Below are 115,343 nucleotides of genomic sequence, written 5' to 3' on the forward strand. Positions count from 1 at the left end.
ATCACCGAGGTTCCGGATCCGTCCGCAACCGACGGCGAGCTCAAGTTCCAGGTGGAGGTTGACGTCCGCCCGGAGATCGAGCTGCCGGACTACGCAGGCATCAAGGTGGAGGTCGCAGCTGCTGAGTCCTCCGACGCCGACGTCGACAAGGCCCTGGACGAGCTGCGCGGCCGCTTCGGCACGCTGAAGTCCGTTGAGCGTCCCGCCAAGAACGACGATTTCCTCACCATCGACATCACCGCCACGATCGACGGCGAAGAGATCGACTCCGCATCCGGCCTGTCCTACCAGGTTGGCGCAGGCACCATGCTCGAAGGCCTGGACGAGGCCGTTGAGGGCCTGTCCGCTGACGAAGAAGCCATCTTCGACACCACGCTGGTTGGTGGCGACCACGCCGGCGAAGCCGCCCAGGTCAAGGTTGTTGTCAAGGCCGTCAAGGAGCGCGAACTCCCCGAGGCCAACGACGACTTCGCACAGCTGGCTTCCGAGTTCGACACCCTCGCCGAACTCCGCGAGGACCTCGCCAAGCAGGCAGCCGACTCCAAGGTTGTCGGCCAGGGCGTCGAGGCCCGCGACAAGGTCCTGGACAAGCTCGTTGAGCTTGTTGAGGTCCCCGTCCCGGATTCGGTAGTGGAAGAGCAGCTCGAATCGCACTTCAACCCGGAGAACGCCCACGGCGAAGGTGACCACGACACCGAGGAGCACCGCGCCGAGGTCAAAGCCAACACCGAGCGTGCGTTCCAGAACGAGATCATCCTCGACGCCATTGCTGACAAGGAAGAAGTCAACGTCAGCCAGAACGAGCTGATCGACTACATCGTCACCACCGCCAGCCAGTACGGCATGGACCCCAACCAGTTCGCCCAGATCATCGATCAGAGCGGCCAGGTTCCCATGATGGTTTCCGAGGTACGCCGCCGCAAGGCCCTGGCCGTTGTCCTCGGCCAGGCTGAAGTTGTGGACTCCGAAGGCAACAAGGTGGACCTGACCGACTTCGTGCGCCCCGCAGGCGAAGCAGTCGAAGAAGCTCCTGCAGCAGAGGCTGCCGAGGAAGCCGGGACCGTTGCCAGCGATGACCCCGCAGCAGTGAAGTTCTAGTTTCAGGCTCCAACCGGCCCCGGATCATTCGATCCGGGGCCGGTTTGCTTTAAGGCTGTACCTGGCGCCGTCCACAAACGTGCGCCGTCAGCGAACAGTGCGATTCCGGCGAACAAATCGCCCCTGAATACGGTTAGTGTCCATGTAGTGAAGTTCAGTGATGTCACTGGCACCAGCGAGAGGTAAGTACTTATGTCACAGCAATCAGAGGCTCCCCGGATGGCAACTGTCGATCCCGCGGCCCAGGACAACTACATCTACAACCGCCTGCTGAAAGAGCGCATCATCTGGCTCGGCTCCGAAGTCCGCGATGAGAATGCCAACGCCATTTGCTCACAGCTTCTCCTGCTCTCGGCCGAAGACCCCGAGAAGGACATCTACCTTTACATCAACTCGCCTGGTGGTTCCGTGACGGCTGGCATGGCCATTTACGACACCATGCAGTTCATCCCCAACGACGTCGTCACGGTCGCCACTGGCCTGGCCGCTTCCATGGGGCAGTTCCTGCTTTCATCCGGCACCAAGGGCAAGCGGTACGCTACCCCCAACGCCCGTATCCTGATGCACCAGCCTTCCGGTGGCATCGGCGGAACGGCCTCGGACATCAAGATCCAGGCTGAGCTGATCCTGCACATGAAGAAGGTCATGGCGGAACTCACTGCCGAGCAGACGGGCCAGACCGTTGAGACCATCCTCAAGGACAACGACCGCGACAAGTGGTTCACGGCCACGGAAGCACTGGAGTACGGCTTCTTCGACAAGATCTCGGCGCACGCAGGTTCGGTGGCCGGTGGCGGTGGAACTGCCAACCAGTCCGACGCGGCGTCCTCCACCGAAAACTAGCCGGCACCACGAACCACTGAAAACCCCAGGAGTAAACAATGAACTACAACTTCGGATGGTCTGCCGGCAACCTCCCGTCCAGCCGCTACGTCCTGCCCCAGTTCGAGGAGCGCACCCCCTACGGCTTCAAGCGCCAGGACCCCTACACCAAGCTGTTTGAGGACCGCATCATCTTCCTCGGCGTGCAGGTGGACGACGCCTCCGCTGATGACATCATGGCCCAGTTGCTGGTCCTTGAATCAACGGACCCGGACCGCGACATCACCCTGTACATCAACTCGCCGGGCGGCTCTTTCACCGCAATGACCGCCATTTACGACACCATGCAGTACATCCGTCCGGAGATCCAGACGGTCTGCCTGGGCCAGGCAGCCAGCGCCGCGGCCGTCCTCCTGGCAGCCGGCACTCCGGGCAAGCGCCTTGCCCTTCCGAACGCCCGCGTCCTGATCCACCAGCCGGCACTGTCAGGCGGCCAGGGAGGCCAGGCCTCGGACCTGGAGATCCAGGCCGCCGAGGTCATGCGCATGCGTACGTGGCTTGAGGAGACGCTCGCCCACCACTCCGGCCGCACGGCCGAGCAGGTCAACAACGACATCGAGCGCGACAAGATCCTCACGGCCGAGGAAGCCCGGAACTACGGCCTGATTGACCAGGTACTGGACTCCCGGAAGATCAAGCCCCAGGCAATCGCCCGGTAGCATCCGGAAAACGACGCCGGTGCGGTTCGCGAAATATGGACCGCACCGGCGTTCTGTTTCCACCCAAGCGGCTCATTGTGACCTAGAGTGGAAGAAGTCACGGTGATGCCAACCGCGGTCTGGCCGCACAATGGAGCAAGGCGCGGAGCCCCATCACCCGCACGCAACGAAGGGATTCACACATGGCTCGGATTGGCGAGAGCACGGATCTGCTGAAGTGTTCTTTTTGCGGAAAGAGCCAGAAGCAGGTTCGCAAGCTGATTGCCGGGCCCGGCGTGTACATCTGCGACGAGTGCATTGAACTCTGCAACGAGATCATTGAAGAGGAACTCGCCGAGGTCTCGGACCTGGGCAGTTTCGAGCTCCCCAAGCCGCGTGAGATCTTCGACTTCCTGCAGGAATACGTGATCGGCCAGGAGCCGGCCAAGCGGTCGCTCGCTGTTGCCGTCTACAACCACTACAAGCGCATCCAGGCAGGCCATGCACCGAAGACCGGCAGCCTGGGCGAGGGAGCGCACCACGAGGACGTGGAGATCGCCAAGTCCAACATCCTGCTGATCGGCCCTACCGGCTGCGGCAAGACCTACCTCGCGCAAACCCTGGCCCGCCGTCTCAACGTGCCCTTCGCGGTAGCCGATGCCACGGCCCTCACAGAGGCCGGCTACGTTGGCGAAGACGTTGAAAACATCCTGCTCAAGCTCATCCAGGCCGCTGACTACGATGTCAAGAAGGCCGAGCAAGGCATCATCTACATCGATGAGATCGACAAGATTTCACGCAAGAGCGAGAACCCCTCCATTACCCGTGATGTTTCGGGTGAGGGGGTGCAGCAGGCTTTGCTGAAGATCCTGGAAGGCACGGTGGCCTCGGTGCCTCCGCAGGGCGGCCGCAAGCACCCGCACCAGGAATTCATCCAGATCGACACCACCAACGTGCTGTTCATCGTGGCAGGCGCGTTCGCAGGCCTGGAAGACATCATTGGTTCGCGTTCGGGTCGGAAGGGCATCGGCTTCGGTGCCCCGCTCAACGAGGTCAAGGACAACGTGGACACCTACGGTGAGGTCATGCCGGAGGACCTGCTCAAATTCGGCCTGATCCCGGAGTTCATCGGGCGGCTGCCGGTGATCACCACGGTCTCCAACCTGGACCGTCCCGCGTTGATCCAAATTCTCTCGACGCCGAAGAACGCGCTGGTGAAGCAGTACCAGAAGATGTTCCAGCTCGACGGCGTGGAACTCCAGTTCGACGACGACGCCTTGAACGCCATCGCCGACCAGGCCCTGGAACGTGGAACAGGCGCCCGCGGCTTGCGGGCCATCATGGAAGAGGTCCTGCTGCCGGTCATGTTCGACCTCCCCAGCCGCGACGACATCGCCACCGTGGTCATCACCGAGGACGTGGTGGCCAAGAAGATGCAGCCGACCATGATTGCCCATGACGTGGTGGCGAAGCGGCGGAATAAGTCCGCCTGACCACCCGTTGCACCAAACAGCGGCACTGTCCGCCTTTCGCGCTTAGCGTGCCCGTTGCCACCTTCCTGAGGAGATTTCCTGTGCCTGAACAGACCGAGCAACCCGTCAACAAGGCCGATTTTTGGTTCGACCCTGCGTGCCCGTTTGCGTGGATCACGTCCCGCTGGATTGGGGAAGTGGAGCAAGTCCGCGGGATTGAGACGCAGTGGCACGTCATGAGCCTGTCCGTCTTGAATGAAGGCCGCGACCTGCCTGATGACTACCGCGAACTCATGGACAAGAGCTGGGGACCGGTCAGGGTGATCGTCGCGGCGCAGGAGTTGCACGGCAGCGAGTACGTCAAGCCCCTCTATGACGCCATGGGTGAGGAAATCCACCACGAAGGCAACAAGGATCGTCCGTCCGTGATCCGGAAAGCCCTGGCCGAAGTGGGCCTTCCGGCAGAACTGGCGCGTTACGCTGACTCGGACGAATTCGACGCCCAGCTGCGTGCCAGCCACGAGGAAGGAATCTCCCTGGTGGGGCAGGACGTAGGAACGCCCGTGGTCGCCTTCAACGGTACGGCTTTCTTCGGCCCGGTCCTGACCCGCATTCCCCGCGGCGAAGACGCCGGGAAGATTTGGGACGCAACCGTGGCACTGGCTGGCTACCCGCACTTCTTCGAGCTCAAGCGCAGCCGCACCGAGCGGCCCGAGTTCAACTAGGGTGACCCGTTCGGCCGCTATTTGAGGAAACGCGAAGTCCTGCGGTCGGCCAGGATCTTGCCGTTTGTTTGACACGTAGCGCAGTACTGGAGGGAGGTGTCCGCGAAGGACACCTCCCTCACTGTGTCGCCACACACCGGGCATGCCTGTCCCGTCCTGGCATGGACCCTGAAATTGCTCCGTTTGGTGTCTTTGAGTTCACTGGACGGTTTGCCGGCCGCGGCCGCCACGGCGCCCACCAGCACTTCCTGCATGGCCCCATACAGCCGGCTAACGGTCTCCTCGTCCAGGGACTTGGCAATCGCGAAGGGTGAGATCCTGGCTGCGTGCAGGATCTCGTCGCTGTAGGCGTTGCCGATTCCGGCGATCACGGCTTGGCTCCGCAACAGTCCTTTGATCTGTTGCGAGCTTGAACGGACTATCCCGGCGAACGCTTCGACATCGAAGTCGGGACTCAGTGGTTCAGGGCCCAGCGTAGCGATGCCGTGGACATCCAGGGGATCGCCAACCACGTAGATGGCCAGGCTCTTCTTTGTTCCCGCCTCGGTGAGATCCAAGCCGATGTGGGTGTCATCGATTCCGCGGTGCAGGAGCAGGCGCGCAGCGATGTTGCTCTTACCCATGCGCAGCGCTGCCGAGGACGGGTGCTCGGTGTACCGAACCCAGCCGGCCTTCGCCAGGTGGAAGACGAAGAACAGTCCGTCGGCATCGACGCAGATGAACTTGCCAAAGCGCCGCACCCCGCGGATGGTCCGTCCCTCCAGGGCTGTATAGGGGGGATCTGCCGTCTTCAGCGCGGCAATGGAGTTGATGCGGACGGTCGTCAGCACCGCTCCGTTCAGTTGTGTGTCCAGGTAGGTGCACAGGCCGTGCACTTCGGGGAGTTCCGGCATGGGAATACTCTGCCACACGCGGCGGCGAAAGGTCCCGCAAACTACAGGATTGTAGTTCTTTGGGAAGCCTTGTGGATCGGCCCGGGCAGGACAACAATGGTTCTTACCCACTTCGAAAGAAGAGGGACACGGAAACCGAAGATTCAGTGATATGCAACCGACGCAGCCTTTGGCAAAGTCGGAAGCAAGCTACCAGTGACGTGGTAGGAAGACCTGAAATTCCAAGGATTCCGCCAGACTGTCAAGTCGTCACCGGACAGCCGAAAAGTCGAAGCCCCACCAACGGCAAAACGCTGATGGGGCTTCCCTTTGCCCAAAAACTCCCGGGCCATGGCTGCTACGAGGCCGGTGTCTCTTCCGGCTGCGCAAGGACAACATCGCTGACCGTCAGATCGCCTTCACCGGACTGCAAGGTGATCTCCTGGGCGTTTGCGGCGGCCTTCAAGTCACCCAAACCGGCCTTGAGCTGCGCCACGAGCACTTCCGCTGCCGAAATATTGGCAGAAAGCACTTCGGTCCGCTGCTTGACCTTGGCCTCGGACTTGGCCTTGCGGATGCCGCTGAGGGCCAGGCCCACCGTGCCCAGCATGGTGGTGTCGCCGTCGGCGATTTCCAGGGCAGAAGGCCATGCGGCGCGGTGCACCGAACCGGTCCGCCACCAGCTCCACACCTCTTCGGTGGCGAAAGGCAGGAACGGGGCGAAGAGACGCAGGAGCGAGTCCAGGGTGGTGGCGAGGGCCGCAAGCACGGAGGCCTGCTCGGCTTCGCCGGCGGCACCGTAGGCACGGTCCTTGATCAGTTCGACGTAGTCGTCCGTGAACTGCCAGAAGAACGATTCGGTGATCTGCAGGGCGCGGGCGTAGTCGTAGTTGTCGAAGGCCTTGGTGGCCTGGGCTACGACGTCCGAAAGCTGGGCGAGCAAGGCACGGTCCAGCGGGTTGCTGAGGACAGAGAGCTGCTTGGTGGCCACGGAATTCTCCGTGGCGCCGAGGTTCAGGACGAACTTGGAGGCGTTGAGCAGCTTGATGGCCAAACGCCGGCCGATCTTCATCTGTGCGATCTCGTACGCGGTGTCCGCGCCAAGCTTGGCAGATGCTGCCCAGTAACGGACGGCGTCGGAGCCGTATTCGTTCAGGACATCGGTGGGAACCACCACGTTGCCCTTGGACTTGGACATCTTCTTCCGGTCCGGGTCCAGGATCCAGCCGGAGATCGCAGCGTGCTTCCACGGAGCGCTGTTCTGCAAGGCATCGGCGCGGACGGCTGAGGAGAACAGCCAGGTCCGGATGATGTCGTGGCCCTGGGGGCGCAGGTCGAACGGGTAGACCTTGGCGAACAGCTCCTCGTCACGGCTCCATCCACCCACAATCTGCGGCGTGAGGGAGGACGTGGCCCAGGTGTCCAGCACATCGGCGTCGCCGGTGAACCCGTTGGCCTGGTCACGCTGGGATTCCGCATAGCCCGGAGCTGCGTCGGCGGCAGGGTCCACGGGGAGCATCCCGTCGGTCGGCAGGATCGGGTTGTCGTAGTCCGGGTTGCCCTGGGCATCGAGCGGGTACCAGACGGGGATCGGCACGCCGAAGAAGCGCTGGCGCGAAACGAGCCAGTCGCCGTTCAGGCCGGCGATCCAGTTTTCGTAGCGGGAGCGCATGAAGGACGGGTGGAAATCGATGTCCTGCCCGCGCCCGATCAGCCGTTCGCGGCGGTCCTCGTCCCGGCCGCCGTTGCGGATGTACCACTGGCGGGACGTGACCACTTCGAGGGGCTTGTCGCCCTTCTCGAAGAAGTTCACGGGGTGGGTGATCTTCTTCGGATCGCCGTCCAGCAGGCCCGCTGCGGTGAGGAGTTCAACCACGGCTTCCTTGGCCGAGAATGCCGTCTTCCCGGCGATCGCCGCGTAGGCCTCCTTGCCTGCCTCCGTGGTGATCCATTCGGGAGTCTCGGCAATGATGCGGCCGTCGCGGCCCATGATGGCGCGCGTCGGCAGCTGCAGTTCGCGCCACCACGTGACGTCGGTGAGGTCACCGAAGGTACACACCATGGCAATGCCGGAACCCTTGTCCGCCTTGGCGAGGGGATGGGCTTTGACTTCGAGTTCGACGTCGAACAGCGGGGACTTCACGGTCTTGCCGAAGAACGGCTGGTACCGCTCGTCGTCGGGGTTTGCCACCAGGGCGGCACACGCGGCAAGCAGTTCGGGACGGGTGGTCTCGATGAAGATCTTCTGGCCGTCTTCGGTGAAGAAGGGGTAGCGGTAGTAGGCGCCCGGGACCTCGCGGTCCTCAAGCTCAGCCTGCGCCACGGCGGTGCGGAAAGTAACATCCCACAGCGTGGGCGCCTCGGCCATGTAGGCGTCGCCGGCGGCGAGGTTTGCGAGGAAGGCGCGCTGGGAGACCGCACGCGACGTGTCGTCAATGGTGCGGTACGTCAGGTTCCAGTCCACGGACAAACCAAGCGTCTGGAACAGGTTCTCGAAGACCTTTTCGTCTTCCACGGCGAGTTCCTCGCACAGTTCGATGAAGTTCTGGCGCGAAACGACGTCGAAATCGCGTTGGTTCTTCGCCGGCTGCGCAGGCGGCCGGTAGTCGGCGTTGTAGGGAATGGCGGGATCGCACCGGACACCGTAGTAGTTCTGGACGCGCCGCTCGGTGGGCAAGCCATTGTCGTCCCAGCCCATGGGGTAGAAGACGTTCTTGCCGGTCATGCGCATATAGCGTGCCTGGACGTCCGTCTGGGTGAAGGAGAACATGTGGCCGACGTGGAGGGAACCCGAGGCGGTCGGCGGGGGAGTGTCAATCGAGTAGACCTGCTCCCGGGTGGTGTCCGGGTTGAACTTGTAGGTTCCTTCCGCGAGCCAGCGCTGCGTCAAGGCAGCTTCGAGGCCTTCAAGGGCCGGCTTGTCGGGAACGTTAATGGGGGCGGTGGCGGGCGTGTCTGTACCCTGCGTTGATTCAGCCATGGACCAATTGTTTCATGGCCCGGAGTTACAGGGCGCCTTCGGCGGCGGGCCCTGCCCTCGATAGGGTGGTGTCATGACTTTGGGACCACAGACACAGAACAAAACGGCAGTCGTTACCGGCGCCAGCACCGGCATCGGCGAGGCCACGGTCCGGGCGCTGAGCGGCGCGGGATGGAAGGTCTACGCCGTGGCGCGCCGGGCAGACCGTTTGGAGGCCCTGGGTGCCGCGACCGGCGCCGTTCCCTTCCCCGCCGATGTGACCAACGACGACGACGTCGCAGCGCTGCTTGCCGCCGTCACCGAGGGCGGTGGAGCCGATACGCTCATCAACATTGCCGGCGGGGCCCGCGGCGCTGACACGATCGGCAACGCGGACACCGAGGACTGGGACTGGATGTATCAGGTCAACGTAGTGGGCACCATGAAAACCACCCGCGCCTTCCTGCCCATGCTCCGGGAGAACGGCGAAGGCACGGTCCTCAACCTGACGTCCACCGCCGGACTGGCGGCCTATGAAGGCGGTGCCGGCTACAACGCAGCCAAGTTTGCCCAGCATGCAGTGACCAATGCACTCCGTTTGGAGGAAGTGGGGAACAACATCCGGGTCATCGAGGTTGCCCCGGGCCTGGTCCACACCGAGGAGTTCGCGCTGAACCGATTGGGTGACAAGGACGCAGCGGCCAAGGTCTATGCCGGGGTGGAGAAGCCGTTGACGGCCGACGACGTTGCGGACGTGGTTCGGTACGCCGTCTCCTTGCCACACCACATCAACCTGGACGAGATCGTGATCCGGCCCGTGGCGCAGGCAGCCAACCACAAGCTCATCCGCAAGCAGGACTAAGGGCCTACCCGGCTGGAATGCTGAGCTGGGCAATAAGGGCGGCATGGTCAGTGCCAGGAACGGTGTGTACTGAGTAGGCGCTGCTGCCGATCCGGGGCGAGGTGACCACGTGGTCGATCACGACGCCCGGCAACGGCGGGCCTTCCATGGGCCACGTGGGGGACAATCTACCCCACGTGGCCGTGCCGACGTCCACCAGTTTGTTGCCGTCCCTGCCCTCCTCCAACAGGGCCCTGAACTCGGCGTGGTCGTACGTGGCGTTGTAGTCGCCCATCAGCACCTGGTTGCCTTGGCTCCCGGCCTGGCGGGAAACCTTGAGAAGGTCGCTCCTCCACTGGCCGATCCGCTCGTCCACAGGTGGGAGGGTGTGGACGTTGGTCAGGGTCAGGGCGGCCTTGGCCCCGGAACCTTCCACTACAATGCGGGTCGCCGCCATGCGGAAGGGAGTGTCCGGCAGAAGGCCCTCCGACGCCAAGGGGAAGACCGAGTACACGGCAGCGCCGGATCCGTCGTCATTGGGGGTGCTGATCCTGTTGGACAGCACGGCATCGAGGCCCTCGGCGCTGAGTCGGTCCTGCAACGCCGGGGAAAACTCCTGGAGGGCCAGTAACTGGACGCCGTGGTCACGGACCAGTTGCACGATCGTGGCCGCTTCCGCTTCGCCAAATTCGGTATTGAGGCTCATCACCTTCAGCGGGATGGTAGCCGTCCCCTCCTTCAACACCACCGGGCGGCCGTAGTCCAGCGGGAACAGCCAGAAAAGCTGCACAGCCAGCAGGGCCGCCGTCGTGATCACCGTCCAGCGACGCCGACCCAGGAGGGCCAGCACCAGCGCAACTGCGGCGGGAACCACCAGCCACGGCATGAAAGCCAGTGCCTGTACCACCAGCAACGGCCACTCACCCTCGATCGCACGGAACAAGGACAAGCTGGCCACCGGAAGGGCAACAAGGACGGCGCCAACAGACCAGGCAATCGAGGCCGTGTGGCGCCGGCGACGGACAGCCGGGAGGGTGGCGGCAGGTTCAGTCATGTGGCCGAGTCTATGCAGCCATCCACCCGGGACCCGTCCACCCGGAGGATGACTTGGAAAGTAGTCGATGGAGCCCCGCTGCCGCTAGACTTTGATAACCAGCGTTGACCCGGCCATCACCGGTGAGCTTCCGGAAGAACAGTACTGACCCGCAGTTGCGGACAGTTCCCAGTAGAACCGGACGGGTAAGCCCGTCACAGCAGTAATGAGAGGCCGGGACGCCGTGTTCCGGTAAGTGAGGTGGTACCGCGGTGCCTGGACTGTTGCGAAACAGGACTGGAGCCGTCCTCGCATCCTGACAGTCAACCAGCTATCACCAGGATTCGAGATGACCCACTACCCCAAGGCCTCAGCATCGCCTTCCGGCGCCCAAGGCGTATCCGCCTCCGTGAAGTTTCCGGAGATCGAAGAGCGCATCCTCAAGTACTGGGACCAGGACGGCACCTTCCAGGCGAGCATCGACCAGCGCGACGCGGGACAAGACGGCAGCAACGAGTTCGTCTTCTACGATGGCCCGCCTTTTGCCAACGGCCTGCCCCACTACGGCCACCTCCTCACCGGCTACGCCAAGGACCTGGTGGGCCGGTACCAGACCCAGCGCGGCAGGCGCGTGGAGCGACGCTTCGGCTGGGACACCCACGGCCTCCCCGCCGAGCTCGAAGCCATGAAGCAGCTGGGCATGACTGACAAGACCCAGATCGAAGCCATGGGCATCGATAAATTCAATGACGCCTGCCGTGCCTCGGTGATGAAGTACGCCAACGAGTGGAAGGCCTACGTCACCCGCCAGGCCCGCTGGGTGGACTTCGACAACGATTACAAGACCCTCAACGTCGAATACATGGAGTCCGTGCTCTGGGCTTTCAAGCAATTGCACGAGAAGGGCCTTACCTACAACGGCTACAGGGTCCTGCCTTACTGCTGGAAGGATGAGACCCCGCTCTCCAACCACGAGCTGCGCATGGACGACGACGTCTACAAGAACCGCCAGGACCAGACCGTTACCGTGACGTTCCCCATCAAGGGTGGCGAATCCGAGGTTTCGCAGGCGCTCGCCGGCGTGCAGGCCCTCGCCTGGACCACCACGCCCTGGACCCTGCCCACCAACCTTGCGCTCGCCGTCGGGCCTGACATCAGTTACGCCGTCCTGCCTGCAGGACCCAACGGCGTCAAGGCTGCTTCCCCCGAGGCGCCCGTCAACGGCAGTTTCCTGCTGGCAGCTGACCTTTTGGCGTCGTACGCCAAGGACCTGGGGTACGACGACGGCGCTGCCGCAGCTACCGCTGTCACCGCCACGTATACGGGCGCCCAGCTGGAGGGACTCGAGTACGAGCCGCTGTGGGACGACTTCGCCGACGCCGAGAAGTTCGGTACGCAGAACGCCTGGCGGATACTGGTGGCCGACTACGTCACCACCACCGACGGTACGGGCATCGTCCACCAGGCCCCGGCCTATGGTGAAGACGACCAGAAGGTCTGTGAAGACGCAGGCATCCCCGTGGTCCTCTCCGTGGATGAGGGCGCGAAGTTCCTGCCGCTGTTCGGCCATGGCCGGCTTGCCGACATCGTTGGCCTGCAGGTCTTCGAGGCCAACAAGCCCATCACCCAGGTGCTGCGCGCCGACGGACGCCTGGTCCGCCAGGCCAGCTACGAGCACAGCTACCCGCACTGCTGGCGCTGCCGCAACCCGTTGATCTACCGGGCGGTTTCCTCCTGGTACGTGGAGGTCACCAAGTTCAAGGACCGCATGTCCGAGCTGAACCAGGAGATCAACTGGATCCCGGGCAACGTCAAGGATGGCCAGTTCGGCAAGTGGCTTGAGAACGCCCGTGACTGGTCCATCAGCCGCAACCGGTACTGGGGTTCGCCCATCCCGGTGTGGCAATCCGATGACCCGGAGTATCCGCGCACGGATGTGTACGGATCCCTCGCCGACCTCGAAGCGGATTTCGGCCGCCTGCCTGTCAACAACGAGGGCCAGGTGGACCTGCACCGTCCGTTCATCGACGAACTGACGCGCCCCAACCCGGACGACCCGACGGGCAAGTCCACCATGCGCCGCGTTGAGGACGTCCTGGATGTTTGGTTCGATTCCGGCTCCATGCCGTACGGCCAGGTCCACTACCCGTTCCAGAACGAGGAGTGGTTCGACACCCACAATCCCGCGGACTTTATCGTGGAGTACATCGGCCAGACGCGTGGCTGGTTCTACATGCTCCACATCCTGTCCACGGCGCTGTTTGACCGCCCGGCCTTCCGTAACGTCATCAGCCACGGCATCGTGCTGGGCTCCGACGGCCAGAAGATGTCCAAGAGCCTGCGCAACTACCCGGACGTGTCCGAGGTGCTGGACCGCGACGGTTCCGACGCCATGCGCTGGTTCCTGATGTCCAGCCCGATCCTGCGCGGTGGCAACCTGATCGTCACAGAGCAGGGCATCCGGGACGGTGTCCGGCAGGTCATTCTTCCGCTGTGGAATGTGTACAGCTTCTTCACGCTGTACACGAACGCCGCGAATGGCGGCTCGGGTTACGACGCCAGCCTGCGCTACGACGGCTACGCGGACACCCTTGACCAGTACCTCATGGCAAACACGGGCGACTTGGTCCGCAAGGTGACCGAAAGCCTGGACACTTACGACATCTCCGGTGCCTGTGACGAGCTGCGCAGTTACCTGGACATGCTCACCAACTGGTACGTACGCCGCAGCCGCCAGCGCTTCTTCGACGAGAACGTTGACGCCTTCGACGCCCTGTACACGGCGTTGGAAGCTGTGTGCCGCGTTTCGGCATCCCTGCTGCCGCTTGTCAGCGAGGAGATCTGGCGTGGCCTGACCGGTGGCCGTTCCGTGCACCTTGCGGACTGGCCCGAGGCTTCGCTGTTCCCTGCCAATCCGGAACTCGTGGAGGCCATGGACCGCATCCAGCAGATCTGCTCCACCGGGTCCAGCCTGCGCAAGGCAGCCAACCTCCGCGTCCGCCTCCCGCTGCAGGAACTGACTGTCGTGGCACCCGGTGCGGACGCTCTGGAAGGTTTTGCCGCCGTCGTCGCCGATGAACTGAACCTGCGGTCCGTGCGGCTGTTGGACGCAGCCTCCGCCTCGCCCGAGGAATTCGGCATCGAGCAAAAACTCGTGGTCAATGCCCGCGCCGCCGGCCCCCGCTTGGGCAAGAACGTCCAGCAGGCCATCAAGGGCTCCAAGTCCGGCGACTGGTCCGTGAACGACGCTGGCGTAGTGGTGGCGGGTGGCCTGGAGCTTGAGCCGCAGGAATACACCCTGGAAACTGTTGTGGCAGAAGCGGCCGACGGCGGTGCTGCCGCCGCTGCTGCCGTCCTGCCGGGTGGCGGGTTCGTTGTCTTGAACACCGAAGTGACGCCGGAGTTGGCTGCCGAAGGCCTTGCCCGGGATATGGTCCGTGCCATTCAGCAGGCACGCAAGGACGCCGGCCTCAACGTGAGCGACCGCATCCGCACCTCCGTGGAGGCCCAACAGGATGTGGTTGATGCGCTGGAGGCCAATGCAGAGCTCGTCAAAACCGAAACCCTGACCCTGGAACTCGAGGTGCTTCTTTCCAGCGCCGCCGAACCGCAGGTCACCGTAGCGAAAGCAGGGGCCTGATTCATGACCGACGAATTCTCAGTTGAGAGCGTCTACGCCGAGCTGCTCGGCCGGGCGCCGGAGAACAAGATGGAGCCGCGCCTTGCACCGTTGTTCCGCGCCATGGATGTGCTGGGCGAGCCCAACAAGGCCTACCCGATCATTCACATCACCGGCACCAACGGCAAGACCTCCACGGCGCGGATGATCGAGGCCGGACTGCGCGCGCACGGCCTCAGCACGGGTCGGTACACCAGTCCCCACCTGTCCAAGGTCACCGAACGCATCAGCATAAACGGTGAACCCGTTCCGGATGAGACGTTCGTCCGGATCTGGGACGAGATCCGGCCTTACCTGGAGATCGTGGACAACGAGCTTGTTTCCGACGGGCAGCCGCGCCTGACCTACTTTGAGTGCGTCACTATCCTGGGCTTCGCGGTTTTCGCGGACCAGCCTGTGGATGTGGCCGTGTTCGAGGTAGGCCTTGGGGGCATCACTGACGCCACCAACGTGGGCGACGGCCAGGTCTCCGTGATCACCCCAATCTCCTTGGACCACACCGACCTCCTTGGGGACACCACGGAGGACATCGCCTACGAGAAGGCAGGAATCATCAAGCCTGGCGGTTTCCTCGTGAGCGCGGCGCAGCCGGTTGATGCCGCCCAGGTCCTGTTGGACAAGGCTCGTGAAGTGGACGTTCCGTTCCGTTTTGAGGGCGTCGAATTCGGTGTGGAGTCCCGGAGCGTCGCCGTCGGAGGCCAAGTGCTGACCATCCAGGGCCTGGCCGGGCGCTACGAGGACTTGCTGCTGCCGTTGCACGGCGCCCACCAGGCGGAGAACGCGGCCGTGGCTGTTGCCGCACTCGAAGCGTTCTTTGGTGGGGGAGAGAAGGAACTCGACGCTGACGTGCTGCGGGAGGCCTTCGGCAACGTGAGCTCGCCCGGCCGTTTGGAAGTGGTCCGGACCGCTCCCACGATCGTTGTGGACGCAGCCCACAATCCTGATGGCATCCGGGTTTCGGCTGAAGCCATCCATGAGGCCTTCAGCTTCAGCAAGCTGGTGGTGGTGGTGGGAATCCTGCAGGAGAAGGACGCAGAGGAGATCCTCAAGACGCTCAAAGAACAGTTGGGCGACCTGGCCGAGGAATTCTGCTTTACCCAGTCCAACTCGCCGCGCGCCATCCCCGCGGCAGAATTGGCCGAAATCGCCGTGGACCTGGGGTTCGGCGAAGAGAACGTGCACATTGCGGAGAAACTCGACGACGCCCTCGAATGGGCCGTGGAGCGCTCCGAATCCAACGATGACTTTGCCGGTGGCGTTTTGGTTACGGGGTCCATCACCCTGGTGGCGGAGGCGCGCATCCTGCTCGGAAAGGCTGGTGCCTAAGCATGGCAAAGCTGACCAAAGCACAACGGGAATGGCGTCCCGGGATGCCCAAGAAGCGTCGCTCCACCAAGGTGATGTTCGGCTCCACGGTTTTGCTCCTCGAGGCCTTCGTGGCCTTCTTTGGCACGCTGGTGGTCTTCGGGTTGAAGCGCGGCGAGGTGGCTCCCGGAGTCATCCTCGGTGTTGGCATCGCCCTAAGCGTCATCCTGGTGCTGACGTGCGCCGTGCTGTCGAAACCGTGGGGCGTAGGCCTTGGCTGGGCACTGCAGATCGTCTTGATCCTTACCGGCCTGGCAGAGCCCACCATGTTCATTGTCGGCATCCTGTTCGCGGTCTGCTGGTGGTACGGGATCCGGACCGGAATGAGGATCGACCGGGAACTCGTGCAACGCGACCGCGAGCAGGCCGAATGGGACGCAGCACACCGTGACGGGACAGAGCCGGAAACCCCGTAAACTGGCTGGGAAACCCACCCAGCAACCACATTGGAGCAACTGTGAGCATTGAACGGACCCTCGTCCTGGTCAAGCCCGACGGCGTCGCCCGCAACCTCAGCGGCAGCATCCTGGCCCGCATCGAAGCCAAGGGCTACACACTGGCTGAGCTGAAGAAGGTCAACGCCACCCGCGAACTCCTGGAACTGCACTATGAAGAGCACGTGGGCAAGCCGTTTTATGAGCCGCTGGTCGAGTTCATGCTCAGCGGCCCCGTAGTGGCGGCAGTCTTCGAAGGCCACCGTGTCATCGAAGGCTTCCGTTCGCTGGCCGGCACCACGGATCCCACGACGGCAGCGCCGGGCACCATCCGCGGCGACTTTGGCCGCGACTGGGGCCTGGCTGTCCAGCAGAACCTCGTCCACGGCTCGGACTCCGTTGAGTCTGCCGAGCGCGAAATCAAGATCTGGTTCGAGTAAAGCCAGGAAGTACAACGCAGAAGGTCCCGTGTTCAAAGGAACACGGGACCTTCTGCGCTGTTCAGCTGAATCCTAACAGGCAGCTGAATCCTGGTAGGCAGCTGAATCCTAGTAGCCGGAGGTTCCGGCGAAGACATGGAGGAAAGCGAAGAAGATCGTGGCGATGACGGCCACGTAGAGCAGTGCCACGATGATCCAGCCCGAATCGGCCAGGAGCTTGACGGGCGCTGCAGGAGCTTTGATGACTCCGGTGCTCAGGTTACGGATGGTCACCCAGACGAACATGGGAATCATGACAGCCCACACCACCATGCAGAACGGGCAGAGGACGTTGATCGCGTACAAGGCCTGCGACCACAGCCAAATGACGAAAACGAAACCCAGCGTCACGCCGGTCTGCAGTCCGATCCAGTAACCTCGGGCGAACCTGGCCCCGGAGAGGAGTCCCATGGCGGTGGTGATGATGATCGCAAAGGCAACAATGCCGATGAACATGTTGGGGAAGCCAAACAGGGAACTCTGCCACGTCTTCATGACGGTGCCGCAGGAGATCCACGGATTCACGTCGCACGCGGTGATGTGGTTGGGATCCTGAAGCACCTGGAGCTTTTCGAGGACCAGTGCCCCGGAGGCCAGCCATCCAACGACGCCGGTGACCAGCAGCAGCCAGCCAAAGGGCCGGTTGCGAACCATCGCCGGCAGTGTGTCCGGTTGGGGGTCCCGCGCCTCGACGGGGACGGAAGACTGGTGGTCCAGGTTTCCCTTGGCGGTGCTTGGCATCGCGGATGTGATCCTTTTCGGCAGATGGCCCGGCGTGGCCGGGAAGGGCTCTTGGGAGGATTCTAACCCCGCATGCTGAAGGTGGCGCCCAGCTTCCTGGCGGCGGCCAAAGGGAGATCGACACACCTTCCTACCACTCGAATGTGTAGGGGTATGAGAGAATGAACATGGCCGGGAGTCGATCCACATTCGTCCTCCGGTCCGGTGACTTGTTCCCAAGACCGCCAGCATGAGCAGGGCATGCCTGGATCAGCCGATCCCCGGTAGGCCCGCCATGACAATGGACGGCACCTGGTTGTGGCAGCAGAACAACGGGTTCCAGAACTGAGGCACTGGCCTTCCAGGGCTGCCGCACCCCAATGATGGTGCGAACCGGAAGGAATACTACCGACTTCTGTCAACGCCTGCGGGTTTTGACAATATTTGCCCCACTGGGCGCTGGATGTGGCGGCGTCGCTGGGGCAGGAGTGTTGCCACATATGGATAATGACCAGGTTGTAGCCGTTAATGATCAGGCAGCTTCTGCGGAAGCAGCGGAGGCACCCAAGAAGGCCACCCGCGCCAGGACCACGCGCGCGCCGCGCAAAGCCGCGGCAAAGCCCGCAGCACAGGTAGCAGAGGAAGCCCCGGACGCCGCGGCAGAACCAGCCGCCGCCCCTGAGGCCGAAAGCGCCGCCGTCGAAGCAGCCGCCGCCCCTGAAGAAGCCCCCAAGGCCCCGGCCCGCCGCAGCCGCGCACGCAAGAAGGCCGATCCGGCCGAAACCCTTCCCGGCCTAGGCGACGCCGCCGAAGCAGCAGTCCAGACTGAGGCAGAAGCCGGCTCCGGAGCATCAGCCCCCGAAGCAGAAACCGAAGCCGCCTCGGAAAAGCCGGTCCGCCGTCGTCGGACTGCCAAGCCCAAGGCAGAAGCCGAAGCCACTAGCGTGCAGGAACCCACCACGGAGGCAGGCGGCGCAGAAGCAACGCCCGCCCCCACCCCGGCAGGCGGCGCAGCCGCCGAACCGGAAGCCAGCGCGGAAGCAGCGCCCGCCCCCACCCCGGCAGGCGGCGCAGCCGCCGAGCCGGAGGCCGCCAACGGAGCGGAAACCGATGCAGACGCCGCCCCCGGCTCCTCGGCCCTTTTCCTGGAGCCCGTTTCCATCACGTCCATGATTTTCCAGGCGCCCGACCTCAGCACGGTGGTCCGTCCGGCAGCGGAGGAAAAAGGGGAAGAAACCGCCGAAGACGCCGAGGACAACGGTGACGGCGAGTTGGAGGAATCGGGAAGCCGTCGTCGACGCCGGAGCCGTGGACGCCGCGGTCGCCGCGCAACGGACCGTGAGGAGAACGGGTCCGAGGAGTCCGGCGAGGAATCCGACGATGACGAGTCGCCGGCCGCCGAACCCCTTGAAGACGGCGTCACCTCGCGTCGACGCCGCCGTCGCCGCCGTGGCGACCAGGATCTTGAACTGACCGGTGGTTCGGATGACGATCCGCCCAACACGGTGACCCGCGTCCGCGCACCGCGGCCCGTTTCGGAATCCACAAGTTCCAACCGCGTGGCCAGCGTCAAGGGTTCCACGCGGCTTGAGGCCAAGAAGCAGCGCCGACGCGAGTCCAGGGAGACGGGCCGTCGTCGCCAGGTCATTACCGAGGCCGAGTTCCTTGCCCGCCGCGAATCCGTGGACCGGCAGATGATCGTCCGTCAGCGCGATGACAGGATCCAGATCGGTGTCCTGGAGGACGGCGTGCTGGCCGAGCACTTTGTTTCCAAGACCCAGCAGGACTCGCTGATCGGCAACGTCTACCTCGGCAAGGTGCAGAACGTGCTGCCGTCCATGGAAGCTGCCTTCGTGGACATCGGACGCGGCCGCAACGCGGTGCTGTATGCCGGTGAAGTGAACTGGGACGCGGTCAACCTTGAAGGACAGCCGCGCCGGATCGAGAACGCGCTGAAGTCCGGCGACTCCGTCCTGGTCCAGGTCACCAAGGATCCCGTGGGCCACAAGGGTGCCCGCCTCACAAGCCAGATTTCCCTCCCGGGCCGTTACTTGGTGTACGTGCCCGGTGGGTCCATGACAGGCATCTCCCGCAAGCTGCCCGACGTCGAACGCAACCGCCTCAAGCGCATCCTCAAGGACCGCTTGCCCGAAAACGCCGGCGTCATTGTCCGCACCGCCGCTGAAGGTGCGTCGGAAGAAGAACTGACCCACGACATCAACCGGCTCCGCGCGCAGTGGGAAGGCATCGAAGGGCAGGCTTCCTCCACCAAGGTGCTGGCGCCGGAACTGCTCTACGGCGAACCGGACCTCACCATCAAGGTGGTCCGTGACGTCTTCAACGAGGACTTCTCCAAGCTGATCGTCTCCGGTGACGACGCCTGGGACACCATTGAGGCTTACGTCACCTATGTGGCGCCGGATCTGGTGGGCCGGCTCGAGAAGTGGACCAAGGACCAGGACATTTTCTCGGCTTGGCGCATCGATGAGCAGATCCACAAGGCCCTGGAACGCAAGGTCTTCCTGCCGTCCGGTGGATCCCTGGTGATCGACCGTACCGAGGCCATGACCGTGGTGGACGTCAACACCGGCAAGTTCACCGGCAGCGGTGGAAACCTTGAGGAGACGGTCACCAAGAACAACCTTGAAGCGGCCGAGGAAGTAGTCCGCCAGCTTCGCCTGCGCGATATCGGTGGCATCATCGTCATCGACTTCATCGATATGGTGCTCGAATCCAACCGGGACCTGGTGCTCCGCCGGCTGGTTGAATGCCTGGGCCGCGACCGTACCAAGCATCAGGTGGCCGAAGTGACATCGCTCGGCCTGGTGCAGATGACGCGCAAGCGCATGGGCACGGGCTTGCTTGAGGTCTTTGGCGAGCAGTGCGAGCACTGTGCCGGACGCGGTGTGGTGACCCACGACGAGCCCGTCGAGCACCGGCGTGCCAACGTTGTTGCCGCCGAGCAGCACCGGCCCCACACCGAAAGCCAGCAGCAGCCTTCCACCCGGACTGAGCGGAAGCGACGCCGCGGCAAAGGCGGCGGACAGCCGGTAGAGAGCTCGACGCCGGTCCATACTGCCGCTTCGTCCGCGCCTTCGACGCCGGCTCCCGAGCCGGTGGACCCGGCCCGCCAGGCCAAAGCCCAGGCCACCAGGGCTGCCCTGGCCACGATTGCCGCCGCAGCGCACGCTGCCCACCTGCACGATGACGAGGTTCACCGGGCCGAGGAGGAAGCACGTGCCGCAGCCGCCGCAACCGGGGCTGTTGCAGAGCACTCTGACGAGGTGCCGGATTCAGGTGCCGTCGAAGGCACCCCGCGTGCCACGCCGGTGCTCCGGTTCGGCGGTGAAGAGGTTGCCCTGCCCTTCGTGGAACACCACGAGGAGCCAGCTTCCGAGAAGCCTGCCATGACTTTGGACCTGTTGGCCGAGGCTTTCTCCCACCTGGGTGGGGGTCCTGTGGCTGTCGAAAGCCAGGCTGGGCTTGCCGCCCCTGCTGCTGCTCCGGCGGAAACCGTCCCGTCCCGGCAGGATGCTGCGGAGGAAAGCGATCCGTCCAGCCGTACCCGCGGCCGGCGTGGTCGCCGGAACCGCAGCGCCAGCCGAGCGCAGGGTGCCGCCAATGAGACCACGGTGGAGCACCACGAGGTATCCGCCGCCACCGGTGGGGGAGCGGCCCATGAAGCCAAAGCGCCGCAGGAGCAGGCCAAGAAGGAGTCCGCTGCTTCTGAGCCGATTATCCTCGGCGTGGGGGTTCCGGCCTCGGAACTCTAGGCATTGCCAACGTCATGTAACCGACCGAGGGTCCGGCAGTAGCTACTGCCGGACCCTCGGTCCGTTAGGCTTGGTCACTGACACGGGGTGCCAGGCGTTGGGCCGGGCTGAGATCCAGACCCGTTGAACCTGTCCGGTTAGCACCGGCGAAGGGATGTCCCTCATGACTTCATCGTTGAATTCAGCCGTCTACGCCGTGGCCCCCAGCCGCCGGCAATACCCGCGCGTCCTCAGCATCGCGGGCTCCGACCCCTCCGGCGGCGCAGGAATCCAGGCGGACTTGAAAAGCATTGCCGCCCACGGTGGCTACGGGATGGCCGTGGTCACGGCGCTCACGGCGCAAAACACCCTGGGTGTCACCGCAGTCCATGTTCCGCCCGTGGACTTCTTGCGGCAGCAGCTTGAGGCGATCAGCAGCGATGTAACCATCGACGCCGTCAAGATCGGGATGCTGGGCGACGCCGAAGTGATCGGCGAGGTGCGTCGCTGGCTCGAGAAGGTGCGTCCCGCCGTCGTGGTCCTTGACCCGGTCATGGTAGCTACCAGCGGTGACCGGCTACTCCGGGAATCCGCCGAAGCCGCACTGCGCGAACTTTTGCCGCTGGCCGACCTCATCACCCCCAACATTCCTGAACTCGCCATGCTGTTGGGGGAGCCAGAAGCCACGGACTGGTCCACCGCCCTCGAACAAGGCAAGCGGCTCGCTGCCGAATGCGGAAACACCGTGCTGGTGAAGGGCGGACACTTGGCAGGAGCCGAGTGCCCAGATGCGCTCGTCAACACCAGCGGGCTGCTGCGGCAGGACCTTGTCTCGGTGGCAGGGCCACGGGTGGAGACGAAGAACAGCCATGGAACGGGCTGCTCGTTGTCCTCGGCACTGGCCACGGTCCAGGCACGGACGGGAGACTGGGAAGCGTCGCTGCGGGAGGTCAAACCCTGGCTCCTGCAGGCCCTGGCCACCGCGGATGTGCTGGAGGTGGGTCACGGCAGCGGCCCCATCAACCACTTCCACCAAGCACAGCAGGCTGGAGGCCCAGGGGCTTTCGCCGCCCGCCTGTGGGAGGAGGCGGCACCGGAACTGGACGCCATCTACGGCCTCGACTTCATCCAGGGGTTGGAGTCGGGCAGCCTTCCAGAACCACAGTTCAACTACTACCTCGCGCAGGATGCCCTTTACCTCAACGGCTACTCGCGGGTGCTGGCACGGGCAGGTGCCCTCGCTCCCACCGAGGAAGAGCAGCTGTTCTGGGCCAGGTCCTCGCAGCTCTGCCTCGAAGTCGAATCCGAACTGCACCGGAATTGGCTGAGCACCAGGCAGGCCGCCACCCACACCGGTCCTGTCACCAAGGCCTACGTAGACCACCTGCTGGCGGCGTCGGCCTCGGGAAGCTACGGCGTGCTGCTGGCGGCGATCCTGCCCTGCTACTGGCTCTACGCCGAGGTGGGACACCAGCTCCACGCCAATTACGTCAAGGCAGGGTCCCCGTCGGAGCACGCGTATGCGGACTGGTTGAAGACCTACGCCGACGAAGACTTCGCCGAGGCCACCCGCAAGGCCATCGGCTTCACGGACGCGGCCGCGGTGGTCGCTTCCAGCCAGGACCGGGCTGCCATGGTGGAGGCTTTCGCCCATTCGTGCCGCTACGAGACTGCCTTCTTCGACGCCCCGCGGTTGTACGCCTAAAGGACCCCCGCGCGTCGAAGAGGTGAAATCCCGGCAAAGCGTCCCGGAGCCTGTAGGCTGTATGGGCACGGTGCCGGGAAAGTCCGTTCCTACTGGTGACTAGCGTCACGCGGTGGCTTCCGGACCCGGCCTCATTTGCAGCCGAGGGTCGAATTAGCGTAATCTTGATCTTCGGTGCTTACGCCAACACTTGGGTTATGCCCCCTGGAATTATTCACGGGATGACTCGCGGGCTTCGATCTGGAGTCCACGGCGTTGAGGCACAGCGTGAACCAGGCCTGATTCCGGTTCGAGTTCCGCACGCAAATTTAGTAAGAAACGTCGAGAGAAGTGAGTACCCAAGTGGTGTACGCGATTGTCCGCGCAGGCGGCCGCCAAGAAAAGGTTTCCGTTGGAGACTACGTAACGCTGAACCGCGTCCCCGGTGGAGCCGGCAGCACGCTTGAGCTGCCCGCCTTGCTCCTGGTTGACGGCGACAAGGTCACCTCCGCTGCTGCGGACCTGGCCAAGGTGAAGGTCACGGCCGAGATCCTGGAGGACCTCCGTGGTCCCAAGATCGTCATCCAGAAGTTCAAGAACAAGACCGGTTACAAGAAGCGCCAGGGTCACCGTCAGGAACTGACCAAGATCAAGATCACGAGCATCGCGTAACTTTCCTTACGCAGTTCAGATTTTCAGTTTCCCCACATATTTAGAGGCAGGCATTTCACATGGCACACAAAAAAGGCGCGAGCTCCACTCGCAACGGTCGTGACTCCAACGCACAGCGCCTCGGCGTCAAGCGTTTCGGTGGCCAGGTAGTTTCCGCAGGCGAAATCATCGTTCGCCAGCGTGGAACCCACTTCCACCCCGGTGCAGGCGTGGGTCGCGGTGGCGACGACACCCTGTTCGCACTCCAGGCTGGTGCGGTTGAGTTCGGTACTCGCCGCGGCCGTCGCGTAGTGAACATCGTTGCTGCTGCAGCTGCAGAGTAACAACAAGTTCTGAACCGGTGGAGCGGGCCCAAAAGGCCCGCTCCACCGTTCTTTTAACCGCATTACAATCGTTCGGGGCGCCTGGTGTGCGCCGGACATGGCATTCGCGCTGTTTACAGCAACAGAGGAGATAGACGTGGCGAGCTTTGTAGACCGGGTAGTCCTGCACGTTTCAGGCGGTACCGGCGGCCACGGCTGTGTTTCCGTCAAGCGTGAAAAATTCAAGCCACTCGGCGGACCCGACGGCGGCAATGGCGGCAATGGCGGCGACGTCATCCTCCGTGTGTCGTCGCAAACCACGACGCTCCTGGACTACCACCACGCTCCGCACCGCCACGCTACCAATGGTGGCCCCGGCATGGGCGACTGGCGCGGCGGCAAGAACGGCGAAACCCTGATCCTTCCCGTACCCGACGGCACGGTGGTCAAGACCAAGGACGGCGACGTCCTGGCTGACCTGGTGGGGGAGGGCACGGAGTACATCGCCGCCGCGGGTGGCCAGGGCGGCCTGGGCAACGCCGCCCTTTCGTCGCAGAAGCGGCGTGCCCCCGGCTTTGCCTTGCTGGGCATCGAAGGCGACTCCAGCGACATCGTGCTGGAACTGAAGTCCATTGCTGATATTGCCCTGGTTGGATTCCCGTCCGCCGGCAAGTCCAGCCTGATCGCGGCCATGTCCGCAGCCCGCCCGAAGATTGCCGACTACCCGTTCACCACCCTGATCCCCAACCTGGGAGTGGTTCAGGCCGGTGACGTCCGGTTCACTATTGCCGATGTTCCCGGGCTGATTGAAGGCGCGAGCGAGGGCAAGGGCCTCGGCCATAACTTCCTGCGCCACGTTGAGCGCTGTGCTGCCTTGGTGCATGTCCTCGACTGCGGAACCCTGGAGTCCGACCGCGATCCGCTGTCCGACCTGGCCATCATCGAGGCCGAACTCGACAAGTACGCCGTGGACATGAGCTATGCCGGGGTTGACGGGGAGGTCGTTCCCCTCAATGAGCGGCCCAAGCTGGTAGTCCTGAACAAGGTGGACCTGCCGGACGGCAAGGACATGGCTGAGTTCGTCCGTCCGGACCTGGAAGCCCGCGGCTACCGTGTCTTCGAAGTTTCCGCCACCAGCCACGAAGGCCTGCGCCCGCTCAGCTTTGCGATGGCCGAAATCGTCAAGGCTGCCCGCGACGCCGTGGAGATCGCGCCACCGAAGGTAGCTGCACCGGTGCTGCGGCCCCGCGCGGTCAACGAATCCGGCTTCCGGATCCGCCGCGAAGAAAAGAACCTCGAGCCACTCTTCCGCGTGCTGGGCGATAAGCCCGTGCGCTGGGTCAAGCAGACCGACTTCACCAACGAGGAAGCAATCGGCTTCCTGGCCGACCGCCTTGCCAAATTGGGCGTGGAGACCGAGCTGTTCAAGGTCGGGGCCAAGCCCGGCGATACCGTGGTGATCGGCGAAGACGACGGCGTGGTCTTCGACTGGGAGCCCACCATGATGGCGGGCGCGGAACTCCTCGCCACGCCGCGTGGCACGGATATCCGGGTGGCCGACATCGGCGATCGTCCCACGCGTTCCCAAAAGCGCGAAGAACAGTTGGAGCGCCGCGAAGCGAAAGCCGCCGCGCGCGCCGAACTGGAGGCCGAGCGCAAGGCGGGCATCTGGACGGAGTCCGTCAGCCGCCGTCGTGCGCAGCCCATCAAGGAAAGCAACCTGGACAACGGTGATGACGACTAAGACCGTCGAAACCCCCCAACCGGAGATCCACGAACGCCACGCACTGGCCTCCGCGAAGAGGATCGTGGTGAAGGTCGGTTCGTCGTCCCTGACCAGCATCAAGGGCGGCATTTCTGAGAAGTCGCTGACCGGTTTGGTCAACGCGCTGGCGGAGAAACGGAACGCCGGTGCCGAGATCATCCTGGTTTCATCCGGTGCCATCGCTGCCGGCCTCGCCCCGTTGGGCCTGGCGAAGCGTCCCAAGGACCTCGCCACCCAGCAGGCAGCGGCCAGCGTGGGACAGGGCTTGCTCATGGCCCGCTACACCCAGGCCTTCAACGCCCATGGCGTTACCGTAAGCCAGGTCCTGCTCACAGCGGATGACCTCATGCGCCGGACCCAGCACACCAACGCTTTCAGGGCTTTGGACCGTTTGCTGAACCTTGGGGTGGTGCCCGTGGTCAATGAGAACGACACCGTGGCCACCCACGAAATCCGTTTCGGCGACAATGACCGCCTTGCGGCTCTCGTAGCCCACCTGGTCCGCGCGGACGCGCTTGTGCTGCTTTCCGACGTCGATGCCCTCTACGACGGTCCTCCATCCCAGGGCGCGCAACGCATCCCGTTGGTCCGGGGACCGCAGGACCTCGAAGGCGTCACCATTGGCAAGGCCGGAAAGGCCGGCGTGGGTACCGGCGGCATGATGACCAAGGTTGAGGCGGCCTCCATTGCGGCAGGCTCGGGCATCCACGCCTTGGTCACCTCCACCGCCAACGCCGCCGCTGCGCTGAACGGCGGGAACGTGGGAACCTGGTTCGCCGTCAACGGCAACCGCAAGCCCGTCCGTCTTCTGTGGCTGGCGCACCTGGCCACGGTCCGCGGCCGCTTGGTGCTCGACGATGGCGCAGTGAAAGCCGTGCGCGAACGGCACAGGTCACTCCTGCCCGCAGGAATTTCTTCGGTTTCGGGGGAGTTCGAAGCCGGCGACCCGGTGGAGATGGTTGGACTGGACGGCGCCATGGTGGCGCGTGGGCTGGTGAACTACTCCTCGGACGAGCTGCCCAAGATGTTGGGCCGGTCCACGCAGGAACTTGGCCAGGCCATGGGCCGCGGCTATGACCGCGAAGTTGTTCATGTTGATGACCTGGTGCTCCTCCGGACGCCCCGCTCATCTAAACTTGGAGCATGACTGAAGCGCTGACTCCTGACGCCCCCGTGATTTCCGACGTTTCCGGTGCCGCCGGCCAGACGCCGGGGACCCCTGCGGCGGGCACCGTTCCAGTCACTCCCGGAGACGTCCAGTCTGCCATTTACGGGATCGCAGACCGTTCCCGCAAGGCTGCCCGGCGCATGGGCCAGGCCAACCGGGCCTGGAAGGACAGCGCACTGCGGGCCATCGGCGCCGCCCTGCTGGACCAGCAGAAGCAGGTACTCGAAGCCAACGCCAAGGATGTGGCGGCGGGGCGCGCGAATGGTACATCTGCCGCCCTTTTGGACCGGCTGACCCTGACCCCGGCCCGGATTGACGGCCTGGTTGCCGCTTTGGAGAACCTTGCCGGACTGCCCGATCCCGTGGGCAACGTGGTCCGCGGACAAACCCTGCCCAACGGCCTGCGCCTGCGCCAGGTCAACGTCCCCATGGGCGTGGTGGCCGCCATTTACGAGGCGCGCCCCAACGTCACCGTGGACATCGCAGGGCTTGCCCTCAAGAGCGGCAATGCCGTGATCCTGCGCGGCGGCTCCGCAGCGGCCAACACCAATGAGGCGCTGGTCCGTATCCTCCGTGAAGCCCTGGAATCCGTGGGCCTGCCTGCAGACGCTGTGCAGACCGTCGACCAGTACGGCCGGGAGGGCGCCAACGTGCTCATGCGTGCCCGCGGCAAGGTGGATGTGCTCATTCCCCGCGGCGGGCGTGACCTGATCCAGACGGTGGTCACCAACTCTTCCGTTCCCGTCATTGAGACGGGCGAGGGCAACGTCCACATCTTCATCGACGAGTCCGCGGGCGAAGAGATGGCCGTGGACATCCTGCTCAACGCCAAGACCCAGCGTCCGAGTGTTTGCAACACCGTGGAAACACTCCTGGTGCACTCGGGATCCACGGTGCTGCCCGCTGTGGCCAAGGCGCTGCGCTCGGCCGGCGTCACCCTCCATGTGGACGACAGGATCGCTGCCGCCCTGGGGGCGGACGTGGAGACCGTGCCGGCCGACGACGACGATTGGGCTACCGAGTACATGGACCTTGACCTTGCCGTGGCCATGGTGGACACCTTGGACGACGCCGTCAAGCACATCCGCACCTGGACCACTGGCCACACCGAGGCGATCCTTACCAACAACCTGGCCAATGCGGAAAGATTCATTGCCGAGGTGGATTCCGCTGCCGTGATCGTCAATGCCTCTACGCGCTTTACCGACGGCGGCGAGCTTGGCTTGGGTGCCGAGGTAGGCATCTCCACGCAGAAGCTGCACGCCCGCGGACCGATGGGCCTGACGGAACTGACCACCACCAAGTGGATCGTCCAGGGCGAAGGCCAAGTCCGCGGCTAGCAACGCTGTAACATAGAACAGAAGTCCGAAGCGGCGGGAAGGCCCGCCGCCGTCATCCTTTGAGAACCAACTAGGGGAGAAGATGCTGTTTCAGCAGATCGCCATATCCATTGCCGCGCAAACCGAGGGCGGTCACGAGGAAGCTGCGCCGCTGTGGGCAGAACCGTGGGTCTTTGGCATCGTCATGTTCGCCTTCCTCCTGGTCCTCATGTTCGTGACCCTCTCCTACACCAACCTCGGCAACCGCCACGAGGCCGTGGAAGAGCACAGTGACCCGCACCGCCAGCACCCGAACAAGCACACGCACAAGCCGGGCCACTGACATCATCGCTGCAACACCGCGTGGGGATTCGGAGCGCCGGCTCCGTTTGGGCGTGATGGGTGGAACGTTTGATCCCATCCATCACGGCCACCTTGTGGCTGCGAGCGAAGTTGCTGCCAAGTTTGACCTGGATGAAGTTGTCTTCGTGCCCACGGGACAACCGTGGCAAAAGTCCAGCAAGAAAGTCAGCAAGCCCGAGCACCGCTATCTGATGACGGTCATCGCCACCGCTTCCAATCCCCGGTTCACTGTGAGCCGGGTGGATGTGGATCGTTCAGGCCCCACGTTCACTATCGACACCCTGCGCGATCTCCGCCATCAGCGTCCGGATGCCGATCTGTTCTTCATTACGGGCGCTGATGCCCTGGCGCAAATCCTGTCCTGGAAAGACGTTGACGAGCTGTGGTCGCTGGCCCATTTTGTGGGTGTGACCAGGCCCGGACACGAGCTCCACAACCTGGGCCGGGACGACGTCAGCCTGCTTGAGGTTCCAGCCATGGCCATCTCGTCAACGGACTGCCGCAACCGGGTGAATGAAGGAAATCCTGTCTGGTACCTCGTGCCGGATGGTGTGGTGCAGTACATCGCAAAGTATGGACTGTACGCGCCAGGAAGCAGCGCAGGGGAGTTGGCACCAGCGCTGGCCGGATCAGACGACCAAGCACGTACTGAATGAGTTTTCAATGAGCAGCCAGGAACAGCGACCCATCCGCAGCAGGCGTGAGCTTCGCCGCGCCCGCGAAGAGCAGGAGCAAGCCCAGGCCACAGTGACGACGCCGGATGCAGCCCGGCCTGCATCCCCATCGGAAGCGCCCCAGCCGCCGCAGGCCCACGACAACGGCCGGAACCGTCGCGCCGCTGACGCCCCCCTGGACGCGGTGGTGCCTGCGCTGGAGCGCTCATCACAGATCCGTGCCCGCGACCGTGCCGCCCTCAGGACAATCAAAGAGCTCGCCAACAAGGAAGAGCAGCTTTCCGGTGGTGGCCCGCCCACCCGGCGCCAGCTTCGCCTGCAACAACTCCAGGCAGAGGTTGCTACCTCCGCCAATCCGATTGTGCCGGCGCCCGGTGCCAAGGCTCCGGAGCCGGCCGCTTCCGGTGACGACGCAAAGGGCGCCCCCATCTCGGCCGTGCCGGAGGCGAAGGCCGCCGGACCGACAGACACGCAGTCCGCAGCGGATGGGTCCCAAATGTCAGTGGAGCAGGCCCTGGCGGTCCGGGAGCTGATCGCGGCCCAGGTGCAGAACCAGACTGCCAAGCTGGAACATATCGCGGAGCAGGATCCCCTCGCGGTGGATCCCGAAGTCCTTGCACAGCAAATCGCGTTGGCTGAGCGTGCGGCCGTCCTGAACAAGAGGGCAGCGGCCAAGCAGAAGCTGGCCGAGCAGGCCGCGCCCGAGAAGGCACCTGGAGAAAAGACCGAGTCGAAGGCGTCCGGCACGGAGTCGGGGCCGTCCACGGCAAACAACCTCGCGATGGTCACACCGCTTGAATTCGTGAAGGTGCCTGGCGTTGAGCGTCCGGTCATGAAACGGCCCAGCACCACCTTTGTCCCCGTCGTAACGTCTGCCAACACCAAGGCCGCGCCCGCTGCGGGTAGCGGACGGTCCTCCCGGGGGCGTGCCGGAGTTCTTGCCCGTGCCGAAGCGGTGGCCAGGAACGCGCGGAAGCGCAATGCCGCCGTCGTTGATCCGGGGCAGGAGGCCGAGCGTCCGCCGGTTTCGGCACGCACCGCCTACGGGCTGGACCCCCTCGATGCCAACACCGCGGGCCTGGCCAGGGCACAGCGAAGCCGCATTCTGCAGTATGGGGTCCTCGCCTTGGGCCTCGTTGCGCTTATTGTCGGCATCATCATGATCACGAGCGGTTAGTTCCGCTGGAATTACGGCTTACGCCACCAAAGGCCCTTCGGCCACTACAAGGAGTCCCTGTGTCTGCACATGAACAATCCATAACCCTTGCCCGCCACGCAGCACGCGCCGCGGCAGAGAAGCTTGCCGAGGACATTGTCGCCTTGGATGTCAGTGAGCGCCTGGCGTTGACTGACGTCTTCCTGATCGCTTCGGCACCCACTGAACGCCAGGTCAACGCGATCGTGGACGGCATTGAGGAAGAGCTCCTGAAGCAGGACCTTCGTCCCGTGCGCCGCGAAGGCCGTTCTGAAGGCCGCTGGGTACTCCTGGACTACGCCGACATCGTTATCCATGTCCAGCACGCCGAGGATCGTGTGTTCTACGCGCTTGAGCGTCTGTGGAAGGACTGCCCTGTGGTGGACCTCGAACTCGGTGATGACGCTTCGGCCAAGGCCGTAGCTGGCGAGGATTCCGACGCGCAGTAGGCATTTCACCTCGGAATATGCCCGATTTGGAATTATCGGAAATGCTGTTCTAAGATATTTGAGTTGCTTCGGCAGGAAGGGCTGGAAAGCCTGAAAGCGAAACGACAAGAATATGGGGCTGTGGCGCAGCTGGTAGCGCACCTGCATGGCATGCAGGGGGTCAGGGGTTCGAGTCCCCTCAGCTCCACCATAACGATCTCCCTCTTCGCAAAGGCGAAGGGGGAGATTTTGTTTTCCGATGAATGTCCGCGCCATGTGATCCACAACATTCCGGCCCGATTTCGCATCTCGATACTTTGTGGGTAGTATTGACGAGTTGCTTCGGCAGGAAGGGAAAACTTCCAACGAAAACAACAAGTCCGGGGCTGTGGCGCAGCTGGTAGCGCACCTGCATGGCATGCAGGGGGTCAGGGGTTCGAGTCCCCTCAGCTCCACTTCGGACAAAAGGCCCCGCTCGTCAGAGCGGGGCCTTTTTCGTGGAACGGCTTTTTCGTGGAACGGGGCGTGCCGGGGCTACTCCTGTGGCCGGGCGAATTCCGCAGCGCTCAGGAATTCGACGCCCTGGAAAGGTTCGTCGCCGACGACCCGGGCGTTGTGGCCCGGCGGGATGGTGTAGGAGTCTCCGACGGAAATGCTGATGCGGTTGCCGTCGTCGGTTTCCACTTCCAGGGCCCCGGAGACGCAGAAGCCGACGTGGTTCAGTTGGCACGTGTCGGTGCCCACCACCGGCTTGATGCAGTCTGCCCACGTCCAACCGGGTTGGAAGGTAAATCGCCCAATGGTGTAGTCGCCCACGGTGACGATGTCCACCACGGTCTTGTCCGGACGGCGGGTTTCGTCCGGAGAGTTATGTGACTTCACTTGCAGTTGCGTGACAACATTGACAGTCATGGTTTTGCTCGCAGGGGAGAGGAGCCGTATCGCTGATGCTCCCGGCGCCGGGCTCACGGGGAAGCCGGGATCAGTGCCCTGAACGGGTGTTTGTGCTCTGTGCACCAACCACGTTCCTCCCAAGCGACCGTGAAGTCGAGACACTTTGGCGTACGAATTTCTTACATCTGCAAAGAGGAAAAGCACCGTGATCTTATCTGGTTTGGATGCTTTGTTCGGAACCTTGGGGCGCTTTCCCGATGTTGAGGCGGACAACCTGCACGCCTACGATGCGACGGACAGGCTCCTGCTGGACACCGCTGCCGAACTGCTGGCAGCGGATACCCGCGCAGTGGTGATCGGCGACCGCTACGGAGCCCTCACCCTCGGTTCCCTGGTGGGCCTCGGCGTCGACCATGTCCGTGTCCACCAGGACCTCTTTACCGGCCGCATGGCCCTGCAGTACAACGCCCTTGCAGCGGGCCTTGAGGGCCGTTATGCGGCGCACGAACTCGGCGTGGAGCTGCTGTCAGGCGCAAACCTGGTGCTTCTGCAGTTGCCCAAGTCGCTGGCGGAGCTGGAGGAAATCGCCGACGCCGTAGCCCGGTTCGCTGCGCCCGACGCGGTGCTGCTGGCCGGTGGCCGCGTGAAGCACATGAGCCTGGGCATGAATACGGTGCTGGAGAAGTCGTTTTCGGCGGTGCAACCACAACATGCCCGCCAAAAATCCAGGGTGGTGAAGGCCAGCGGACCCATATCCACAGTTGGCAAGCCGCCTTATCCGGTCCTGGAACACGTGGCTGAGCTGGATCTGGACGTCTGTGCCCACGGAGCTGCGTTCTCCGGGTCCCGGCTGGATATCGGCACACGTTTCCTCCTGGGTTTCCTGGACCGCATGCCGGCCGCCGGCACAGCGGTGGACCTTGGATGTGGCACCGGGATCCTGGCCGCGATGTATGCCCGCCGCTTTCCTGCGTCCAGGGTGCTGGCGACAGACCAGTCCGCAGCCGCCGTTGCCTCGGCCCGCGGAACAGCTGCTGCCAATGGCCTGGACGGACGGGTGACAGTGGTTCACGACGATGCGATGTCCTCGTTCGACTCCGGCAGTGCCAACCTTATCCTGCTGAACCCTCCTTTCCATCTGGGTGCCAGCGTCCACGCCGGCGCAGCCCTCAAGATGTTCGAGGCAGCGGCCCGTGTGCTTGCCCCGGGCGGGGAACTCTGGACCGTCTACAACAGCCACCTGCAGTACCGTCCGGCATTGGGACGCCTCGTCGGACCAACAACAGTGGAGGGCCGCAATCCGAAGTTCACGGTCACACGGAGCCGGAAGGCCTGACACCCGGCACGCCCGGCGTGTCATGAAACACGTCAGTGCCGCAGGCGTCACATAGAATTCAGTGTCGTCGGTATCTGCCCCTGGCTCCGGTCGCTGTGTGCGCACATACCCGTCTGAGCGGGGGTGACGTACGATTCTGACACAGACGAAGTTCAATGAATTTGTTTCTCAAGACAAGGGGAATCCGTGACCGAGATCCGGACGCCGGCACCAAGGCGCGGAACGAACCTACCCCGTATGGGCGACTTCAATCTGACGGTGATCCTGGAAGCGATCCGGCGGTCTTCCGGAGGGCTCAGCCGTGTTGAACTCGCACACATCGTGGGGTTGTCGCCGCAGACCATTTCCAACATCTCCCGCCGCCTCCTGGACCAGGAACTCATTGTCGAGGCAGGCAAGGAAGGCACCGGTCCAGGCAAGCCCCGCACCATCCTTCGCTTGAATCCGTCCGGCATGTACGCAGTGGGTGTCCACCTGGACCCGGCAGTCATCACGTTCGTGGTCCTGGACCTGCTGGGGGATGTGGTCAGGCATTCGCGTATGGCCACCCCGGGTGGCGATCCGGCCGGGGTCATTACGAGCATCGCCGGGCAGATCCAGGTGCTCATCGAGGAATCGGGTGTGGACCAGTCAAAGATTGCCGGGCTGGGCGTCGCCGTGCCGGGTCCGATCGACCTCGACGAAGGTTCCGTTGTTGAGCCGCCGTTGCTGACCCGATGGAACCGGGTGCGCATCCGTGAAGCCCTCACCGAAGCCACGGGCCTTGAGACGTTGGTGGACAAGGATGTCACCAGCGCCGCCGTTGCGGAGACGTGGGCAGGTGGAGCGAGCGGGGCCGGCAGCTTTGTCTTCATGTACATGGGAACCGGCATCGGCTGCGGCCTTGTCCTCAACGACGAGGTGGTCCGGGGTACGTCGGGAAACGCGGGCGAGATTGGGCACATCATTGTGGATCCGGACGGCCCTCCCTGCGATTGCGGGCTGCGGGGATGCGTGAAATCCTCGTGCATCCCGCAGGTTCTGGTGGCCGAAGCAGAGGCCGCCGGTGTCCTGGATGGTCATGGCCAGGAGGACGGCCCGGCCGTGCAGGAACGCTATGCAATGCTGTGTGACAAGGCGGACGCTGGAGACGAAAAGGCGATCGCCATCCTGGAGAAGTCCGCTGTCCTCGTTGCCCGCGCGGTTTCCGTGGTAACGAACACCCTCGATGTTGAACGCGTGGTGTTCGGCGGGCCGTTCTGGGGCCGGATGTCCAAGTACTTCCTGGGCAGCGTTCCCCAGCTGATAGCCCAGAACAGTGCCGCCCGAATGATCCACGGCATCGATGTGGTGGGCTCGGGCGTAGGCGAGGACGTGGGCGCCATTGGGGCAGCATGCCTCGTCCTGGAACACACCCTGGCTCCCCGGGCGCAAAGACTACTGCTGGAAGGCTGAGCTGTCTTGGGGATCAGTCGATGTCTTCGACGATCTCCCCGTACGGAATGGACTCATCCACGTGGGCCTGGTGACCGGTAGGTCCGTGGTTGTACGTGATCCGTACCCCGTGGCGCTGGTCCGCGGCGGACTGGAGCAATACGGGCCGGATGGCGTCATTGACGTGTTGGGTCTGGCTGTCGAGGTACTGCTGGTAGGCGGCTGGTAGCTGATGCATGGCAAAAGGATAGACCTCCGAAGTCCGCATGGGGAGGGGTACCCATTGCGGGCCAATGCGGTTGCGGCTTGGATAGAGTGGCCGGATGCAGGGCCGCGCCGGACAGCTGGTGCGGCAAAGGGAAAAACCGAACGCCACCAAGGGGATAACGAGTGCTTCAAAACACCGCCACAGCCGGGATCGATGCACCGGATATGGCCCGTGCGCAGCAACTCGTTGGCGGTATCGTCCGCAGTTTCGAAGCCAAGGTGGTGGGCCAGGAACGGTTGCGGGAAACCTTGGTGATCGGCCTCCTCACAAGCGGCCACGTCCTCTTGGAAAGCGTTCCGGGGTTGGCAAAGACCACCGCCGCGCATGCCCTGGCCGAGGCTGTCAGCGCTGACTTCCGGCGGATCCAATGTACTCCTGACCTGCTTCCCAGCGACATCGCCGGTACACAAATCTTCGACGCGGCCAAGGGCACGTTCGTTACCCAGCTCGGCCCCGTCCACGCCAATATCGTGCTGCTCGACGAGATCAACCGTTCCAGCGCCAAGACCCAGAGCGCCATGCTGGAGGCGATGCAGGAACGGCAGACGTCGATTGGCGGTGAGTCGTATCCGTTGCCCCAACCCTTCCTGGTTTTGGCAACACAGAATCCTATCGAGCAGGAAGGTACGTACCGCCTACCAGAGGCACAGATGGACCGCTTCATGCTGAAGGACGTCCTTGACTACCCCACCCCGTCAGAAGAGGCTGAGGTTATCCGGCGGATTGACGCCGGCGTGTTCGACTCAGGGCAGAAACCTCCCGCTGCGGCGTCGTTGGACGCTGTGCTCCAGGTCCAGGAACTGGTGCGGCGGGTCTACATTGATCCGGCGATTGTCCGGTACATCGTTGGCCTGGCGTACGTCACCCGGAATGCTGCACAGTACCTTGAGCCGCAGCTGGCCTCACTGATCGAGTTCGGCGCAAGTCCACGGGCGAGTATCGCTTTCAGCCAGGCCGCCCGGGCACTGGCGCTCCTCAGCGGACGTGACCACGTCATACCGGAAGACGTCAAACGCCTGGCCCATAGGGTCCTCCGGCACAGGATCGTGCTTGGCTTTGATGCGGTAGTGGAGGGCGTTGCCGTGGAGACAGTCATTGACGCAGTCCTGGCGTCGGTGCAGACACCCTAGGGGCGTCAGTGCCCAGCCTGCTCCAACGCGTCAAGGCGAAGATGTTCATCTTTGCCCATCGGAAAACAACGGCATTGCTTGACGGCGAATACGGCTCGGTCTTCAAGGGACGGAGCCTGGACTTCGACGACCTCCGTTCCTATGTCCCCGGTGATGAGGTCCGCGACATCGACTGGAAAGCCACCGCCCGGCACGGTTCACCCCTGGTGAAGCGCTACACGGCCGTCAGGCGCCACTCCGTCCTCTTGCTGGTGGACACCGGGCGGACCATGGCCGCCGAAGCGGCATCCGGGGAAGCCAAAGTGGACCTTGCCGTCGAGGCGGCAGGGGTTATGGGCTTCCTCGCCTGCCGCCACGGTGACGACGTCGGCCTCCTCCACGGTTCAGCCGAAGCCACCCGCTACCTCCCGCCGCGTTCCGGTGAAAGCCACCTCGAACAACTGCTGCGCGAGGTGCAGGAAGCCGTGCGGCCCGACGGGCCTGAGAGCGCACTGGCCGTGCAGCTCGACTACGCGTTGAGGTTCCTGAAGGGGCGGCTCCTTGTGGTCGGGCTGGCCGATGAGTTCATGCCGGACGCACGGACTGAGGAGTTGCTTCGCCGGTTGAGGGTGCGCCATGAGGTTCTTTGGCTCACCATCAGGGACGCTGATCTGGCGGGGGAGGGACGTGGCGGGTCCAGCCGGGATGTTGGGCATGGATTCGCGATTCCGGGGGCGCTGGCGGACAGCAGCGGAGTCCGGCAGGCCTATGCGGCAGCAATGGACCGGCGTGACGCGCAACGCAGGGACGTTTTCCGGCGGTTGGGGATCGCCGAGGAGCAGGTGGGCAGCAGCAGGGAGTTGGTGTCCGCGGTGTTCGCGTTGTTGGAGAGGCACAAGTCCGGGAAGGCCAAACGTGCAGGATAACTCCGGATTCTATGGTCCTCTTCCGTACAGCCCGGCGTGGTTATGGGTGGGTGCATTGGTCTTGCTGGTGGTGGCTGCCTGGTATGCCTTTCTCCTTTGGCCCCGCCGCAAGCGGGCACGCGGGACCCATCCGGTGGTTCCCCGGGATCTGACGGGCTTGCGGATCTCCTGCCTGCAGGCGATAGATTCGGTCGTGGCCGATGCCGACGCCGGACGGTTGACTGAGCGCGCCGCACACCAGCGGTTGAGCTTCCTTGTGCGGGAATTCGCCGGGCACGTGACGGGAAAGCCAGCCACCTCCATGACGCTCGAGGAGCTGCGCAGGCACGGCCTGGAACCGTTCGTCAACGGGATAGCAGGCATCTATCCTGCAGAGTTTGAACCCGCCAGTGGCCGCACGGTCCACGACTCCGCCACAGCCGCACGGCAGGCGGTCCGCGCATGGAACTGATGTTCTGGTGGATTGTCCCCGCAGCATTGGCCGTCGTCGTTGTCGCGTGCTTCCTGTACCGCAGGCGCCGGCAGGAGTTTTCCCGGCTGGTGGCCCATGGAGACCGTCTGACGGCGTTGCCGGAGTACCAACGGGCCCTCGGCCGGCACCGCACATCCTTGATCGTGGCGCTGGTGCTTGCCTCGGTCTTCCTCGCCGCCACGGTGACGGCAGCGGCCCGGCCCGCCCAACGCACCACGGAGCAACCTGAAGCCAGGAACCGGGACATCGTCCTTTGCCTTGACGTCTCCGGCTCCATGACCAGTACCGACGCTGCCTTGGCTGCCGTCTTCGAGCAGCTTGCGCGGGAATTCGACGGCGAGCGCATCGGCATGGTGATTTTCGACAGCAGCAGTGTCCAGCCGTTCCCCTTGACGGATGACTACGACTACGTGGCCGCGCAACTTGCCGAGGCCCGGAAAGCCTTGGACAGCGGCGCTGGGTCCTTCTTTGACGGAACCTGGAGCCGGGGAGGATCGTCGCTGATCGGTGACGGGCTGGCATCCTGCGTGCAGGCTTTTCCTGATACGCCGCCCGGCACCGGAGACGCCCGGCGTTCGCGGTCGATCATCTTTGCCACGGACAATTTCCTGTCCGGAGACCCGATTTTCACGCTGGAGCAGGCCAGTGAGCTGGCCCAAGGCAAGGACGTGAAAGTGTATGCCCTGAATCCGGGGGACCTGGACTACGGCGGGGCCGCAGACCAGCCGGGGGCACAGCTGAGGGTGGCCGCCGAAGCAACCGGTGGCAGCTATTACACGCTGGACAGTCCGGACGCCGTCCCAGGCATCGTTGCCGCTGTGGAGGAGACCGAGGCCGCGAGTTACTTCAAGGCGCCGCAGGCAGTGATTACCGACTCGCCCGCGTGGCCTTTGGGCCTTGCCCTGGTGTCCGGCGCGGGTCTGTTGCTGCTTGGCTGGCGGTCGCGCCTATGACGCTGGCACCCATCATTCCCTGGCCGTTCATTGCCCTTTCCGGCGTTGCAGTGGTCGCGTTCGTCGTCTGGACCCTGTCTGCCCGTAACCAGCCCCAACCGCTGGTGCGCCGGACAGCGCGCCGGGCTGCCGCCGTCGTGCTTTTGCTGATGGCCGCCCTCCGCCCGGGCTGGCCCGGTGAAGGCGGCCGGACCGCAGTTGCCGACCTGGATGTGTTCTTCGTGGTGGATACAAGTACCAGCATGGCAGCGGAGGACTATCACGGCAGCGGGATGCGCCTCGGTGGTGTCCAAGAGGACGTGCTGGGCGTGGCCAAGGAACTCGCCGGCGCCAAGTTCTCCCTGATCACTTTCGACAGCAAGGCGACCGTGCGCATGCCGTTGAGCCAGGACGCCACAGCGCTCCAGACGGCCGTAGCCACCCTGCAACCGCAAAATCCCCGCCACGCCGCAGGCAGCAGCATCACCGAAGCCGGTGCGCTGCTGAAGAAACAACTCGCCGCGGCCAGGGAGAAGCACCCCGGCCGTCCTGCGTTGGTGTTCTATGCCGGGGACGGTGAGAACACGGCAGCGTCGGCGCCTGAACGCCTGCCGCTTGATCCCCCGGTAGTCAGCGGGGGAGCGGTGCTCGGCTATGGAACCTCTGACGGTGGCAGGATGAAGGACCCCTCGGACCCGAAGGGCGAATACGTGAAGGACAAGAACGCTGAGGCAGCCATCTCGAAGATCGACGAGGACGCCTTGAGGACCATCGCCACCCAACTGGGCGTCCCGTACGTGCACCGTACGGGAGGCGGGGAAATCGGAGAGATGCTCAGCAAGGCCAACCCCGGTGCCGTTAGCGCAGTTTCCGAGGACGGATCCGGACGTGTGGAACTGTACTGGTTGTTGGCGCTGGCAGCTTTCCTGATCCTGGTGCTGGAGCCGTTCCGGCACGTGACGGCCCTGAGGGCCCTGCGGGGGTCCGGTACGCGGGGAAGGGGGTTCGTCCGGTGACTCGTCCAGGTACCGAAGCAGGCAATGCACGACGACGGAAGCGTCGCCTGGCGTTGTGGTCCGCTCCGGCTGCCCTCGCTGCGCTCGCCGTTGCTGCAAAGCTGCTGAGCATTGGAGCCTTGGGTGGCGCAGCGGCGGAAGCATTCGCAGCGGGAAACCAACACGGGGTTTCGGATGCTGCAGGCGGGCTCTTGTTCGCCAATGTTCTGGAGCCGCATAAGGCCCTGGTTGCCTCCGGCGATGCACACGTAGTGGCTGGCGATTTCACCTCGGCGCGCAGCGAGTTCACGAAAGCCCTGAATGTCGGGCCGGGGGATGACGAATGCAAGGTCCGGGTCAACCTTGCCCTGAGCATCGAGAAGCTGGGCGACTCCGCCGCGTCCTCCCGGGACCCCCAGGCTGCCGCCCTGTATGCGGAGGCCTTGGAGGTGGTGCAGGAAGCTCCGGCGTCCTGCCACGAGGACGGGCCGGGCAACGGGGACGGTGAAGGCCAGCGGCTGGATGCGGCACGGGAGCGCCTCGAAGCCAAGAAGACTTCCTACTCCGGCGAATCGCCATCGAAAGACCAAGGGTCCGGGCAGCCTTCGGTCCAGCAACAGGACCAACTCCAGCAGCTGCAGGAGAGCGCCCGGAAGGCACAAAGTGAGCGGACCGAAGGCCAGGACCGTGATCGGTACCTTCGTGGCCCCGACGACTCAGGCGTGGACCGGCCCTGGTGACGATATGGAAAAGGCGACCGGCCGCCGTCGGGCGTTAACGCCTACTCCCAGACGATCTCGTCGTCCACCACGCCGTCTTCGTCTGCGGAGACCACCAGGGTTTCGTCCGTGAAATGCGAGCCGAGCGTGAAATCGAGCACAAAGTAGCGTTCAGGCTGGCCCGGATAGATCGCTACGTGGCCGAGCCTGAGGGCTTTGAGGAAGACATCGTTGGTGAGTTGGGTCTTGTCCTTGACTCCGAAGACGGATTCCAGCTGCTCCTCCTTGAGCTGGGTGCTGTGGAAGTGCAGGAATTGTTGGGGGTTGGTACCGTCCTGGTCCAGTTCGTCGGCAATCATCTCGCGGACCTGGTCCACCAGCTCCGGGAGGAACCTGAGGCGGTAGTCCACCTTGTGCAGTGCTGCCTCGTCGAAATGGTCGTGCGCCGTGACGTTGAGGTCCAGCTCCAGGGCGTTTCCGGCTATTTCGTGTTTGGCCACGAAGCAGTGTTCACGCCCGTGATTGAGCTCGATTTCCCCGAAATGCTTGCTCGCTACCTTGCCCATGTGATCAATCTAACCCCATCAACCAGAGGGTTCCAGCACTTGGGGATATTTCACCGCCGCCGCTGCGGAGCCTTCGACGGTACGGGTTTGAGCGGCGGCAGTCCGGCCTTCCCGGACGTTCCCCGCAAGGTGTCCGCAAGGAGCTGGGTAAAGAGCTGTACCTGCGCTGTGCGCTTCTCGTTGATGAGCAGCGCGAACACGTTGCGCGCCAGCCGGATGTCCGGAACGTCAAGGACCACGACGCCGGATGGCCGGTTCCGCAGCGCCAGTTCCGGAACCAGCGAGGCGCCGAGTCCGGCTGCCGTCATCTCGAGGCTCGCGTGGAAGTCGTCGCTGTACGCCACCACCCGGGGGTGCAGGTTGCAGCTGGCGAACAGTCGCTCAATCACCAAGGCATCGCTGGTGCCGGGGTGGTGCACGATCCACGGCATATCCGAAAGGTGCGCCGCTTCGATCTCCGCGTCCTCGCGAATCTTCCAGGAAGCCGGGAGCACTACGCGGAAGTTGTCATCGCCGATCCACTGGCGTTCCAGGGAGTGCGGCCAAGCCAAGCCGGACTGGCCCACCTGGTAAACCAGGGCAACGTCGAGTTCGCCGCCAGTCCGCAGTCCTTGGATAGTCTGGGCAGGCTCGGCGACGGAGACTTTGAGCTCGATCCCCAGGCCGTTCCAGCGATCGTTCCCCAGGATGTCCGGCAGGACATAGGTTGCCAGGCTGGGGAAGATGCCAAGCCGGAGCTCCTGTGCCGGTGCGTCGTTGGTCCTGGATGCGGCGGCCATGAGCGCTTCCACGTCCGTGAGGACTTTGGAAGCATGGCGCGTCATGGTGACCGCTGCCTCCGTCGGCACCACGCTCCGGGCTGAGCGTTGGAACAGTTCCACGCCCGTGTCCCGTTCCAAAGCGGCCATTTGCTGCGAGACAGCAGAAGCCGTGTAGCCGAGCTGGGTGGCGGCGGCCGCGAATGACCCCAGCCGGGTAACCTCCAGCAGGGTCCGGAGGTGGAGAAGATTGACCATCAGAGGATTTTAGCTGTTCCCCACGCCACAATTTTCAAAGTGTCACGACACGCCGGGAGCCGGCGACACGCGGGAGATTTAATGTGGCTAAGTAGTCCACAGGGTGTGGATTTCATCTCTCACTTTGGCGGAATTACGGACATTTTGAGGCCCCCCGCCTGTGGACGACCGGTGGATTGAATGACATACTTGTAATACATCATCTTGGGGTTCCGGCGAGGCGCTTGCACTACATGTAGTATCGATTTACGGATTGAGCGGGAAACCAGCACAAGACCAAACAGAGCGTGTTGGCTGTCACGGCAGCCCGCGGGTCGTCATCGGATGCAGTACATGGTTCCGGTTGAGCCCGCCAGATACGAAGAGCAACAGACTTCAACTAAGGGGACAGGGATCATGACCGTAACGGTTTACACGAAGCCGGCCTGTGTTCAGTGCAACGCAACCTACCGGGCGCTCGACAAGAAGGGCATCGCCTACCAGAGTGTCGACATCTCCCAGGATGCCGAGGCCCTTGAGCGTCTGAAGGCACTGGGTTACCTGCAGGCGCCGGTCGTGGTAACCGAGCAGGACCACTGGTCCGGATTCCGCCCGGACAAGATCGAGGAGCTGGCGCAGACCGTTTCCTCCTCCGTGGCCTAAGGTTCGTCAACCACGGCGCCACAACAGACAAAGAATTCCTATGTAGTCGAGGTGACTCCCATGGCACCGCTGGTAGCGGCCACCGTACGCAACACCACCACGGAAGCTGTCACCACCAGGAGTCACCTCATCTACTTTTCCTCCACCTCCGAAAACACCAAGCGCTTTGTCCGGAAACTGGGCCGGGATGCCGCGCGCATTCCGCTTTACGCCCAGGATGCTCCACTTCAGGCGCTTGAACCCTTCGTCCTTGTGCTGCCCACCTACGGGGGCACCAACGGCGAAGGATCCGTGCCCAAGCAGGTCATCAAATTTCTGAACAATCCGCGGAACAGGGAACTGATCCGCGGTGTTATCGGAGCGGGGAACACCAACTTCGCGGACAACTATTGCGCAGCCGGGGACATCATCGCCGCCAAGTGCAAAGTGCCGCATCTCTACAGGTTTGAACTCATGGGGACGCCCGAAGACGTCGACCGGGTCAATCAAGGATTGGAAAAGTTTTGGACACGACTGTCGCAGAAACAGAAGTAACCGGGGGCACTGTGGACACGGCCAAGAAGCCACTGCCGGAGGCCTATAAAGGCCTTGGCTATCACGAGCTCAACGCGATGCTGAACCTGTATGGCGCCAATGGCGAGATCCAGTTCGAGGCTGACCGCGAAGCCGCTCACCAGTACTTCCTGCAGCACGTGAACAACAACACGGTGTTCTTCCACGACCTGGAAGAGAAGCTCGATTACCTGGTGAAGAACCAGTACTACGAGCGCGAAACGCTGGACCAGTACACCATGAACTTCATCCGCGACCTCTTCAACCGGGCGTACAAGAAGAAGTTCCGCTTCGAGACCTTCCTCGGCGCTTTCAAGTTCTACACCTCCTACACCTTGAAGACTTTCGACGGCAAGCGCTTCCTTGAGCGCTACGAAGACCGCGTCTGCATGGTGGCCCTCCACCTTGGCCGCGGCAATGAGGAACTCGCCACCCGCTTGGTGGACGAGATCATCGACGGCCGCTTCCAGCCGGCCACCCCCACGTTCCTCAACGCCGGCAAGGCGCAGCGCGGCGAGCTCGTGTCCTGCTTCCTCCTCCGCATCGAAGACAACATGGAGTCGATCGCCCGCGGCATCAACTCCGCCCTGCAGCTTTCCAAGCGCGGTGGCGGCGTTGCTCTCTCACTGACCAACATCCGTGAGCACGGTGCCCCGATCAAGCAGATCGAAAACCAGTCCTCCGGTGTGATCCCCGTGATGAAGCTCCTCGAAGACAGCTTCTCCTACGCCAACCAGCTCGGTGCCCGCCAGGGTGCAGGTGCCGTGTACCTGCACGCCCACCACCCGGACATCTACCGCTTCCTGGACACCAAGCGCGAGAACGCCGACGAGAAGATCCGCATCAAGACCCTCTCCTTGGGTGTGGTCATTCCGGACATCACTTTCGAGCTCGCCAAGAAGAACGAGGACATGTACCTCTTCTCGCCGTACGACGTTGAACGCGTTTACGGTGTGCCCTTCTCCGACATCTCCGTAACGGAGAAGTACTACGAGATGGTGGACGATTCCCGGATCAAGAAGTCCAAGATCAACGCCCGCGAGTTCTTCCAGACCCTCGCCGAGATCCAGTTCGAGTCCGGCTACCCGTACATCATGTTCGAGGACACGGTGAACCGGGCCAACCCGATCGACGGCAAGATCACCATGAGCAACCTGTGCTCGGAGATCCTGCAGGTTTCCACGCCGTCCATCTACAGCGAGGACCTGAACTACGAAACCGTGGGCAAGGACATCTCCTGCAACCTCGGTTCCATGAACATCGCCAAGACCATGGACTCGCCGGACTTCGGCTTGTCGATCGAGACCTCCATCCGTGCGCTCAGCGCGGTCTCGGACATGTCCTACATCAACTCGGTGCCCTCCATTGCCCAGGGCAACGCCCAGAGCCACGCAATCGGCCTCGGCCAGATGAACCTGCACGGCTACCTTGCCCGTGAGCACGTCCACTACGGTTCCGAAGAGGGCCTGGACTTCACCAACATCTACTTCTACACCGTGCTGTTCCACGCCCTGCGTGCCTCCAACAAGCTGGCCATCGAAACGGGCCAGACGTTCGGCGGCTTCGAGAACTCCAAGTACGCCTCCGGCGAGTTCTTCGACAAGTACACCGAGCAGGAATGGGCTCCGGAGACCGAGCGGGTCCGTGAACTGTTCGCCGGCCACCAGATTCCTACCCAGGACGACTGGCGGGAACTCAAGGCCTCGGTCATGGAGCACGGTATCTACAACCAGAACCTCCAAGCCGTTCCGCCAACCGGTTCCATCAGCTACATCAACAACTCCACCTCCTCGATCCACCCGGTGGCCGCCAAGATCGAAATCCGCAAGGAAGGCAAGATCGGCCGCGTCTACTACCCGGCTCCGTACCTGACCAACGACAACCTGGAGTACTACCAGGATGCGTACGAGATCGGCTACGAGAAGATCATCGACACCTACGCCGCTGCCACGCAGCACGTGGACCAGGGCCTGTCCCTGACGCTGTTCTTCAAGGACACCGCCACCACGCGCGACATCAACAAGGCCCAGATCTACGCATGGCGCAAGGGCATCAAGACGCTCTACTACATCCGTCTCCGCCAGCTCGCGCTGGAAGGGACCGAAGTTGAGGGTTGCGTCAGCTGCATGCTCTAGTCAACCGATATCGGTTGACACATTGCGGCAGTTGCCGCGCTGAAAACCAAAGAGTACGACGGCGGGTCACCACCCGCCGTCGTAGGCTTACCTCAAGAACTACCCACTGCTTAAGGGGATGAAATGACCGAAAAGGTCAAGCTGCTGAGCCACGTCGAAGCCATCAACTGGAACAAGATCCAGGATGACAAGGACGTGGAAGTCTGGAACCGCCTGGTCAACAACTTCTGGCTGCCGGAGAAGGTGCCGCTTTCCAACGACGTCCAGTCGTGGCACACGCTGACGCCGCAAGAGCAGCAGCTCACCATGCGTGTCTTCACCGGTCTCACCCTGCTGGACACCATCCAGGGCACTGTGGGCGCGGTCTCGCTGATCCCGGATGCGCTGACCCCGCACGAAGAAGCTGTGTACACCAACATCGCCTTCATGGAGTCGGTGCACGCAAAGTCGTACTCGTCCATTTTCTCCACCCTGTGCTCCACCAAGGAGATTGACGACGCCTTCCGCTGGTCCCTCGAGAACGAGAACCTGCAGAAGAAGGCGCAGATCGTCATGGACTACTACCAGGGCGACGATCCCCTCAAGCGCAAGGTTGCCTCGACCCTGCTTGAGAGCTTCCTCTTCTACTCGGGCTTCTACCTGCCCATGTACTGGTCCTCGCGCGCCAAGCTCACGAACACGGCCGACCTCATCCGCCTCATCATCCGTGACGAGGCCGTGCACGGTTACTACATCGGCTACAAGTTCCAGAAGGGCCTGGAGAAGGTTTCCGAGGCCCGCAAGCAGGAAATCAAGGACTACACGTTCGAGCTCCTCTTCGAACTGTACGAAAACGAAGTCCAGTACACGCACGACCTCTACGACGGTGTTGGCCTGGCCGAGGACGTCAAGAAGTTCCTGCACTACAACGCCAACAAAGCCCTCATGAACCTGGGCTACGAGGCCATGTTCCCGGCATCCGTCACCGACGTGAACCCGGCCATCCTCTCCGCCCTTTCCCCGAACGCCGACGAGAACCACGACTTCTTCTCCGGCTCGGGCTCCTCCTACGTGATCGGCAAGGCCGTAAACACGGAGGATGAGGACTGGGAGTTCTAAGCTTCAACTCGATTTGGTAGTTTCAAAGCCCCTTGCGCTGACCGGCGTGAGGGGCTTTGGCGTTAGGAAGGCGACCCGTATGACCAAGTACCTGATCTCATTTCCCGGCGAGGCCATGGACATCCCAGAGGGGCAGTTCCAGGCCGTGGCCGACGCCGCACATGCGGTCATCGAGGAGGCCAAACAAGCTGGGGTCTACGTTTTCGGTGGCGGTATCAATGAGGAAGTCGAGCCGGTCCGTGTTTCAGGAGATGGGTCAATCCAACCTGGTACGTATCCGGACCACACGGTACCCAACGGCGGCTACACCGTCCTCGAGCTGCCAAGCCGTGAGGCAGCCGTTGAGTGGGCAGCGAAGATTGCGGTGGCGTGCCGATGCCCGCAGGAACTTCGGGAGTTCCAGTACGATCCCGCGAGCTAACAGATCCTGGCCTGAGCCAGCGGCCGTGCTCCTAAGGGCCCCGTTCGAGGTTTGGGACCAGTTGTTTGGCCCGCTCATGACCGGGTAGTGGCGGAGCGGTGGAGGAGTAGGTGTGGCCGGTGGGGGTGGTGATTTTGAGTTGGTGTCTGTTGCCTGGTTCGGGTTTGGTGCTCCAGCCGGGGTTTTCTTTGGTGTGGTTGCAGTGTTCGCAGAGTCCGGCTGCGTTGGTGAGGGTGGTTTTGCCGCCTTGTGACCAGGGGATGATGTGGTCGTGGTGGCGGATGGGGGCGTCGCAGTAGGGGGTGCGGCAGAGGTTGTCGCGGGTTTGGATGAAGCGGCGCATTCCGGCTGGGAAGAAGCGGGCTCGTGAGTCCATGGCGAGGAGTTCGCCGGTGGTTGGTGCGGTGTAGAGGCGGCGGAGCCAGATGTTGAGCTCGGGGTTGCTGGTGCTGGTGCTGGTGTTGCTGAGGTCGGGGTCTGGATGGTCTGGGACGAGGAGGTTTCGGGCCCACTCGGCGGGGACGGTGCCGTAGCCGTCCAGGCGTGCTGGTTCGGAGTCGCCTTGGAGCAGGGTGCGGTCGGTGATGACCAGTTGCAGGTCGATGCCGGTGAATCCTTGGCGGGTGCCGGTGATGCATTCGGTGAGGGTGTCGGCCATGATTTGGCCTTTGGTTCTGGTGTCGCCGTCGGAGCGGGCGGTGCTGGCTGCGTTGGTGAGTGCTTTGTAGACGGCGACTCCTTGGGCGACGGGCAGGAGCGCGGTGAGGTAGGTCATGGTGTCGGGGGCGGGGCGGAGGCTGACGTGTCGTTCGGTGGTGGCGTGGGCTGCGCGTTGGGTGATTGAGCGGGGGTCGCGGCGGTAGGCGGCGGCTTTGGCGGCTGCGGTGATGGTTTTGTCTCCGGCGCCGTTGAAGGTGCCGGTGTCCGGGGCGAGTTCGTCGTCGACGGCGCAGCGGTCTTCGGCGGAGAGGCAGGCGGTTTCCTTTACGAGGAGGGTGGCGCGCCATTCGTTGAGTTGTCCTGTTTCGAGGGCTGTGAGGGTGCGGGGCATTTCGGTGACGAGTGCTTTGGCCAGGCCCAGGAGGCGGGAGCCTTTGCTGGGTGATTCGCGGCGGGCCAGTGCTACTTGGGCGGCCACGCCGCGGCCTTGCTCGCTGGCCGGGACCCCGGCGATGGCTTGTTCCTGCCGCTGGGCCAGGTCGAACGCCACCGCGATCTTGGCTTGCAAGGCGGAGATCGCTGACTTCATGTCCTCAAGAACCCGCAACTGATCGACCAGATCCTTGCTGATGGTTGAGGCCTGCGGCGTGTTGCTGACTTCGTCTGCCGGTCGCATCAAGGGAGCGAAGTCTGACGCATCAAGGCGCGTAGACAACGAAACGGCGTTGCCCGTCGCATGTGTGCCCTGAACCTTTTCCATAGTCACACTCTGCCAGGAGGCACTGACAAAATAGGCCCGGCCGGTGAGCACGGAATCCAACCAGCTGAAACACAAGCCTTCGGCCTGCCAGGTCGACGCGTCGGTTGCTCCCTCGAACCTCGAGTTGAACCACGCGCCCCTTGTCCGCGTCCTTACATCAGGGGAGGATTTGTGGCATTCAGGGGAGGACAACCGCCATGACCAAGCTAGAGAAGTTCGAAAAATACCTGATCGAAGAGTTCTACGACGACTACCGTGCCGGTGAGATGTCGCACCACACCTTTACCAGACGGGTGGCGTTCATCATGGGCAGCATGACAGCTGCCGCAGCTGCTATGACCCTGGTTGGCTGCACGCCGGAGGAGGTACCCCGGAACGGAACGCCGATGCCAACCCCGAACGCGTCTACGGCGTCCGGCGCGAGTACTACGGCCGTGCCGAACGCCAAGAGTCCACTCTCTGTACCGGAGGGAGCAGCGGGACTGACTACTGAAACGGTGAAGTTCCCGGCCCAAGGGACGGATATCAGCGGCTACCTGGCCCGTCCGGAAGGTGGCAAGCCCGGGCCGGCAGTACTGATCTGCCACGAGAACCGCGGGCTGACCCCGCACATCCAGGACGTTGCGCGGCGCTTCGCCAAGGAGGGCTACGCCGCCCTTGCCTTGGACTTGCTGAGCCGGGAGGGCGGTACGGCAAACATGGATCCGGACGCGGTCCCCGGGGCATTGACGAACGCCGGTGCCCAGCGGCACGTTGACGACTTCAAAGCCGCCTTGGATTACCTCAACGGCCGGGACTTCGTGGATCAGGGGCGTATCGCGATGGTGGGCTTCTGCTTCGGCGGGGGCATTACGTGGCAGTCAAGTACCGAGATCCAAGGACTGAAGGCGACCAGCGCGTTCTACGGGCCCGCGCCGGACCTTGCGAAGGTCCCGGGCATCAAGCCTGCGGTGTACGGAGTGTATGCGGAAAAGGACGCCCGGATCACCGGCCCAATGCCGCAACTCAAGGAAGCGTTGGACAAGACCACCGTCAAACACCAGCTCAAGGTCTACCCGGGCGTGGACCATGCGTTCCATAACGACACCAGCGACCGCTACGTAGAGGCACAGGCCACCGCGGCCTGGAACGATACCCTGCAGTGGTTCAAGGACAACGTCTGATCCTAGCCGCCAAGCCGTTCAGCCTCGCTGGCCAACTCCGCTTCCAACGTCTCGATGCTCGGCAAGCTGGAGACCAGTTCATCGGGCAGGGAATCGGCCAAGGAGGTCCGCCACTCCGCGATGCCGATCGGTGTGTTGAAGCCGCGCAGCGCGTACTCGGCCACCACGCTGTTCTTCTCCTTGCACAGCAGCAGGCCGATGGTGGGCTTGTCGTCCGGGTGCGCCATGAGGTCGTCCACGGCTGCCATGTACATGCCCAGCTGGCCGAGGAAACCGGGCTCGAACTTCACGGCTTTCAGCTCGATCACCATGTAGCAGCGCAGTTTCAGGTGGTAGAAGAGCAGGTCGGCAAAGAATTCGTCCCCGCTGATCTCCAGCCGCACCTGCTCGCCCACGAACGCGAATCCCTGTCCCAGTTCCAGCAGGAACTTTTCCACGTGCTTCACCAATTGCAGTTCGAGGTCCCGTTCGGTGTGCCGTTCGGTCATGGAGAGGAAATCGAAGACGTAGGGGTCCTTGGTGGCCTGCTGCGCGAGGTCCGAATCGGCCGGAACCATGGTTGAGGCGAAGTTGGTGATGGCCTGGCCGGAGCGCTCGTGCAGGCGGGTGGCGATCTGGTGCACCATCACGTTGCGTGACCAGCCATGGGCAGCGGCGGCCGCGGCGTACCAAAGCCGCGTGGCGCCGTCGTCTAGCTTCTCCAGGAGGGCGATCTGGTGGTACCAGGGCAATGTTGCAAGCGGCGCTTGCAACATTGGGTAGTCAGGCCAGGCCTGGGCGAAGCTCTTCATGTAGCGGAGGTTCCTGGGGGAGAAGCCCTTGGCTTCCGGGAACCGGGTGCGGATGTCCGCTGACAAACGCGTGACCACCTTGGCGCCCCACCCTTGTTCCGATTCACGCTGGGCAAGTTGCCGCCCGATGCTCCAGTAGGAATTCAGCAGCTCACCGTTGGCCGCTGCCTGGGCACGAGTCCGGCCGGCACGAACCTCCTTGGCAACGGTGTTCAACAGGGCCGGGTACCAGTCCGGCATGGACGAAGCGGCGGGCACCCCCGGGAAGGAGGCGGCATCGGTAACGAGGTCTTGCGACGGCATGGTGTCTCCTGTCGATGGGCTGGCAGGAACCACGCTAGGGGGAGGCACTGACAGAATAGGGACGTGAGCGATGCCGGCGAATTCGTGGACTACACCCTGCAACGGGAGTCGTCGTGGGAGAAGGCCTACGGGATCCGTGAGCGGGCCGGGGAAGGCCTTGAAGTGTACGGCGCGTCGGTGGGGGCGGTGCGGGGGACTGTGCGGGACACCCTCAAGCGCTACAAGGATCTGGGCCATGACGACATCACGGCCCTGAGCTCGGAGTTGTGGTCCACGCCCGTCTTTGAACTGCGGCTGGCGGCGGTGGTCCTCCTGCAAACCAAGGTAGGGGTACTGGTCAACACGGACCTCACCCGTATTGAAGGCTTCATCAGGCAAGCCGGAACCGGGAATCTGGCAGATCCGCTCGCGCTGGATGTGGTCCGTCCTTTGGTGGATCGGCTCCAGGGCAAAGCCAAGGAGAGGGCCGGGAAGGTACTGGAGCGGTGGGCCCAGGACCCGGATCCGGCACTGCGCCGGGCGTCGGCGCTTGCCAGAGGCCAGCAGCCGCCCCCTTGATTAGCCCCCATGACCGGCCTAGCGTTTTCCTCAACACATGCCAGGTGTCAATTTTCGTGGATTGAGAGGCAGGTTGTTTGATGAAATCGCTGTGGCTGGACCGCGAAGCCGGCATTACCTCCGATCCGCTCCCCGACGGGAAACACTTTGACACGATAGTTGCCGGCGGCGGATTGACGGGGCTGGTGACTGCGCTGTTGCTCTCCCGTTCCGGACAGCGGGTGGCAGTCTTCGAGGCCCGGACGGTGGGTGCCGTGACCACGGGAAACACCACCGGCAAACTGAGCCTCCTGCAAGGGGGAACCCTGTCCAGCCTGCGTGCACAGTACTCGTTGAAGATGGTGCAGGCGTACGTCGAAGCCAACAAGAGCGGACAAGCGTGGCTTACCCAATACATGGACCAGCAGCGTATTGCGTACCAACGGCGCACGGCCGTTACTTTCGCCACCAGCGACGACGGCGGCCAACGGCTTCGGAAGGAAGCTGCGGTATCGCGCGACGCGGGTTTGGATGTCCACTTCAGCAGGGATGCGGGCCTGCCGTTCCATGTGGTGGAAGCCCTGGAACTGGAGAACCAGGTCCAGGTCAACCCGATGGACGTGCTGGAGGTCCTGGTCCGTGACATCCGGGATCATGGTGGCGTGGTGGTCGAGGGCGTCCAGGTGCAGAACGTCGGCTCCGGCCAGCCGCTGGAGGCCACCACGCGGAAGGGCTCGTTCAGGGCCGACACCGTCGTGCTGGCCACAGGCACCCCCATACTGGACCGCGGCCTCTACTTTGCCAAACTTGAGCCGAACAGGTCCTACGCGGCGGCCTTGAAGTTTCCCGCTGACAACAAGATTCCCGGCGGAATGTACTTGTCCATCGACCCGCCCACGCGCTCGCAGCGGACTTTTCCCACGGACCAGGGGGAGTTGCTCCTGGTGGGTGGCTACGGCCATCCGGGAGGCCGGGCAAAGTCCCCCAAGTCCCACGTTGACGCCTTGTTGGCGTGGGCGCATCAGCACTATCCCGGCGGTGAAGTCACGCACACGTGGTCTGCCCAGGACTACCGGGCAACCAACCTGATGCCGTTCTTCGGCAAGCTGCCCCGGGGCCACGGCCGGATCCTGTTCGCCACGGGCTACAACAAGTGGGGCATGAGTAACGGTGTGGCCGCGGCCATGTCCGTTACCGCAGACATCCTGGGTGGTCATTCGGACTGGGCAACCACCATCCACCACAGGGTCACGCATCCGCAGGGCGCAGCGGAGGCCATCCGCCTGAACGCCTCAACGGCAAAGCGGATGATCGATGACCGGGCGCGCGTGAAGAGAAACCCTGAAATCACCGGGGAAACCAAGCCGCCGGAAGGCAAGGGCGTGGTGGGGCTGTACAAGGGCGAATCCGCTGCGGTATCCACGGTGGACGGCAACGTGTGCATGGTGTCGGCCAGTTGCGCCCACTTGGGTGGGCTGTTGACCTGGAACGATGCCGAGAAATCGTGGGATTGTCCACTGCACGGCTCCCGGTTCACTCCCGAGGGAAAATACTTGGAAGGACCGGCCACACACAACCTGCAAAAACCTCCGGTCAAGAAGGACTAGCCCAGCCGTTCAAGCCGGCGCTTTGCCTGATCCGCCGCCCGCCGCTTCTGCGTTGCGGTTCGGACTGCCTGTTTGTTGGTCGATTCCGCGGCTTCGGCATCCCGCGTGATGCCGATCAGTTCGGCTTCAAGCGACGCCAGGCGCTTCTTGGCGTCCTCGAGGTCTGACCGTAGTTCCTTGCGTCGCCGCTCCAGCGCCTGGACTGCCTGCCAGGTCCCGGCGGCCGTTTCTTCGGCTCCACGCGCCTCGTTGTCGGCGGTTTCGAATTCGGCTGTTGTTTCGATGAGGGCGGCTTGCCGTTTGGCGGCACGGCGCTCGGCCAAAGATGTGGCAGCCTCCTCGGGGGCCTTGGCCTTGGCCTTAGCCGGGGCTTGCCTCACAGGCTTGGTGGGGGGCTGCGGGCGGGAGTCCGGCTTAGGTTGGCCGGGAACCGCATCCTCGGGAACGCCCGCTGCAAGCGCGCCGCTAAGGTCCACGGCCTCGAAACCGCTGCTGCTGAGCCCGCGAACCAGCCGTCCAGTAGCAACGGCGGCGGCAGCCCCGGCGTCGGACATCGCCGCCCGGATGGTCTGCTCGACGTCGGCAGCGGCCGCCGCGCTCAGCCCGGCACCCAGCTCACCGGCCAGGTCCTTCGCGGCTTTCACCGCCGCGCCCAGTTCGCCTTGGCGCCGCTGTCCCAGTTCACGGAAAGCTTCGGCGTCGCCCTCCTCCTGCGCGTGGCGCAGCGCAACACCAAAGCGTACGACGCCGTCGATCACCTCCGGCTTGTTGACGGCCAGTATGTTGATGGCCCAGGCACCGGCAGCCGGCTTTGGCAAGGCAGCGATCTCTTTGGCCAGGTCCTGGTTTCCTGAGTCCTTGGCTTCGCGGGCCAAGGCCGTTCGCCGGGCGGTGAAGTCGCGCGGCAGCACCGCATACAGCTCCTGGGCGGCATCGCTGAGGTCCATGCCCTTATCCTAGGGTCCTTGTCCCGGGTGTCCGGCTGGGAACCCGCTTCACGGCATTGGGTCGGCGGCCCGGCTCGGCTTAGGGTAGCCTAAGTCTCGTGGACCAGATCATGAGCTTGCCCTTCGGCGTCGCGCTCGCGGTGCTCTTCGCCATCGTCATGATCCGGGTCAATGCCACCTACTGGCTGGGCCGCGGAGCCGTGACTGGATTCGCCCACACGCGCTTCGGGGCCTCGTTGGAAAAACCCAAGGCAGCCCGTGCCCAAGCGCTGATCCAGCGGTGGGGACCCTACGCCGTCGTGGTTTCCTTCCTCACCATCGGCCTCCAAACGGCCGTGAACCTCGCAGCAGGTGCCGCGCGGATGCCGCTGCGGCGGTACTTGCCGGCGGCCATTGTTGGTTCGGTGCTGTGGGCGGTGCTCTATGCGACCATCGGGCTGGCCGCCTTGGAAGCGTGGCTGGCGGTAGCCGCGGCGTCGCCCGTGGGAGCGGCAGTGGCAGTCGCCGCCGTCGCAATCCTCGTGGTAGTGATCGTCGTGGCCCGGCGGCGTCGGGCAGCGGCCAAATCTGCGGATACAGTGGTCTGAGTTCTACTGCTGCATCGGCGAAAGGTTCGGCTTGACTACTGCATTACCGGAACTGGCGGAAGGCGATTTCTACTACGAATCGTTGGGTGATGGCCGGTACCGTTCAACCATCCATGCCCAGGGTGCCTGGAACCCCCACGAGCAGCACATGGCCCCGGCCTCGGGCATCATCGCCGATGCCCTGGTCCGCCACGAACCCCGGAGCGACGTCCGGATGGCACGGATCAGCTACGAAATCCTTGGCCTGATCCCCGGCGGTGAGTTCCAGGTGATTACCTCCACCCTGCGGCCGGGCCGCACCATCGAACTGATCCAGGCCGAGCTGGTGGCCGCGGGCCGCCCAGCCATCCGTGCAACGGCCTGGCGCATGGTCACCAGCGATACCAGCGCCGTCGCAGCCGTTGAGGACGAGGGCATGCCCTCCCCGGACGAATGCAAGCCGTGGGATGGTGCCAGCGTTTGGCCAGGCGGTTACATCCGCTCGTTGGAGATGCGCATCGCCGAGGGGCACCGTCCGGGATCGGGCAGGGTCTGGATCCGCACCATGCATCCGTTAACTGACCAGGAAGACAGTGGCGACCTGGCACGCCTGATTGGCCTGGTGGACACGGCCAACGGCATCGCGGCCAGGGTGCCACCCGGGGAGAACAGCTATATCTTTCCCAACGTCGACCTGCAGATCCACATGTACAGGGAACCGGCTGGTGAGTGGCTTGGCCTGGACAACAAAGTGTCCTTCGGCGCCGACGGCATCGGACTGACCTCCACCGTGCTCCACGATCTGGACGGACCGTTCGGCAGGGCCGAACAGATCCTGACCCTGAGGAAGAGTTGATGGCAGCCCTCACCGTCTACCGGCAACCCCAAACCTTGGGCGCGGCCGAAGACCTGGACTTTGCGCTGGAATTACTGCAACGCGCACGAAGGGGTGAACTCACACCTTCCTTGCGTCTTTACCGCCCTGAGCCCACGGTGGCTTTTGGGCAACGGGACGCGAATCTTCCCGGTTTCAAGGCCGCAGAGGAAGCATGCCGGAACCTGGGTTTTGAACCGCTGGTCCGTAAGGCCGGCGGACGCGCCGCCGCCTACCACCAAGGAACACTCGTGGTGGACCACGTTGAGCCGCACCCTGATGCGATCGTCAAAGCCAAAGCCCGCTTCTCGGACTTCGGCGAGTTGCTGGCCGGTGCGCTGCGCAGCGTGGGCATCCATGCCGCCGTCGGGGAAATCCCCGGCGAGTACTGCCCGGGCGAGTTCAGCGTGCACGGCGAAGATCCGGATTTCCCGGCGCACCGCATCAAGCTGATTGGCACGGCGCAGCGCGTGGTCTCCGGCGGATGGTTGTTCAGTTCGGTCATTGTGGTGGAAAATTCCGCCCCTATCCGTGAAGTCCTCACGGCAAGCTATGAGGCACTCGGGCTGGAGTGGGATCCGGCCACGGCCGGGGCCGCCAATGACCTCCTTCCGCACCTGGACGTCGCCACCGTGGAGGATGCGGTGGTGCAGGCGTACGGCACCTATGCTGACGTCGTCGAAGGGGACTTCGGCGCACTTATCGCCTGAAACGGGCTCCAGGCATAGGGTGGAAACGTAACACCGCCAAGACGAAAACCGTGGTGGAACGATGGCACGCAAACAACACCCGCCGCAGGACACGGACGCGGAACTGTCCGTCAGTGAACCCAAGAGGTTCGCGGCGGGAATCCCGAGCCTGAGTGAAACCCTGCCTCACGCCGTTGCCGGGATGGGGCCGTCGCGGGCCTGGAAGACGCTGACGGCGATCAACCAAAAGGACGGCTTCGATTGCATGAGCTGCGCCTGGCCTGACCCGCCGGAACGCAAAGCCGCGGAGTTTTGCGAGAACGGCGCCAAGGCGGTCGGCTGGGAGGCCGAGCCCCTGCGGATTCCAGCGGAATTCTGGGCGGAGAATCCGTTGAGCACGTTGGAGCAACGGTCCGAATACTGGCTGGGTCAGCAGGGACGCCTGGTTGAGCCGGTCTACAAGGCGGCGGGGTCGGACCACTACCAACCGGTTGGCTGGGACGAGGCCTTCGCCATCGTCGCGCGTGAGTTGAACGCCTTGACCGATCCCAACCAGGCCACCTTCTACACCAGCGGGCGGACCAGCAATGAGGCGGCCTTCCTGTACCAACTCTTCGTCCGGGCCTTCGGCACCAACAACCTGCCCGACTGTTCCAACATGTGCCACGAATCCACCGGCCTGGCCATGGGCGAGACCATCGGCGTGGGCAAATCGGCCATCTCCTACACGGATTTCGCGCAATCCGACCTGATCGTGATCATGGGCCAAAACCCCGGGACGTGCCATCCCAGGATGCTCACCGCACTCGAAGAGGCCAAACAGGCCGGCGCAACCATCGTGGCGGTGAATCCGTTGCCGGAGGCCGGGCTGATCAATTTCCGTAATCCGCAGACTCCCCGCGGACTGATTGGCAAGGGAACGGATCTTGCGGACCAGTTCCTGCAAATCCGGCTCGCGGGAGACATGGCCTTCCTCCAAGCGGTTTCCAAACGCGTGCTGGATGCTGAAAGCGCGGCCCCGGGACAGGTCCTGGACCGGGAGTTCATCGACTCCCGTTGCCACGGCTTTGTTGGCTTCGCTGCACATCTCGCTGGCCTGCGTGAGCAGGAGGTTTTGGCGGCGACAGGCCTGCGGAGCGCAGAGATCGATGAGTTCGCAGAGCGGTACATCCACGCCAACCGGGTCATCATCACCTGGGCCATGGGGTTGACCCAGCACAAGAAGGCCGTGCCGACTATCAAGGAGATCATCAACCTCCTCTTGCTGCGCGGCAACATCGGCAAACCCGGTGCCGGTCCCTCACCGATCCGTGGCCACAGCAATGTCCAGGGTGACAGGACCATGGGGATCTGGGAGAAGATGCCCAACGCCTTCCTCGACGCCATCCGTGCCGAGTTTGGCTTTGAGCCTCCCCGAGGGGCGGGTGTGGACGCGGTGGACAGCATCCGGGGTATGCGCGACGGGCGGATCAAGGTGCTCGTGGCGCTCGGCGGAAACCTGGTCCACGCGATCTCCGACACCACCGTTGCCGAGGAGTCCGTTCGGAAGACGCGGCTTTCGGTCCAGATCTCCACCAAGCTGAACAGATCGCACGCGGTGGTGGGGGAGCAGGCACTCATCCTGCCCACCCTGGGACGCACGGAGATCGATGTGCAGGGCGGCGTGGAGCAATTCGTTTCCGTGGAGGACACGGTGTGCGCTGTGCATCGATCAGCGGGATGTTTGGAACCCATCGCGAAGGATGTACTCTCCGAGGTGGCCATCATCGCTGGCATGGCGGAGGCCGTGCTCGGGAGGCAGGTGCCGGTGGATTGGGCCGGCATGCGGCGTGACTACGACGTGATCCGCGACCACGTTTCCCGCGTTGTTCCAGGCTTCGAGGATTTCAACACGAGGATCCGGACGCGGGACGGATTCATTCTTCCCCATCCGCCGAGGGATTCACGTACTTTTCCGACCGCCACGGGACGGGCCATGTTCACGGTGAATGAGCTGGAAACCATCAAGGTCCCCAAAGGCCGGCTGCTCCTGCAGACAGTCCGTTCGCACGACCAGTTCAACACCACCACCTACACCATGAACGACCGGTACCGCGGCATCAAGAAGGGCCGCATGGTGTTGATGGTCAACCCGGCGGACCTGGCTGGTATGGGACTCGCCGATGGTGGTTACGTGGACGTCCACAGCGAGGCCGACGACGGCGTGGACCGCGTCCTGCGCCAGTTGCGTCTGGTCTCGTACCCCAGTGCCAGGGGTTGTGCCACTGCCTACTACCCGGAGGCCAATGTGTTGGTGCCGCTGGATTCGACGGCGGAGGGCAGCAATACTCCGGCGTCGAAGTCGGTGATCATCCGCCTGGAACCGGCAGCCGCCCCGGTCTTCGGGCCGGCGGCCGGTCCCAGAGGGTGATCCCCAGGGCTGACGACAGGTCAGTGCCCGCGCGCGATCCACTCGTCCAGGTGCGGTGATTCCGCGCCGATGCTGGTGGACTCTCCGTGGCCGGTCAGGACCACGGTGTCTTCCGGGAGCGTCAAAAGGCGTGTCCGGATGGATTCGATGATGGTGGGGAAGTCGCTGTAGGACCGACCCGTCGCCCCCGGGCCGCCTTGGAACAGGGTGTCACCGCTGAACACGGTGTGAACACCGGCTTGGTCCGCCGCTTCGGAGGATCCGGCAGGCAGGAGGAAGGACACCGATCCGGGGGAGTGGCCGGGGGTGTGGAGCGCCGTCAGCGTGGCACCACCGACGGTGAACTCGTCGCCGTCCTCAATTCCCTGGTCCGGGTCCGTGTCCGGGAATACTGCGTGCCACAGCATCCAGTCTTCCTTGTGCAGGTGGACGGGTGCCTTGACGACGTCGCGGAATTCGCCCGCGTACCGGATGTGATCGTCGTGGCCGTGGGTCAGGAGGATCGCTGTGACGGTCCGGCCACTGACGGCGTCGGCGATCGCCTGGGGGTCGTGGGCGGGGTCGATGACGATGCACTCGGTGTCATCACCGATGATCCAGACATTGTTGTCCACGTCCCAGGTTCCGCCGTCCAGGGAGAAAGTACCTGACGTGACGACGCGGTCAATGCGTGCGTTGCTGGACTGGCTCACAGTTCCACCACCGATCGGAGGACGGCACCTTGGTGCATTTTGTCGAAGGCTTCTTCCACCTGGTTGATGCTGATGCGTTCAGTGACGAAGGCATCGAGGTCCAGCTTGCCCTGCTTGTAGAGGTCCACGAGCATAGGGAAGTCCCTGGAGGGCAGGCAGTCGCCGTACCAGGAGGACTTGAGGGATCCGCCGCGTCCGAACACGTCCAACAGCGGAAGGTCGAGCGTCATGTCAGGGGTGGGGACGCCTACCAGGACAACCGTTCCGGCGAGGTCTCGTGCGTAGAAGGCCTGCTTGTAGGTTTCCGGACGTCCGACGGCGTCAATCACCACGTCAGCGCCGAAGCCGCCGGTCAGGGCACGGATCTCTTCGACAGGATCGCCGGCGGAGGAGTCCACCGTGTGCGTTGCACCCAGTTCCTTGGCCCGTTCGAGCTTCTTGGCGTCAATGTCAACGGCAATGATGGTGGTGGCTCCGGCCAATGCGGCACCGGCGATGGAGGCTACGCCCACTCCGCCGCAGCCAATGACGGCCACGGAGTCGCCGCGCTTAACGCCGCCCGTGTTCAGTGCGGCGCCCAAACCTGCCATGACGCCGCAGCCCAGCAGGCCTACGGCGGCGGGATCGGCTTCGGGATCCACCTTGGTGCACTGGCCGGCGGCCACGAGGGTCTTCTCGATGAACGCGCCGATGCCCAGGGCGGGGGAGAGTTCCGTGCCGTCTTCGAGGGTCATTTTCTGGGTGGCGTTATGGGTGTTGAAGCAGTACTGTGCCTGGCCGCGGTTGCATGCACGGCAGTTCCCGCATACTGCCCGCCAGTTCAGGACCACGCGGTCGCCCGGGGCGATGTCCGTGACGTCGGGGCCTACGGCGTTAACCACACCGGTGGCCTCGTGGCCAAGGAGGAATGGGAAATCGTCGCTGATTCCGCCGAGTTTGTAGTGGAGGTCTGTGTGGCAGACGCCGCTGGTGAGGATATCCACCAGGGCTTCGCCGGGGCCTGGTTCGGGGACCAGTACGGTTTCGAGTGTTGCGGGGGCGCCTTTGGAGCGTACGACGACGCCCTTGACTGCATGGACCATGGGGGTGTTCCCTTCGGGCTCGCTGACAGCGGGTTCCGTTGCAGGCGCCAGGCCTGCAACGGATTCCCACTCTGTCTATCACACGAGGCAGACGGTCCGCCGGGGATGAAGGGAGTACTGCGGGGGGGGGAGCTGTTGGGCTTGCCTAGGCTGCCAGCCGGCTCTCCACCTCGGAGGCCGAGGGGTTGGTGGCCGCGGTGCCGTCCGGGAACAGGACGGTAGGCACCGTGCGGTTGCCGCCGTTGAGCTTCTCGACGAGCTCGGCTGTGCCTTCGACTTCCTCGATGTTGATCTCCTGGTAACCGATGCCCTTGGCGTCGAGTTGCTTCTTCAGGCGGTTGCAGTAGCCGCACCAGGTGGTCGAGAACATGGTGATGGTGCCGGAGTCGGGGGTGAAATCCACAGAGCTCTCCTAAGTATGGGGTCTTTTGACGGGTTGCTTTCGTTGCTATCAACGGTAACGCGGGGACCAATAATTCCCGTCCGGCAACGAAGCCGCGTTACGTCACATGCCCTTGCTGGTGGGTTGGCCGGGGACAGGGCAGACTGTTCGCATGTGTGGACGTTATGTGATGGCCCGTGCGGTGGGAGACCTCCTGGCGCAGTTCGACGCCGAACTTGAGAATGAGATTGCGCTGGAGAAGTCGTGGAACGTGGCCCCGACCGATGCTGTGCCGATCGTCCTGGAGCGTTTGGTTGACGAGGCTCCGAGGCGGCAGCTCCACGTCGCGAAATGGGGTTTGGTCCCGTCGTGGGCCAAGGACTCCAAGGGCGGTGCCAGGCTGATCAATGCCCGCAGCGAGACCCTGCTTGAGAAGCCGTCCTTCAGGAAAGCCGCGGTTGCCAGGCGGTGTGCTGTTCCCGCCGATGGCTATTACGAGTGGAAGAAGGGCGAAGGGAAGAACAAGCAGCCCTATTACGTCCACCCAGGAGGCGGCCAGGGCTTGGTGTTCGCGGGACTGTATGAGTGGTGGAAGGACCAGAGCCTGCCGGACGACGATCCCGCGCGGTGGCTGTTGTCGATGTCCATCATCACCGCCGACACGCCGACGGCCGAATCTGCCCGGACCAGGCGCAGTGCCTCCGTGTTCGATGAACTGACGGCGCTGCATGACCGGGTTCCGCTGCCCATGGACCCCGAAACCATGGCGGCCTGGTTGAATCCGCGCGAGAAGGACGCTGAGGGGCTGGTGGACATGGTCCGGTCCAAGGCGCACGATGCCGCGGCTGATTGGACCCTTGATGCTGTTGGCGCGGCGGTGGGCAACGTCCGCAACAACTCACCGGAACTGATCGAACCGGTGGAAGGCCTCTTCTAGCTAAAGGGATTCGCTGACGGGCACACCGGATTGGAAGTCCCTGCCATCGGCTTCGCTGAAGGCAGTCATGAGGTGCCCTTTGGCAAGGCCGTGGATGGCGGAAACAGGAAAGTTCCCGGTGATGACGTTGCCTTCGTGCTCGACGCCCTTGATGTCGTAGTTTTCCTCGGTGCTCAACGAATGGTTGAACGAATAGAAGGATATGGCTTCGCCATTCATGAATTCGATGCCGAGCCTGCGCTGGGATGAGTAGTCTTCGCTGGCAGCTACCAGGCCAACCACGTAGGCGCCGGACCCGGGGATGTTGCCGTCGATTTCGAAACGCGCCACGAGGTTGTCGTCCGTGGCCGTGATGCTGACCTGCTTCAGGAGTGCGTCATGGGTGCTCATGCCACAATCCTGCTCTGTGGACCCGCCCGCGTCCACCCCCGGGAATCATCCTTCGAGGAGTTGGCGGACGTTCGCTGCGACTGTCGAGCGTGCGATGTCCTGCCCCTGGCGCGCGGTCAACAGGTGCAGGGCAAGCCCGTCGCTGTAATCGGCAACGGCCTCGGCCCGCACCCTCGCATCGGGGACGCCGAGTGCCTCCAATATCTGCGCCAGTCCGGTCAACATGCGCTCGTGCCCGGCCGAGACCGATTCCGGCCGGTCCAAGGCGAATGTGAACCTGGCCCTGGTGAGGTCGGCATGTTCTCCCGCCAGTGCCAGCACTGCGCCGGCGAGTTGCTCAGCGAGCTCCGCGACCGACGTCGGAAATTGTCCTTTTGCCTGCTGCTGCAGCAGGCGTGAGTCCAACTCTTCAACACGGTCCAGGGCGGCAGTTACCAAGGCCGCCCGGTTGCGGAAATAGTTGGAGGTGGTCCCGACGGCGGCACCCGCCTCCGCGTCCACGGCGCGGTGCGTGAGGCCCTTGAGCCCTTTTGCTGCCACGACTGCAAGAGCTGCGTCGGCAAGTTCTGTTCGGCGGTCCGGCATGGAGAAAGCTTAGCCTCAACACCTGTTGCCACTACAAATGTAGTAGTACTGTGGAGGCATGGAAAAAGTCGACATCATTGGTGGCGGAATCGCGGGACTCGCGCTCGCAGCACTCTTGGACCCGGCCAGGTTCGACGTCACCATCCATGAGCAGCGTCCTGAACTCCCGACAGTGGGAACGACCCTGGCCATGTGGCCGGGCGCCCGCAAGGCCTTGGCCGAGCTCGGACTCCTTGAAGCCATCAAAGCCGCCGGCGCAGTCCTTGAGTCCGGAGCGCTCCTGGAACCCTCGGGCCATCCCATGCTCGCCATGGAAGGGGGAGGCCTGGTGGGTGTCACCAGGCCCACGTTGCTGCGGTTGCTGGACTCGGCCGTCCCATCATCAGTCCACCGCGAACGGCGCCGCGTGGGTGAACTTCCCGCAGAATCCGGACTCGTGGTTGGTGCCGACGGCGTCCACAGCGTCGTCCGAAGGGCTGCATGGGGGGCCGGGAGCCTTGCCAAAGCGACGGATTTCCTTGCAGTCCGGGGTGTGGTTCCTGGGCGACCTTCCCCCGAAACCGTAGGGGAGTACTGGGGTCGTGGGAGCATCTTCGGCCTCGCCCCGGCAGAAGGGGGCACCAACTGGTATGCGTCCTTCCGCTCCGGCCTTGGACCCGAACGCGTGGATGTCGAAGAAGCCTTGGAAGTCACGCGGCGGCATTTCTCCAGCCACTCACCGGCGGTGCAGGGCATTCTTGCCCGGGCGACGCCGGACATAAGCCTCGCCCAGCGGATTTGGACCGCACCATCACTGTCCACATACAGCCGGGGCAACGTTGTACTGCTCGGCGACGCCGCTCACGCCATGACGCCCAACCTGGGCCGGGGAGCCTGCGAAACACTGGTTGATGCGGTCACCCTGGGAAGCCTCCTCAATGTGCTGCCCCGCGAAGAGGCGCTCCGTGAATACAACAAAGAACGCGTCCTTAAAACCCAGCGGCTCCGTCTCGCCTCCTCGCTGATGGGCAGGGTTGCCCTTGCGCAAACCATGCAGCCAATGCGGGACGGGCTGCTCAAGCAAGTGGGAAAGCTCGTCTCCAGCAGGCGGGGCAGGGTAAAAACTCCAGAGTAGGATTTGTGGCTCCGTAGCCGTAAACTGGAACTATTCGAACATATCTTCGAATACAAAAGTGGTACGAGGAGCGTGGAAATGGGGCTGTTCAGCGAGTCAGTCACTGTCACCTGTGCAGAAACCGGGCAACCCCAGCGCATTCAATGGCAAAGCCGGGACTACCGCGTATCCGCCGAGCCTGTCCGGTGGTTCGAACGGCGCCAATGGTGGATAGAGGAAAGCCGCGCGCCCCTGGGTACTGGTGCGGGGCTGGTCGACCACGAAATCTGGCGCGTCCAGCTCCAGGAAGACACCGCAGGGCCAACAGGAAAAAGCATCACCCTGGACCTCGTGCGGCATGTAGGAAGCGGGCGATGGCGACTGCTCCGCATCCACGACGCCGCACCAAGCCAGGCCGTGGAACCAGACGAAGCCGCCTGAACCTTGAGCTTCACACACCTCCACGTCTCCACCGCCTTCAGCGCCCATTACGGCGTCTCCTGGCCGGACGAACTCGCACAAGCGGCCGCAGCAGACGGAGCCACAGCGCTCGCCTGCACGGACCGCGACGGGCTGTACGGCACCGTCAAACACCTCAAAGCCTGCATGGACTCCGGCCTCGACCCCATCGTCGGCGTGGACCTTGCCGTTTTCGACGACGACGGCGACCACCGCACCCAGCTCGCGGGCCGCGTCGTCGTACTCGCCCACGGAAACACCAACGGGGCCGGTTACCGTGCCCTCTGCCGCCTCGTCTCCGACGCCCATGCCCGCACCTCGGGAAAAGCCGGAGGAGTGGTACCCGTCGCCGTGACCAGGGCTGAGCTCGCCTCAAGGACGCTCGACCCCGCAACCCTCAAACCGGTCCTTACCATATTGATCGGACCCGACTCCGACGTAGGCCGCGCCATGGGAGGAAGGAAATACCTCCGGCCAAGGACCCTCTTCAAGGAATGGATCGACGCCATGCCACCCGGCACCATCGTGGCGGAGATCGTCTCCCACCTCAGCCCACCAGGCCAACCCCTCAGCACCGCCCACTCCATCCGCATGCTCAAACTCGCACTGGAATACAACGTCCCGGCAATCCTCAGCAACGCCGTCCGCTACTGCGCACAGGACGGCGCCGCCACCGCCGATGTCCTGGACGCCGCCAGGTCCTTGAAGTCACTTCCAGAACTCTCGGAAGCCCCGCTGTTGCAACCCACCGGACAGGGTTGGCTCAAGAGCAAAGAACATATGCACCAGCTCGGCAGGGAAATCATGGGAGCCGCGGGGCACAGCGCGGCCGAGCTCAACAAACTCCTGCACAACACCGAAGCGCTCGCCGACAAATGCCGGATGAACCCCGCTTTGGACATGGGATGGAAGAAGCCCGTGGTTCCCGAAGCCTCCATCATCGGCATCACCCAGGACCCCATGGTGGAACTGACCCAACGCTGCGAAGCAGGAATCACCAGACGATTCCCCGGGATTGATGGCAAGGCCTTCGAAGCCGTGCGCTCACGGTTGGACCACGAGCTGGAGATCATCGGCGGGTTGGGCTTTGCTTCCTATTTCCTGACCGTGGCAGAGGTCTCCAGGATGATCCTTGAGATGAATGTGCGGGTAGCAGCCCGGGGGTCCGGAGCCTCCAGCCTGGTCAATTACCTGATCGACATCAGCCAAGTGGATCCCCTCCGCCACGACCTCATCTTCGAGCGGTTCCTTTCCGGCCGCCGTTCCACGCTGCCGGATATCGACATTGACGTGGAAAGCGCAGAAAGGCATAACGTCTACCGGAAAATCTTTGACCGCTTCGGTGCCGAACGGGTCACCCTCATGAGCATGCAGAACGGTTACCGGGCCAGGGGAGCTGTCCGCGATGCCGGGATGGCCCTTGGCATGGACCAAGGTGAGATCGGCGAAATAGCCAAGCAACTGTGGCGGTTTTCTGCCCGGAAGTTCCGGGAAGCCATGGTGGAAAAACCCGAACTCCGGGAGTTCGCCGAGCGGGTTGAATCAGGGCGTGGACGGGGGACGCAAGAAGAGAGCCAGCAACTGGACCTGCTGGTGGACCTTACCGAGCGGCTGGACCGTTTGCCACGCCACATCTCCATGCATCCCTGTGGTGTGATCCTGGGGGATGCCACCCTCCTGGACCGGACGCCTGTCCAGCCCAGCGGCCTGGGCCTGCCCATGAGCCAGTTCGACAAACACGACATGGATCCCATGGGGATGCTCAAGCTCGATGTCCTTGGTGTCCGCATGCAAAGTGCCATGGCTTTTGCCGTCCGTGAAGTTATCCGGCTCCACCCCGGCAAAGCAGCGGTAGTGGAGGCGGGCAACCACCCTCTCGGTCCGGGGGGAGAGGGGCCGGCTTACATCGCCGAGGACGGCAGGATCGACCTCAATGCCGTGCCTTTCGACGATGAGCCCACCTACGAACTCATCCGCAGTACCCACACCCTGGGCTGCTTCCAGATCGAATCCCCAGGCCAGCGCGAGCTTATCGGCAAGATGGCCCCGCGCGAATTCAACGACCTCATCATCGATATCTCCCTGTTCCGCCCGGGACCCATGAAATCCGATATGGTCCGGCCGTTCCTGGAACACCGCCACGGGTTCGCGCCCGAGATCTATCCCCACGCCGACCTGAAACCCGTGCTGCACGAAACCCATGGCGTCACGGTCTTCCATGAGCAGATCCTGAAGACCTTTGATGTGATGACGGGATGCGGGCTGGCCCGCGCTGACGAATTCCGTCGCGCCCTGGGAGATGAAATCCAGGAACCCGGAGTGGAAACCTACTTCAGGAAACATGCCACCGGGAAGTATCCGCCGGACGTGGTGGACAGGGTGTGGGGAACCCTCAAGGCCTTTGGCAGTTTCGGTTTCTGCAAAGCACATGGCGCCGCCTTCGCTGTGCCTACCTACCAGTCGGCCTGGTTGAAGGCGCACCATCCCGAGGCTTTCCTGGCCGGGCTGTGGGAACACGATCCCGGGATGTATCCCAAGCGCCTGCTGGTTGCCGAGGCGCGCAGGCTGGGCATTCCCATCCTCCCGTTGGACATCAACCGGAGCCAGGCTGAGTACCGCGTGGAGCGGATCCAGGAAGGCGCGGACGCCGGCAAGCTGGGGATCCGTCTCAGCCTGACCGGAATCTATGGATTGTCCGGGGCTGAACTCAAGAGGATCGTAGCCGGACAACCCTTTGACTCCCTCGCCGATCTACGGGCGCGGGCAAGGGTCAGCAAGCCAAACATCAAGAGGCTTGCCCAATTGGGTGCGTTTGACCATCTCCATAAGGATTCGGGCAGCACGGCGAACCGTGCCGACCTTGTACAGCACCTCCAGTCGCTGCAGGCGGCTCCCGCCAGGAAAACCGTGGAAGTCATTGACGGCCAGCTGTCCTTGCCGATCGGAGACGTGGAACTACGCAACCTGGTTCCGGAACTCCCTGAACCTTCCACCGTGGATATGGTGCGCGCGGAACTGGACCTGATGGCGGTGGACGTCAGCGAGCACCTCATGGAAAGCCACAGACCCTTGCTGGACAAGCTGGGGGTTACCACAGCGGACAAACTGCTGGGCCTCCGCAACGGATCCGAAGTCCTGGTTGCCGGGGTGCGGGTTGCTACCCAAACCCCGCCCATGCGGGGTGGGCGAAGAGTGGTCTTCATCAGCATTGACGACGGCACAGGGTGTGTGGACAGCGTCTTCTTCCACGAAGCCCAGGAAGAATCCGGTCCTCTTTTGTTCGGCACCAGGCTCTTGTTGATCCGGGGGACAACGCGAAGGACGGGACCCAAGGGAATCAGCCTCAGTGCCAGCAAGGCCTGGGACCTCAGCCGTCCAGAAACGTTGCCGTACCCGGAAATCCTGCCTGCCGGCGTCGTCGTTCCGCCCGAATTGGTGCACGCAGGTCCACTGGACGGCATCAGCCGGAACCTTGCCATCACGGGCCTGGGGAGCTGATCCGCAGCCAGATCCGGGCCCGGCGCGCTGCTTTGGCCGCCTCCATGCGTTGCGGATACGATTGACGGTGGCTGGCTGTGGTCCCCGTACGCCACAAGCTATGAAGCCTTCACTATGAATAGGAGACACCCGTGTCAGATGCCCAACAGATCACCCTCATCGTCGATGGCGAAGAGACCAAGGTGACGGAGGGGACTACCGGCGCGGAACTCTTCTTCGAGCGCCGCGATGTTGTTGTTGCCCGTGTTGACGGTGTCCTCAAGGACCTTGACCAGCCCCTCGCGGACGGTGCGAACATCGAGGGCGTCACCATTGAATCGCCGGACGGACTCAATGTCCTCCGCCACTCCACGGCGCACGTCATGGCACAAGCCGTGCAGCAGCTGCGCCCGGACGCCAAGCTTGGCATTGGTCCTTACATCACCGACGGTTTCTACTTCGACTTCGACGTCGCAGAGCCGTTCACGCCGGAAGACCTGCGCCAGCTGGAAAAGATGATGCAGAAGATCATCAACCAGAACCAGAAGTTCGTCCGCCGTGTCGTTACCGAAGAAGAAGCCCGCGAAGCCATGGCCAACGAGCCCTACAAGCTCGAACTGCTGGGCAAGAAGAACGACGCCGCAGACTCCGCCGAAGGAGTCAACGTGGAGGTCGGCGCCGGCGACATCACCATTTACGACAATGTGGACCGCAAGAGCGGTGACAGTGTTTGGTGCGACCTTTGCCGCGGCCCACACCTGCCCAACACCAAGATCATCTCCAACGCCTTTGCGTTGACCCGTTCGTCCTCCGCCTACTGGTTGGGCAACCAGAACAACCAGCAGCTCCAGCGGATCTATGGAACGGCCTGGCCCACCAAGGAGGCCCTCAAGGCCTACCAGGAACGCATCGCCGAGGCCGAGCGCCGCGACCACCGCAAGCTGGGCGTTGAGCTGGACCTGTTCTCCTTCCCGGACGAACTCGGTTCGGGCCTCCCGGTCTTCCACCCCAAGGGCGGCATCATCCGCAAGGCCATGGAGGACTACTCCCGCCAGCGCCACGTGGACGCGGGCTACGAGTTCGTCTACACGCCGCATATCACCAAGGGACACCTCTACGAGGTTTCCGGCCACCTTGACTGGTACAAGGACGGCATGTTCCCTGCGATGCAGATTGACGCCGAACTCAACGAGGACGGCAGCGTACGCAAGCCGGCGCAGGACTACTACCTGAAGCCGATGAACTGCCCCATGCACAACCTGATCTTCCGCTCGCGTGGACGCTCGTACCGCGAACTGCCGCTCCGGTTGTTCGAATTCGGTTCCGTGTACCGCTACGAGAAGTCGGGTGTGGTCCACGGACTCACCCGTGTCCGGGGCATGACACAGGACGATGCCCACATCTACTGCACCCGTGAGCAGATGAAGGACGAGCTGACCACCACGCTGAACTTCGTGCTGGGCCTCCTCAAGGACTACGGCTTGGACGACTTCTACCTGGAACTCTCCACCAAGAACGAGGAAAAGTTCGTTGGGGACGACGCCACCTGGGAAGAAGCCACCCGCACCCTGGCCGAGGTAGCTGAAGCCTCGGGCCTGGAGCTGGTTCCGGATCCGGGTGGAGCTGCGTTCTATGGTCCCAAGATCTCCGTGCAGGCCAAGGATGCCTTGGGCCGGACCTGGCAGATGTCCACCATCCAGCTGGACTTCAACCTGCCCGAGCGTTTCGAGCTTGAATACCAGGCCGCGGACGGCACCCGCCAGCGTCCCGTGATGATCCACCGCGCCCTCTTCGGTTCCGTGGAGCGCTTCATGGGCGTGCTGACGGAGCACTACGCCGGTGCCTTCCCGGCCTGGCTCGCTCCCGTGCAGGTGGTGGGCATCCCGGTGGCCGAAGCTTTCAACGACTACATGTTCGACGTCGTCGACCAGCTGAAGGCGGCGGGCATCCGCGCCGAAGTGGACATTTCCTCGGACCGCTTCCCCAAGAAGATCCGTACGGCCAGCAAGGACAAGATTCCCTTCGTCCTGATTGCCGGCGGGGAAGACGCCGAGGCCGGTGCTGTCTCCTTCCGCTTCCGCGATGGCAGCCAGGACAACGGCGTGCCCGTGGCCGAGGCGGTCCGCAGGATCGTTGACGCCGTCAAGAACCGCGAGAACTGACGGAACGGACAAGAAACGGTGCAGGAGAACACAGGCGCTGGAGCTGATTTTCCGGGCGACGCCGAGGTAACCGATGACTTCGGCCTGGCTGGTGTCCCGGACGCCTTCCAGCGCCTGTGGACTCCGCACCGCATGGCCTACATCAAGGGCGGGCAGGACCAGTTCAAGAACAAGGACGACTGCCCTTTCTGTGTGGGGCCATCGCGCACCGACGAAGAGTCGCTCATCGTCCACCGTGGCAGGACCTGCTACGTGGTGCTCAACCTTTTCCCGTACAACCCGGGTCACCTGTTGATCTGCCCCTACCGCCATGTGCCGGACTACACCGACATCACCGTGGAAGAGACGGCGGAATTCGCGGACCTCACCCAGACCGCCATGCGCGTGTTGCGGAAGGTCTCCAACCCCAGCGGCTTCAACCTCGGCATGAACCAAGGTGTCACGGGCGGCGCAGGAATTGCCGCGCACCTGCACCAGCATGTGGTTCCGCGCTGGGGAGGGGACGGGAATTTCTTCCCCATCATCGCCCAGACCAAAGCCATTACCCAGACACTGGACGAGGTCCGGAAACTGGTGGCCGAAGCCTGGCCGGGGGAGTCGAATGCTTAACCGGCATGCGCGTGGCTTCTTTACCTCCCTTTTCACCCCCGTTGCCCGCTGGCTCCTTAGGATGGGCGTTTCACCGGACGCGGTAACGATTGTTGGCACCGCCGGAGTGATCCTGGGTGGCCTGGTCCTGTATCCGCTCGGGTACCTCTGGTGGGGTTCGGTGGTGGTTGCCATCTTTGCCTTTTCCGACGTGGTGGACGGGATCATGGCCCGGCTTCAGGGTAGGAGCGGTGGCTGGGGCAATTTCCTTGATTCGACCCTTGACCGGCTGGCCGACGGGGCGATCTTCGCGGGCATCACTATTTGGTTCTTCACGAAGGGCGCCGACCCCGCCATTGCCACGGCCGCAGTCGTTTGCCTGGTCCTGGGCATGGTGGTTTCCTATGCCCGGGCAAAGGCCGAGTCCTTGGGGTACCACGCCAGCGTAGGCCTGGCTGAGCGGGCTGAGAGGTTGGCCTCCGTTCTGCTCGTGACGGGACTCACAGGGCTTGGGCTGCCACCTGTGGTTCTGTTCGCAACACTCGTCCTGCTTGCCATTGCGAGCGTCATCACCATCGTCCAAAGGATGGCCACGGTCCACCGGCAAGCCCTGTCCGAGGCCAAGGGAACTGGCATCTGACCAGAGTCCGGATGCGCGGATTGTGCAGGTGTCCTGCCGGACCCGGCTAAATGGGGATTCGGGGCAGTAATACAAGTACAGCCACCCCATCCACTGCGACTAGTATTACTAGTACTTGGTCACCTTGACCTGAACTCCGGTGTGCGCTGAATGCGGTCCTGTGCTGTGCGTGCCGCCGGTCAAAAGGTCGTTTATCTACCCATAGGGGTTTTTGTGTCTACTCCAGATGTAAGCAACGAAGCCGGTTCGTCCGCGAACAGCGTCACGGGCAGCAACCGCGTTAAGCGGGGCATGGCGGAGATGCTCAAGGGCGGCGTCATCATGGACGTCGTTAACGTCGAGCAGGCCCGCATCGCCGAAGATGCCGGTGCTGTTGCCGTGATGGCGCTTGAGCGTGTTCCGGCCGATATCCGCGCCCAGGGTGGCGTGTCCCGGATGTCCGATCCGGACATGATCGATCAGATCATCGCCGCCGTGTCCATTCCGGTCATGGCCAAGGCCCGCATCGGCCACTTCGTCGAAGCCCAGGTCCTGCAGTCCCTCGGCGTGGACTACATCGACGAGTCCGAGGTCCTGACCCCGGCGGACTACATCAACCACATCGACAAGTGGAACTTCACCGTCCCGTTCGTCTGTGGTGCCACCAACCTCGGTGAGGCTCTGCGCCGCATCAACGAAGGTGCCGCGATGATCCGTTCCAAGGGCGAAGCCGGCACCGGCGATGTCTCCAATGCCACCGGGCACATGCGCAAGATCCGTGCCGAGATCGCCAAGCTCTCCTCCCTGCCCGAGGACGAACTGTACGTCGCGGCCAAGGAACTGCAGGCCCCGTACGAACTCGTCAAGGAAGTCGCGGCCACGGGCAAGCTCCCGGTGGTGCTGTTCACCGCCGGTGGCATCGCGACCCCGGCCGATGCTGCGATGATGATGCAGCTCGGCGCTGACGGCGTGTTCGTGGGTTCGGGCATCTTCAAGTCCGGCAACCCCGCCCAGCGCGCCGCCGCCGTCGTCAAGGCCACCACCTTCCACGACGACCCCGACGTGATCGCCAAGGTCTCCCGCGGCCTCGGCGAAGCCATGGTGGGCATCAACGTTGACGAAATCCCCGAGCCGCATCGACTCGCAGAACGCGGCTGGTAAAAGCAGCCCAACGACGCCGGACGGTCACCTCCCGAGGTAACCGTCCGGCGTCGTTTGTTTAATCCAGTCCGCGCCGCTTCGGAAGCGGATTGGGGCTGGTCATGAAATGACCTCTTTCATTGAAGTTCGTGTCCTCAAGGGCGCCGCGCCCGTTTTGCGGCAGCCGCGGCCGTAGGATGACCGGTATGGGGAAAGTCACATGGACCGCTCGCGCCTCCGTCCCAAAGCTGGCGTGGCTGCTGACAGCCAGCGCCCTCCTCGCCGCGCTCAGCGGTTGCGGGGTCATCGCCGAGAATGACTCCAGGAACACGAGCAGTGCGCCGGAGCCACCCGTCACGGCCACACCGAGCCCCACGCCAACGCCCGTCCCCACGCACGGCAAGGGGCCGGCATGCCCCACCCTTCGCTGCACCTCCGTGACGGTCACGGGCGACATGCTGGTCCACACCCAGCTCTGGCAGCAGGCACGAGCAGATGCCGCGGCCGCCGGCCAGCCCGGTTACACCTTTGTTCCACTCCTTGAGGGGCAACGGAAATATGTAGCCGCCAGCGATCTCGCCATCTGCCACCAGGAGACCCCCGTGGCCAACCCGGAAGGCCCGTTCTCGGCGTACCCGTCCTTCAACGTGCCACCCCAGATCATCGCCGCGTCCAAGGACATCGGCTACCAGGCCTGCACCACGGCCAGCAACCACACCATCGACCGCGGCACGGATGGCCTGCTCCGTACCCTGGATGCCCTTGATGCCGCCGGCCTGAAGCACACGGGGTCCTACCGAACGGAGGCGGCGTCCAAGGAAATCCTCATGCTCAAGACGCCGGCGGCAACCATTGCCGTGATTGCCGGGACGTACGGCCACAACGGACAGATACCGGAGTATCCCTGGTTGGTGGACGAACTGGACCCAGCCGTCATGATCGCCAAAGCCACCCAGGCGCGGGCCCAAGGGGCGGACATTGTCCTGGGCGTCATGCACGCGGGCGACGAGTACGCGAGTGAGCCCAATGCCCAGCAGCAGGATGTGGCCCATGCGCTGGTGGACAGCGGCCAGTTCACCATGGTCTACGGGCATCACACCCATTCGGTGCTCCCTATTGAAAACTACAAGGGGACCTGGATCGTCTACGGGCTTGGCAACGGCATTACGGAATTGTCGCCGTGGTACGTGGTCAACAACGAGGGCCTGCTGGTGCGCGCCCAGTTCAGCCAGAACGACGCCGGCGCATGGGGTGTCTCGGACCTCGCCTGGGCGCCATCCGTGATCGTCCGCGATCCCTACCGCTGGTGCTCCGTGGCCAGTGACGCTCCACAGGGTGTTTGCGCCTCAGCAGTGGCAGACGCGGAGACGCATCAGCGAACGCAAGCAGTGGTGGAGTCCATGGGCGCGGCAACGGCCGGCGCCCACGAACTCCTCATCACCAAGGAGAAGTAGCCGCTACCGCGGCCGGCGTGCGGCGTGTTCGCGCGCGAGGCGGGCGTAGTCGTCGTCGGGCATTCCCGGAACGAAACTGCCGAACTTCCGTTCCGCGGCCGTCTTGATCAGGAAGTCCGCAATCGCCGGGTTCTTCGGCAGCAGCGAGCCGTGGAGGTAGCTGGCCACCACGTTGCGGTAGCGGGCGCCCTCATGGCCGTCCTTGCTGTTGTTGCCGGCACCTTTCGTCACGGTGCCCAACGGCTCGACGCCGGGACCCAGCGTGGTCTGTCCGCTGTGGTTCTCGTAGCCCAGGACTTCGCCGAACTCCGCGGATTTCAGGGCGACGTTGCCGATCAGCCGCTCGTTGGTTCCGTGTGTTTCGACGTCCAGGATGCCGATGCCGGGAATCACCGGGCCCGCGCTGGTTTTGAAGAACTTCCCAAACAGTTGGTAAAGGCCGCAGATCACCAGCATGGGGGCGCCGTCGTCAGCCAATCCCCGCAGGACGTCGGCCCGTGCCTGGAGGTCATCCTGGATGACCACCTGGCCGCTGTCCTGGCCGCCGCCGCCCACAATGATGTCGATGTCCTCCGGGAAGTCATCGCCCACGTTGTACTCCAGCAGTTCCGGCGTGTAGCCGTGCCACCTGATGCGCTGCTGGAGCACCAGGGCGTTGCCCCAGTCCCCGTAGATGTTCATTTCCTTGGGGTACAGCTGCAGGACCCGCAGTGTTCCCTTGCTGGGCTGTGCTTCCTCGCTTGTGCTGTGTTCCGACGTCATGAGACAACCTCAACAATGGTGATTTTGGCCAGTTCGCGGCGGATGGCGAGCATGGCGGTGTAAGTGCAGAAGATGCGCTTGGGCTTGCCGCGCGATCCGTCGATGAACGTCCGCAGCGCGGCCGTGATGTCGGTTTCGACGGAGCCGAAAGGCACCTCGTCGTACTGCAGGCGCAGCGCCATGTCGTAGGCCCGGACACCGGTGAGGACTTCCACGCCGTTCCCGCGCAAGGATTCGAACTCCACGTCCCAGAGCCAGGACATGTCCCTGCCGTCGGCGTAGTTGTCGTTGATGGCGATCATGGTGGCGTAGCCGCCCGCAGGGAACGATTTGAGCCCGAGGCGGAAGCCGCTGGGGTTCTTGACGAGCACCAGTTCCAAGGGCAGGCCGTCCACCGTGAGGCTTTCGCCACGGCCGAAGGCCGGAGCCACCTCGCCGAGCGCCTTGACCAGCTTCGGGGTGTCCACTTCGCCCGCGCCCAGGATGGCCCGGGCGAGGGACAGCGCCGCTGCGGCGTTGAAGATGTTGTACACGCCGCGCAGCTTCATCTGCGTGGTGACGGTTTCGCCGTCGAACTCAAAGTCAGCGTCGTCGGCACCTACCCGGCGGAGTACGACGTCGGCCGCCGGGGCGGCGGGAGCGTCACCTGCGGCTGACGTCCCCGGGGACGTGGTGCCGGTGGCGGTCCGCATGTCGTCATCGTTGGGGAACGTGCTGCGCAGCGATTCGTCCAGGCCGAAATACCGGATGGCCGGGTGGAGGACCGCGTCGGGGCTGTGAATGGCATTCGCGATGCGGGCCACGCGTGGGTCTTCGCGGTTCAGGACGACTGTATCCGTGGTCTTGAGTGCGATGTGTTCCAAGAGCCGGGCGGTCTTGTCGATTTCGCCGAAGCGGTCCAACTGGTCACGGAGGACATTGAGCAGGAGGCTGAAGCGCGGCGAGACCTTGTTCACGAAATGGACAGCATGTGCCTCGTCCAGTTCCAGAACGGCCACGTCGGCGTCGAGCTTTCCGCGCCAGTCGACGACGCCCAGCAGCGACGCCGCGACGCCGCGGGTGAAGTTGCTTCCGCTGCGGTTGGTGAAGACCTTCAGGCCCTGGCTTTCAAGGAGTTCCACTACCATCTTGGTGGTGGTTGTCTTGCCGTTGGTCCCGCTGACCACGGCAACGCCGTGCGGCAAGGAAGCCAAGGTCCGCTGCATGAAACCGGGGTCGATTTTCTCGACCACCAGCCCGGGAAAGGCTGAGCCTCCGCCGCGGAGCCGGGACAGTCCACGGACCACTTTGCCGAGGGGGACGCTGAAGGAAAACATGCTCTGTAATATATCCCAGTTGGTGCATGGAGCCCGGTCCCGGGGCATGGTCCCGGTGTCCGGGCCACTATGATGGTCGAATGACCAATTCCCTTTCCGACGCTTCATCACGCGTGGGTGCAGGACTCCGGATCGGTGTACTGGCTCTCCAAGGCGACTTCCGCGAACACATCCATGCCGTCGAGGCCGCAGGGGCCACCGGCATCGGCGTCCGCAGGCCGGCAGAACTGGACGACATCGACGGCCTCATCATTCCGGGCGGCGAGTCCACGGCGATCGACAAACTCGCGAGGATCTTCGAAGTCGCGGACCCGCTGCGCAAGCGCATCGCCGATGGCCTGCCCGTTTACGGTTCCTGCGCCGGAATGATCCTGCTGGCCAACGAAATTGCCGACCCCGCCACGGATCTCGAGGGCAACCCGCAGCAGACCTTCGGGGGACTGGACATCACGGTGCGCCGCAATGCCTTTGGCAGGCAGCGCGAATCCTTCGAGACGGACCTCGACTTCAAGGGGCTCGATTTCAGCGCAGGGGAGTCCGGCGTCGATCCTGTCCACGCCGTCTTCATCCGCGGACCCTGGGTGGAGCGCGTGGGTCCGGATGTCGAAGTACTGGCCCAGGTGGACCCCGACCATGCCAGCCACACCGCCACTTTGCATGGATTGGCTAGAATTGTTGCAGTGCGCTCCGGCCACCTGTTGGCAACCTCCTTCCATCCGGAAGTGACGGGCGAGAAGCGCGTGCATGAACTCTTTATTCGAATGATCAGAGGAGAAGCGTAAAGCATGTCAGGCCACTCCAAATGGGCGACCACCAAGCACAAGAAAGCCGTCATTGACGCACGGCGTGCAAAGTCGTTCGCCAAGCTGATCAAGAACATCGAAGTTGCTGCCCGCATGGGCGGACCGGACCTCGCCGGCAACCCCGGTCTGGAACTTGCCGTTACCAAGGCGAAGAAGACCTCCGTTCCCAACGACAACATCGACCGCGCCATCAAGCGCGGTGCCGGCCTCACCGGTGAAGTGGTTGACTACACCGAGATCATGTACGAAGCACGCGGTCCGCAGGGCTCTGCCGTGCTCATCGAATGCCTGACCGACAACAAGAACCGCGCCGCTTCCGAGGTCCGGCTCGCGATCTCCCGCAATGGCGGCACCATTGCCGACCCCGGATCCGTCAGTTACCTCTTCACCCGCAAGGGCGTCGTGGTCTTGCCGAAGAACGGCCTGAGCGAAGACGACATCCTCATGGCCGTCCTCGAAGCAGGCGCCGAAGAAGTCAAGGACAGTGGCGAGAACTGGGAAATCCACTCCGAGCCCTCGGACCTCCAGGCCATCCGTGATGCCTTGAAGGACGCCGGGATCGATTACGACTCGGACGAAGCCGAGTTTGTCCCGTCCATGCAGGTGGACCTGGACATCGACGGCGCCAAGAAGTTCATGAAGCTGGTTGACGCGCTCGAGGACCTGGACGATGTCCAGAACGTCTACAGCAACGCCGACTTCAGCGAGGAAGTGCAGGCAGCCCTCGACGCCGACTAGGCCGGGGCAACGCATCACATCCACCACTGACAGGAAGGCCCGGACTTGACTCTTCGCGTATTGGGAGTCGATCCGGGCCTTACCCGTTGCGGGATCGGCGTGGTGGACATCGAGCGGAACCGCCGGGCAACCATGGTGGCAGTGGGGGTTGTAGGAACCTCGGCCGAACTGACGCTTGACCGGCGCTTGCTGGTGATCGCGCAGGCCATCGATGAGTGGCTGGACCTGCATGAACCCGATGTGGTGGCGGTGGAGCGGGTGTTCTCGCAGATGAACGTCAGCACGGTCATGGGCGTGGCGCAGGCATCCGGCGTGGTCATTGCAGCCGCCGCCCGGCGGAACATTCCGGTGGCCCTGCATACGCCCTCGGAAGTGAAAGCGGCCGTCACCGGCAGCGGCAGTGCCAACAAAGAGGCCGTGACGAAGCTGGTCACCAAGATCCTTCGCTTGGATGCCCCACCCAAGCCCGCCGACGCTGCAGATGCTTTGGCCCTTGCCCTGACCCATGCCTGGCGCGCAGGTGGCGCGGCAGGAAATGCTTCCGCCAAGGGCCAGTCTTCGCTGACTCCTGCCCAGCGGGCGTGGGCGGAAGCCGAAGCCAAGGCGCGGCGTGGTCGGTGAAAGCCGGCGGCGCTTGCTAGGCTATTCGTAGATATGTTCGGATAATTACAGGAGCCGGGTCTTGATCAGTTTTCTTCGTGGAACGGTTGCCCACGTTGGCTTGTCCACCGCAGTGATCGACCTCAACGGTGCCGGCATGAGCGTCTACGCCACGCCCCAGACGTTGAGCCACCTCAGGGTGGGCGATGAAGCCAAGCTCTTCACGTCCATGATCGTCAGGGAGGACTCCCTGACGCTGTTCGGATTCGCTGACGATGACGAACGTGAGGTTTTCGATGTCCTCCTGGGCGTCAGCGGCGTTGGTCCCCGGCTGGCGCTGGCCGTGCTGGCCGTCCACGAGCCGGAGGCCATCCGGGTGGCCGCCCACACCGGTGACACCAAGGCCTTCACCAAGGTGCCGGGCATCGGTCCCAAGGTTGCCGGCCGCCTGGTCCTGGAGTTGGCGGGAAAGCTGGTCCCGCACGGAACGGGGACGTCAAGCACCCCTTCAGTGCAGGTCGGTGCCGAATGGAAGCCCCAGGTGGTTGCCGCCATGACCAGCCTGGGATGGTCCGAGAAGGACGCCACGGGAAGCATCGACAAGGCCATGGCCGATTCGCCCGAACTGGTGGACTCCGGCAACGTTGCCCAGATCCTCCGGGCCACGCTGCGTTGGCTGGGGCAGGACGGTGCCCGGGCCGGCAACCGCGTAGGCAGCCGTGGCTGAGCAATCCCTCGTAGCCGGGGGAGAGGAACCGGAGGAGCGGGTCATTGAAGCCGCACTCCGGCCCAAGAACCTGCACGATTTCGTGGGCCAGCACCGGGTCCGCAAGCAGTTGTCCCTGGTGCTGGAAGCCTCCCGCATGCGTGGGAGGAGCGCTGACCACGTGCTCCTCTCCGGTCCTCCTGGCCTCGGCAAAACCACCCTGGCCATGATCATTGCCGCGGAAATGAACGCACCCCTTCGCATCAGCAGCGGCCCGGCCATCCAGCACGCCGGTGACCTGGCGGCCATCCTCTCCTCGCTGTCCGAGGGGGAAGTCCTGTTCCTGGACGAAATCCACCGCATGTCCCGGCCTGCCGAGGAAATGCTTTATATGGCCATGGAAGACTTCCGCGTGGACATCGTGGTGGGCAAGGGAGCGGGGGCCACAGCCATCCCGTTGGAACTGCCGCCGTTCACCTTGGTGGGAGCCACCACTCGTGCGGGCCTGCTGCCCGGCCCACTCCGCGACCGGTTTGGTTTTACCGGACACCTGGAGTTCTACTCGGTGCCCGAGCTTGAGCTGGTCCTGCGACGTTCGGCCGGCCTGCTGGATTTGAAGGTCAACTCTGCCGGGTTCACCGAGATTGCCGGCCGGTCCCGCGGAACGCCCCGTATTGCCAACCGACTGCTCCGGCGTGTCCGGGACTGGGCGCTGGTACACGGCATTGAGCAGATCGACGCCCGCTCGGCCGCGGCGGCCTTGGACATGTACGAGGTAGACGTGCGGGGCCTGGACCGGTTGGACCGCTCGGTCCTGGAAGCCCTGATCACCAAATTCAACGGTGGTCCCGTGGGGTTGTCCACCCTGGCCATAGCCGTCGGAGAAGAGCCTGAGACGGTGGAAACCGTTGCCGAGCCGTACCTGGTCAGGGAAGGGCTGATGGGCCGCACGCCGCGCGGCCGCATCGCCATGGCAGCGGCCTGGACGCACTTGGGATACGCAGTACCTGCCGGGGTGTTCGGCCAGGAACAGCTGGCACTGTTTGACGAGGACGAAAACAACGCTGAGAGCGTAGACACCCTCGGTTAACACGCCCCGTTCAGAATTTCCCTCTAGACTGGTATGACGCTCGGCACAGGACGTTGCCGTGAACAAAACGTAAGTACAGAACGGAACTTCCCTGTGGATCCAATGACCATATTGCTGTTCGTCATGCTTGGCCTCTTTGTCTTCATGATGTTCCGCCGCAACAAGAAGACCCAGCAGCAGCAGGCTGAAATGCAGTCGAAGTTTGCGCCGGGTGTTGACGTCATGACCAGCTTTGGCCTGTTTGGCCGCATCGTGTCCATCGACGAGGCCGAGAACAAGGTTGTCATCGAGCTTTCCCCGGGCAACGAAGCCACGGTCCACCGCCAAGCTGTCACCAAGGTGGTGGACAAGCCCGAAGAGGAAGCTCCGGTTGTGCCGGACGACGCTTCTTCCCTCACTGTCGCCGAGACTGACGGCCCGGCCGCAACTGAGACGCCCGAAGAAACCATCGCGCGCCTCAACAAAGAGGACAAGAAGGACAATTAGCACTGTCAGTCGCGGTAACACCGCGCACGTTAACTTCTAAGGCAGCGGAAAGCCGCCGGCGGACGCTTACCAGCGTCGGCCGGCGGCTGTCCGGCGATAACAGGAAGATCGATTAATGGCACGGACCGGCCCCAAAAACTCAGCCCGCAGGGTGCTGACCTGGCTTGGAGCAATTTTCGTTGTATTGACCGCCGTCCTCGGTGGTGGGGTCCTGACTGGCAACGCCAGCTGGGCTCCCAAACTCGCCTTGGACCTTGAGGGTGGAACCCAGATGATCCTGGCGCCCAAGGTGGAGGGTGCCAGCGATATCAATGAGGAGCAACTCAACCAGGCTGTCGCGATCATCCGCCAGCGCGTTGACGGCTCCGGTGTCGCCGAAGCCGAAATCAGCACGCAGTCAGGCCGCAACGTCGTGGTCAGCCTGCCGGGTACGCCGTCCAAGGAAACCCGCGACCTCATCCAGGCCTCGGCGGACATGAACTTCCGGCCCGTCATCACCTACGGTGATCCTGCTGCGGTACCCGCCGAATCCCGCACTCCGGACGACCAACTGAACAAGCCGACCGCCGAGCCGACCAACGCGAGCGATCCGAACTGGATCACCCCCGAGGTCCAGAAGGAATTCGAGGCGCTGGACTGCGTCAATCCTTCAACGGAGAAGCGCGACCGATCGGACCCCGCGAAGCCCCTGGTGACGTGCGAGGCTGCAACGGACAAGACGCCGGCGGTCAAGTACATCCTCGGACCGGTGGAGGTCAAGGGCCAGGATATCGCCGATTCCACGTTCTCCCAGGTCCAGGGTGCACAGGGAACGGTGACCAACTCCTGGGGCGTGAACATCGTCTTCAACGGTGACGCCACGGAGAAGTTCAAGCAGGTTACCGAACGACTCAACCAGTACTACGTTGCCGCGCAGGCCCAAGGCAGTGACGACCCCAAGTCGCAGTTCGCCATTGTCCTGGACGACAAAGTCATCTCCGCTCCCCGTGCCCTGGCCGTCATCACCGATGGCCGTCCGCAGATCACCGGAAACTTCACCCAGGCCACAGCCAAGGCGCTCTCTGACCAGCTCCGTTACGGCGCATTGCCCATCAGCTTCGAGATCCAGTCGCAGGAACAGATCTCAGCAACCCTTGGTGGGGACCAGCTTCGCCTCGGCCTGTTGGCTGGCCTGATTGGCCTTGCCCTGGTTGTTGTCTACTCCCTGTTCCAGTACCGCGCCCTCGGCCTGGTGACCGTGGCATCGTTGGTCGTCGCAGGTGCGCTGACCTACCTGGCCATCGCCATCCTGGGCTGGACCGAGAACTACCGTCTCTCCCTGGCCGGCGTGGCCGGTTTGATCGTGGCCATCGGCCAGACGGCTGACTCCTTCATCGTCTACTTCGAACGAATCCGCGACGAGCTCCGTGAAGGCCGCGGCCTGGTTTCCGCCGTCGAGAACGGTTGGAAGCGCGCCAAGCGCACCGTCCTGGCATCAAAGGCCGTCAACCTCCTTGCCGCCTTGGTCCTCTACTTCGTGGCCGTCGGCAACGTCCGTGGCTTCGCCTTTACCTTGGGCCTCACGGCCGTGGCCGACCTCATTGTGGTCTTCATGTTCACCCACCCCACGCTGCAGGTCCTGGCGCGTACCAAGTTCTTCGGAGAAGGGCACCGTTTCTCGGGCCTGTCTCCTGACCGCCTGGGAGCAGTACCGCTGTACCGTGGCGCAGGCCGTCTCCGGACGGCTGACGACAAGCCAGTCAACGTACGCGCCCGGAATGCGGGTGCCGCAGCTGAGGCTGAACGCCGCCTGACCATCGCCGAACGGCGCCTTGCCGAGAAGGGCCAGCTCACCGGGACCTCGAACGGCACCAAGGAGGAGAAGTAATGAAGACGAGCTTCGCGACCTTCGGCTATGAGCTCTACACCGGCAAACGTTCGTACAACTTTGTCGATTCCAAGAAGATCTGGTTCACCATCGCGGCTGTCGCAGTGGTCCTTTCGATCCTGATTCCCGTTCTTAAGGGCGGCTTCAACCTCGGCATCGAGTTCCGCGGTGGTTCGGAGTTCACGGTATCCAACGTGAAGACCACCGACGCCGCACTGGGTGAGAAGGCCGTTCACGACGTCGTCGCGGGCGCGGTGCCGCGCGTGGCGAATGTCGCCGGCAACACCATGCGCATCCAGACGGACCAGCTGACTGACGACGAAACCAACCGCATCAAGGATGGCCTCACCAGCGCCTACGGCGTGACCGAGAACGAGGTCACCTCCAACTTCGTCGGGCCCACCTGGGGCCAGGATGTCACCCGGCAGGCGCTGATCGGCCTGGTGGTCTTCGTGGGACTGGCTGCCGTCCTCATGGCGCTGTACTTCAGGACCTGGAAAATGTCCCTGTCCGCCCTGGTGGGCATGCTCGTCACGATGTTCACCACAGCGGGCGTATACGCCCTGAGCGATTTCGAAGTGACGCCGTCGGCCATCATCGGCTTCCTGACCGTCCTCAGCTACTCGCTGTATGACACGGTGGTGGTCTTCGACAAGATCCGCGAGAACACCTCTGACATTGCGACGTCTTCCCGCCGGACTTTCGCCGAAGAGGTCAACCTCGCCGTCAACCAAACCCTGGTACGTTCCATCAACACCATGATGGTGGCCGTTCTGCCGGTTGCTGCGATCCTGTTCATCGGTGCCGGCCTCCTCGGCGCGGGTACCCTGCGGGACCTCTCGTTGGCCCTGTTCGTGGGCATCCTGATCGGAACCGCCGCCACGATCTTTATTGCTGCGCCACTGTATGCCTGGCTGCGCCAAGGCGAGCCGGAGCTCGTCAAGCAAGCCAAGAAGGTCTCCCACCGCCGGACCGGGGCCGCTGTTCCCAGCGCCTAGCAACTGTTTCACCGGAAGAGCCGGGCGCCTGCTTCAGTGCAGGCGCCCGGCTCTTTGACTTGCCGGTCCATCCGTCATGTGCTGCCGGGTTGCGGAAGCATTCGCTTCCGGGAATAGACTGGGAGAATTAAATCGGTCGTGAGGGGTACTTCTGTGGAAGAACGTGCGACGTCGGCACCACCGGCGGGCGGGGAAGACGGTCACAGCGGGGTGGCTGTTCCAGCAACAAGCGTGGCTGGACGGACTGCTGCTGTCCCGGTTGATGCCCCCGGACCACGCCCAACCTTCCCTGGACGACGCGAACGCACACGCTCCCGCCTGGCCCGCCTGACCGGCAGGGGAGTGGCACCATATTCGCCCATCCTGGAGCCCTTGCTGCGGACCGTCCGGGCCAACAACCCCAAAGAGGACTTCGACCTCATCCAGCGCGCTTTCGCCGTCGCGGAGCGCAGCCACCAGGGGCAAAAGCGCAAGAGCGGCGATCCGTACATCACCCATCCTGTGGCCGTCGCCACCATCCTGGCGGAGCTCGGCATGACCGGGACCACGCTGGCGGCAGCCCTGCTGCACGACACCGTGGAGGACACCCCGTACACGCTCGCCGATCTGACGCGGGACTTCGGGCCGGAAGTAGCCATGTTGGTGGATGGCGTCACCAAGCTGGACAAAGTCAGCTTCGGCGAGGCGGCCCAGTCCGAGACGGTCCGCAAGATGGTCGTGGCCATGGCCAAGGACATCCGTGTCCTGATGATCAAGCTGGCGGACCGGCTCCACAACGCACGGACCTGGCGGTTCGTGTCCGCTGAATCCTCCTCCCGCAAGGCGCGCGAGACCCTTGAGATCTTCGCTCCGCTGGCCCACCGCCTGGGCATGAACACCATCAAGTGGGAGCTTGAGGACTTGTCCTTCGCCGCCCTGTACCCCAAGGTGTACGAGGAAATCGTGCGGATGGTGGGGGACCGGACGCCGGAGCGCGAGAAGAGCCTCAGCGTCATCCGCAACCAGATTGCCGATGACCTTCGCACCGCGCGGATCAAGGCGACCATCACCGGTCGCCCCAAGCATTACTACTCCATCTACCAGAAGATGATCGTCCGGGATAAGGACTTTGACGACATCAACGACCTCATGGGCGTCCGTGTCCTGGTGGACTCGGTCCGGGACTGTTACGCAGCCCTGGGCACCCTGCACTCGCGTTGGAACCCGCTCCCTGGGCGGTTCAAGGACTACATCGCGATGCCCAAGTTCAACATGTACCAGTCACTGCATACAACAGTGATCGGTCCTGGCGGCAAGCCCGTTGAGATCCAGATCCGGACGCACGAGATGCACCGCCGGGCGGAATACGGTGTAGCGGCGCACTGGAAGTACAAAGACCAGCCCAACCGCACGGCTGTTGGTCCGGGAAGTCCGCGTGACGGAGACATGGGTTGGCTGCGGTCACTGGTTGACTGGCAGCAGGAAACCTCCGATCCCGGCGAATTCCTCGATTCCCTGCGTTACGAGATCAACGCCCGGGAAGTGTTCGTGTTCACGCCCAAGGGCGAGGTCATGGCCCTCCCTGCGGGATCCACGCCCGTGGACTTCGCCTACGCCGTCCACACCGAAGTGGGACACCGTACCATCGGCGCCCGGGTCAACGGCAAGCTGGTGCCCCTCAACAGCGAACTGAACCATGGCGACTGGGTGGAGATTTTCACCTCCAAGGCAGAGGGTGCCGGCCCCAGCCAGGACTGGCAGCATTTCGTCAAGTCGGCGCGTGCCCGCAACAAGATCCGCCAATGGTTCAGCAAGGAACGCCGCGAAGAGGCCATTGACCGCGGCAAGGACATGCTGACGCGGGCCATGCGCAAGCAAAACCTGCCCCTCCAGCGCCTCATGACCCATGACGCCTTGTCATCCGTGGCCGAGGACTTCCATTACGTGGATATCTCCGGCCTGTACGCGGGTGTGGGAGACGGCCACACGTCTGCACAGTCGGTCATGGAAAAGCTCATGGAGCAGTTGGGTGGCCATGAGACGCCTGATGAGGACCTTGACGAGGTCAGCATTCCGACGCAGGTGGCCAAATCCAAGTTCTCCGATTCCGGCGTCATTGTGCGCGGCGTGGGCGACGTGTGGGTCAAGCTGGCCCGGTGCTGTACGCCCGTCCCGCCGGATCCCATCCTGGGCTTCGTGACGCGTGGTTCGGGAGTCTCGGTTCACAGGACCGACTGTACGAACGTCGCAGGCCTCCGGGACCAGCCGGACCGGATCGTGGAAGTGGAATGGGCTCCGACGCAGTCGAGTGTCTTCCTGGTGGAGATCCAGGTTGAGGCGTTGGACCGCAAGTCCCTGCTCTCCGACGTCACCAGGGTTCTTTCGGACAACCACGTGAACATCCTTGCGGCATCGGTCCACACGTCCAGCGACAGGGTGGCCATTTCCAAGTTTGCCTTCGAGATGGGTGATCCGAAGTACCTGCACCACGTCCTGAGCGCCGTACGCCGCATCGACGGAGTCTTTGACGTCTACCGGACCACGGGCAACCGCCGCCGAAGCTAGCCATCCTGCAACCGGGCCAAGGTGGCGAGGGCGCGCTTCTTGTGCGGTACCCGCGGGGCAGCCTGCACGGCCAGGGTCACCAGGCGGAGCCGGACTCCGAGGTCCGGCTTTTCCAGGAGTGAAGACAACGCCGGGAGGGCATGCTCGGCTTCGACGTGCAAGGCGATGTCCGCTGCGGTCCGCAAGGGGCTGCTGACGAGCAGCCCACCAAGACTGACGACGTCAAACTGGCCGAGCCGGACTTCGTGCAGGCTGCAGCCACGGGCACCACGGATGCTGGAGATGCGGTGCTTCGCATCGACCAGCAGCGTGAGGCTCCTGGGCGGCCTGGCGCAACCATAGATCCACGCCGCCGTCAGCCTCCCGGCAACCACTTTGGTCCGCATGCGCTCCGGAACGGTCAGCGCGGCAGCCCGGGCCCTGAGCCGCGGGGTGACCGCGGATCCGGGCGCGGCGTAACTCTTTCCGTACAAGGGAGTCAGGATGCCATCCGATGCCATGCTCTGGAGTTCGGGCCAGGTGAAGATGCGGGGCGCTGAGTAGAGCTCATGAAGCACGGGTTCTTGCAGATGCGCGGTGGTGACAGCGGAGACCATCCATCGATCATTTCCCGAACGCCGAAAACGAGTACAGGCCCCGTCCCGGCTATGTGGATAACCGGGACGGGGCCTGCCTTCGTGGAAAACTCCTACGCGAGGTCGCTTGCCGAGCGCTGAATCTGGTCCAGCCATGCCTGGCGGGCTTCGAGGGCTTCGCGGGCAGCCTTGATGCGGCGCTGGTCGCCTGCCGTCTCCGCCTTCTCCAGGTCATCCTTGAGGCTGGCGATGGCCGACTCAAGCTGCGAGAGTGCGCTGTTGGTGCGGGCCTTGGTCTCCGGGTTGCTCCGGCGCCACTTCTCTTCTTCGGCTTCCCGGACGGCGTCCTCTACCTTGCGCAAGCCGGCCTCGATGCGTCCCATGTCCGCACGCGGCACCTTTCCGGCGTCCTCCCACCGGTCGCGGATGGACTGGAGGGTTTTCTTGGCAGTGTTCAGGTCGTTGATCGGCAGGAGGGCCTGGGCTTCGGCCACCAGTTCTTCCTTGACAGCCAGGTTGGCGGTGTATTCCTGGTCGATCTGGTCGTTGGCCGCCTGCCGGTTGCTGAAGAAGACGTCCTGCGCAGCACGGAACCGGGCCCAGAGGGCGTCGTCGTCTTTGCGGCTGGCGCGGGGAGTGGCCTTCCACTGGTCCATGAGCCGGCGGTATTCGCCTGCGGCATAGCCCCAGTCCGTTGACGAGGAGAGTGCCTCGGCCTCGGTGATCAGTGCTTCCTTGGCGGCCTTCGCTGCGGAGTTGTTGCTGTCCAGCTGCGAGAAGTACGCGCGGCGGTGGCGGTCGAAGACCGTGCGAGCCGATCGGAAGCGCTTCCACAGTGCGTCCTCGTTGCTGCGGCCCAGGCGGACGCCGCTCTTCTGCGCCGCCTTCCAGGTCTCGAAGAGCTCGTTCATCCGGGCGCTCGAGGTCTTCCACTGGATTTGCGCCGGGTCCTGTCCGGCGATGGACTCGGCTTCAGCCACGATCGCTTCGCGGGCCGCGAGTTCGCTGGCCCGGACGGCGTCGTGGGCTGCCTTCTCCGACTTTTCCAGCTCCACGATCTGGGTGGAGAGCGAGTCCAGGCGCGCCTCGGCGGAGCGGATATCGCCCACCATGTTCCGTTCAGCCAGTTGCTCCCGCAGATGGGCAACGGTCTTCTGCATGTCCGTGGCCGGCGCCTTGGATTCCACGCGGTGCTCCAAGAGCACCACCTGGGCAATCACGTCGTCGAACTTCCGGGCGAAGTACCCCAGGGCCTCATCAGGGCTGACGCCGGGGTATTGGCCCACGGCAAGTTCTTCACCGTCCAGGGTGAGGAACACATGGCCATCGCCCTCGGCGCGGCCCCACTTGGCGGCTTCCGCGAGGGACGCTGCGGACACTGCCGGCGCGGCAGGTACGACGGCGGCCGGAGCCTTGGGACGCGCTGCGAAAGCAGCGGGGGAGGGAGCCGGGCGGGGCGCAGCAGGCTTGGCTTCCGGCGTCGTGGTTTCGACGCCAGGCGTCTCTTCCTGGCCGCTGCCTTCGGTCGCCTCGACGGCTTCCTGGTTGGTCACTGCTGCTGTTTCGTCGGATTTCTGACTGTCTGTCACCGCTAAAAGTCTTTCGCTTGGAGGGACTGCTAAAGGTCGTGCACCCCAGGCCGGGGCCGGGAGTCGGTTACTTCAGTGAAAAAGAGTCTATCGTGACAGGTGCCACAGGGGCGCCGTCGTTGTTGGCGGCACCTGCCTTCAGCCCGGCCGCCGCGATCTTGGTGACCACATCCAGGCCACTCGTTACTTTCCCTACCACGGTGTAGCCGCCGGCAGAGTCCGAGGGGATCAGGGTGTCCTTGTAGACGATGAAGAACTGGTGGCCGTTTCCATAGGCGTTGTTGCCGCTGCGGGCCACGGCGATGGTTCCCGCGGGGTACTTGTTGTCGGCCGGGGTGTTTTCCAGCGGACCCCACCGGTAGTTCGGGTCGTCGGAGCCGTCCTCGGCCTTGGCACCGCACTGCAGCAGGCCGAAGGTATCGGAGGTTGTCAGCCGGTGGCAGAAAGCGCCGGCGTAATAGCCGGAATCGCTGAGCGACTTGAGGACGGCGGCAGCCTGTGGAGCGGTGGTTCCATCGATCTGGACTCCCACCACGCCGCTGTTCAGGGTGAGTTCTCCCGTAAAGGTCTTCCCTGCGGCTGTGTCCGCACTGGGAACGTCCGCGCTGTTGGTGGCTGCGGGCGAGGCCGACGGCGAGCTGAGCCCTGCCTGGGCCGCTGCATACTCCTCCTCGGTGGGATTGGAGCTGAACACCGTCAACTGGAGGACCACGGCCAGGACCAAGGCCACGACGGCCGCGGTGGCGGCCAGGACGTTGTCCCGCTTGCGCCGCTTGCCCTGTTCCTGCCGCAGGGCACGCTTGGCTTCCATCTGCCGGATGCGTCGTCTGGCCTCGCGTTCATCGCGCGACTTCGTTGCCAAGAGTCCTCCTGTTAATGTCCGTGTACCAGGGCGGCCGAAGGGATCCGGGCATGCTGCATTAGAAGTGCACGCGAGGAAAGCATAAACTGGCTGCCGCACATAGTTTATGCATGACCGTCTGGACTCCTGCCCAATAAACGCTGATTGGATGTTTATTGTCGCCGCTTTGAATTCCGGGTCGGCTTTCTTCGAGGAGACAATTCCACCATGGCACGTACCGCCTCCCTGTCCGGATTCCCCGAGTGGCTTCCCCAGGAGCGGTTGGTGGAACTCCATGTCCTGGACACCCTCCGCAAGACGTTCGAACTGCACGGCTTCTCCTCGATCGAGACCCGCGCGGTGGAGACGGTTGGCCAACTGCTGCGCAAGGGTGAAATCGACAAAGAAGTCTATGGTTTGAGCCGCCTCCAGGATGACGAAGGTGAACCGGCGAAAGCTGATCGCCAGGACCCTAACGCGCTTGCCCTGCATTTCGACCTTACGGTGCCGTTCGCACGGTACGTCGTGGAGAACGCCGGCTACCTTGCCTTCCCCTTCCGCCGCTACCAGATCCAAAAGGTGTGGCGCGGAGAACGCCCGCAGGAGGGACGTGCCCGGGAATTCACGCAGGCTGACATTGACGTTGTGGGCGATGGTGAGCTGCCGTTCCGCTATGACGTGGAAATCGCCTTGGTCATTGCCGAAGCCCTGAGCGCCCTTCCCATTCCGGAGTTCCGGCTCCGCGTGAACAACCGCAAGCTGGCGGAAGGCTTCTACCGCGGCATCGGCCTCACGGACACTGCAGGGGTGCTGCGCAGCATCGACAAGCTGGAGAAGATCGGTGCGGACAAGGTGGCGGAGCTGCTCAAGAGCGAGCTCGGGGCCACGGACGAGCAGGCCGGCCTGGCCTTGCAGCTTGCCACGATCCGCACCGAGGACACGTCCTTCGTGGCCCAGGTCAAAGCTCTCGGCGTCAAGGACGACCTTCTTGACGAGGGCCTGAGCGAGCTCGAGCAGGTCATTGAGGCAGCAGTGCTGCGCGCCCCCGGCAAGGTGCTGGCAGACCTCAGCATTGCCCGCGGCCTGGACTATTACACCGGTACGGTGGTGGAGACCGTCCTGGTTGGCCATGAGCAGCTGGGTTCCATTTGCTCGGGTGGCCGTTACGACGCCCTGGCCAGCAAGGGCAACCGCAAGTTCCCCGGCGTTGGCCTCTCCATTGGCGTGACCCGCCTGGTCTCGCGGATCCTGAGCCAGGAGTTCGCCGCGGCCTCCCGTTCCGTGCCAACTGCGGTCCTGGTTGCCTTGAACCACGATGACAGCTGGTCCGCAGCCCAGGACGTCGCTGCGCAACTGCGCAGCCGTGGCATCGCCACGGAAGTCGCCGCGAAGGCCGAAAAGTTCGGCAAGCAGATCAAGTTTGCCGACCGCCGAGGCATTCCGTTCGTGTGGTTCACCGATGAGGATGGCAAGCACCAGGTCAAGGACATCCGTTCGGGCGAGCAGGTGGATGCGGATCCGGCCACCTGGACTCCGTCGGACGAGGACCTGTACGTCCGGGTCACCACCGCCTGACTTCCCCCGTAGTGGGGGCCGCGGCCGGGGCGGGTAAACTCGGACGGGATCGTCCTTGCGGACATCCCTAAAAATTCATGCTGAAAGGAATGCTGTGCTGCGCACACATGACCTCGGATCACTCCGTTCCGAGCACATTGGACAAACCGTTACCCTGGCCGGCTGGGTAGGCCGCCGCCGCGATCACGGTGGCGTGGCATTCGTTGACCTGCGTGATGCCTCCGGTGTCGCCCAGGTGGTTGTCCGCGAGGAAGAGGTCTTCCACGGCCTGCGCAACGAATACGTCCTGCAGGTGACCGGCACCGTCAACAAGCGTCCCGAAGGCAACGAGAACCCCGTCCTGGCCACCGGAGACATTGAGGTCATCGCGGACAAAGTGGTGATTCTCAACACTTCCGATCCCTTGCCGTTCCAGATTGACGAGCACGTGGAAGTTGGCGAGGAGGCACGCCTCAAGCACCGCTACCTGGACCTCCGCCGCCCGGGCCCGGCCCGCAACATCCGCCTCCGTTCCGAGGCCAACCGCGTAGCCCGTGAATTGCTGCACCAGCGTGGATACGTCGAGATCGAAACTCCCACGCTGACGCGTTCGACGCCGGAAGGCGCCCGCGACTTCGTGGTTCCGGCGCGTCTGGCCCCGGGTTCCTGGTACGCCCTGCCGCAGTCGCCGCAGCTTTTCAAGCAGCTCCTCCAGGTGGGCGGCTTCGAGAAGTACTACCAGATCGCCCGCTGCTACCGTGATGAGGACTTCCGTGCGGACCGCCAGCCCGAGTTCACCCAGTTGGACATCGAGGCCAGCTTCGTGGACCAGGACGACATCATCGACTTGGGCGAAGGCATCGTGAAGGCCCTTTGGCAGCTGATCGACGTCGAAGTCCCCACGCCGATCCGCCGTATGACCTACCTCGACGCCATGGCCCGGTACGGTTCGGACAAGCCGGACCTGCGCTTCGGCCTTGAGCTGACCGAGCTGACGGAATTCTTCAAGGACACCAACTTCGGTGTGTTCAAGGCCCCCTACGTGGGCGCCGTGGTCATGCCCGGTGGAGCGTCCCAGGCCCGCCGCGCCCTGGATGCCTGGCAGGAATGGGCCAAGCAGCGCGGTGCCAAGGGTCTGGCTTACGTCCTCTACAAGGAAGACGGCGAGCTGGCCGGTCCCGTGGCCAAGAACCTCACCGAGCAGGAACGCTCCGGCCTGGCGGATGCCGTGGGCGCCAAGCCGGGGGACTGCATCTTCTTCGCCGCGGGCGAGAAGTCCGCTTCGCGTGCACTGCTCGGCGCGGCCCGCGTGGAGATCGGCCACCGTACCGGCCTCATCGACCCGAACGACTGGGCTTTTGTCTGGATTGTGGACGCCCCCATGTTCGAGCCTGCTGCCGCAGCTGTGGCGTCCGGTGATGTTGCCGTTGGCGCCGGCCAGTGGACGGCCGTGCACCACGCCTTCACCTCGCCCAAGCCTGAGTTCCTGGACACCTTCGACCAGGATCCGGAATCGGCGTTGTCCTACGCCTACGACATTGTGTGCAACGGCAACGAGATCGGTGGCGGTTCCATCCGTATCCACCAGGCCGATGTCCAGGAGCGCGTGTTCAAGCTGATGGGCCTGGACAAGGAAGATGCCGAGACCAAGTTCGGCTTCCTGCTCGAGGGCTTCAAGTACGGCGCCCCTCCGCACGGCGGCATCGCCCTCGGCTGGGACCGGGTGGTGGCACTGCTGGCCGGCGTCGAGTCGATCCGCGACGTCATCGCCTTCCCCAAGACCGGCAACGGCTTTGACCCGCTGACCGCAGCGCCCGCTCCGATCACCGCGCAGCAGCGGAAGGAAGCCGGAGTGGACTTCAAACCGGAGGCCAAGCCCGCCGCAAAGCCGGAGGCCAAGTCCGAGTAACCCCCGCAGCATAAGGCTTCCCGTCACGGACGGGGAGCCTTTGCCATTCCCACCCGTCATGGAAGGTGCACGCACCGTGCTGGACAACGTCCCACTGGAACAGGACTCGATCGAACAGCTGATGGATGCCGCGTGGCCTGCCTGTGAAAGGGAAGATGCCGGTCCGTGGGTGCTCAGGGCGTCGGATGGAGTGACGCAGAGGGCGAACTCCGTCTGGCCCCGGCACCTGGACGCGGGCGCCCCCGAAACGGAAGTGGCGGCTGCTGTCCGCCATGCGTCCACCTGGTACCGGGATCGCCGTTTGCCGCTGATCTTCCAGGTTTTCGACGACGACCGCAGCGCCGGCCTCAATGACGTCCTGGACGGTTTGCGCTTCACCAGGCAGTCCGCCACACAGATTATGGTGCGCGGCACGTCAGGCCTGCCGTCGTCCGGCGACGGCCGCGTGGAGTTGTCGCGTCGGCCATCGGAGGAATGGCTCCGGCTCTGGTGGTCGGTGGACGGCCGCGGCGGTGAGCCTGAACTGGAGGTCGCGCGCAGGATCCTGACCGGCTGCCCTTCCGTCTACGCCCTGGTAAGGGACGACGGCGGCCAGCCAGCCGCCGTCGGGCGTCTCGCTGTGACGGGTGGCTGGGGCGGCATCTATGGCATGGCGACGTCCGAAGCGCACCGCAGGCGAGGCTACGCAACCTTGGTGCTGGATGCCCTGCTGGGCCAGGGTGCGAAGGAGGACCTCAAGGGATTCTGGCTGCTGGTCACGGCGGCAAACCATGGTGCTCAGAGCCTGTACCGGCGGGCCGGCTTCACGGACTATGGCAGCTATCTCTACCGGCAGGCGCCGTTGCGGCGTGCATCCTCGGGCTGCTAGGGCCGTCCCGGGCCATCGGTGACGGTGATTCGGATGGAGCAGGCGTCGGACGCGGCTTTGGGCAGGATGGCAGTCTTGGGCTCCTGCACATCAAGGAAAGCCAGCCGGGTCCGTTGAGCCCAGGCCTGCACGGCGGTGGCGTTGAGTACCTGCTCCACCAGGGCGCGGTCCCCTCCCGGGACGATGTATTCGATGAGGTGTGAAGCAAAGATCCGGGCCACATGTTCGGCTGCGGTCTCCACCAAAGCGTCTGCCTGGTTGGATCGTCGCCTGGCAAACCTTTGCTGTGACTGTCCGCCTGCAGAGGTGCGGGACTGGACATAGCGGTTGCCGCTCTTCGACGCGAGGATCCTGCCGCCGCTGGCTGCGGCAATGGCGAAGCCGCCACGTCGGACCAGGACAAGGCCAAGGCCGCGTTCCTGGGCAGCCAGGGAGGCCAGTCGCTCCAGTTCAGTGGCGCCGCGCCCCGGCCGCCCGTCGATGGGCCATGGCGGCCTGAGCGCAGCGGTGGTGCCGTCGGCGGCCCGCAGGACCAGGCCGTCGCCGTCGAAATCCTCGGCCACGGACCCGTGGCCGGCGGCAAACCGGTCCACCCAGCCCCTGAGCCGCGCGGCAGCAACCAAAGCCGTCCGGCTGGCGGCGCGGGGTCCTTGTTGGTGCGGGCTGGTTACGGGCCGGTCCACGTCAATGTCTCCTTTGCTGGAACTATGAGTAGCCTATCCATGTGGAAGATCTCTTTGGTGCCGGCGCAGTCGACGACGACGAGTCGGAGGACGTGCCCGCGGCCGGGGGAGTCTCCGACGCCAAGTGGATGGCTTCGCAGCGCAGCCCGTTGGCGGTCCGCATGCGTCCCCGGACGCTTGATGACGTGGTGGGACAACAACACCTCCTCGGCCAAGGCTCACCACTGCGGCAGTTGGCGGCCGGCGCGGAGGCCGCAGGCCCGGCCGGCCCAAGTTCCGTGATCCTTTGGGGGCCTCCAGGTACAGGAAAAACAACCCTTGCGCACGTGATCGCCCGGGGGCCGGGCCGGAAGTTCGTGGAGTTGTCCGCCATCACGGCGGGTGTGAAGGACGTGCGGCGGGTGATGGATGAGGCCCTGACCGCCCGGGACCTCTATAAGAAGACCACCGTCCTGTTCCTGGACGAGATCCACCGGTTCAACAAGGCCCAACAGGATGCCCTGCTTCCCGGTGTCGAAAACGGGTGGGTGGTGCTGGTGGCGGCCACTACGGAGAATCCATCCTTCTCCGTGGTGTCACCCTTGCTGTCGCGCTCGTTGCTGCTGACGCTCAAGCCCCTGACCGATGAGGACATTTCGGGGCTCCTGCAGCGGGCGGTCCTGGATACGCGTGGACTCGGTGGGCGGGTGGAGCTCAGCCCGGAGGCCTTGGAGCACCTGGTGCGCTTGTCCGGTGGGGACGCGCGGCGGGCGCTGACCGCGCTCGAAGCCGCCGCAGGTGTCGCTTTTGGCGATAACGCCGCCGTCGAAGGGGAAGACGCGCACGACGCCGAGCCGGGCCTTGCCGACGACGGCGCACCGGACGCGCCGGTACCCGTGGAGTTGCGCCACACCGAACGCGCCGTGGATGCGGCAGCCGTCCGGTATGACCGGGCCGGCGACCAGCACTATGACGTGGCCAGTGCCTTCATCAAGTCCATCAGGGGTTCGGACGTGGACGCTTCCCTGCACTACCTCGCGCGGATGCTCGAGGCGGGGGAGGACCCTCGGTTCGTCGCCCGACGGATCGTGATTTCCGCGGCGGAAGACATTGGCATGGCGGATCCCACCGCACTGCAAACGGCCGTGGCCGCTGCACAGGCGGTCCAGCTGATCGGTATGCCTGAAGGGCGGATCATCCTGGCCGAGGCCGTGGTCCACCTGGCAACCGCACCCAAGTCCAATGCCGCCTACATGGGCATCAACAAGGCCATCGCCGACGTCCGTGCCGGGTACGGCGGGGGCATACCGATGCACCTGCGTGACGCCCACTATCCCGGGGCCAAGCAGCTCGGCCACGGCCAGAGCTACAAGTACGCCCACGACGAGCCGCATGGCGTGGCCACCCAGCAGTATCCGCCCGACGACCTGGTGGGCAAGGACTACTACGTGCCCACCAACAACGGCGCGGAGAGGGACATTGCCCCCAGGCTCGAACGGCTGCGCAAGATCATCCGCGGCCAGTAGCTCCCTGGTGCCGGTCCGCGACCGTGGAACCGTGGCCCCGTGGTAGGATTGATCTTCGTCTGGCATGACCCGACGCACAATCCCATGGAAGTTTCCTTCGATGGCACTGTGCCGTGGGCCAGTAGCAAGAGGCAGCGGTTGGCCGATGCTCTCCCTGATGGAGGCCAGGAACACTGATACACCGCAGTAATTTGGAAGGACACAAGTGGCTAACAACACTCGTGCTCGCCGTACCGCACGCCTCTCGCGTGCACTCGGCATCGCTCTGACCCCCAAGGCCGCCAAGTACATGGAGCGCCGCCCGTACGGCCCCGGTGAGCATGGCCGTGCCCGCAAGAAGCAGGACTCCGACTACGCCGTTCGTCTGCGTGAAAAGCAGCGCCTGCGCGCTCAGTACGGCATCCGCGAAGCCCAGATGACCCGTGCCTTCGAAGAAGCACGCCGTACCAAGGGCCTGACCGGTGAAAACCTGGTTGAACTGCTCGAGATGCGTCTGGACGCCCTGGTTCTCCGTGCAGGCTTCGCCCGCACCATCGCCCAGGCCCGCCAGCTGGTTGTGCACCGCCACATCCTGGTTGACGGCATCCGCGTGGACCGCCCGTCCTTCCGCGTCGGCGAAGGCCAGCTCATCCACGTCCACAGCCGCTCCGAGGTCATGGCACCGTTCCAGGCAGCAGCTGCCGGTGCACACGTCCTGGCCACCACCCCGGCTTACCTGGATGTCAAGATCGACGCCCTGCAGGCAAAGCTGGTTCGCCGCCCGAAGCGCTCCGAGGTCCCCGTGATTTGCGAAGAGCAGCTCGTCGTCGAATTCTACGCTCGCTAAATTTTCCAGCAGCGCACTGAGAAGCCCGTGGCATACGCCGCGGGCTTCTCTGTCTTTGCGGTTGGACTATGCGGTGTTGCCTGCGCAGGTGAGATGAGGCTCCTTTTGTCTGTAAGGTACTTGGGGAAGCCCCAGCCAAACCGGAAACGGCCGGCGCGGGCAGCGCAACGATCCTAGGAGATGAGTTCTATGTCTGGTGGCGACATCGCCGGCCTGATTGCGGCAGGAGTCTTCGCACTCCTGGTTCTGTTGCTGGCTGTGCCGATCTTAAAGCTCGGCGGAGTTTTCGACGAAGTCCGCTCGTCCATCCGTTCCATCAGCGACGGCGCCACGCCCCTCATGGACGAGGTGACGGCCACGGTGTCCACCACCAACCAGCAGTTGAAGAAGGTGGACGGCATAGCATCGAACGTTTCCGATGCCTCCGCCAACATCTCGGCGTTGTCTTCGCTGGTGGCAGCCACGGTTGGTTCGCCGCTGATCAAGGTTGCCGCGTTCAGCTATGGCGTCCGCTCCGCGTTCGCCAGGAAGAGCACCCCATCGTCCGGCCGGCGCAGCCGCTGATTCCCCGGGAGGGCATCACACATGAAGAGAGTTGTCTGGATGGGCATTGGCGTCGCGATCGGCGTCATCGCCTTCAAGAAGTTCAACGAGGCGCAAGCCTCCATCGGGCCTGATGGCCTGAACCGCGCCGTTGGCCGGCTGGCCGACGGGCTGTTCGACTTTGCCGACGCGGTGCGTGCGGGCATGCACGAGCGCGAAGAGGACCTCCGGGCGGCGTTGGGCATCGACGACGCCGTCCGCCGGTAGCGGGCGGGTTCGCCCCCGCGCCCGCAACAGGGCAGAATGGAAAGCTGCGGAACGGCATCAGCCGGTACCGCGCACAACGTGTGCAGTGAATTGAGAAGGGTAAGTAATCAGCCAATGAAGTCGCAGGAGATCACCAAGCGCTGGGTGGACTTTTTTGTCAGTAAGGGCCACACAGCCGTTCCCTCCGCGTCGCTCGTTTCCAGCGACCCGTCACTTCTCTTCACTGTGGCCGGCATGGTGCCGTTCATTCCCTACCTGACTGCGCGTGAAGAGCCGCCGTACAGCCGCGCCACGAGCGTCCAGAAGTGCATCCGCACCGGCGACATCGAGGAAGTCGGAAAGACCGCGCGCCACGGCACGTTCTTCCAGATGTGCGGCAACTTCTCCTTTGGCGATTACTTCAAGGAAGACGCCATCAGGTTCGCCTTCGAACTTCTTACCAAGAGCGTGGACGACGGCGGCTACGGGCTTCCGGCGGAACGCCTGTGGGTCACCGTCTACGAAGAAGACGACGAAGCCAAGGAACTGTGGCTCAAGAACACCGCCATCCCGGCCGAGCGCATCCAGCGGATGGGCAAGTCCGACAATTACTGGCACACCGGCCAGCCCGGTCCCGCCGGCCCGTGCTCGGAAATCTACTACGACCGCGGCCCCGAATACGGTGTGGAGGGCGGTCCCATCGAGGACGAGACCCGCTACATCGAAATCTGGAACCTCGTGTTCATGCAGTACCAGATCGAGAACGTCCGCTCCAAGGTGGACTTCGACATTGTTGGCGAACTTCCCAACAAGAACATCGACACGGGCCTGGGCATGGAACGCCTCGCAATGATCCTGCAGGGCGTGGAGAACATGTACGAGACCGACCAGGTCCGTCCTGTCATCGACAAGGCTGCCGAGCTGTCCGGCAAGGAATACACTTCCGCCGAGACCGACGAAGATCCGCACCACACCGACGATGTCCGCATGCGTGTTGTGGCGGACCATATCCGTTCAGCCCTCATGCTCATCGCCGATGGCGTGGCACCCTCCAACGAAGGCCGTGGGTACGTCCTGCGCCGCCTGATCCGCCGCGCAGTGCGGGCCATGCGCCTCCTTGGCGTCGAGAACGCTTGCCTCCCCGAGCTCCTGCCGGTGTCCCGGGACGCCATGAAGGGTGTCTACCCGGTGGTCGAGACTGATTTCGCCCGCATCAGCCGCATTGCCTACGCCGAAGAAAAGGCGTTCCTCCGGACCATCGCTTCCGGCACTGCCCGCCTGGAAGATGCCGTTGCTGAGTCAAAGGCCGCCGGCGTCCCGCTCTCCGGTGCCGACGCCTTTACGCTGCATGACACCTACGGCTTCCCGATCGACCTCACCCTTGAAATGGCCGAGGAAGCCGGACTCAAGGTGGACGAGGCCGGATTCCGTGCGCTCATGCTCGAACAGCGCCAGCGTGCCCAGGCCGACGCCAAGGGCAAGAAGGGCGGCCACGCCGACCTTACCGCCTACCAGGAGCTGCTGGGCGAAGGTGACACGGTCTTCACCGGCTACGACGAGCTTGAAGGCGAGTCCAGGGTCCGTGGCATCGTCAGCGGCGGCCAACGGATAGCCCACGCCTCGACGGGTGACGAAATCGAACTCGTGCTCAACGAGACCCCGTTCTACGCCGAGGCCGGTGGCCAGTCGGCAGACACGGGCCTTATCACCGGGGACGGTTTCGTCGTCGAGGTCCTGGACGTCCAGCGGCCCGTCAAGGGCCTGAGCGTCCATAAGGCAATCGTGCGCGAAGGCGAGATTGCCGGCGACGCCCTGGTGCGTGCCGCCGTCGACCGTGAACGCCGCCACGCCGCAGAGCAGGCCCACACGGGAACGCACATTGTGCACGCCGCCCTGCACCAGATCCTCGGCCCGGAGGCCACCCAGCGCGGCTCCTTCAACAAGGCCGGGTACCTTCGCTTCGACTTCGCCTGGGGCGAAGGCCTCAGCTCCGCCACGCGCTCGGAAATCGAGGAAGTCTCCAACATCGCCATCCGCAACAACTTCCGGGTGGACACCAAGGTGATGGGCCTCGCCGAGGCCAAGGCGCTCGGAGCCATGGCATTGTTCGGTGAAAACTATGGCAGCGAAGTGCGGGTAGTGGAGATCGACGGCGCCTGGTCAAGGGAGCTCTGCGGTGGCACGCACGTGTCCAACACCTCGCTGATCGGCAGCCTTTCGCTGCTGGGCGAACAGTCTGTCGGCTCCGGAAACCGTCGCGTGGAGGCCTTCGTGGGCCTGGACGCCTTCCGTCACCTGGCCGCCGAACGTGCCCTGGTCACCGAGCTGACCGAACTGCTGAAGGTGCCGTCCGGCCAGTTGGCAGACCGCATCTCCAGCACCTTGAACAAGCTCAAGGCCACCGAGAAGGAACTCGACCGCCTGCGCAAGGAACAGCTTGCTGCAGCCGCGGCAAACCTGGCAGGTACCGCACGTGACGCTGCGGGTGTCCGTGTCATTGCCCACGACGCGGGCCAGGTTGGTGGCGCGGACGATCTCCGCAACCTCGCCCTTGACCTCCGGAACCGCCTGGGTTCCGAGGCATCCACGGTGGCTGTCGCAGGCGTCAGCAACGATCGTCCCGTGGTCCTGGTGGCCACCAACGAGGCCGCCCGCGACGCCGGAGTGAAGGCCGGTGCCTTGGTTCGCCTCGCAGCCGGAATCCTCGGGGGAGGCGGCGGTGGCAAGGACGATGTTGCCCAGGGCGGTGGTACTGACGCTGCGAAGGTCTCCGAGGCCCTCGCCGCTGTAGTGGACGCGATAGCCAAGCGCTGAGGTGGGTTCCAGTAGCAGCGGCGACGTCTACCCCCGGGGCATCAAGCTGGGGGTGGACGTCGGCACCGTCCGCGTAGGGCTTGCCATCTGCGACCCCGACGGAATCCTTGCAACCCCGTTCAAGACCGTCGGACGGGACGCCAAGAAGAATTCCGACATCCGCGTCGTGGTGAAGCAGGTGGCAGAGCTCGGCGCGGTCCAGATCGTGGTGGGCCTCCCGCGCACCATGAAAGGCGAGGAACGCGCATCCGCCCGGATGGCATCCGAGTATGCCGAGTTGTTGGCGGAAGCCTTGCTGCGCGCCGGAATGGACGTTCCCGTCAACCTCGTGGATGAGCGGTTGACTACCGTGACGGCGCACCGCAACCTGCACGAAGCTGGCATGAGCAGCAAGAACCACCGTAAAGTGGTTGATCAGGTTGCTGCTGCTGGAATACTTCAGCACGCGATCGACATGCAAAGAGCCAGAGGAACGGACGTTGGCCGCCGCGTGCAGGCGCGGGCGCAGTCCGATACACCCAGCAGTGCCCCAACGCTGCGGGCTGCCTCCGGCAGTGATCCAGATTCTTCTACGAGGGGACTGCAACTGTGAGCCCGGTCAACAACGACCCCTCCAACGGTACGGGGGGCGGTGGCATGCCGCTGACCCGCAAGGAGTTGCGCGCAAGGGAAAGATTCCTGGCCACGCAAAACCAGAACGTGGTGCCCGTTCCCGAAGCCACGCCAGGTGAGGCGGTCGCTTCGCCGGAAGTGGAGCCCGAACTTCCCCGTCCCGTACCTGCGGTCCCCAATGCCGCAGCTGCGCACCGCCCGTACGTGGCACCTCCCGCAGCCCAGCCCACCCCACCGGCAGCGGAGCCTGCCCCACCGGCGGCCGAGCCGGCGCCGCGTCGGGCCGGGCAAGCCCAGTCCGCGGATCTCCCGAATCCCGTTCCGCCTGCACCCGAAGCGGCTCCGTCCATTTCGGAGGAGCCTGCGCCTCACGATGCCACCACGCATATGCCGGTCGTGGCTCCCGTCTATGCAGGCCACGCTGAGGGCGATCCAAGCCCTGGCAGCGAGGCCGCCGACCACGGACACCACGATTATGCGGACCACGATGTCCATCACGGCGGGGACATCCACGCCGGGCACGATGCGCACTACGCATACGACGAGCATCATGAAGACCATCCCGATGATCACCATCCCGACGATCACGCCCATGTGCTGATTCCGGCGATGGAAACCCCGGTGAGCAAAGCAGCTGCCCGCAAGGCGCGCCGCCGCCGTCGTGTTCTCGCCTTGCTCATCACCCTCGGCGTCTTCGTCGCCGCTATCGTGATCGGCGCCCAGTTCCTCAAGCCCCTCCTGGGCATGGACAAGGTGACCGATTATCCGGGACCGGGTTCGGGATCAGTCACCGTCACGGTGCCCGAAGGTGCGGGACCCAAGCAGGTGGCGGCCGACATGGTGTCGAAAAAGGTCGTGGCCGATGCCGACAGCTTCGTGAAGGCCTTCACGGCGGAAGGCGGCGTCTTGTCTCCGGGTGACTTCACCTTCAAGACTGAGATGAAGAACGCCGATGCCGTCGCCATCCTTTCCAACAAGGATTCGTCCAAGGTCATCTACTTCGCCTTGAGCGCAGGCCTCCGGATCAACGAGTCGCTCGACGCGATTTCCAAGGGTTCGGGCATCCCGCTCCAACAACTCAATGCGTTCAACCAGGCCCCCGGGCAGTTCGGGCTGCCGGCCAAGGCGAAGAACCTTGAAGGCTTCCTTGCGCCCGGTGAGTACCGTTTCCCGCTGGGAACATCGGGCAAGGACATCATCCAGGCCCTCGTCACCGCCACGTTGGACGAACTCAAGTCGCAGGGCATCACGGACCAGGCCAAGCAGTACGACGTCGTGACCATCGCGAGCATCGTCCAGGCAGAAGGCGGCCAGGCCGATTACGGAAACGTGGCCGGCGCCATCTACAACAGGCTCAAGCCGGACAACAAGGAAACCAACGGCCTCATCCAGTCCGACGCCACCGTGACCTACGGCCTGGGCAAGAAGTCCTTCCACCTGACGGACGAAGAGAAGGCCGACAAGTCCAACACCTACAACACGTATGCGAACGTTGGACTCCCCGCGGGTCCCATCGGTTCGCCGGGTAAGACCGCGATCGATGCCGCCGCCAAGCCCACTGCCAACGACTACCTGTACTGGGTGACCATCAACCTGGACACCAAGGAGACCAAGTTTTCCAAGACGTTGGCGGAGCACAGCGGCTACGTTGAGCAATACAACGCCTGGTGCGCGGCCAATCCGGGACGGTGTGTGTGAGCCGCCGGGCTGCTGTCCTGGGCCACCCGATCTCCCATTCGAAGTCTCCGGCGATGCATTCCGCGGCGTATGCGAAGCTTGGCGTGGACATCGGCTATTCGGCTGTCGACGTTACAGTGGAATCGCTTCCGGCCTTCATGGAATTGGTCCGCGGAGATGGCTCGTGGTGCGGTTTGTCCGTGACCATGCCGTTGAAGACGGCAATGGTGGCGGAGGTGGACGAGGTCCGCGGTGCTGCCGCCCACTTGGGCGTGCTCAACACCGTGGCATTTGAGCACGACGGCGGTTCCGTCCGCCGGGTGGGGTACAACACGGACGTCTCCGGCATCATTGAAGCAGTCCGTTACGCTGGCCTGGCGACGACGCCCCACGCGTCCATCCTGGGTGGCGGCGGAACATCCGCTGCCGCGATCGCAGCGGTGCAGGAGATGGGGGCGGGACACGTCGATGTCTTCGTCCGCGATGTCTCCCGTGCCGTCGAAGCGCAAGCGGCCGCTTCCGCCGTCGGGATTTCCCTTGCGGTCCGTCCGCTCACGGAAGCCGCAACAGCGGTAGCCGCGAGTGACCTGGTGATCTCCACCTTCCCGCCGCGTGCCGCCGATGCCCTGGCGGACGAGTTGGCGGACCAGCCCGGAACCGGGGGCGGGGTGCTGCTGGACGTCGCCTACGACCCCTGGCCGAGCCGCCTTGCCGAGGTGTGGCATGCGCACGGCGGTGCCGTGGTTCCCGGGCTAGAAATGCTGATGTACCAAGCGGCGGAACAGATCCGGCTTTTCAGCGGATGCGACGTGGATGCCGCCGTCATAGATGTGATGTGCGACTCAGTCGGGCTTCCCCGGCGAGTGTTCTAGAGGCCTTACATGGCAGGATTGGTTATATGTTGCGTTGGTTGACAGCCGGTGAATCCCACGGTCCGGCTCTGGTCGGAATAGTTGAAGGCGTGCCCGCCGGTGTTGAACTCACCAGTGGGCAAATCCGCGACGCGCTGGCGCGTCGCCGCCTTGGGTATGGCCGTGGCGCCCGCATGAAGTTTGAGCAGGACGAAGTGACCATCATGGGTGGTGTCCGTCACGGTGTCACCCAGGGTGGTCCCGTCGCCATCCAGGTGGGCAACACAGAATGGCCCAAGTGGGAACAGATCATGTCCGCGGATCCGGTGGATCCGGAGCTCCTGGCGGACCAGGCCCGCAATGCCCCCTTGACGCGTCCGCGTCCGGGCCACGCCGACTTCACCGGCATGCAAAAGTACGGGTTTGACGAAGCACGTCCTGTGCTTGAAAGGGCGAGTGCCCGGGAAACCGCGACGCGCGTGGCCCTGGGCACGGTAGCGGCGCAGTTCTTGAAGCAACTTGGCGTCGAACTGGTCAGCCACACCGTTTCCATTGCCAGCGTCTCCGTACCGGAAGGCCGTCCCTTGCCGCTTCCGGGCGATGTGCTCGCCCTGGATGCTGATCCGTTGCGTTGCTTCGACCGCGAGACCTCGGACGCCATGGTGGCTGAGGTGGATGCCGCGCACAAGGAGGGGGAAACCCTGGGGGGCGTCGTTGAAGTCCTCGCCTACGGACTCCCGCCGGGACTTGGCAGCTACGTCCACTGGGATCGTCGCCTCGATTCACGGCTGGCGGCAGCCCTCATGGGCATCCAGGCCATCAAGGGCGTTGAAGTTGGCGACGGCTTCCTGACCGCCGCGCGCCGCGGATCGGCCGCCCATGACGAAATCGTCAAGGACGAGCACGGCAGGATCATCCGGCAGACCAACCGTGCAGGCGGCATCGAGGGCGGCATGAGCATTGGCGAAGTGCTGCGGGTCCGTGCGGCGATGAAGCCCATTGCCACGGTTCCCCGCGCACTGCGCACCATCGACGTCAGCACTGGTGAGCCGGCCAAGGCCCACCACCAGCGTTCGGACGTGTGTGCGGTGCCGGCGGCAGGCGTCGTTGCAGAGGCCATGGTGGCGCTGGTGCTGGCCGAGGCCATCACCGAGAAGTTTGGTGGCGACTCCGTGGCAGAGACCACCCGCAACCTGCAGAGCTACCTGGACAGCATCCCGGCTACCCTGGACTCGGTCGGCCGGTAGTGGCGGGCGCGATCCAGGGCGGCCGCGCCGGCCGTCCCGTTGTCCTGGTTGGTCCGATGGCGGTAGGAAAGTCTGCCATCGGCGTGCAGTTGGCGCAACAGTTGGACATACCTTTCGTGGATACCGACGCCGTTGTGGTGGCCGCGCACGGCAGCATTGCAGACATCTTCGCAGGCCGCGGCGAACATGCCTTCCGTGAACTCGAAGCGCGGGCAGTGGCCAAGGCCATCGATTCCGCCAAGGTGGTGCCCGCCGTCATTTCGCTCGGTGGGGGAGCCGTTCTTGATTCGGGGACGCAGCAGTTGCTTGAGGAATGCACTGTTGTCTACCTGGAATGCGATGCCGAAACCGTCGCAGACCGCATTGCACGGAACACCGGCCGCCCCTTGCTGCAGGGGGACGCGATGTCCCGCTGGGAGGCATTGTTCGCAGCCCGAAAGCCCGTCTACGAGCGACTCGCCAACATCGTCCTGGATGTCCGGTCGGGATCCGTGGCGGAAATCGCCCTCCTGCTGGAGGAGCGGCTGCGCGAGTACGCAGCCTTGAAAGAGGAAGTTGAAAAGTGAGCAACGAAGCAACTGTCATCAAGGTCACCGGGCAAAACGCCTCGGACAACTACGACGTCGTGGTGGGACGGGGACTGCTGGAAACACTTCCAGCCAAGCTCGGAGAGCGCGTCCGCCGTGTCCTGGTGATCCACCCCCGGGCGCTTCGGCTGACCGGCGATACCGTCCGCGACGAACTTGAGGCAGCAGGCTTCACGGCACTGACAGCCGAGATCCCCGATGCCGAAGAGGGCAAGCACATCCAGGTAGCTGCCTTCTGCTGGCAGGTGCTGGGCCAAAACGACTTCACACGATCGGACGCAATAGTCGCCGTTGGCGGTGGTGCGGTCACGGACCTGGCCGGTTTCGTTGCGGCCACCTGGCTGCGCGGTGTCAAGGTCATCCACATGCCCACCAGCCTGCTCGGCATGGTGGATGCTTCCGTCGGCGGCAAGACCGGCATCAACACTGCGGAAGGCAAGAACCTCGTGGGTTCGTTCCACCCTCCTGCCGCTGTCCTTGCCGACCTGGACACGCTGCAGACGCTTCCCAGGAACGAACTCGTTTCCGGCATGGCCGAAGTCATCAAATGCGGCTTCATCGCGGACCCCGCCATTTTGGACCTCGTGGAGAAGAACACGGACGCAGTGACGGATCCGGGGTCGGCGGTGATCCGGGAACTGATCGAGCGTGCCATCGCGGTCAAGGCCAACGTGGTGTCCCAGGACCTTAAGGAATCCGGACTGCGTGAGATCCTGAACTACGGCCACACCTTGGGTCACGCCATTGAACTCGTGGAGCGTTACTCGTGGCGGCATGGCGCGGCGGTCTCCGTCGGCATGATGTTCGCCGCTGAGCTTTCACGCAGTGTCGGGCGCCTCACGGATGCCGACGCCGACAGGCACCGGACCATCCTGGAGAGCCTGGGCCTGCCCATCACCTACCGCAAGGACCGCTGGCAGGGTTTGCTGGACGGCATGCGGCGCGACAAGAAGTCCCGCGGCGACCTTCTTCGTTTCGTGGTCCTGGACGGGGTTGCCAAGCCTGGCATCCTGGACGTTCCGGACACCTCACTGCTGTTTGCCGCTTACCAGGAGATCGCATCATGACGGCCACCCTCAGCGAAGGCATCAGCGACTGGCCAACAGCCGGCTTCCCCGGAGTCCGGATGAACCCGGATACCCTCCTCCCTGTGGTGGTCAACGAGGACGCGATGGAGTCCGCCCTGGCTGTGTCCGAAGACCCCGCCGACCGCATCATGGCACTCCTGCTGGAGAACCAGCCCAAGGAAGCCGCCGAATTGCTGGCCGAGGCTCGCTACAAGGACCCCGAGTCGTTTCGCCTGAGGATCTTCGAAGCCGAGGTCCACCGTGCCACCAACAGGCATGACCGTGCCGTTCAGCTGTTCCGCCAACTCCTTAGTGAAGTCCACGGCAGCTCCAAGGAAGCCGTGGTCCATCAGTACCTTGGGCGTGCCTACTTCGTCAGTGGCAACGCCGTCGCGGCTTCGGAGGAGTTCGCGAAGGCCCTGGACCTGCGGGTAGCCATGGCGGCCGACGCGGCCTTGATCTATTCCTCCGCTGTGGCCTTGCAGCGTGCCCGCGACGTGGTGGAAGTGGCTTCCTAGGACGCTTCCTGCTGCCCGTTGACGGGCCACTCTCCATTTGCCGGTAGAATGGTTCTTGGATTTTTGATAAATACGCGCTGGCCAGCCATTGAGGCATGCCGGCTTGGCATACGGCTGGAAGCTAGAACTTAGCTTTGACCAGTGAGAGAAACCAGAGGATACGAGTGGCAACCACAAACGACATCAAGAACGGAACCGTACTGAAGCTCGAGGGCCAGCTCTGGAACGTCATTGAGTTCCAGCACGTCAAGCCGGGCAAGGGCGGCGCCTTCGTCCGCACCAAGATGCGGAACGTCATGTCCGGCAAGGTTGTGGACAAGACCTTCAACGCCGGCCTCAAGATCGAGACCGCTACGGTTGACCGCCGCGACTACCAGTACCTGTACCAGGATGGCGAAGACTTTGTCTTCATGGACACCAGCGATTACGACCAGATCCACGTATCCGGCGCAACGGTGGGCGATGCCACCAACTTCATGCTGGAGAACCAGATGGTGAACATCGCCATCCACGAGGGCACTCCCCTCTACATCGAACTCCCGCCGAGCGTCGTCCTCGAAATCACCTACACCGAGCCTGGCCTCCAGGGTGACCGCTCGTCCGCTGGCACCAAGCCGGCAACCGTCGAGACCGGTTACGAGATCCAGGTTCCGCTTTTCGTCGAGCAGGGCACCAAGGTCAAGGTCGACACCCGCGACGGCAGCTACCTGGGCCGGGTCAACGACTAGTGAGTGCCCGCGGTAAGGCCCGTAACAGGGCCCTGGAAGTACTCTTCGAAGCCGAGCAGCGCTCGGTCTCGGCTTTCGACGCGCTGAAGGCGCGCCGGGAGAAGACTGACCTCATTGTTAACCCGTACACGGTGGAAATCGTGGAGGGTGTTGTCTCCATGCAGCCCACCATCGACGAATTCCTGCAGACCTACGCGCAGGGTTGGACGTTGGAGCGGATGCCGTCCGTGGACCGCATCATCCTGCGCATCGGCGCTTGGGAGCTGCTGTACAACGACGACGTTCCTGATGGCGTGGCCGTCAGCGAAGCCGTGGCCTTGGCCAAGACCATGTCCACGGACGAATCGCCGGCATTCATCAACGGCTTGCTCGGGCGGCTCCAGAAGCTCAAGCCATCCTTGCTGGCCTAGCACCCATGAAGGGCCCGTTTTCCCGCACTGCGAGTGCCGGAAGACGGGCCTTTTTGTGTGCCTACCCCAGGACGGCCGCGCGGAGCCCCGGAATGGCCCGCAGCTGTTCCAGTTCGTCCCGTTGATGGAGCTGGACGTCGCGTCCGCTCAGGATCCGCTGGCGGGTGAAAGCCAAAGCCGTGGCGGCCTTGATGAAGGCCCGCATGTGGGCCGAGCGGCCGCGAGTGGCAGCCCATCCGGTGGCTTGCCTCCTGCCACGGGCGGTTGACAGCATCTCCACTTCTGCCGGCGTGAACCATCCGGCAGCGGCATATTCCTGCAGGCGCTGACGTGTGAGTTTTCCTTCGGCGAGCCGGAGCAGGATGATGCCCACTGCGGCTACCAGGAAGATCGGCACCTGGATTACAAAGTATTCGGCCAGGAAGTCCTGGCCCATGCTGTTCCAGCGGTTGTGCAGGAACATTGCCGGGAGCAGGCCAACGAAGAACGCCAGGACCGCGTAGCCGGTGTGCCATTTCCGTGCAGCGAACCCCATGATGAGCCCGGTGGTCCCGGTGAAGATGGCGTGCGCAAAAGGCGACATAACCCCGCGCAGGATGAAGATCCGGACCAGGTCTGCGCCCGGCTCGGAAGACGAGGCGATCTCGCGTCCGAAGTACAGGATGTTCTCCGTGAAAGCGAAGCCGGCGGCAATGGTGAAGGCGAAGACCACCCCGTCCACCGGACCGTCGAAGTATTTCCGTGCCGCGAGGATGAGCACCAGCAAGCCAAGCGACTTGCTGAATTCCTCCACGATGGGCGCCTGCACCGTGGCCATGAAGTAGGTGAAGGCCTCTTCACTGGTGGTGGGAGCTGCCAAGGCAAACACAGGTTGGATCAAGAGCGTCGCGGCAATGGAGACGGCGGCTCCCCAGGTGAACGCAAACCACAGCAGCCGCTTGGGCTCAGGCTCCCAGCGGTCAATTAACCGTACGGTCAACAACACCACGGACAGCGGAACCAGCGAAGCCACAAAGCCGATCACGAAACCGGTGACGCCGGTGTTTCCCAGCAGGAAAGGGATAACAAGGATGAGGCTTCCGAAAACCAGGACGGCACCCACCAGGAGCAGCGGGATCAACCCCCACGTCCGTCGGGGCTGGGCGCGGGCCGGGGTGGCCCAGGATTGTTGGGGAAGCGGGCCCGGATTCCCGGGGGCAGTTTGGTAGTTGCCCGGCTGCACCCTGCCGATCCAGGTGGGATTGGGGGAAGCGCCCGGCATGCGCCCAGGATATTGCTGTGGGCCGCCAGGGCTGCCGGGAAAGTTGCTGGTCATGCTCCCGAGCCTATTCCACGCGGTGGAGATGTGAGGTTTAACTCACCGCTGCCCCGGTCGTGCGGTGAGGGCGCCGGGGGTGCCTGTGGTAGCTTTGAAACGCAAATATTCCTTTTTTAATTCCGTCCTGTGAGGCGGGGAAAGGGGAGACGAGCGATGACTGAAGCTACTTCAGCGCAGGTTCCGTCCAGGGTTGTTCTCAACCAGGCGGACATTGACCGTGCGCTCACTCGTATCGCCCATGAGATCCTCGAGGCCAACAAAGGCTCCCAGGACCTGGTCCTGTTGGGCATTCCCCGCCGCGGCTATCCACTCGCCGTGCGCCTGGCCAACAAAATTGCCGCGGCCGATCCCGCGGTCAACGCCGAAACGATTGTCGGCCAGCTCGACGTCACCATGTTCCGTGACGATCTCTCGCACCAGCCCACGCGGCCACCACACCACACGCGCCTCCCCCTCTCCGGCATCGATAACAAAGTTGTTGTCCTCATTGACGATGTCCTGTACTCGGGACGTACCATCCGGGCGGCGTTGGATGCCCTGGTGGACCTGGGACGGCCCAGGATCGTGCGCCTGGCAGTCCTGGTGGACCGGGGTCACCGTGAGCTGCCCATCCGCGCGGACCACGTGGGCAAGAACCTTCCCACGTCATCTGCCGAGAAGGTCCGCGTGCGACTGGAAGAGATCGATTCCGTGGACGGCGAACCCATCAACGAAGTAGTGATCGAGGCCGGTAAGTGAAGCATCTTCTTTCCACAGAGAACCTCAGCGCCGCCGACGCCATCCGCGTTCTGGACACTGCCGAGGAAATGTCTGCCGTGGGGGACCGCGAGGTCAAGAAGCTTCCGGCCCTTCGTGGCCGCACGGTGGTGAACCTCTTCTTTGAGGATTCCACGCGGACGCGCATCTCCTTCGAGGCCGCGGCCAAGCGCTTGTCCGCGGACGTCATCAACTTTGCTGCCAAAGGCTCCTCGGTCTCCAAGGGGGAGTCCCTCAAGGACACTGCACAGACCCTTGCCGCCATGGGTGCCGACGCCGTGGTCATCAGGCACTGGGCATCAGGGGCCCCGCACCGCCTGGCCGCCACGGACTGGATCGACGCCGCGGTGATCAACGCCGGTGACGGTACCCACGAACACCCCACGCAGGCCTTGTTGGATGCGTTCACCATGCGCCGCCACTGGTCGCAGATCAACGGGACGGCTTCCTCCGGCGCGGACCTGAAAGGCATGCGGGTGGCCATCGCCGGCGATGTCCTGCACTCCCGGGTGGCCCGGTCCAACGTGTGGCTGCTGCGCACCCTGGGCGCCGATGTCACTCTTGTGGCGCCACCCACTCTGCTGCCGATCGGCGTCGAACACTGGCCCTGCAAGGTGAGCTACAACCTGGACGAGACCCTCGAAGCGGGTGTGGACGCGATGATGATGCTCCGCGTCCAGGGCGAACGCATGAACGCTTCCTTCTTCCCGTCCACCCGCGAGTACTCGCGCCGCTGGGGTTTCGACGACGCACGCCTGAGAACCTTGGACGACCTGGGCATGAAGGACACCATCATCATGCACCCGGGCCCCATGAACCGGGGCTTGGAGATCTCCTCGGCGGCCGCAGACTCGCCCCGTTCCACGGTGCTTGCCCAGGTCAGGAACGGAGTTTCCGTGCGCATGGCCGCCCTCTACCTGCTGCTTTCGGGAGACACCCGCGAGGCGGCCCCCACTGCAACCACCCCGTCCACCAAGGAGAACAACTGATGTCCGGTGATACCTACCTGATCCGCGGGGCCGCCATTCTTGGCGGCGAAACTGAAGACCTCCTGATCCGTGACGGGCTCATCGCAGCACGCGGCAAGGACCTGGCAGCTGACGATGCCACCGTCATCGACGCGGCCGGCCTGATTGCCCTCCCCGGCATGGTGGACGTCCACACCCACCTCCGCGAGCCGGGCAGGGAAGACGCGGAGACCGTTGAGACCGGCACCCGTGCCGCAGCCCTGGGCGGCTTCACAGTCGTCCATGCCATGGCCAACAGCAACCCCGTGGCGGACACCGCCGGAGTGGTGGAGCAGGTCCACAGCCTGGGCCGCGCCTCCGGCTGGGTAGACGTCCGCCCGGTAGGTGCCGTCACCGTGGGACTTGCAGGCGAGCAGCTTGCCGAGCTGGGCGCCATGGCCGATTCCCGCGCCCAGGTGCGGATGTTCTCCGACGACGGCATTTGCGTCCACGACCCCGTCCTCATGCGCCGTGCCCTGGAATACGTCAAAGCGTTCGACGGCGTGGTGGCCCAGCATGCGCAGGAACCCCGCCTTACCGCCGGGGCACAGATGAACGAAGGTGCCGTCTCGGCGGTCCTGGGGCTGGCCGGCTGGCCGGCCGTTGCCGAAGAAAGCATCATCGCCCGCGATGTCCTGCTCGCCCAGCATGTGGGTTCGCGCCTGCACATCTGCCACGTGTCAACGGCAGGAAGCGTGGAAATCGTCCGCTGGGCCAAGGCGCGCGGCATCAACGTCACGGCGGAGGTCACGCCGCACCACCTCATCCTCACCGACGAACTGGTCCGCAGCTACGACCCCGTGTTCAAGGTCAACCCGCCGCTGCGCACGGACGCGGACGTCCAGGCGCTCCGCGAAGGCCTGGCCGACGGAACCATCGATGTTGTGGGTACGGACCACGCGCCGCACCCGAGCGAGCACAAGGAATGCGAATGGGCGCAGGCCGCCATGGGCATGACGGGCCTGGAAACAGCGCTGTCGGTGGTTCAGGCAACCATGATCGAAACCGGCCTCATGACGTGGGCCGACTTCGCGAGGGTTACCTCCTTCACGCCGGCGCAGATCGGCCGGGTCGCCGACCAGGGCCGTCCCTTGGACGAAGGTGAACCGGCCAACGTCATCCTTGTGGACCCGGCTGCGCGCTGGACGGTGGACCCCCATAAAATGGCCACCATGGGCCGCAATTCACCGTTCAAGGGCAAGGAACTGCCCGGATCAGTCGTTGCCACGTTCTTCAAAGGCCATCCGACGGTCCTCGACGGCCAGCTGAACACGCCTTACCGGCACCCGGGAAACCTCGATACCCCTGCCGCGGCGGTCAGCGGCGCCTGATGGACACCCAGACCCTCTCAGCGGTCATCACCGTGGCTTTGATCCTCGTCATCCTGGCGATGATCGGGCTGGGGTGGCGGAACCGCCTCAGGCGACAGTCCGACGTCGAACGCCTCCCGGACGTGCCTCAGCAACTGGCGCCGGCCGCAGTGGTGGCCGAGGGACAGTATGTTGCGACCACCACGGCAGGCGACTGGCTGGACCGCATCGCCGTGCAGGGACTGGGAATCCGGAGCAACGCCGAGTTGAGCATCCACGCCGAAGGCGTGCTGTTCGACCGCCCCGGAGCAGCTCCGCTGTTCATCCCCCGCGCGGCCGTGACCGATGTCCGCAGGGACGCCGGGATGGCCGGCAAGTTCGTCGAGAAGGACGGACTCCTGGTCATCAGCTGGAAGCTGGGGGACCGGGAACTGGATACCGGCTTCAGATCCAGGCAATCCGCAGACCAGCAGCTCCTCCTCGAAGCCCTTCAAGAATTGATCTCCGCAGCCCCTCAGGCAGATGCCGATAGTGGAAAGTAATAAAGTGACGGACAGTAACGCAGCCACCACACCAACCCCCTCAGCAGCCGTTCTGGTGCTCGAAGACGGCCGCATGTTCCGCGGCCGGAGCTACGGCGCCCAGGGCACCGCCCTCGGTGAAGCCGTCTTCGCAACCGGCATGACCGGCTACCAGGAGACCATCACGGACCCCTCCTATGCCCGCCAGCTGGTGGTCCAGACGGCCCCGCACATCGGGAACACCGGCGTCAACACCGAGGACGCTGAGTCCCGCAAGATCTGGGTTGCGGGCTACATCGTCCGCGACGCCGCACGCCGCCCCTCCAACTGGCGCTCCGAGCGTTCCCTGGACGCCGAACTGGTGGAGCAGGGAATCGTGGGCATCCAGGGCGTGGACACCCGCGCCATTACCCGCCACCTGCGTGAGCACAAGACCATGCGCGCCGGCATCTTTTCCGGTGAGGCCGCCCAGGCCTCGGACAAGGAACTGCTGGAGACCGTCCTGGCCAGCGCCCCCATGGAAGGCGCTGCCCTGGCGGAGGAAGTCAGCATCGACGAAGCCTACGTGGTGGAACCCAAGGACCACGGCTGGGATGGAGAACCCCGGTTCTCCATCGCCGCAGTGGACCTGGGCATCAAGGCCATGACGCCGGTCCGCTTTGCCGAGCGCGGCGTTCGCGTGCACGTCCTCCCGGCCACTGCCACGCTCGAGGACGTCAACGCCGTCAGCCCGGATGGCTTCTTCATGTCCAACGGCCCCGGCGACCCCGCCACCGCGGACCACCAGGTGACCCTGCTCCGTTCGGTGCTGGACGAGAAGCTGCCGTATTTCGGTATCTGCTTCGGCAACCAGATCCTGGGCCGCGCGCTTGGCTTCGGCACCTACAAGCTGCGCTACGGACACCGCGGCATCAACCAGCCGGTCATGGACCGCCGCACCGGCAAGGTGGAGATCACCTCCCAGAACCACGGCTTCGCCGTGGACGCGCCGATGAACGGCGCCACTGTGGCCCCGGAAGAGCGGTACGGCCGGGTTGAGGTGAGCCACGTTTCGTTGAACGACGACGTCGTGGAAGGCCTCGCCTGCCTCGACATCCCGGCCTTCTCGGTCCAGTACCACCCCGAGGCTGCTGCGGGCCCGCACGACGCCGCGTACCTCTTCGACCGCTTCATCGACCTCATGGCCGATACGAAAGCCGCCAACTCCACCGACACCAAGACTGAGGACCAGAAGTAATGCCCAAGCGTACAGATCTCAAGAGCGTCCTTGTCATCGGTTCCGGCCCGATCGTCATCGGCCAGGCCGCCGAGTTCGACTACTCCGGTACCCAGGCCCTGCGCGTCTTGAAGGACGAAGGCCTGCGGGTCATCCTGGTCAACTCCAACCCGGCAACCATCATGACCGACCCCGAGTTCGCCGATGCCACCTATGTGGAGCCCATCACGCCCGAGGTGGTCGAGAAGATCATTGCCAAGGAGCGTCCTGATGCCGTCCTGCCGACGCTGGGCGGCCAGACCGCACTGAACACCGCGATCGCCCTGGACAAGAACGGTGTCCTGGAGAAGTACAACGTGGAACTGATCGGTGCCAACATCGCCGCGATCGAGCTCGGCGAGGACCGCGAGAAGTTCAAGGGTGTCGTGGAACGTTGTGGCGCCGAATCGGCACGCAGCCACATCATCCACACCATGGACGAGGCCTTCAAGGCCGCTGAGGACCTCGGCTACCCCATGGTGGTCCGGCCGTCCTTCACCATGGGTGGCTTGGGCTCCGGCCTGGCGTACAACGAGGACGACCTCCGCCGCATCGTTGGCCAAGGCCTCCAGTACAGCCCCACCACCGAGGTACTGCTCGAAGAGAGCATCCTTGGCTGGAAGGAATACGAACTTGAGATGATGCGCGACAAGAACGACAACGTCGTTGTTGTGTGCTCCATCGAAAACTTCGATCCCGTAGGCGTGCATACCGGTGACTCGATCACCGTCGCTCCTGCCCTGACGCTGACCGACCGCGAATACCAGAAGCTCCGCGACGTGGCCATCGCCGTGATCCGCGAAGTCGGTGTGGACACCGGCGGCTGCAACATCCAGTTCGCCATCGATCCCGCCACGGGCCGTGTGGTGGTCATCGAGATGAACCCGCGTGTGTCCCGTTCTTCCGCCTTGGCTTCGAAGGCAACCGGCTTCGCGATCGCCAAGATCGCCACCAAGCTGTCCCTGGGCTACACCCTGGACGAGATCCCCAACGACATCACGCAGAAAACACCGGCATCCTTCGAGCCCACCCTCGACTACGTCGTGGTCAAGGTTCCGCGCTTCGCGTTCGAGAAGTTCCCGGCGGCGGACAACACGCTGACCACCACCATGAAGTCCGTGGGCGAGGCCATGGCCATGGGCCGCAACTTCACGGAAGCCTTGCAGAAGGCCCTTCGCTCCCTTGAGCAGAAGGGCTCGCAGCTGGACTTCAGCTCCGTTCCGGAGTACGAAGTGGCTGAGCTCATCGAGAAGGCCAAGCGGCCCACCACCGATCGTTTGTACCAGGTCCAGCGGGCGCTCTTGGGTGGTGCCACCGTTGAACAGCTCTTCGAGGCAACCAAGATCGATCCGTGGTTCCTGGACCAGCTGCAGCTGCTCAACGAGACGGCACAGGAGATCCGCAAGGCCGGTGTCCTGAGCGAGGACATGCTGCGCAACGCCAAGCGCCACGGCTTCTCCGACGAGCAGATCGGTGCCCTCACGCACAATTCCGAGGCCGTCGTCCGCGGTGTCCGCCAGGCCCTGGGCATCCGCCCGGTCTACAAGACGGTGGATACCTGCGCCGCCGAGTTCGCTGCCTACACGCCGTACCACTACTCGGCCTATGACGAGGAAGACGAGGTGGGCCTGCACTCCAAGCCCTCCGTCATCATCCTCGGCTCCGGGCCCAACCGCATCGGCCAGGGCATCGAGTTCGACTACTCCTGCGTCCACGCTTCCATGGCACTGCGCAAGGCCGGCTACGAGACCGTCATGGTCAACTGCAACCCGGAAACCGTCTCCACTGACTACGACGTCTCCACGCGCCTCTACTTCGAGCCGCTGACCCTCGAGGACGTCCTGGAGGTCATCGCCGCCGAGGAGCGCACCGGTGGCGTCATGGGCGTGTTCGTCCAGCTCGGTGGCCAGACCCCGCTGAAGCTGGCCCAGCAGCTGGCCGACGCCGGTGTTCCCATTCTGGGCACGTCGCCCGAAGCGATCGACCTCGCAGAGCACCGTGGCGCCTTCGCACGGGTCCTGGATGAGGCCGGCCTGACGTCTCCGAAGAACGGCACGGCTGTGTCCTTCGAGGACGCCAAGAAGATCGCCGACGAGATCGGCTACCCCGTCCTGGTCCGTCCGTCCTACGTCCTGGGCGGCCGCGGCATGGAGATCGTGTACGACGAAGCCAACCTGTCCCGCTACATCGCCAACGCCACGGAAATCACCTCCGAGCACCCGGTGCTGATCGACCGCTTCCTCGAAGACGCGGTGGAGATCGACGTCGATGCGCTCTTCGACGGCACGGACATGTACCTGGGCGGCATCATGGAGCACATCGAGGAAGCCGGAGTCCACTCCGGTGACTCCGCATGCGTGTTGCCCCCGATCACCCTGGGCAACAACGTGATCGAGCGCGTCCGCACCGCCACCCGCGCGATTGCCGAGGGCGTGGGTGTCCGTGGCCTGATCAACATCCAGTTCGCCCTGGCATCGGATGTCCTCTACGTCCTCGAGGCCAACCCGCGCGCCTCGCGCACTGTTCCGTTCGTTTCCAAGGCCACGGGCGTGCAGATGGCCAAGGCGGCCGCGTTGATTGGTACGGGCGTCACCGTCAACCAGCTCCGCACCGCGTACAAGATGCTGCCGGAGTCCGGGGATGGTTCCACGCTTCCGCTAGACGCTCCGGTTGCCGTCAAGGAAGCCGTCCTGCCGTTCAGCCGCTTCCGGACTCCGGAGGGTAAGGTGGTGGACTCCCTGCTCGGCCCCGAAATGCGTTCCACGGGCGAGGTCATGGGCATCGACAAGCACTTCGACACGGCTTTCGCCAAGAGCCAGTCGGGTGCGAACAACGCCCTGCCCACCGGTGGCAAGATCTTCGTTTCGGTGGCCAACCGGGACAAGCGGTCCGTGATCATGGGCGTCAAGCGCCTGTCGGACCTCGGGTTCGAGATTGTCTCCACAGGCGGAACCGCGGATGTCCTGCGCCGCAACGGCATCCAGGCAACCCCCGTCCGCAAGGTGGCCGAGGGCAGCAGCGCCGAGGGTGAGGGAACCATCGCGGACCTCGTCGTGGCAGGGGAAATCGACATGGTGTTCAACACTCCGTCCGGCGGCGAAGCGCGCAGCGACGGATATGAACTCCGGGCCGCCGCAACCTCGATCGGCATCCCCTGCATCACCACGGTGGCGGAGTTCAACGCTGCGGTCCAGGCGATCGAAGCACTGCGCACCTACGAGTGGTCCGTGACCAGC

The 115,343-nt window shown here is 63.9% G+C and carries 105 protein-coding genes, 2 tRNA genes and 1 riboswitch (2 of these 108 cut by a window edge); of the genes, 84 read left to right on the forward strand and 23 right to left on the reverse strand.

Annotation, left to right across the window (positions count from 1 at the left end):
* The 5 genes from tig to ACIPV6_RS01195 all read left to right on the forward strand — a co-directional run.
* Positions 1 to 1,098, forward strand: partial view of a trigger factor gene (gene tig / locus ACIPV6_RS01175; RefSeq protein ID WP_400269152.1) — the 3' portion only. The gene continues 282 nt to the left of window position 1, outside the view; only the last 1,098 of its 1,380 coding nucleotides appear in the window; its start codon lies off the left edge, out of view; it ends in the stop codon at positions 1,096 to 1,098.
* A gap of 219 nt (positions 1,099 to 1,317) precedes the next feature.
* Entirely contained in the window at positions 1,318 to 1,941 is a 624-nt protein-coding gene (locus tag ACIPV6_RS01180) for an ATP-dependent Clp protease proteolytic subunit (RefSeq protein ID WP_400269153.1), read from the forward strand.
* 38 nt (positions 1,942 to 1,979) lie between these two features.
* Positions 1,980 to 2,639: an ATP-dependent Clp protease proteolytic subunit gene (locus tag ACIPV6_RS01185; protein WP_387437112.1), complete on the forward strand. Its 660-nt coding sequence runs from the start codon at positions 1,980 to 1,982 to the stop codon at positions 2,637 to 2,639.
* Between the two features lie 182 nt (positions 2,640 to 2,821).
* A complete protein-coding gene (gene clpX, locus ACIPV6_RS01190) occupies positions 2,822 to 4,111 on the forward strand; it encodes an ATP-dependent Clp protease ATP-binding subunit ClpX (protein WP_400269154.1) in 1,290 nt (429 codons plus the stop codon).
* 80 nt (positions 4,112 to 4,191) lie between these two features.
* Positions 4,192 to 4,815 (forward strand): DsbA family protein, encoded by a 624-nt coding sequence (locus ACIPV6_RS01195; protein WP_400269155.1) that lies wholly within the window; start codon positions 4,192 to 4,194, stop codon positions 4,813 to 4,815.
* Between the two features lie 17 nt (positions 4,816 to 4,832).
* Here ACIPV6_RS01195 and ACIPV6_RS01200 read toward each other — a convergent pair whose 3' ends face one another.
* Positions 4,833 to 5,708, reverse strand: coding sequence for a DNA-formamidopyrimidine glycosylase family protein (locus ACIPV6_RS01200; RefSeq protein ID WP_400269156.1), 876 nt, complete (start codon positions 5,706 to 5,708; stop codon positions 4,833 to 4,835).
* Positions 5,709 to 6,045: 337 nt separating this feature from the next.
* Positions 6,046 to 8,667, reverse strand: a complete 2,622-nt coding sequence (gene valS, locus ACIPV6_RS01205) for a valine--tRNA ligase (protein ID WP_400269157.1) — start codon at positions 8,665 to 8,667, stop codon at positions 6,046 to 6,048.
* A gap of 73 nt (positions 8,668 to 8,740) precedes the next feature.
* Here valS and ACIPV6_RS01210 point away from each other — a divergent pair, with 73 nt between their 5' ends.
* Positions 8,741 to 9,508 carry an SDR family oxidoreductase gene (locus ACIPV6_RS01210; RefSeq protein WP_400269158.1) on the forward strand — a complete coding sequence of 256 codons (768 nt, stop codon included), beginning with the start codon at positions 8,741 to 8,743 and terminating at the stop codon, positions 9,506 to 9,508.
* Between the two features lie 4 nt (positions 9,509 to 9,512).
* Here ACIPV6_RS01210 and ACIPV6_RS01215 read toward each other — a convergent pair whose 3' ends face one another.
* Positions 9,513 to 10,541, reverse strand: a complete 1,029-nt coding sequence (locus tag ACIPV6_RS01215) for an endonuclease/exonuclease/phosphatase family protein (protein WP_400269159.1) — start codon at positions 10,539 to 10,541, stop codon at positions 9,513 to 9,515.
* A gap of 328 nt (positions 10,542 to 10,869) precedes the next feature.
* On the opposite strand from ACIPV6_RS01215, the gene ileS reads away from it, so the two are divergent.
* The 4 genes from ileS to ndk are packed head-to-tail and all read left to right on the forward strand — an operon-like array spanning position 10,870 to position 16,438.
* Positions 10,870 to 14,160 (forward strand): isoleucine--tRNA ligase, encoded by a 3,291-nt coding sequence (gene ileS, locus ACIPV6_RS01220; RefSeq protein ID WP_400269160.1) that lies wholly within the window; start codon positions 10,870 to 10,872, stop codon positions 14,158 to 14,160.
* Positions 14,161 to 14,163: 3 nt separating this feature from the next.
* Entirely contained in the window at positions 14,164 to 15,525 is a 1,362-nt protein-coding gene (locus tag ACIPV6_RS01225; protein WP_400269161.1) for a bifunctional folylpolyglutamate synthase/dihydrofolate synthase, read from the forward strand.
* Positions 15,526 to 15,527: 2 nt separating this feature from the next.
* Positions 15,528 to 15,980: a DUF4233 domain-containing protein gene (locus ACIPV6_RS01230; RefSeq protein ID WP_400269162.1), complete on the forward strand. Its 453-nt coding sequence runs from the start codon at positions 15,528 to 15,530 to the stop codon at positions 15,978 to 15,980.
* 41 nt (positions 15,981 to 16,021) lie between these two features.
* Positions 16,022 to 16,438, forward strand: a complete 417-nt coding sequence (ndk, locus tag ACIPV6_RS01235) for a nucleoside-diphosphate kinase (RefSeq protein ID WP_400269163.1) — start codon at positions 16,022 to 16,024, stop codon at positions 16,436 to 16,438.
* 108 nt (positions 16,439 to 16,546) lie between these two features.
* Here the strand turns inward: ndk and ACIPV6_RS01240 are convergent, their stop codons facing one another.
* Complete coding sequence (locus ACIPV6_RS01240) at positions 16,547 to 17,218, reverse strand: vitamin K epoxide reductase family protein (protein ID WP_400269164.1); 672 nt, start codon at positions 17,216 to 17,218, stop codon at positions 16,547 to 16,549.
* Between the two features lie 479 nt (positions 17,219 to 17,697).
* On the opposite strand from ACIPV6_RS01240, the gene ACIPV6_RS01245 reads away from it, so the two are divergent.
* From ACIPV6_RS01245 to ACIPV6_RS01305, 13 genes are all read left to right on the forward strand, one after another.
* On the forward strand, positions 17,698 to 20,970 hold the full coding sequence (locus tag ACIPV6_RS01245; RefSeq protein ID WP_400269165.1) for an Rne/Rng family ribonuclease: 3,273 nt from the start codon (positions 17,698 to 17,700) through the stop codon (positions 20,968 to 20,970).
* 73 nt (positions 20,971 to 21,043) lie between these two features.
* Positions 21,044 to 21,142, forward strand: a riboswitch (TPP riboswitch).
* Positions 21,134 to 22,654, forward strand: a complete 1,521-nt coding sequence (thiD, locus tag ACIPV6_RS01250; protein WP_400269166.1) for a bifunctional hydroxymethylpyrimidine kinase/phosphomethylpyrimidine kinase — start codon at positions 21,134 to 21,136, stop codon at positions 22,652 to 22,654. Its footprint overlaps the riboswitch before it by 9 nt.
* Before the next feature lie 342 nt (positions 22,655 to 22,996).
* Positions 22,997 to 23,305, forward strand: coding sequence for a 50S ribosomal protein L21 (gene rplU, locus ACIPV6_RS01255; protein WP_021470684.1), 309 nt, complete (start codon positions 22,997 to 22,999; stop codon positions 23,303 to 23,305).
* 59 nt (positions 23,306 to 23,364) lie between these two features.
* Positions 23,365 to 23,628, forward strand: a complete 264-nt coding sequence (rpmA, locus tag ACIPV6_RS01260; protein ID WP_070347479.1) for a 50S ribosomal protein L27 — start codon at positions 23,365 to 23,367, stop codon at positions 23,626 to 23,628.
* Positions 23,629 to 23,764: 136 nt separating this feature from the next.
* A complete protein-coding gene (gene obgE / locus ACIPV6_RS01265; RefSeq protein ID WP_400269167.1) occupies positions 23,765 to 25,351 on the forward strand; it encodes a GTPase ObgE in 1,587 nt (528 codons plus the stop codon).
* Entirely contained in the window at positions 25,341 to 26,519 is a 1,179-nt protein-coding gene (gene proB, locus ACIPV6_RS01270) for a glutamate 5-kinase (RefSeq protein ID WP_400269168.1), read from the forward strand. The genes obgE and proB overlap by 11 nt, the downstream gene beginning before the upstream one ends.
* Entirely contained in the window at positions 26,516 to 27,880 is a 1,365-nt protein-coding gene (locus ACIPV6_RS01275; protein ID WP_400269169.1) for a glutamate-5-semialdehyde dehydrogenase, read from the forward strand. Before proB ends, ACIPV6_RS01275 begins: the two co-directional genes overlap by 4 nt.
* An 82-nt stretch (positions 27,881 to 27,962) precedes the next feature.
* A complete protein-coding gene (locus ACIPV6_RS01280) occupies positions 27,963 to 28,202 on the forward strand; it encodes a hypothetical protein (RefSeq protein WP_400269170.1) in 240 nt (79 codons plus the stop codon).
* Positions 28,203 to 28,206: 4 nt separating this feature from the next.
* Positions 28,207 to 28,878 carry a nicotinate-nucleotide adenylyltransferase gene (gene nadD, locus ACIPV6_RS01285; RefSeq protein ID WP_400269508.1) on the forward strand — a complete coding sequence of 224 codons (672 nt, stop codon included), beginning with the start codon at positions 28,207 to 28,209 and terminating at the stop codon, positions 28,876 to 28,878.
* A gap of 7 nt (positions 28,879 to 28,885) precedes the next feature.
* Positions 28,886 to 30,073 carry a hypothetical protein gene (locus tag ACIPV6_RS01290; protein WP_400269171.1) on the forward strand — a complete coding sequence of 396 codons (1,188 nt, stop codon included), beginning with the start codon at positions 28,886 to 28,888 and terminating at the stop codon, positions 30,071 to 30,073.
* 59 nt (positions 30,074 to 30,132) lie between these two features.
* Entirely contained in the window at positions 30,133 to 30,540 is a 408-nt protein-coding gene (rsfS, locus tag ACIPV6_RS01295; protein WP_400269172.1) for a ribosome silencing factor, read from the forward strand.
* 114 nt (positions 30,541 to 30,654) lie between these two features.
* Positions 30,655 to 30,730 (forward strand) — tRNA-Ala (locus ACIPV6_RS01300).
* 171 nt (positions 30,731 to 30,901) lie between these two features.
* Positions 30,902 to 30,974, forward strand: a tRNA-Ala gene (locus tag ACIPV6_RS01305).
* Positions 30,975 to 31,053: 79 nt separating this feature from the next.
* On the opposite strand, the gene ACIPV6_RS01310 is transcribed toward ACIPV6_RS01305, so the two are convergent.
* Complete coding sequence (locus tag ACIPV6_RS01310; protein ID WP_400269173.1) at positions 31,054 to 31,431, reverse strand: cupin domain-containing protein; 378 nt, start codon at positions 31,429 to 31,431, stop codon at positions 31,054 to 31,056.
* A gap of 187 nt (positions 31,432 to 31,618) precedes the next feature.
* On the opposite strand from ACIPV6_RS01310, the gene ACIPV6_RS01315 reads away from it, so the two are divergent.
* Positions 31,619 to 32,749, forward strand: coding sequence for a class I SAM-dependent methyltransferase (locus tag ACIPV6_RS01315; protein ID WP_400269174.1), 1,131 nt, complete (start codon positions 31,619 to 31,621; stop codon positions 32,747 to 32,749).
* Between the two features lie 237 nt (positions 32,750 to 32,986).
* Positions 32,987 to 34,183 (forward strand): ROK family transcriptional regulator, encoded by a 1,197-nt coding sequence (locus ACIPV6_RS01320; protein WP_400269175.1) that lies wholly within the window; start codon positions 32,987 to 32,989, stop codon positions 34,181 to 34,183.
* Positions 34,184 to 34,196: 13 nt separating this feature from the next.
* Here the strand turns inward: ACIPV6_RS01320 and ACIPV6_RS01325 are convergent, their stop codons facing one another.
* Complete coding sequence (locus ACIPV6_RS01325) at positions 34,197 to 34,430, reverse strand: hypothetical protein (RefSeq protein WP_400269176.1); 234 nt, start codon at positions 34,428 to 34,430, stop codon at positions 34,197 to 34,199.
* A 122-nt stretch (positions 34,431 to 34,552) separates the two neighbouring features.
* On the opposite strand from ACIPV6_RS01325, the gene ACIPV6_RS01330 reads away from it, so the two are divergent.
* Genes ACIPV6_RS01330 through ACIPV6_RS01355 form a run of 6 tightly spaced genes read left to right on the forward strand, consistent with a single transcriptional unit; the run spans position 34,553 to position 39,604 of the window.
* Positions 34,553 to 35,560: an AAA family ATPase gene (locus ACIPV6_RS01330; protein ID WP_400269177.1), complete on the forward strand. Its 1,008-nt coding sequence runs from the start codon at positions 34,553 to 34,555 to the stop codon at positions 35,558 to 35,560.
* An 8-nt stretch (positions 35,561 to 35,568) separates the two neighbouring features.
* Positions 35,569 to 36,465: a DUF58 domain-containing protein gene (locus ACIPV6_RS01335; protein WP_400269178.1), complete on the forward strand. Its 897-nt coding sequence runs from the start codon at positions 35,569 to 35,571 to the stop codon at positions 36,463 to 36,465.
* A 46-nt stretch (positions 36,466 to 36,511) separates the two neighbouring features.
* Positions 36,512 to 36,916, forward strand: coding sequence for a hypothetical protein (locus ACIPV6_RS01340; protein WP_400269179.1), 405 nt, complete (start codon positions 36,512 to 36,514; stop codon positions 36,914 to 36,916).
* Positions 36,907 to 37,890, forward strand: a complete 984-nt coding sequence (locus ACIPV6_RS01345) for a VWA domain-containing protein (RefSeq protein WP_400269180.1) — start codon at positions 36,907 to 36,909, stop codon at positions 37,888 to 37,890. Before ACIPV6_RS01340 ends, ACIPV6_RS01345 begins: the two co-directional genes overlap by 10 nt.
* The gene (locus ACIPV6_RS01350; RefSeq protein ID WP_400269181.1) at positions 37,887 to 38,885 is read left to right on the forward strand and encodes a VWA domain-containing protein; all 999 of its coding nucleotides are present in this window, start codon (positions 37,887 to 37,889) and stop codon (positions 38,883 to 38,885) included. The genes ACIPV6_RS01345 and ACIPV6_RS01350 overlap by 4 nt, the downstream gene beginning before the upstream one ends.
* Entirely contained in the window at positions 38,882 to 39,604 is a 723-nt protein-coding gene (locus ACIPV6_RS01355) for a hypothetical protein (RefSeq protein ID WP_400269182.1), read from the forward strand. The genes ACIPV6_RS01350 and ACIPV6_RS01355 overlap by 4 nt, the downstream gene beginning before the upstream one ends.
* Before the next feature lie 41 nt (positions 39,605 to 39,645).
* On the opposite strand, the gene ACIPV6_RS01360 is transcribed toward ACIPV6_RS01355, so the two are convergent.
* Entirely contained in the window at positions 39,646 to 40,149 is a 504-nt protein-coding gene (locus ACIPV6_RS01360) for a DUF2004 domain-containing protein (RefSeq protein ID WP_400269183.1), read from the reverse strand.
* A 50-nt stretch (positions 40,150 to 40,199) separates the two neighbouring features.
* The gene (locus ACIPV6_RS01365; protein ID WP_400269184.1) at positions 40,200 to 41,165 is read right to left on the reverse strand and encodes a LysR family transcriptional regulator; all 966 of its coding nucleotides are present in this window, start codon (positions 41,163 to 41,165) and stop codon (positions 40,200 to 40,202) included.
* A gap of 396 nt (positions 41,166 to 41,561) precedes the next feature.
* On the opposite strand from ACIPV6_RS01365, the gene nrdH reads away from it, so the two are divergent.
* From nrdH to ACIPV6_RS01390, 5 genes are all read left to right on the forward strand, one after another.
* On the forward strand, positions 41,562 to 41,807 hold the full coding sequence (gene nrdH / locus ACIPV6_RS01370) for a glutaredoxin-like protein NrdH (RefSeq protein ID WP_397321583.1): 246 nt from the start codon (positions 41,562 to 41,564) through the stop codon (positions 41,805 to 41,807).
* Positions 41,808 to 41,867: 60 nt separating this feature from the next.
* On the forward strand, positions 41,868 to 42,341 hold the full coding sequence (gene nrdI, locus ACIPV6_RS01375) for a class Ib ribonucleoside-diphosphate reductase assembly flavoprotein NrdI (RefSeq protein ID WP_400269185.1): 474 nt from the start codon (positions 41,868 to 41,870) through the stop codon (positions 42,339 to 42,341).
* Positions 42,342 to 42,352: 11 nt separating this feature from the next.
* A complete protein-coding gene (nrdE, locus tag ACIPV6_RS01380; protein WP_400269509.1) occupies positions 42,353 to 44,494 on the forward strand; it encodes a class 1b ribonucleoside-diphosphate reductase subunit alpha in 2,142 nt (713 codons plus the stop codon).
* A 123-nt stretch (positions 44,495 to 44,617) separates the two neighbouring features.
* On the forward strand, positions 44,618 to 45,592 hold the full coding sequence (nrdF, locus tag ACIPV6_RS01385; protein WP_397321585.1) for a class 1b ribonucleoside-diphosphate reductase subunit beta: 975 nt from the start codon (positions 44,618 to 44,620) through the stop codon (positions 45,590 to 45,592).
* A gap of 79 nt (positions 45,593 to 45,671) precedes the next feature.
* Complete coding sequence (locus tag ACIPV6_RS01390; RefSeq protein WP_400269186.1) at positions 45,672 to 46,013, forward strand: YciI family protein; 342 nt, start codon at positions 45,672 to 45,674, stop codon at positions 46,011 to 46,013.
* Positions 46,014 to 46,044: 31 nt separating this feature from the next.
* Here the strand turns inward: ACIPV6_RS01390 and ACIPV6_RS01395 are convergent, their stop codons facing one another.
* Positions 46,045 to 47,349 (reverse strand): DUF222 domain-containing protein, encoded by a 1,305-nt coding sequence (locus tag ACIPV6_RS01395; protein WP_400269510.1) that lies wholly within the window; start codon positions 47,347 to 47,349, stop codon positions 46,045 to 46,047.
* Positions 47,350 to 47,630: 281 nt separating this feature from the next.
* On the opposite strand from ACIPV6_RS01395, the gene ACIPV6_RS01400 reads away from it, so the two are divergent.
* Entirely contained in the window at positions 47,631 to 48,596 is a 966-nt protein-coding gene (locus ACIPV6_RS01400) for a dienelactone hydrolase family protein (protein WP_400269187.1), read from the forward strand.
* Between the two features lie 2 nt (positions 48,597 to 48,598).
* Here ACIPV6_RS01400 and ACIPV6_RS01405 read toward each other — a convergent pair whose 3' ends face one another.
* Entirely contained in the window at positions 48,599 to 49,690 is a 1,092-nt protein-coding gene (locus tag ACIPV6_RS01405; protein WP_400269188.1) for a YhcG family protein, read from the reverse strand.
* A gap of 63 nt (positions 49,691 to 49,753) precedes the next feature.
* Between ACIPV6_RS01405 and ACIPV6_RS01410 the strand changes: the two genes are divergently transcribed.
* Both ACIPV6_RS01410 and ACIPV6_RS01415 read left to right on the forward strand, forming a co-directional pair.
* The gene (locus ACIPV6_RS01410) at positions 49,754 to 50,248 is read left to right on the forward strand and encodes a DNA alkylation repair protein (RefSeq protein WP_400269189.1); all 495 of its coding nucleotides are present in this window, start codon (positions 49,754 to 49,756) and stop codon (positions 50,246 to 50,248) included.
* Between the two features lie 80 nt (positions 50,249 to 50,328).
* A complete protein-coding gene (locus tag ACIPV6_RS01415; RefSeq protein WP_400269190.1) occupies positions 50,329 to 51,834 on the forward strand; it encodes an FAD-dependent oxidoreductase in 1,506 nt (501 codons plus the stop codon).
* On the opposite strand, the gene ACIPV6_RS01420 is transcribed toward ACIPV6_RS01415, so the two are convergent.
* Entirely contained in the window at positions 51,831 to 52,781 is a 951-nt protein-coding gene (locus ACIPV6_RS01420; RefSeq protein WP_400269191.1) for a hypothetical protein, read from the reverse strand. The genes ACIPV6_RS01415 and ACIPV6_RS01420 overlap by 4 nt on opposite strands.
* Before the next feature lie 98 nt (positions 52,782 to 52,879).
* Here ACIPV6_RS01420 and ACIPV6_RS01425 point away from each other — a divergent pair, with 98 nt between their 5' ends.
* The 4 genes from ACIPV6_RS01425 to ACIPV6_RS01440 all read left to right on the forward strand — a co-directional run bounded on the left by ACIPV6_RS01425 (position 52,880) and on the right by ACIPV6_RS01440 (position 57,320).
* The gene (locus ACIPV6_RS01425) at positions 52,880 to 53,368 is read left to right on the forward strand and encodes a DedA family protein (protein WP_400269192.1); all 489 of its coding nucleotides are present in this window, start codon (positions 52,880 to 52,882) and stop codon (positions 53,366 to 53,368) included.
* A gap of 31 nt (positions 53,369 to 53,399) precedes the next feature.
* Positions 53,400 to 54,203, forward strand: a complete 804-nt coding sequence (locus ACIPV6_RS01430; RefSeq protein ID WP_400269193.1) for a thioesterase family protein — start codon at positions 53,400 to 53,402, stop codon at positions 54,201 to 54,203.
* Positions 54,203 to 54,931, forward strand: coding sequence for a biotin/lipoate A/B protein ligase family protein (locus ACIPV6_RS01435; RefSeq protein WP_400269194.1), 729 nt, complete (start codon positions 54,203 to 54,205; stop codon positions 54,929 to 54,931). The genes ACIPV6_RS01430 and ACIPV6_RS01435 overlap by 1 nt, the downstream gene beginning before the upstream one ends.
* A gap of 61 nt (positions 54,932 to 54,992) precedes the next feature.
* Positions 54,993 to 57,320, forward strand: a complete 2,328-nt coding sequence (locus ACIPV6_RS01440) for an FdhF/YdeP family oxidoreductase (protein ID WP_400269195.1) — start codon at positions 54,993 to 54,995, stop codon at positions 57,318 to 57,320.
* A 20-nt stretch (positions 57,321 to 57,340) separates the two neighbouring features.
* Here ACIPV6_RS01440 and ACIPV6_RS01445 read toward each other — a convergent pair whose 3' ends face one another.
* The 3 genes from ACIPV6_RS01445 to ACIPV6_RS01455 all read right to left on the reverse strand — a co-directional run bounded on the left by ACIPV6_RS01445 (position 57,341) and on the right by ACIPV6_RS01455 (position 59,497).
* Positions 57,341 to 58,012 (reverse strand): MBL fold metallo-hydrolase, encoded by a 672-nt coding sequence (locus ACIPV6_RS01445; RefSeq protein WP_400269196.1) that lies wholly within the window; start codon positions 58,010 to 58,012, stop codon positions 57,341 to 57,343.
* Entirely contained in the window at positions 58,009 to 59,094 is a 1,086-nt protein-coding gene (locus ACIPV6_RS01450) for an S-(hydroxymethyl)mycothiol dehydrogenase (RefSeq protein WP_400269197.1), read from the reverse strand. The genes ACIPV6_RS01445 and ACIPV6_RS01450 overlap by 4 nt, the downstream gene beginning before the upstream one ends.
* Before the next feature lie 145 nt (positions 59,095 to 59,239).
* Positions 59,240 to 59,497 (reverse strand): mycoredoxin, encoded by a 258-nt coding sequence (locus tag ACIPV6_RS01455; protein WP_397321604.1) that lies wholly within the window; start codon positions 59,495 to 59,497, stop codon positions 59,240 to 59,242.
* Between the two features lie 169 nt (positions 59,498 to 59,666).
* On the opposite strand from ACIPV6_RS01455, the gene ACIPV6_RS01460 reads away from it, so the two are divergent.
* Positions 59,667 to 60,413: an SOS response-associated peptidase gene (locus ACIPV6_RS01460; RefSeq protein ID WP_400269511.1), complete on the forward strand. Its 747-nt coding sequence runs from the start codon at positions 59,667 to 59,669 to the stop codon at positions 60,411 to 60,413.
* Here ACIPV6_RS01460 and ACIPV6_RS01465 read toward each other — a convergent pair whose 3' ends face one another.
* The gene (locus ACIPV6_RS01465) at positions 60,414 to 60,803 is read right to left on the reverse strand and encodes a hypothetical protein (RefSeq protein ID WP_400269198.1); all 390 of its coding nucleotides are present in this window, start codon (positions 60,801 to 60,803) and stop codon (positions 60,414 to 60,416) included. It lies immediately after the preceding gene.
* Positions 60,804 to 60,848: 45 nt separating this feature from the next.
* On the reverse strand, positions 60,849 to 61,388 hold the full coding sequence (locus tag ACIPV6_RS01470; RefSeq protein ID WP_400269199.1) for a TetR/AcrR family transcriptional regulator: 540 nt from the start codon (positions 61,386 to 61,388) through the stop codon (positions 60,849 to 60,851).
* Positions 61,389 to 61,446: 58 nt separating this feature from the next.
* Here ACIPV6_RS01470 and ACIPV6_RS01475 point away from each other — a divergent pair, with 58 nt between their 5' ends.
* The 8 genes from ACIPV6_RS01475 to ACIPV6_RS01510 all read left to right on the forward strand — a co-directional run bounded on the left by ACIPV6_RS01475 (position 61,447) and on the right by ACIPV6_RS01510 (position 72,380).
* A complete protein-coding gene (locus ACIPV6_RS01475; protein WP_400269200.1) occupies positions 61,447 to 62,502 on the forward strand; it encodes an FAD-dependent monooxygenase in 1,056 nt (351 codons plus the stop codon).
* A 78-nt stretch (positions 62,503 to 62,580) separates the two neighbouring features.
* Positions 62,581 to 62,922 (forward strand): DUF6504 family protein, encoded by a 342-nt coding sequence (locus ACIPV6_RS01480; RefSeq protein WP_400269201.1) that lies wholly within the window; start codon positions 62,581 to 62,583, stop codon positions 62,920 to 62,922.
* A gap of 3 nt (positions 62,923 to 62,925) precedes the next feature.
* A complete protein-coding gene (locus ACIPV6_RS01485; protein WP_400269202.1) occupies positions 62,926 to 66,438 on the forward strand; it encodes a DNA polymerase III subunit alpha in 3,513 nt (1,170 codons plus the stop codon).
* A 131-nt stretch (positions 66,439 to 66,569) separates the two neighbouring features.
* Positions 66,570 to 68,579, forward strand: coding sequence for a threonine--tRNA ligase (gene thrS / locus ACIPV6_RS01490; RefSeq protein ID WP_400269203.1), 2,010 nt, complete (start codon positions 66,570 to 66,572; stop codon positions 68,577 to 68,579).
* Positions 68,580 to 68,597: 18 nt separating this feature from the next.
* On the forward strand, positions 68,598 to 69,188 hold the full coding sequence (locus ACIPV6_RS01495) for an HIT family protein (protein WP_400269204.1): 591 nt from the start codon (positions 68,598 to 68,600) through the stop codon (positions 69,186 to 69,188).
* Positions 69,181 to 69,807 (forward strand): phosphatidylinositol phosphate synthase, encoded by a 627-nt coding sequence (pgsA, locus tag ACIPV6_RS01500; RefSeq protein ID WP_400269205.1) that lies wholly within the window; start codon positions 69,181 to 69,183, stop codon positions 69,805 to 69,807. Before ACIPV6_RS01495 ends, pgsA begins: the two co-directional genes overlap by 8 nt.
* A gap of 213 nt (positions 69,808 to 70,020) precedes the next feature.
* Positions 70,021 to 70,947, forward strand: coding sequence for a pyridoxal 5'-phosphate synthase lyase subunit PdxS (pdxS, locus tag ACIPV6_RS01505; RefSeq protein WP_031215979.1), 927 nt, complete (start codon positions 70,021 to 70,023; stop codon positions 70,945 to 70,947).
* A gap of 176 nt (positions 70,948 to 71,123) precedes the next feature.
* Positions 71,124 to 72,380: a CapA family protein gene (locus ACIPV6_RS01510; RefSeq protein WP_400269206.1), complete on the forward strand. Its 1,257-nt coding sequence runs from the start codon at positions 71,124 to 71,126 to the stop codon at positions 72,378 to 72,380.
* A 3-nt stretch (positions 72,381 to 72,383) separates the two neighbouring features.
* On the opposite strand, the gene ACIPV6_RS01515 is transcribed toward ACIPV6_RS01510, so the two are convergent.
* Together ACIPV6_RS01515 and ACIPV6_RS01520 are read right to left on the reverse strand one after the other, a co-directional pair.
* Positions 72,384 to 73,142: a type 1 glutamine amidotransferase gene (locus ACIPV6_RS01515; RefSeq protein WP_400269207.1), complete on the reverse strand. Its 759-nt coding sequence runs from the start codon at positions 73,140 to 73,142 to the stop codon at positions 72,384 to 72,386.
* Positions 73,139 to 74,458, reverse strand: a complete 1,320-nt coding sequence (locus ACIPV6_RS01520) for a MurT ligase domain-containing protein (protein ID WP_400269208.1) — start codon at positions 74,456 to 74,458, stop codon at positions 73,139 to 73,141. Before ACIPV6_RS01520 ends, ACIPV6_RS01515 begins: the two co-directional genes overlap by 4 nt.
* 80 nt (positions 74,459 to 74,538) lie before the next feature.
* Here ACIPV6_RS01520 and pdxT point away from each other — a divergent pair, with 80 nt between their 5' ends.
* The 9 genes from pdxT to ACIPV6_RS01565 all read left to right on the forward strand — a co-directional run bounded on the left by pdxT (position 74,539) and on the right by ACIPV6_RS01565 (position 84,290).
* Positions 74,539 to 75,240 carry a pyridoxal 5'-phosphate synthase glutaminase subunit PdxT gene (gene pdxT, locus ACIPV6_RS01525; protein ID WP_400269209.1) on the forward strand — a complete coding sequence of 234 codons (702 nt, stop codon included), beginning with the start codon at positions 74,539 to 74,541 and terminating at the stop codon, positions 75,238 to 75,240.
* 3 nt (positions 75,241 to 75,243) lie between these two features.
* Complete coding sequence (locus ACIPV6_RS01530; protein WP_397321619.1) at positions 75,244 to 75,999, forward strand: YebC/PmpR family DNA-binding transcriptional regulator; 756 nt, start codon at positions 75,244 to 75,246, stop codon at positions 75,997 to 75,999.
* 45 nt (positions 76,000 to 76,044) lie between these two features.
* Positions 76,045 to 76,620 (forward strand): crossover junction endodeoxyribonuclease RuvC, encoded by a 576-nt coding sequence (gene ruvC / locus ACIPV6_RS01535; protein WP_400269210.1) that lies wholly within the window; start codon positions 76,045 to 76,047, stop codon positions 76,618 to 76,620.
* 61 nt (positions 76,621 to 76,681) lie between these two features.
* Positions 76,682 to 77,326: a Holliday junction branch migration protein RuvA gene (ruvA, locus tag ACIPV6_RS01540; RefSeq protein WP_400269211.1), complete on the forward strand. Its 645-nt coding sequence runs from the start codon at positions 76,682 to 76,684 to the stop codon at positions 77,324 to 77,326.
* A complete protein-coding gene (gene ruvB, locus ACIPV6_RS01545) occupies positions 77,319 to 78,395 on the forward strand; it encodes a Holliday junction branch migration DNA helicase RuvB (RefSeq protein ID WP_400269212.1) in 1,077 nt (358 codons plus the stop codon). The genes ruvA and ruvB overlap by 8 nt, the downstream gene beginning before the upstream one ends.
* A gap of 102 nt (positions 78,396 to 78,497) precedes the next feature.
* The gene (gene yajC, locus ACIPV6_RS01550) at positions 78,498 to 78,881 is read left to right on the forward strand and encodes a preprotein translocase subunit YajC (RefSeq protein ID WP_400269213.1); all 384 of its coding nucleotides are present in this window, start codon (positions 78,498 to 78,500) and stop codon (positions 78,879 to 78,881) included.
* Positions 78,882 to 78,996: 115 nt separating this feature from the next.
* Positions 78,997 to 80,748, forward strand: coding sequence for a protein translocase subunit SecD (gene secD / locus ACIPV6_RS01555; RefSeq protein ID WP_400269214.1), 1,752 nt, complete (start codon positions 78,997 to 78,999; stop codon positions 80,746 to 80,748).
* Positions 80,748 to 81,746, forward strand: coding sequence for a protein translocase subunit SecF (gene secF / locus ACIPV6_RS01560; protein WP_400269215.1), 999 nt, complete (start codon positions 80,748 to 80,750; stop codon positions 81,744 to 81,746). Before secD ends, secF begins: the two co-directional genes overlap by 1 nt.
* A gap of 153 nt (positions 81,747 to 81,899) precedes the next feature.
* Positions 81,900 to 84,290, forward strand: coding sequence for a RelA/SpoT family protein (locus ACIPV6_RS01565; protein WP_397321945.1), 2,391 nt, complete (start codon positions 81,900 to 81,902; stop codon positions 84,288 to 84,290).
* Here ACIPV6_RS01565 and ACIPV6_RS01570 read toward each other — a convergent pair.
* From ACIPV6_RS01570 to ACIPV6_RS01580, 3 genes are all read right to left on the reverse strand, one after another.
* On the reverse strand, positions 84,287 to 84,886 hold the full coding sequence (locus ACIPV6_RS01570) for a hypothetical protein (protein ID WP_400269216.1): 600 nt from the start codon (positions 84,884 to 84,886) through the stop codon (positions 84,287 to 84,289). The genes ACIPV6_RS01565 and ACIPV6_RS01570 overlap by 4 nt on opposite strands.
* A gap of 92 nt (positions 84,887 to 84,978) precedes the next feature.
* The gene (locus ACIPV6_RS01575) at positions 84,979 to 86,454 is read right to left on the reverse strand and encodes a DUF349 domain-containing protein (RefSeq protein WP_400269217.1); all 1,476 of its coding nucleotides are present in this window, start codon (positions 86,452 to 86,454) and stop codon (positions 84,979 to 84,981) included.
* A gap of 67 nt (positions 86,455 to 86,521) precedes the next feature.
* Positions 86,522 to 87,316 carry a peptidylprolyl isomerase gene (locus ACIPV6_RS01580; RefSeq protein ID WP_400269218.1) on the reverse strand — a complete coding sequence of 265 codons (795 nt, stop codon included), beginning with the start codon at positions 87,314 to 87,316 and terminating at the stop codon, positions 86,522 to 86,524.
* Between the two features lie 207 nt (positions 87,317 to 87,523).
* Here ACIPV6_RS01580 and hisS point away from each other — a divergent pair, with 207 nt between their 5' ends.
* The 3 genes from hisS (at position 87,524) to ACIPV6_RS01595 (ending at position 91,626) form a co-directional block, all read left to right on the forward strand.
* Positions 87,524 to 88,870: a histidine--tRNA ligase gene (gene hisS / locus ACIPV6_RS01585; RefSeq protein WP_400269219.1), complete on the forward strand. Its 1,347-nt coding sequence runs from the start codon at positions 87,524 to 87,526 to the stop codon at positions 88,868 to 88,870.
* 94 nt (positions 88,871 to 88,964) lie between these two features.
* Positions 88,965 to 90,758, forward strand: coding sequence for an aspartate--tRNA ligase (gene aspS, locus ACIPV6_RS01590; RefSeq protein ID WP_400269220.1), 1,794 nt, complete (start codon positions 88,965 to 88,967; stop codon positions 90,756 to 90,758).
* Between the two features lie 58 nt (positions 90,759 to 90,816).
* Positions 90,817 to 91,626, forward strand: a complete 810-nt coding sequence (locus tag ACIPV6_RS01595) for a GNAT family N-acetyltransferase (protein ID WP_400269221.1) — start codon at positions 90,817 to 90,819, stop codon at positions 91,624 to 91,626.
* Here the strand turns inward: ACIPV6_RS01595 and ACIPV6_RS01600 are convergent.
* On the reverse strand, positions 91,623 to 92,309 hold the full coding sequence (locus ACIPV6_RS01600; RefSeq protein WP_400269222.1) for an acVLRF1 family peptidyl-tRNA hydrolase: 687 nt from the start codon (positions 92,307 to 92,309) through the stop codon (positions 91,623 to 91,625). The genes ACIPV6_RS01595 and ACIPV6_RS01600 overlap by 4 nt on opposite strands.
* A 41-nt stretch (positions 92,310 to 92,350) precedes the next feature.
* Between ACIPV6_RS01600 and ACIPV6_RS01605 the strand changes: the two genes are divergently transcribed.
* The 14 genes from ACIPV6_RS01605 (at position 92,351) to nusB (ending at position 105,940) form a co-directional block, all read left to right on the forward strand.
* Positions 92,351 to 93,814: a replication-associated recombination protein A gene (locus ACIPV6_RS01605; protein ID WP_400269223.1), complete on the forward strand. Its 1,464-nt coding sequence runs from the start codon at positions 92,351 to 92,353 to the stop codon at positions 93,812 to 93,814.
* Positions 93,815 to 94,019: 205 nt separating this feature from the next.
* Positions 94,020 to 94,640: a 30S ribosomal protein S4 gene (rpsD, locus tag ACIPV6_RS01610; RefSeq protein ID WP_387437188.1), complete on the forward strand. Its 621-nt coding sequence runs from the start codon at positions 94,020 to 94,022 to the stop codon at positions 94,638 to 94,640.
* A gap of 189 nt (positions 94,641 to 94,829) precedes the next feature.
* Positions 94,830 to 95,204: a DUF948 domain-containing protein gene (locus tag ACIPV6_RS01615; protein ID WP_397321634.1), complete on the forward strand. Its 375-nt coding sequence runs from the start codon at positions 94,830 to 94,832 to the stop codon at positions 95,202 to 95,204.
* 21 nt (positions 95,205 to 95,225) lie between these two features.
* Positions 95,226 to 95,450, forward strand: coding sequence for a DUF6167 family protein (locus ACIPV6_RS01620; protein WP_397321635.1), 225 nt, complete (start codon positions 95,226 to 95,228; stop codon positions 95,448 to 95,450).
* Positions 95,451 to 95,564: 114 nt separating this feature from the next.
* A complete protein-coding gene (alaS, locus tag ACIPV6_RS01625; RefSeq protein WP_400269224.1) occupies positions 95,565 to 98,243 on the forward strand; it encodes an alanine--tRNA ligase in 2,679 nt (892 codons plus the stop codon).
* 1 nt (position 98,244) lies between these two features.
* Entirely contained in the window at positions 98,245 to 98,835 is a 591-nt protein-coding gene (ruvX, locus tag ACIPV6_RS01630) for a Holliday junction resolvase RuvX (RefSeq protein ID WP_400269225.1), read from the forward strand.
* Complete coding sequence (mltG, locus tag ACIPV6_RS01635) at positions 98,832 to 100,553, forward strand: endolytic transglycosylase MltG (RefSeq protein WP_400269226.1); 1,722 nt, start codon at positions 98,832 to 98,834, stop codon at positions 100,551 to 100,553. The genes ruvX and mltG overlap by 4 nt, the downstream gene beginning before the upstream one ends.
* Complete coding sequence (locus ACIPV6_RS01640; RefSeq protein ID WP_400269512.1) at positions 100,550 to 101,404, forward strand: shikimate dehydrogenase family protein; 855 nt, start codon at positions 100,550 to 100,552, stop codon at positions 101,402 to 101,404. Before mltG ends, ACIPV6_RS01640 begins: the two co-directional genes overlap by 4 nt.
* Before the next feature lie 26 nt (positions 101,405 to 101,430).
* Entirely contained in the window at positions 101,431 to 102,630 is a 1,200-nt protein-coding gene (gene aroC, locus ACIPV6_RS01645) for a chorismate synthase (RefSeq protein ID WP_400269227.1), read from the forward strand.
* Positions 102,630 to 103,196 carry a shikimate kinase gene (locus ACIPV6_RS01650; RefSeq protein ID WP_400269228.1) on the forward strand — a complete coding sequence of 189 codons (567 nt, stop codon included), beginning with the start codon at positions 102,630 to 102,632 and terminating at the stop codon, positions 103,194 to 103,196. The genes aroC and ACIPV6_RS01650 overlap by 1 nt, the downstream gene beginning before the upstream one ends.
* The gene (gene aroB, locus ACIPV6_RS01655; RefSeq protein WP_400269229.1) at positions 103,193 to 104,284 is read left to right on the forward strand and encodes a 3-dehydroquinate synthase; all 1,092 of its coding nucleotides are present in this window, start codon (positions 103,193 to 103,195) and stop codon (positions 104,282 to 104,284) included. Before ACIPV6_RS01650 ends, aroB begins: the two co-directional genes overlap by 4 nt.
* Positions 104,281 to 104,802, forward strand: a complete 522-nt coding sequence (locus ACIPV6_RS01660; protein ID WP_400269230.1) for a tetratricopeptide repeat protein — start codon at positions 104,281 to 104,283, stop codon at positions 104,800 to 104,802. Before aroB ends, ACIPV6_RS01660 begins: the two co-directional genes overlap by 4 nt.
* A gap of 164 nt (positions 104,803 to 104,966) precedes the next feature.
* A complete protein-coding gene (gene efp / locus ACIPV6_RS01665; RefSeq protein ID WP_021470603.1) occupies positions 104,967 to 105,530 on the forward strand; it encodes an elongation factor P in 564 nt (187 codons plus the stop codon).
* Positions 105,530 to 105,940 (forward strand): transcription antitermination factor NusB, encoded by a 411-nt coding sequence (gene nusB, locus ACIPV6_RS01670; protein WP_397321644.1) that lies wholly within the window; start codon positions 105,530 to 105,532, stop codon positions 105,938 to 105,940. The genes efp and nusB overlap by 1 nt, the downstream gene beginning before the upstream one ends.
* Positions 105,941 to 106,001: 61 nt before the next feature.
* On the opposite strand, the gene ACIPV6_RS01675 is transcribed toward nusB, so the two are convergent.
* Positions 106,002 to 107,255, reverse strand: coding sequence for a PrsW family intramembrane metalloprotease (locus ACIPV6_RS01675; RefSeq protein ID WP_400269231.1), 1,254 nt, complete (start codon positions 107,253 to 107,255; stop codon positions 106,002 to 106,004).
* A 156-nt stretch (positions 107,256 to 107,411) separates the two neighbouring features.
* Between ACIPV6_RS01675 and pyrR the strand changes: the two genes are divergently transcribed.
* The 6 genes in view from pyrR to carB are tightly spaced (each overlapping or abutting the next) and all read left to right on the forward strand, a layout consistent with a single transcriptional unit that may run on beyond the window.
* Complete coding sequence (gene pyrR, locus ACIPV6_RS01680; protein ID WP_400269232.1) at positions 107,412 to 107,996, forward strand: bifunctional pyr operon transcriptional regulator/uracil phosphoribosyltransferase PyrR; 585 nt, start codon at positions 107,412 to 107,414, stop codon at positions 107,994 to 107,996.
* Complete coding sequence (locus ACIPV6_RS01685) at positions 107,993 to 109,003, forward strand: aspartate carbamoyltransferase catalytic subunit (RefSeq protein ID WP_400269233.1); 1,011 nt, start codon at positions 107,993 to 107,995, stop codon at positions 109,001 to 109,003. Before pyrR ends, ACIPV6_RS01685 begins: the two co-directional genes overlap by 4 nt.
* On the forward strand, positions 109,003 to 110,352 hold the full coding sequence (locus ACIPV6_RS01690; RefSeq protein ID WP_400269234.1) for a dihydroorotase: 1,350 nt from the start codon (positions 109,003 to 109,005) through the stop codon (positions 110,350 to 110,352). The genes ACIPV6_RS01685 and ACIPV6_RS01690 overlap by 1 nt, the downstream gene beginning before the upstream one ends.
* Positions 110,352 to 110,873 (forward strand): hypothetical protein, encoded by a 522-nt coding sequence (locus ACIPV6_RS01695; protein WP_400269235.1) that lies wholly within the window; start codon positions 110,352 to 110,354, stop codon positions 110,871 to 110,873. Before ACIPV6_RS01690 ends, ACIPV6_RS01695 begins: the two co-directional genes overlap by 1 nt.
* Positions 110,854 to 112,089, forward strand: a complete 1,236-nt coding sequence (gene carA, locus ACIPV6_RS01700) for a glutamine-hydrolyzing carbamoyl-phosphate synthase small subunit (protein ID WP_400269236.1) — start codon at positions 110,854 to 110,856, stop codon at positions 112,087 to 112,089. Before ACIPV6_RS01695 ends, carA begins: the two co-directional genes overlap by 20 nt.
* On the forward strand, positions 112,089 to 115,343 hold the 5' portion of the coding sequence (carB, locus tag ACIPV6_RS01705) for a carbamoyl-phosphate synthase large subunit (RefSeq protein WP_400269237.1). 54 nt of this gene lie beyond the right edge of the window; 3,255 of the gene's 3,309 nt are visible here — the first part of the coding sequence; it begins with the start codon at positions 112,089 to 112,091; its stop codon lies off the right edge, out of view. Before carA ends, carB begins: the two co-directional genes overlap by 1 nt.

It is taken from the genome of Paenarthrobacter sp. NPDC089988 (assembly GCF_044748465.1).
Lineage (GTDB): Bacteria > Actinomycetota > Actinomycetes > Actinomycetales > Micrococcaceae > Arthrobacter.

Bases quoted from the DNA above. Each gene is read 5' to 3' on its own strand.
- ACIPV6_RS01180 (WP_400269153.1), top strand. From the start codon at position 1,318: ATGGCAACTGTCGATCCCGCGGCCCAGGACAACTACATCTACAACCGC.
- ACIPV6_RS01185 (WP_387437112.1), top strand. From the start codon at position 1,980: ATGAACTACAACTTCGGATGGTCTGCCGGCAACCTCCCGTCCAGCCGC.
- clpX (WP_400269154.1), top strand. From the start codon at position 2,822: ATGGCTCGGATTGGCGAGAGCACGGATCTGCTGAAGTGTTCTTTTTGC.
- ACIPV6_RS01200 (WP_400269156.1), bottom strand. From the start codon at position 5,708: ATGCCGGAACTCCCCGAAGTGCACGGCCTGTGCACCTACCTGGACACA.
- valS (WP_400269157.1), bottom strand. From the start codon at position 8,667: ATGGCTGAATCAACGCAGGGTACAGACACGCCCGCCACCGCCCCCATT.
- ACIPV6_RS01210 (WP_400269158.1), top strand. From the start codon at position 8,741: ATGACTTTGGGACCACAGACACAGAACAAAACGGCAGTCGTTACCGGC.
- ACIPV6_RS01215 (WP_400269159.1), bottom strand. From the start codon at position 10,541: ATGACTGAACCTGCCGCCACCCTCCCGGCTGTCCGTCGCCGGCGCCAC.
- ileS (WP_400269160.1), top strand. From the start codon at position 10,870: ATGACCCACTACCCCAAGGCCTCAGCATCGCCTTCCGGCGCCCAAGGC.
- ACIPV6_RS01225 (WP_400269161.1), top strand. From the start codon at position 14,164: ATGACCGACGAATTCTCAGTTGAGAGCGTCTACGCCGAGCTGCTCGGC.
- ACIPV6_RS01230 (WP_400269162.1), top strand. From the start codon at position 15,528: ATGGCAAAGCTGACCAAAGCACAACGGGAATGGCGTCCCGGGATGCCC.
- ACIPV6_RS01240 (WP_400269164.1), bottom strand. From the start codon at position 17,218: ATGCCAAGCACCGCCAAGGGAAACCTGGACCACCAGTCTTCCGTCCCC.
- ACIPV6_RS01245 (WP_400269165.1), top strand. From the start codon at position 17,698: ATGGATAATGACCAGGTTGTAGCCGTTAATGATCAGGCAGCTTCTGCG.
- thiD (WP_400269166.1), top strand. From the start codon at position 21,134: ATGACTTCATCGTTGAATTCAGCCGTCTACGCCGTGGCCCCCAGCCGC.
- rpmA (WP_070347479.1), top strand. From the start codon at position 23,365: ATGGCACACAAAAAAGGCGCGAGCTCCACTCGCAACGGTCGTGACTCC.
- proB (WP_400269168.1), top strand. From the start codon at position 25,341: ATGACGACTAAGACCGTCGAAACCCCCCAACCGGAGATCCACGAACGC.
- ACIPV6_RS01275 (WP_400269169.1), top strand. From the start codon at position 26,516: ATGACTGAAGCGCTGACTCCTGACGCCCCCGTGATTTCCGACGTTTCC.
- ACIPV6_RS01280 (WP_400269170.1), top strand. From the start codon at position 27,963: ATGCTGTTTCAGCAGATCGCCATATCCATTGCCGCGCAAACCGAGGGC.
- ACIPV6_RS01290 (WP_400269171.1), top strand. From the start codon at position 28,886: ATGAGCAGCCAGGAACAGCGACCCATCCGCAGCAGGCGTGAGCTTCGC.
- ACIPV6_RS01310 (WP_400269173.1), bottom strand. From the start codon at position 31,431: ATGACTGTCAATGTTGTCACGCAACTGCAAGTGAAGTCACATAACTCT.
- ACIPV6_RS01320 (WP_400269175.1), top strand. From the start codon at position 32,987: ATGGGCGACTTCAATCTGACGGTGATCCTGGAAGCGATCCGGCGGTCT.
- ACIPV6_RS01325 (WP_400269176.1), bottom strand. From the start codon at position 34,430: ATGCGGACTTCGGAGGTCTATCCTTTTGCCATGCATCAGCTACCAGCC.
- ACIPV6_RS01345 (WP_400269180.1), top strand. From the start codon at position 36,907: ATGGAACTGATGTTCTGGTGGATTGTCCCCGCAGCATTGGCCGTCGTC.
- ACIPV6_RS01350 (WP_400269181.1), top strand. From the start codon at position 37,887: ATGACGCTGGCACCCATCATTCCCTGGCCGTTCATTGCCCTTTCCGGC.
- ACIPV6_RS01360 (WP_400269183.1), bottom strand. From the start codon at position 40,149: ATGGGCAAGGTAGCGAGCAAGCATTTCGGGGAAATCGAGCTCAATCAC.
- ACIPV6_RS01365 (WP_400269184.1), bottom strand. From the start codon at position 41,165: ATGGTCAATCTTCTCCACCTCCGGACCCTGCTGGAGGTTACCCGGCTG.
- nrdH (WP_397321583.1), top strand. From the start codon at position 41,562: ATGACCGTAACGGTTTACACGAAGCCGGCCTGTGTTCAGTGCAACGCA.
- nrdI (WP_400269185.1), top strand. From the start codon at position 41,868: ATGGCACCGCTGGTAGCGGCCACCGTACGCAACACCACCACGGAAGCT.
- nrdF (WP_397321585.1), top strand. From the start codon at position 44,618: ATGACCGAAAAGGTCAAGCTGCTGAGCCACGTCGAAGCCATCAACTGG.
- ACIPV6_RS01390 (WP_400269186.1), top strand. From the start codon at position 45,672: ATGACCAAGTACCTGATCTCATTTCCCGGCGAGGCCATGGACATCCCA.
- ACIPV6_RS01395 (WP_400269510.1), bottom strand. From the start codon at position 47,349: ATGCGACCGGCAGACGAAGTCAGCAACACGCCGCAGGCCTCAACCATC.
- ACIPV6_RS01400 (WP_400269187.1), top strand. From the start codon at position 47,631: ATGACCAAGCTAGAGAAGTTCGAAAAATACCTGATCGAAGAGTTCTAC.
- ACIPV6_RS01405 (WP_400269188.1), bottom strand. From the start codon at position 49,690: ATGCCGTCGCAAGACCTCGTTACCGATGCCGCCTCCTTCCCGGGGGTG.
- ACIPV6_RS01415 (WP_400269190.1), top strand. From the start codon at position 50,329: ATGAAATCGCTGTGGCTGGACCGCGAAGCCGGCATTACCTCCGATCCG.
- ACIPV6_RS01420 (WP_400269191.1), bottom strand. From the start codon at position 52,781: ATGGACCTCAGCGATGCCGCCCAGGAGCTGTATGCGGTGCTGCCGCGC.
- ACIPV6_RS01435 (WP_400269194.1), top strand. From the start codon at position 54,203: ATGGCAGCCCTCACCGTCTACCGGCAACCCCAAACCTTGGGCGCGGCC.
- ACIPV6_RS01440 (WP_400269195.1), top strand. From the start codon at position 54,993: ATGGCACGCAAACAACACCCGCCGCAGGACACGGACGCGGAACTGTCC.
- ACIPV6_RS01450 (WP_400269197.1), bottom strand. From the start codon at position 59,094: ATGGTCCATGCAGTCAAGGGCGTCGTCGTACGCTCCAAAGGCGCCCCC.
- ACIPV6_RS01460 (WP_400269511.1), top strand. From the start codon at position 59,667: ATGGCCCGTGCGGTGGGAGACCTCCTGGCGCAGTTCGACGCCGAACTT.
- ACIPV6_RS01465 (WP_400269198.1), bottom strand. From the start codon at position 60,803: ATGAGCACCCATGACGCACTCCTGAAGCAGGTCAGCATCACGGCCACG.
- ACIPV6_RS01470 (WP_400269199.1), bottom strand. From the start codon at position 61,388: ATGCCGGACCGCCGAACAGAACTTGCCGACGCAGCTCTTGCAGTCGTG.
- ACIPV6_RS01475 (WP_400269200.1), top strand. From the start codon at position 61,447: ATGGAAAAAGTCGACATCATTGGTGGCGGAATCGCGGGACTCGCGCTC.
- ACIPV6_RS01480 (WP_400269201.1), top strand. From the start codon at position 62,581: ATGGGGCTGTTCAGCGAGTCAGTCACTGTCACCTGTGCAGAAACCGGG.
- pgsA (WP_400269205.1), top strand. From the start codon at position 69,181: ATGCTTAACCGGCATGCGCGTGGCTTCTTTACCTCCCTTTTCACCCCC.
- ACIPV6_RS01510 (WP_400269206.1), top strand. From the start codon at position 71,124: ATGACCGGTATGGGGAAAGTCACATGGACCGCTCGCGCCTCCGTCCCA.
- ACIPV6_RS01515 (WP_400269207.1), bottom strand. From the start codon at position 73,142: ATGACGTCGGAACACAGCACAAGCGAGGAAGCACAGCCCAGCAAGGGA.
- ACIPV6_RS01520 (WP_400269208.1), bottom strand. From the start codon at position 74,458: ATGTTTTCCTTCAGCGTCCCCCTCGGCAAAGTGGTCCGTGGACTGTCC.
- pdxT (WP_400269209.1), top strand. From the start codon at position 74,539: ATGACCAATTCCCTTTCCGACGCTTCATCACGCGTGGGTGCAGGACTC.
- ACIPV6_RS01530 (WP_397321619.1), top strand. From the start codon at position 75,244: ATGTCAGGCCACTCCAAATGGGCGACCACCAAGCACAAGAAAGCCGTC.
- yajC (WP_400269213.1), top strand. From the start codon at position 78,498: ATGACCATATTGCTGTTCGTCATGCTTGGCCTCTTTGTCTTCATGATG.
- secD (WP_400269214.1), top strand. From the start codon at position 78,997: ATGGCACGGACCGGCCCCAAAAACTCAGCCCGCAGGGTGCTGACCTGG.
- secF (WP_400269215.1), top strand. From the start codon at position 80,748: ATGAAGACGAGCTTCGCGACCTTCGGCTATGAGCTCTACACCGGCAAA.
- ACIPV6_RS01570 (WP_400269216.1), bottom strand. From the start codon at position 84,886: ATGGTCTCCGCTGTCACCACCGCGCATCTGCAAGAACCCGTGCTTCAT.
- hisS (WP_400269219.1), top strand. From the start codon at position 87,524: ATGGCACGTACCGCCTCCCTGTCCGGATTCCCCGAGTGGCTTCCCCAG.
- ACIPV6_RS01595 (WP_400269221.1), top strand. From the start codon at position 90,817: ATGGAAGGTGCACGCACCGTGCTGGACAACGTCCCACTGGAACAGGAC.
- ACIPV6_RS01615 (WP_397321634.1), top strand. From the start codon at position 94,830: ATGTCTGGTGGCGACATCGCCGGCCTGATTGCGGCAGGAGTCTTCGCA.
- ACIPV6_RS01620 (WP_397321635.1), top strand. From the start codon at position 95,226: ATGAAGAGAGTTGTCTGGATGGGCATTGGCGTCGCGATCGGCGTCATC.
- alaS (WP_400269224.1), top strand. From the start codon at position 95,565: ATGAAGTCGCAGGAGATCACCAAGCGCTGGGTGGACTTTTTTGTCAGT.
- aroC (WP_400269227.1), top strand. From the start codon at position 101,431: ATGTTGCGTTGGTTGACAGCCGGTGAATCCCACGGTCCGGCTCTGGTC.
- ACIPV6_RS01660 (WP_400269230.1), top strand. From the start codon at position 104,281: ATGACGGCCACCCTCAGCGAAGGCATCAGCGACTGGCCAACAGCCGGC.
- ACIPV6_RS01675 (WP_400269231.1), bottom strand. From the start codon at position 107,255: ATGACCAGCAACTTTCCCGGCAGCCCTGGCGGCCCACAGCAATATCCT.
- pyrR (WP_400269232.1), top strand. From the start codon at position 107,412: ATGACTGAAGCTACTTCAGCGCAGGTTCCGTCCAGGGTTGTTCTCAAC.
- ACIPV6_RS01690 (WP_400269234.1), top strand. From the start codon at position 109,003: ATGTCCGGTGATACCTACCTGATCCGCGGGGCCGCCATTCTTGGCGGC.
- ACIPV6_RS01695 (WP_400269235.1), top strand. From the start codon at position 110,352: ATGGACACCCAGACCCTCTCAGCGGTCATCACCGTGGCTTTGATCCTC.
- carA (WP_400269236.1), top strand. From the start codon at position 110,854: ATGCCGATAGTGGAAAGTAATAAAGTGACGGACAGTAACGCAGCCACC.